This window comes from Acinetobacter sp. 24-47-47 (genome assembly GCF_057737035.1).
Map to the genome: position 1 here is coordinate 2,709,112 of NZ_CM173216.1, position 115,343 is coordinate 2,824,454.

Below are 115,343 nucleotides of genomic sequence, written 5' to 3' on the forward strand. Positions count from 1 at the left end.
GTAGCAAAATTAGTTATTGGTGATATTTTGGCACCTGCAATTTCAATTATGGAAGGTAATCCAAGTCTTAGCGTTAATTACGAACAATCCATGTATGATCTTTCTGTAAAAGGTTCTTTAGAATTTAATCAAAAGTTCTCTTCTGCTGCGATCCCAAAAGACTGTAATTCTAACGGTTCATCACAAACGGCTAACGGCGTATATCATTATTCTTGGATTGGTTCTTCAAAGGTGACCAATGTTCTCGATATTTTAGATACCGCAATTGTTGTCTTAGGGACAGCGATTATGCCTAATGAACGCAATCACGATGGTCTCGTGCCTATTTGTAGTGCTAAATACGGCAAAGTAATTCGTGATAATTACAACTTAAATCATTTTGATGAAGTCAATCAAATACTTGGGCTTAAAGGCTTCTTTGCTCCTGATCCAGTATCAATCTTTAGACAACATGCCAATCGTTTGAAGATTCAAGGTTTGTAAGTTTTGATCATAAAAAAATGCGCCAAAAGGCGCATTTTTTTGCTTCGAAGCAAGGCTAAAATTAACCTTGTTTACGAGCTGGTAACTTTTCACGAATACGTGCAGCTTTACCAGAAAGTTCACGTAGGTAATAAAGTTTAGCACGACGAACGTCACCACGACGTTTAACTTCGATTTTAGCTACGATTGGTGAATGAGTTTGGAAAACACGCTCAACACCAACACCGCTAGAAATTTTACGTACTGTGAACGCAGAGTTCAAACCACGGTTTTTCTTAGCGATTACAACGCCTTCGAACGCTTGTAGACGTTCACGGTCGCCTTCTTTTACTTTTACTTGGACAACTACTGTGTCACCTGGTGCAAAAGCTGGGATGTCTTGTTTAAGCTGAGCATTTTCTACAGCTTGTACTAAAGGATGCTTACCGCTCATGGGGTATCTCCAATATGTGTGGGTCAGAAGAGGTCTGATATCCACTGGGGCTAGAGGCTAAGGCGCATAGACCCGATTGACTTTCCCTTCATGCTTGACCGCTTCAATGCATAAAGAGCCTATTTAATACTTCAAGCAATATGCTTGAGGTCATATTTGCTTAAATAAATCTAAAAGATTTATTTTTGCGAATCTTTGAGCCATTTCTTTTGCTGCTTCGTCAACTCAACTTTTTCAACCAATTCAGGTCGACGTTCAAGCGTTCGTTGATAGCGCTGCAAAAAACGCCATTTTTCAATATTTGCATGATGACCTGATTTTAGTACCTCAGGCACATCCAAACCTTCAAAATGATCTGGCTTTGTATATTGCGGACAGTCGAGTAAACCATCCACAAATGAGTCTTGAACGTGTGATTGTGCATCAGACATTGCACCCGGAAGTCTCCGAATAATACTGTCCAATAAAACCATCGCAGGCAGTTCTCCCCCAGATAAAACGTAATCCCCTATGGACCATTCCTGATCAACATATTTTTGGATCAAACGCTCATCAACACCTTCATAACGACCACACAATACAATTAATCCGTCATATTGCACGAAATCTTGTACTGAAGGTTCATTTAAGGTTTTACCTTGTGGCGACATATACACCACAGGTACATGAACAGCACCTGCTCGCGTTGCAAGCTCTTTGGCACGATGAATTGCTTTTGCCAATGGCTCAGCCATCATCACCATACCAGGACCACCACCAAATGGACGCTCATCCACTCGTTTGTAGTTCCCTGTTGCAAAATCACGAGGATTAATACAATGAATTTGCATTAAATCGCGTTTCGCTGCGCGACCGCTAATACCAAAACTTGTAATCGCTTCAAACATTTCAGGAAAAAGCGTAATGACTGCAAAAAACATCGCAGACTCCCGTATTTCCGAAAATATTAGTAATCTACGCCCCAATTGACATAGATACGACCAGTTTCGAGATCAACGCGTTGCACCACATCTTTATGCCATGGAATCATTCGCTCTTCGCCATCGACACTGTCAGCAGTTGCGCGAACTACCATCACATCGTTAGCACCTGTTTCAAACAATTCGTGGATTTGACCAAGATTGACTTCTTGCTCTTCATCATCCAGACCTAACACTGTTAGACCCTTTAGATCAGACCAATAATACTCGTCCACGCCTGGTTGAGGCAGTTGCGATTTAGAAATCCAGATATTTGCGCCAACTAAATTGTCTGCTGCAGTACGATCACTCACACCTTTCAGCGAAACAACTAAGCCTTTACCATGTGGCTTCCAACGTTTCACATCTACAATTTGCCAACCTGCTTTGGTCTCGATGTACCAAGGCAGATAGTCAAATATGTTGCTCATAGGTTCTGTGTTGGAATAGACCCAGAGCCACCCATTTAATCCATAAGCTGAACGTAGCTGTCCAATCTGAATACGATCTTCGGGAACATTCTGTGTTGGTGTCATGGGCTAGCTTCTACCGTATTAAACAGCAGCTGCAGCTTTTTTAGCTTGAGCAGCTAATGAAGCAACACGTTCAGAAGGTTGAGCACCTTGAGCAACCCAGTGAGCGAAACGATCAGCATCTAAACGAAGTTTTTCTGCTTTACCTTGAGCTGTAGGGTTGAAGAAACCGATACGTTCGATGAAACGACCGTCACGTGCATTACGGCTATCAGTCACGATGATTTGATAGAACGGACGTTTTTTAGCACCACCGCGTGCAAGACGAATAACAACCATGATAGAACCTTATAGTTTTTACGGATTATCCCTGCACCGACCATCGATACATTTCAAACCCCTTTCATAGAGGGCAGTATTTTACGTGAACTTTGATCCGATTGAAAGCTCAAAAATTATTTATCCACATTTTTGAATTTAAATTTATTTTCCATCCCAGTTTGTACTTGAAGAAGGTGTACAAGAAGCTGCTTTCACCCAACATTTTTCATTGGCTTCATTTATGACAAAGTGACCATCTGTTTGCATCAATTTTCCACTCACAGGCACTGCACTCAACACCCAACTGTTGTTGGTTACATCTGATATACCAACCGTATAGACAGGATCATAATACGGAACTTCAACTCGATTTTGCGCATTGGTCTGAAATCCCAATTCAGCCAACGTGACTGCTTTGCCATCCGGTTTAATATAACTGTAATTCGCAACCTGATAGTGCTGAAGTCGAGCTGCAATATCTGCCAATGTGGTTTTTACTTCGACACGTTTAGTTTTACGAACATATTCTTGGTAGGACGGATAGGCAATCATGGCTAAAATTCCAATGATGACCACTGCAATCATAATCTCTACTAAAGTAAATCCTGAATTACCATTGTTTTGCATTTGCACCACATCCTGTATATGCATTGACTTCTTTTAAGTCATTTTCCACCAAATATTCTGTTTTACAACGAATACCCTGACTCGTCGCCAAAAACGCATCATAGCCTGTCTGCGTTGGTACAGCTCGAATCCCCCATGCCCGTCCCAAGCCCTGATCTGAACTTAATAAGGTTTTAGGTGTTTTTTCACTGATATCGGCAATACTAATCACATATTTTGGTTTCTTCGCATCAGGCAGGGAAATACTCGTCATTGAAGTATCTTGATCGTAGATATACTTCGCATCAAAACCTCGATAGGAAAAACTACGACTTTTATAGCGTTCAAGTTGTTCAATAATTTTGGATACTTCTTGCTGAGCCTGTGCAGCAGCATTACGTTTTAAATAACTTTGGTAAGATGGCACTGCGATTGTCATCAATATGGCAATTATCACTACAACAACCATCAACTCAATCAGCGTAAAACCTTTTTGATTCATGGTAACCACCTACTGACGCTCAAACCAGTTATAAGCTTTCAGCACTTTGGTTGTGATGTAGTTGGTATAACCACCGCCCAGCAAAGTCGTTTTCTTTTTACCATTCTGGACAATAGGTACGCTGTTTAGCTTACTAATCCCATCAGACTTAGTGTCTGAGATTTCTGCCACAATTTTATTTTGAAGATTAGACGTTGATCCAGCATCTCCACAAACACCATACGGCAAGCAAAGCTTTAAGGTACGACTTGCTCCTTTAATGCCCCCAGTACATTGGTTCGGTTGTTGTGACGACGCATCATTTGGATTGTATAAAGACACATATAAATCTGAATGACTTTGACTATTTGCGATCGCAATATAACCATTTAATGCTTTAACTGTACCAGTATTCGCTGTTTCGTTTTTAGACGTTGTTCGTTGCAGCACATAGAACCAACCACGCTTATTACGGTTCATCAGATGTGGCACTGTTGTACCTGATAAATTAGACCATGCAGTTAAATGAGCTTCGGTAAGGTTTTGTGTTTTAGCAAAATTCGCTTGAAATAAATTCGGTTCTGCCAAGTCATAATCATGTAACACATAGACTCGATTGTCATAAATATTGCTGGTATTTAAAGGAAAGCTGCGATTTCCTGACGCAATACTCACCGCACCAAATCGCTCACCATTCAGATCATGGATGGTCAAAGCAGGCATTTCATAAAAACGTTGGTGATACGCACTAAAATCAGCAAGACGTGTCACTCGTCCAAACGCGGTTGTATTCGTTCCAAGACGATTATTGAGATCGACGCGCCACACTTGCCCACCTAAATCACCAAAATATAGGTGATCGATCAAACCATCCGTATTGCGGTCAAATGCTTTAATTTGACTGACCACACTATATTTCATCTCAGCATGCTTAACATCAACACTGGTTTGATTCGATTGGTTGCCATAGCGTGCATTCCACAATAATTCGCCCGTTTCAGCATCAAAAATATAGACGCCCGCCCCTTGATTAGCTCGTTGACCAGTTAATACAGATTGAGGCTGATAACCATCCGTTTCATAGGCCATATCATAGCCACCACCCACAATCATGACCGTTTTAACTTTGCCGTCAAAACGAATTTTAGCAATGGTAGGTTTAGACCAACTATATCCCATAGCTTTTAAGGCATCTGATTGATTTGTGCCGCTCACTGATGTTGATTTACTCTTTATCGTTCCAGAACTTGGATCAACATGGAAAAGTAATTCAGGTTGGTTCGGATTTTTCATATCCAAGGCATAATAACTACGCCCACCCATGCGCATACCACCATAAATGTTGGCTTTCGCAGCAATAAACTTATTGTTGTTCTGATCAATCTTATATTGAACATCTGAAGTCCATGATCCATCCATGCCATAAATAGGATGCGCAGATGACAATAATGTATTGGACTGTTCAAGTAACGCGTCTCGTCGACTTGGATCTTGAACCATTTCATGAGGTAAGAAACTAAATGCCTCTTCACCAGTTTCTTGATCCACAACATGCAATAATCCTTGCATCGTCCCAAATACCACGTAATCTTTTCGATGAGTCGCATTACGGGTATTCGCTAATATAGTACCAGACCCCGCGTTATATTTTGCTTCGAGCGTCACCAACAATGGTTCCGAGTGAACAACGCCTCCCATTTGCTGCATCACCTTAAGATCTTTAACCTTATTTAGATCATTCCAAATGTATCCAGCAGGTAAGCTACTTAAGTAGTTTTTATCAAGTCGATAACCCAAAGCCGACAGTAAATAGGGTTGATATACATTTTGTCGCCACCCCGACTTTGTTGAATCAATATAGGTCGCGGCCAGCACATTCTGTGTCGTTAATTTCGTCAGTTGTCCATTCTCAGAACCTACCAATCGTTTTGCTTGATCACCCGTTGTGGCAATCGTCGCATTGGTGAATAACGGACGCGTTTTTATTTTGTCTGCAGCAGTAACACCTGCTAGCGGTGAAGGTGTGACAATCCGAGAGAACACGCCCCCTTGAATTGCACTCAAACCATCATCTATTCCAGTATTGTTCCAAAAATCCTGCGTATTGGTTCGTATTGCACCTGATCGATCAAGTACCTCTTTCCCCGCACGATCAATCATCACAGCTTGAGCGTTAATACTGTATTTCTTTAAGTTCCCTAACCATAATTGATGTGTGGAAGCCAATACCGAATTTGCTGTGCTCACCTGTGGTTGAAACTGCGGTGCGAACACATAAGGATATGCTGAACTTGTTGATAAACGGTCAAATGGCACCACATAAGTACCAAAACTAGCAGCCTCAAAGTTACCGTGAGAGACCGCAACCAAGAAGGTATTTAATGCATTCTGAATATCTTCACCAGAAGTCGCTTGGGTATACCCCCCAATTTCTTGGCGAGTCCCGTAGGTATCCCCTTTACCAATCACATTCCCCAACTGTTTTAATGCTTGAGCATTCATACTATTGGAAATGTCATTTCCAGAACCTGTATAGCTACTATCAAAAGTACAATGATCGTATAGCCCGTCATTGTCATAATCACGACAGGTTTCTCGTGGATGCTTTTGGAATAAGGGACCAAAACCTACAGTAGATGTATAAACACGCTTCTGATTCGCATCGCTGGTCATCTGTGTTTGATTTGCCAAACGCTGAACCATCTTACCTACGCAAGCCCATGAACTACGGTTTTGCCAGGTGGTTTGATTGGCTGACACAGCATTACCAATATCATCTTCATAAAAACGATATGGCTGCGTCGCCATTTCCTTAAACTCGCCATTGAAGGTCGCGGCACCACTGGCACCTTTGGCATTACCGTAATTGTAATAGACATCTTTTAAGGGCGAGCCTTCACAAGTAAAGCTGTCATCTGCCAACGCATTTTGCATGACAGGGAGTACCGTCTTTGGTCTCAAACCAACTGGCGCCCCATCTGTTAAGAAAAAAACACCTTGCGTACTACATTGGGCATCACTGTTATTCAACTTGTTGAGTGGCGCTCTATAACTACCATCCGCTTTGCGAATGTCCGCTGGCGCAAATGATGCTCCAGATAAACCACGGCTATAATTAGAATATTTAGATGAAGGAAGTAAATCGATGCCTTTTAGGTTAGCCCCAAAGGTACGATTTCCTAGTAAATACGCATAAGTTTCTGAGAGTAATAGGGGTGTGGGCGTACTACCTACGGCTCCAATACTATTAATTTTATTGATTAAATCCGTACGGTGAGCAGGTGTAAGTTGTTTTGCTTCTAGTAAGATTTTAGATGAACGAGCATTTTCACCATAGCTTAACCAATCTTCTGTTGTCCCTATTTCACCCGTTGACGTAAACACCGACACCCCAATATAAACATTATCTGGAATACGATAATTTCCTGATAAGTCCTTTGCATTTAAGGCATCTACCAATGAGTTTTTTAAGGCATTTAAACGGCTAACACTTTGACCTTTATAAGTTGCATCTACTGCACTCATACTCATCGAGTTATCAATCGCCAACATGATAATCGGATTATTTTTTGCTACAGGATTTTGATAAATTTGTAGATCACTGGCGTTCATTTGCATTGGGATCGCACCCAATGCCATCACGACTGCAATACTTTGCGCAATCATCTTTTTTGTAAAATGATTCTTTATCTTTTTATTCACAACACATCCCCATTAAGATTCAGCGCGCTGATAAGCATCAAAAATGTAACTTTGAATTTGGGTGTTATACGGCACACCAATATCCTTTAAACAAGATGAAATGGTTTGTGCATTACCCACCAATGGTGCTGTATGTGGTCGGCGCAAACAAAGATGGATTTCATCCGTTAAATCTGTCGAAGACAATGCGGGTAAGAGCGATGTTGAATAGACTGTTATTTTTTTAGTATCAGAAGGTTGTCCTATACTTTCAGTGTCAGTTCCAACGTTTGCGTTTGAAAGTGGGATATCATGATCACTGTCTGATGGAGGGCTTACGATTACAGACACCTGAGTTAGTTGCGCCTTACGAGCACTGGCATAATCCCCATCGTTTGATAAGGAACAAAACCCAGAAACACCATCGACTGAGACATCACTCATTGCTTCATTCCAACGCAATACACTACTGTTGGAAACATTAAACATCGCACTATTGGATTGGTTTCTAAAACAGAATACGACTTCGTCACCTTCATTCTGAATCGAGTAACCAATTAAGCTCAGAGGGTTACCACTGGAGGCAGCATAGCCGCCATGCCCCAATCGATAAAAAACAGTATCGGAAGATTGCATTAACAATTGTTGCGCTTGGCTGTTGGTGGTGATATTCAAACTCACCATACTTTGTCGAATCGCCCAAGTACCAATAATGGTGAGCAGAACTAACATAATCAGTACCACAATCAGCGTTGCACCACGTTGATGTTGAATCATAAGCCCTCCGCTGAATCCATCACACTCATACCATTTCGAATCGCGATCGTTTGTGTAATGACTTGTCGAATAAATTTAGTCGCGACGGTTTTTTGTGCTTTTTTTAATTTTACTTTTTGATCAAGAACTTCAAATTCTTGATGAGGAGAAATTGCTTGATTTTGACCTACATTCTCAGATGACCTTACTAATAAACCGACCTGTATTGAATTGATGCGTGGCCGTGGATAAACATTGAGCTTTTTATAATCTTCAATACTTATATATCTTTGCTGTGCCGTATTATCGTCATTAGAAATCCCCAACAGATAGTGAAAGTGATCAACACGATGCATCAAAATTTCACCATTCGTTGTTCCAAAGACAGTCTGTTTATTATTAAAATTTTTTAAAATTTGAGTGCTGTTACGCGTGTACCACCCTGCTTCACAGGCCAAGACCAATGCATCGTGTGGTTCTTTTTGAATATTTGCATTTGCATCTTTACGTAGAAAAAAACGTTGAACAATATATCGTCCAGCATCGTAATTATTACCTTCACAATCCACACCTTGTGTATCAGCATAAAACTGCATGACCAATTGGTCGCTCATTCCCGCTTGAGCAGGTTGTGAAGATTCAGCGGAAACCAACTCTATATTACTCGGCATACCAGATTGCGATACAGGCACAACCTCCGTATTTGGAATATTTCGTGAAATATTGACGGGAATATTGGTCGCATTAAATGCCAAATCACCAGATTTAGGCACCACTGGAGACTGAGCTGAAGTGATAACAATGCCACCATGCGTCAAACGATCATTTATGATATTTACTTGACCATAATTTGCTTTACGAATTTCATAAGTAAGAAAGCGCAGACCGAAGTTGCCGTTATCTTGAACCTCCGACATCCCTTTCTGCATCGTGAATCCCATCTGCCCTGTAAAAAACAGATGTACCGCAGCAGCGGTAATCAATAATCCAAGCACCAAAGCGATCATAAGCTCGACTAGCGTCAAACCTTTTTGTGTATACCTACGATGCTGCATCAATAAAGCTCCATAACGATGCATTGCGCTTTTGGTAAATAACTTCCACCATGGGTACATGCATCTTTTGCAGAAGCATCATCGATAGGTTTTGTTTTTCCCCAGGCTACGTAAATGCATCGGCGAGATTGCAAATTATTACTGACTTGGCAATTCGGCATTTTGATACTCATACCAAGACCATTGGCATTTTTTATTATCTGGGCAGCATCATAATGGGCAAAATCGGCTGCTTGAACACATGGATTCGTCGTTCCTTTTTGCACACATGATTTGGCTGTAGTTGTTTGTGTTTCTGCATTTATTCTAGCTTGATACTGAGTATAAGCATTTGAGTTCGCACGTATCTTCTCAGATAAGTCACGCGCTAAATTCATGGCTTGTAATTTAGACATTGCTTCATGTGAAGCATCAATTGCGCGCATTTGTAAAAATGAAAACCCCAATACCCCAATGGCCAAAACCAATAAGGCAACTAGAATTTCGATCATTCCTACCCCCTGTTGCGCAGCACGCATTAGCATGTCCCCTCTGCTTTTAAATATTGTGTTCCCATTCTTGTTATTGCTATCGTTTTAGAAACACCTAACACCTTATTACAAATAGAAAAATTTATGTCAGATGTAAAGTCAGAAATTCCCCCATCCATCCAGAATGTGACTTTTTCTTGTGATGAAGTCAATTTATTTTGCGCTTTGGGTGTCCAATGAAAGATTGTACTGCTATCTGATTGATTCGACTTAAGATCTACAGTCACATCTTTTCTTAACAATGTTGCTTGATTACGCGCCATCATCAGCACGCTTGATAATTCACGCACATCTGAATTTAGGCGATATTGCGCAACAAGATTTTTAAAAGATGGAATAGCCATGGTTGCTGTGATTGATAGCACAATTGTGGTAATCAACAGCTCAATAATGGTAAAGCCCCGTTGTAAGTCTTTCATATTCAAACTTTTGTATTTATTTATTAATGTTACAAAAGTAATATTTTATAATTATAAAACCAACACAGTTATGACAAATGGTATTAAAATGAGGATAAGATCACGCTTTTGCAATCTGTTCACTTATCCTGCTATGTCATTGATAATTCATTATTAAGCTTGAGTAACTTGAATTCTCAATTCTTTAGGCAAGCTAAAGGTTATGTTCTCTTCTCGCCCATTTAATTCCTGTGGTGACGTAGCACCCCAATCTTGTAGACGCTGAATCACTTGTTTAATCAAAATTTCAGGTGCTGAAGCACCTGCGGTAACACCAATTTTAGTGGTTTCAGCAAACCATTCCTTTTTCAGCTCATCCGCATTATCTACGAGATAAGCATGCTTACCCATTCGCTCTGCCAATTCACGAAGACGATTAGAGTTCGAAGAGTTTGGAGAACCAACAACTAAAACGACATCACATTGAGTCGCTAAATCACGGACCGCATCTTGACGGTTTTGAGTTGCATAGCAGATATCATCTTTACGCGGCCCTTGGATCGCTGGGAATTTAGCACGCAATGCATCAATGACCTTTGCAGTATCATCAATTGAAAGTGTCGTTTGAGTGACAAATGCTAACTTATTAGGATTATTCACCTGTAAAGCAGCAACATCATCTTCATCTTCAACCAGATAAATTGCACCACCATTTTTTAGATCATATTGACCCATGGTGCCTTCAACTTCTGGATGCCCTTCATGACCAATCAGAATAGCTTCAATCCCTTCACGCGCATATTTTGTTACTTCGATATGCACTTTTGTCACGAGAGGACATGTGGCATCAAATACTTTTAATCCACGGCGCTCAGCTTCTTGTTGTACAGCTTTTGATACACCATGTGCACTAAAAATCACAATATTGTCATCAGGAACTTCATCTAATTCATCTACAAAAATTGCACCACGTTGGCGTAAATCGTCCACAACAAATTTGTTATGTACCACTTCATGACGAACGTAAATGGGAGGATTAAAGCTTTCAAGTGCACGATTAACGATCGCAATAGCGCGGTCTACACCAGCACAGAAACCACGTGGATTAGCTAAAACAATTTCCATAAGACCCTCAAACGATCGCTAAAATTTGGTCAATGAATCAGAATATTTTTTAAAACAAATGCGAATTGCTATTTAGTTTAAAAGCACTCTGCTCTAAAATAGAGAAGATATTTTATCATATCAGGAAAAATATCATGTCGGGTCTCTTGTTTGTCGTTTCAGCTGCTTCTGGAACTGGCAAAACATCATTAGTTAAAGCCCTACTTGAGCGCGTAAGCAATTTACACGTTTCTGTTTCACACACTACTCGAGGTCAACGCCCTGGTGAATTAGATGGTGTGCATTATCACTTTACCAGCAAAGAATCTTTCATTGAGCAAGTGAATCAAGGTGGTTTCATCGAATACGCGGAAGTTTTCGGTAACTACTACGGCACTTCACAAGCGACTGTAAAAGAACAACTTGCAAAGGGTCATGATGTTTTACTTGAAATTGATTGGCAAGGTGCAGAACAGGTTCGCAAACTTTTTCCTGAATCAAAACAAATTTTCATTCTTCCACCTACTCAATTTGATCTTCGCCAACGCCTATCAAACCGCGGTACAGATTCTGTTGAAGTGATTGAACATCGCTTAAGTTGTGCGGTAGAAGATATGCAACAGTACGTAAACTTCGATTACATCATCTTGAATGATGATTTTAATAAAGCTTTACATGATCTTGAGTCTGTCATTAATGCGAACCGTCTTTCATTATCACAACAGGCTCACCGACATAAAGATTTAATTCAAAAATTAATCACACCGAATTCGTGATTAAACTTGAGTCTATAGACAAAGCATTTTATACTGCGCAGTCTGTTAAAAAATTTCATACATACGAGAACTCTTATGGCACGCGTAACCGTTGAAGATTGTTTAGACCATGTAGACAACCGCTTTGAGCTTGTACTAGTGGCAAGCAAACGCGCGCGTCAACTTGCTCGTCAAGGTATCGAACCAACTGTAGAATGGGACAATGACAAACCAACAGTGGTTGCTTTACGTGAAATCGCTGAAGGTCATGTCACTAAAGATATCTTGAAACAGCGTGAGCAAGATTATCAAACGTCTAGCTTAGATTTAGCACTTTCTGCAAATAACTTAAACTTAGATGGTTTTTCTTTCCAATAAGCTTTAAGACCTGCATTTAAAAGAGCCTAGTCCAGTGACTAGGCTTTTTTATTGAATTTTTTTAGAGAATGATTCGACAAAATTGAAAAAATTTGTTAAAAAAATTAGAGCTATTCTCTATTTAAAAATAGAGCATTGTAGCAATATGAATTTTTAGTAAAGTCTTTTACTTTTTACTCTCTTCCACGGATTCAAAGGTGTAGTATGCCAGGCCCATTGGTCAGCCAAGCTAAGCAACAGCTAAAAGTCATCATCGACGCGTATTTATCTGAAAAGGACGTCGACAGAGTACTTGTGGCCTGCGATTATGCTGACATGGCGCATGATGGTATTACACGCAAAAGCGGTGAACCCTATATTCTGCATCCGATAGCCGTAAGTTGTATTCTGGCGCATATGCGCCTAGACCCAGAAACGTTAATGGCAGCACTACTGCACGATGTTATTGAAGATACCGACTTTAGCAAAGAAGACATTACTGAAAAATTTGGCAAAACAGTGGCTGAGCTGGTCGATGGTGTTACGAAATTAAGCCACTCTAGTGACAAGGAATATAATAAAGCAGCCTCATTCCGAAAAATCCTACAAGCCACTTTACAAGATCCTCGTGTGATCATCATTAAACTTTCAGACCGTTACCATAATATGACGACTTTGGAAGCTTTAAGACCAGATAAACGTGCCCGTATTGCACAAGAAACTTTTGATATATTCGTGCCAATGGCACGTTTGGTCGGCATGAATGAAATGGCTGACAATCTTGAACACCTCTGTTATCAAAATCTTGATCTAGATATGTTCAATGATGTTCAAAATGCTTTGGCGCAAACCAAACCTCAACGCTGTAAGTACCAAGCCATTTGGGAAAAGCATTTGAGCGATCTCTTGGAAAACTCCAATATTCCTGGGCGGATTAAAAAGAAAAACAATAACATTGAATTATTACGCCACTTTGTTAAAAACGAAATTAACCTTCAAGAACTCACACATAGTCATGCGTTTGAAATCGTACTCCAGACCATTGCCGATTGCGATCGTTTAGTTGAGTTGTTAAAAGATAACTTCCAAGTTTTAAATTACCAAGATCATATCCGCCGCCCTCTCCCTGGTGGCAATCAATCCTTGATGCTGCGTTTGAAAGGCGAGAAAACAACGCTTTCGCTCACCATACAAACTGAACTTATGCGTAAGGCTGCGCGATTTGGGGTGGTATTAGGTGAAAATGCTCCTCAAACATGCCGATCTGCCATTCAAGCATCTATGCAGAATTTGCATACCTTAGTCGGTGGCGACTGTGCTAAGACCACGTTTAATGATCTATTGGATTATTTACATCAAGAAAAAATATGGGTCTATACTCCTCAAGGTCACTTACATGAGTTACCACAAGGAGCGACAGCAGTAGATTTCGCCTACTCTGCAAGCTTGTTCTTAGGTAACCATGCCGTCGGCTGTAAAATTGATGGTGAAATCAAACCGCTTTCTACACCACTCTCAAGTGGTCAAGTCATTGAGGTGATTACAGATGTTCTCGCTTCACCCAACCCTGATTGGCTGAGCTTTATCAACACTCAAAAAGCGAGACGCTCTATTCAAAATATTTTGCGAGACCAAGATATTGATGAACAGCGCCTTGTCGGTCAACAAGCGTTAAATCGTGCATTAAAGTTATTTAATACGTCTATTCATGATCTAACTGATCAAAATTGGACTGAACTATTACAATGGCGCCATATTCCAACCAAGAATCATCTTTTTGAACAAATTGCTGTAGGTGATTTACTCCCACAACTTGTGGCGAACCATCTCTTTGCTCAAGATCATCATCAAGATCAAGCATCAAGTCGCCTGATCTTAGGTACTGATGGTGTAGATGTAAAATATGCCCATTGTTGTAATGCAGTGTTAGGCGATCCTATACAGGGGCATTTATCTCGCCGTGGTCTTATTGTTCACCGTGCTCGCTGTAAGAACCTTCTACACGAACAACAGTTACACCCCGAAAATATTATGCCGTTGCACTGGAAAGATGAAGGCGAATCAGAAATCAACTTCAATGCTTACTTGTGTATCGATCTATTATTAAGTGATGAGCAAATTTCAGAACTGATTTATATCTGTCGTAAATCAAAAATCGGAATCGAGTCCGTTCGAAAATACGATTCAAAAACCTATCTGAGTATTGTTGTTCATAGTCGTCAGCAAATTGCGCAAATCATTCGTGAACTCCGCATGCAATTTGGTTTTCCGCGTATTTCACGCATGTCAGCTCCTCTTGCGATTGAAGAAGTCTCACAAGCCTGCTAAAGAATACAGATTAGAGCTTTCACCTATAGTGTTCATCCTTTATGATGAAGCTAGATTTGAATAATGGAGAAATAGATGTCCCGCCAAGTCATTCATACTGAAAATGCACCTGCTGCAATTGGTACTTACTCTCAAGCCATTCTTGTCGGCGATACACTTTATCTTTCAGGACAAATTGGATTAGACCCATATAGCATGGAATTGGTTGAAGGCATTGAAGCCCAAATTCGTCGTGTATTTGATAATCTAAAAGCAGTTTGTGAAGCTGCTGGTGGTTCTTTAGCTGATATTGCTAAACTGAATATTTTCCTCACTGATTTATCTCACTTTCAATTGGTAAACCAAATTATGGGTGAATATTTCGCTCAGCCGTATCCAGCGCGTGCAGCATTAGGCGTTGCAAGTTTACCTAAAGGCGCACTGGTTGAAATGGATGGTGTTGTGATTATTTCTAAATAATTTCAATATCTTAAAAAATACCACCTATAAGGTGGTATTTTTTTATCTAGAAAAACGATGAATTAAACAGCATTTTTAAATGAATTTCATTGACAAACGATAATAATTATCAATAATATCAACTATCGCATTTATCCTTGTGGTTGAGCAGAAATGTACGTTTGTTTATGTCGTGGAATTACAGATCAAGATATTAAAGATGCTATGGCAAATGGCGCTGAATCTTATCGTGAAATTCGTGACTTGCTTGACCTAGGCACTTGTTGTGGACGTTGTGTTCCTGAAGCACGCAGTATTATTAATGAAGAACTTGCTGAAATAGCTGCCAGAATTTCAATCGCCGCTTAGTTCAGAATGTGCTAAAAAATAATAACAACTCATTCTATAACTATAATTCAGATTTCCAATTTCTCCCCCCGCTTTGACTCAGTGGGGTTATTTTTTGCAAAAGTGTATTTGATTGCGATTTTCATTTGCTGTTCAATAAATTACTCGTCAGGCTTTACCAAGTTGGGTTAAGATAATCTCTATCGATAGCCTTCTATGATAGGCTGAATTTTGAGTTTGGAGCTAAGATCATGAAAGGCAACCGTGACGTTATTCATCAGTTAAATCAGGTGCTTTACCACCATCTTACAGCCATCAACCAATATTTCTTACATTCACGTATGTTTAATGATTGGGGCATCGAACAACTCGGTTCAGCGGAATATAAAGAATCTATCCGTCAAATGAAGCATGCAGATAAAATCATTGAGCGCATTTTATTTTTAGAAGGTCTTCCAAATCTGCAACATCTGGGTAAGCTCTATATTGGTCAACACACCATTGAAGTGCTGCAATGCGATGTTCGGAAAGTAAAAGAAAATATTGAAACGATTCAAACTGCTGTGAAATTAGCAGAAGAACAACTCGATTATGTTACACGTGATTTAGTACAAGAGATCTTAGAAAAAGAAGAAGAGTATTTAGATTGGGCGACCACTCAACTCGATCTTGTCGATCAAGTTGGTGTAGAGAATTATATTCAAAGTCAAATTTAATGATTGAAATAAAAAAATCCCCTTTCGGGGATTTTTTTATTTCAATAAGTCATCATACTCAATATGTTGCTTATGCAATGTTTTTAAAATCCATAATTGATGCTTCGCTTCTTGCTCCTTACCATTAAAAGCCAACACTTGTGCATACTTATGTAAATCATATTTTGATGCCAAGTTTGCAACCATTCGCTCTAGATCAGCAAGTTGTTGTTCTGTCATTTCAGTTTTAGGATCTAGTCCAATCCACCACACACGCTCTTTAAATTGAGTAATCAACCAAATTTGCTTTTGCATGGTGTGTTGTTGATCTGCTGTTAAAGCTTCAGCCTTTGATGCGAGTACACTTTGCTCTTTATATAAAAAATAATCTCGTGTCGTAACTAAAGCCCCAACAATCGTGATAAGAGCAATCACTGCAAATACTCGACCATTTATTTTCACTGAAGGCAATTTTGCATATTGCGCCTGAATGATGCCCAGTAAGAAACCTGCCGGAAGTAAAAAATAAGCATAATGTAAAGGAAACTCTAACATGCCATGAATGAGAATCGCACATACCATTAATGTTGCAATGATCGAGATATTATCCTTCACCCCTTTATTGAGCCACAGTAGCCAAGCTGTAAAGTACAGAAGAATAAACCCACCTAAAATCAAACCATTCCAGACCAACAGATCTAGAATCATATTGTGTGCACTTTTATACCAAAGTGAAACTTGGAAGGTATCAGTAATATAGTACTGTGCTAAGCCTGTTTGATTCCATCCATACCCCCACCATGGTTGATGCAGAATTGCAGCTATCATTTGTTGCCACATATCTAGACGAATATCACCTGCACCTTTTGCCACTATTGCTGAGCCTTGAACAGCAGTTTGAGTATCTGTAACAGCAAAAAGCCATTGATTAAGAGATGCTAAATTGGATGAAAGTAATATAAATAAGCCAACCCATAATGCGAGATGGATATGAGAAAATCGATTCTGTTTTTTGACTTGTTTGATTAACCAATAGATCACAATAAAAGCGCAAACGATAATACTTGTTCGAGATTGTGCTAACACCACACCAAACAGTGTGATTAAAGACATTGGCACAAGAAAAAAACTAGAAATTATTTTCTTTTCAAATAGATAAATACTACTTAATAAACTTAGAATGAGTAATGTCGCTAAATTATTCGGCTGAGCTAAATTCGCATACGGGCGATTGCCGTTAAATGAATAAATAATACCTGAAAAGAAGGTATGCATATCCAACCACTGTAGCACAGCAAATATAGCTGAGATAACTCCGACTGAAACAAATGTTAAACAGGTAATTTTAAATACTTGTTCTCTCTTTTTCTGCTCGAGGCAAAGTTGATATCCAGCAATCACCATCAACATAAAGAACAGAATATAAGCAAAACTAAATAAAGCATTGCTGAAATAGATGTTCTGTCCAAAAATAAATTGAATGAGTGGAATACTTAAAAATGGCAATAAATAAAGCTGTGGTTTTGCGATTTTTACCTTAGATTTTGCTAAGCATAGCAATAAAAAAGAGGCTGCAATAAACGTTAATATTTCTGAACTAAAAGTCGGCCAAGGAGAACGATGGTATGGTAACAGCCAAGATAGAATAAAAACAAAAATTAAAAATATGAAGAATTTCTTGCGCATTACAAGATCTATAAAATAGAAAATTAATTATATTATACTTTTTTTAATTCTTAGATTATAAAAAAAGCACTCTAATGAGTGCTTTTTTTGAGAATTAGTTGATTGATTCCACTGTTGCACAATTATTTGCATATTCTTCTTTAACAGTAGTTGTACAAGCCCATGTACCGCCAGTTGTATTTCCACCAGGAGTATATGTATAACGCACTTTAGCAGATTGCAAGTTTTTATTAACATTGGTACCAAATGTATAAGTAACAGTTGCAGACGTATCAGCAACAGCATAAGCAGCATATTCAGCAGTACCATATTTACCTGTCAATGAAATTCCTAAAGGATTATTACCACCTTCAGTCGAAGAACCTGCTCCATAAGCTGAGCCTTGATCAACTTTTTCCTGAATAGATGTTTTAGCACCAGATAGTAGAACTTGAGATTCTGAAAACTGCGAACGTGCAATATAATTCTGGTAAGCAGGAATCGCAATCGCAGCGAGAATACCGATAATTGCAACAACGATCATTAACTCGATTAAAGTAAAACCTTTTTGAGCGTTCATAACATCTCTCCTAATTTTTTAAGTTCAAAGTTAACAACCTATCCCCAAAATAGATTTTGTTGTTGCTAACTAACTGATGCTATTTTCGTATAACCCTTCAAGGTTGCCAATAAATAATTTTCAAATTTATTTTTAATGTTAATTTATGTAAAAAAGTGACAATTTTTGTCACTTTTCTTAAATCAATTTAAAATAATTGGCTGATTACTGAGCTCATTTTCCAAATCTTGCACTTTATCATCATAAAAACGATTCAAAATTTCACCGACTTCCATCACACCAACAATAACACCCTGTTTATAATTTTTATTTTTTAGCTCATTAATCATGTGATCACAGATTGCTTGCCAATCCTGTTGCGTTGTGGCCTTTTGAATTCCACGATCAATCACAATTTCAACTTTCTGTTCACATAGATTTAAATATATCAGTACACCACTATTAAACTCTGTATCCCATACACCTAATTCAGCAAAAAGTTGTTCTGCTCGCTGACGAGTATTCATTGAATAAGCCAAGGCACATGGAATATATCCCTCTATGACCACTTGGATCTCTCCAACATGACCTTGCTCCGCTTGTTTCACTGCCTCTGCAATCGCATTTTGATCCATTTTGGAAAAATAACGTTTAGACGCAGGCAAATAACAAAAGTGCCTAATCCAGCGCTTGAAGCTCGGTTGAGATGCTTGTTGCAACTTTGGTTCAGTGATAATTTCTGTCGTTTCAGTTTTTGTTACCATGAGCCTGACGCACCTCCCCCACCAAAGCCACCACCACCGCCACTAAATCCACCACCGCCAAATCCGCCTCGACCGCCACTGCCGCCGCGTCCTCCGCCAGATAAAAATGCTTGGAAAATCAACTGTGCGATGGATGTAAATAATAAAAAGAAAATTCCGATACCCACAATCAAGCTGATTAAAATCCCTGAACCATAAATCATGCTCGCTGCAAAAGCAGTAACACCCGCCACCGATGCACTTAAACGATTACCAATAATAAAAGAACCAATCACACCAGCGATCAAAATAAATAATACCGTGTTAAATGTCTTTTCTTTTGCATATTGTGCTTTTAACGCTTGTTCTTGTCTAAGTTTCAGTTCTTCAGCGGCTTGTTGGGCAATTTCCGGATCAAGGTTAACGATTCGTTGAATTTCTCTAACCCCTGCAATTAAACCCTGTCCAAATTCATTGGCTTTAAAATAAGGGGTGATTTGTTCACGAATGATTCGACTCGCAACGATATCTGGAATCACACCTTCCAATCCATAACCTGTTGCGATATGTAATCTTCGATCATTAATCGCCACTGCGATTAATAAACCATTATCTTGTTGAGCAGAACCTAACCCCCAAGTCTGTGCAGTACGCATTGCAAAATCAAAGATACCTTCCTGACCAGTTGTTGGAACAATGACGATCCCAATTTGAGCCTTACCCTCGTTATATAGACCGCGAATTATTGTATCGAGTTCCGACTTTTCTTGAGGAGAAAGTATATTCGCCTGATCTATCACAGGTTCATTTAATGTAGGGAGTTGACGTTGAGTGTCTCCTTCCTGCATATCATTTGAAACAGTAACAGGAGGTACTGGAGTTGGTTTATTTTGCTGAGCACTTGATGATGGATTTGTTGAATTGGGTTGAATCACTTTTCCCAGCACAATCGCGTCAGACTCATGATCTACTGCTGTTGCAGTTTCTGCATGAATCATTTGCAATGTACAGGTCATCGCAAAGACAAATAGCCATGAAAGCAATTTCATACTATTGTGTCTAAGATGCTGAGTTCTCATGCTCATGCTCATATTCATCAACTTATAATTATTGATTTAATCAAAAGAAACATTAGGTGCCTTTTGTGCACTCGCTTCAGCACTAAAGTTTTCTTTTGCATCCATGCCAATGACTTTCGCAGTTACGACTTGTGGGAATTGACGAACATAGGTGTTGTAATCTTGGACGGTAGAAATATAGCGATTACGCGCAACTGCTATACGGTTTTCTGTACCCTCTAATTGTACCTGCAAATCACGGAATTGCTCATTCGCTTTAAGATCTGGATAGTTTTCAGTCACTGCCAGCAAACGTGATAATGCACTTGTCATTTGCGATTGCGCTTCTTGATAACGCTTGAATAGTTCAGGATTTTCAAGAACTTCTTTATCAACTTTGAGCCCTGCAACATTTGCACGTGCCTCTGTGACTTCAGTTAAAACTTGTTCTTCATGTTTTGCATATCCTTTAACTACATTCACCAAATTCGGAACAAGGTCTGCTCGACGCTGGTATTGGTTTTGTACCTCAGACCATGATGCAGTCACCGCTTCATCTTTCGCTTGAAGTGTATTGTACCCACAACCTGTGAAAAGCAAGGTACTTGATAATGCGAGCACAACAGCTGATTTTTTTAAAGTTTGCATGACATCAACCTCATTATTTATTTGTATTTGTTTAATTAAAAATATTGTATACGCAAATTCAAAATTGAATGTAGCATTTATTTTATGGCTTTAATTTATATAAAAACATTAAGATAAAAAAAGCCACCCTAAGGTGGCTTTTTGTTTGAAATTACTCTTCGTCTTTTTTATCGTCAGCTGGAGGTAAGTCCTTCACAGCTTCAGCAATTAGACCAAACATGTAGTTTCCGTATGCATTAGTTTTATCATAATGGAAACGTAAACGAGGTGTGATACGTGTCTTAATACGACGACTCAGCTCATGACGTAGAAAACCTGATGCTTTATTTAAAACATCTAGAGTATCTTTATTTGCTGCTTCACTTTGCTCATCACCAAGTTCACGCCCCATGACAGTGACGTAAACTTCAGCATAGCCTAAATCTGGGCTCACTTTCACCGCTGAGATGGTCACAAGACCACCTAAGCGTGGATCTTTCAGCTCCTGACGGATAAGTTCAGACAATTCACGCTGAACCGTGTCCGCCATACGCTTAAGACGTTGACTACCCGCCATTAAAGACTCCGTTTAATTAATTGAACATCATAGACTTCGATTTTATCGAGCACTTTGATGTCTTTATAGCCTTTGACTGCAAGACCACATTCCATACCAGCACGAACTTCTTCAACCACTTCTTTATAACGGCGAAGTGATTCAAGTTCACCTTGGAACACAACCACGTCATCACGTAAGACACGAATTGGTTTATTACGGTGTAATAAGCCCTCAAGAACCATACAACCTGCTGCAGCACCAAACTTACTCGAGTGGAATACTTCACGTACTTCAGCCACACCAAGAATTGTTTCACGATGTTCTGGTGCAAGCTTACCACTCATTGCATCTTTCACATCATCAATCAATTGGTAAATGATTGAGTAGTAACGGATGTCGATACCATCTGCGTCAGCTTTTTGGCGCGCTGTATTATCTGCACGAACGTTAAAGCCTAATAAGAATGCTTCAGAAGATTCTGCAAGTGTGACATCAGACTCAGTAATCGCACCAACACCTGAACCAATTACACGCACTTTCACTTCATCAGTTGAAAGTTCAGCCAATGCAACATGAAGCGCTTCCAATGTACCGCGAACATCTGTCTTCAGAACTACATTCACAATCGGCACATCTTTTTTGCCCATTGAAGCCATTAAGTTTTCAAGACGCATTGCAGATTGACGCTCTAAACGTTTCTGACGCTCACGATCCATACGTGCATCAGCCACTTCACGAGCTTTCTTCTCATCGTTAACAACAAGAACTTCATCACCCGCCATTGGCGCTTCTGGAAGACCTAAGATTTCAACTGGAATCGATGGACCTGCAGACTTAATACGTTGACCATTTTCATCAGTCATCGCACGTACACGACCGTAAGATGCGCCTGCAAGAACGAGGTCACCTACTTTTAATGTACCATTTTGAACAAGAATCGAAGTAACCGCACCACGGCCTTTATCAACACGTGCTTCGATTACAACACCTTGTGCCGCACCTTCTTCAGAAGCTTTAAGCTCTAGAAGTTCAGATTGGATCAAGATCAAGTCAAGAAGTTCATCAATACCTGCACCGGTGTGCGCAGAAACCATCGCTACAGGGACATCACCACCCCATTGCTCAGGCACGATTTCTTTAGTTGTCAATTCATTCAATACGCGATCTGGATCAGCAGATTCTTTATCCATCTTGTTGATTGCAACAATGATTGGCGTACCTGCTGCACGAGCATGGTCAATCGCTTCCGCTGTTTGTGGCATAACACCATCATCAGCTGCGACCACCAATACAACGATATCAGTTGCTTTCGCACCACGTGAACGCATCGCAGTAAATGCTGCGTGTCCCGGAGTATCCAAGAACGTGATAATACCTTTATCCGTTGTAACGTGATAAGCACCGATATGCTGTGTAATACCGCCCGCTTCACCTTGCGCTACTTTCGCACGACGAATACGATCAAGAAGCGATGTCTTACCATGGTCAACGTGACCCATGATAGTAACCACTGGTGGACGCGTTGTTTGTGCACCACGTGCTTCTTCAGCCGCCTCAAGCAAGTTATCTTCCGCTTGAGTATCTGATACTAGAACTGGGTTATGACCCATTTCTTCAACCACTAGAACTGCTGTATCTTGGTCGATTGATTGGTTTTGAGTGACAAGCTCACCCATTTTCATGAGTGTTTTAATTACTTCACGAACCTTAATCGCCATTTTTGCAGCAAGGTCAGCAACAACAATAGTTGCACCGATTTCAACATCATAAACTTGCTTTTTAACTGGCTTCTCGAAACCATGTTTATTAGCTTGGCTTGATTTCAAACCACGTTTATGAGAGTTGTCACGGAAAGATTGCTCTTCTTGACCACGACGACCACCTTTCTTAGGAGAACGTGCACCTGGTGTGTTATTACCACGCTTAATGTCACGGTCTTCTTTCGCGAATGAATCTTCGTATGCTTGACCAACAAGACCAGCAGCCAATGGAGAATCATCGACCACACGAATCGTTGCAGTTGCATCTTCATTAGAGTACTTAGAAGCCATCTGACGCATTTGTTCAAGCGTACGTTGTTGTGCTTCTTCAGCTGCTTTACGACGTGCTGCTTCTTCAACTGCTTTTAATTTAGCAGCTTCAGCTTCACGTGCTTTTTTCTGTTCTGCAGTTTCAGTTGGCTTAGTTGCTTGTTTAACAATCGGTTTATTTGTTGACTTGCGCTTAACCACAACCGCAGCTTTAGCAACTTCTTGCTTCTCACTCGATTGTTTCGCTGCAGCACGCATTGCATCTAAGTTCGCTTTCGCTTTACTTACTGCAGGTTGCGCCTTCTCTTCAGCTTGAACTGGTTTAACTTCAACTTTTTGCTGTGCTTTTGCTTCAGTTTCAGCTTTTGCTTTTGCCAATGCTTCAGCTTTAATTTGTTCAGGATCTGGCTTAGTGAACGTATGCTTCTTACGAACTTCTACGTTAATAGTTTTAGCTTTACCTGATGTACTTGCTACTTTTGCAGTACTCGTAGTTTTACGTTTCAACGTGATTTTTCCTGCGCTGCCGCTGTCTTGCCCATGCGCTTTTTTCAAATGAGCGACTAAACGGTCTTGCTGTTCTACTGAGATTGTGTCTTCTGCCTTAGATTGAGGCAACCCAGCATCTCGCACCTGATCTAATAGTTTTTCAACTGGAAGACCTACGCTGACTGCTAACTCTTTAATTGACTTATCCGTCATGTATGACCTCCTCGTTAATTAAACCATGATTCACGTGCTTTCATGATCAATTGACCTGCTTTCTCAGCACCTAAACCTTCGATATCAGAGATATCATCAGTTGCCTGATCTGCTAAATCATCTACTGTGATTACACCGCGAGCCGCTAATGCATAAGCAAGCTCTGAACTCATTCCTTCCATCGCTAGAAGCTCTTCGCTCGGTTCTTGAATATTTTCTTGCTCTTTCAGTGCATCTGCTAATGCAACTTCTTTCGCACGGCTTTGTAAAAGCTCAACCGTTTCTGCATCTAATTCGATTTCATCAAATGTTTCAGCTGGAACGTAAGCAATCTCTTCAAGTGAAGTAAAGCCCATTTCTACCAATGCCATCGCAAGGTCTTCTTCAATATCAAGACGACCTACAAACATATCGAGATATTGCTGTGCTTCATTTTGTTGACGAGCACGGTACTCTTCTTCAAGCATCATATTGAGCTTATAACCAGTTAACTCAGAAGCTAAACGTACGTTTTGACCTTGAGAACCAATTGCACGCGCCAATTGATCGCTTGTAGCAAAAATAATATCTGCTGTGCGTTCTTCTTCATCAATCACAATACCCGATACATCTGCTGGCTCTAAAGCACTTGCGATATATTGAGCTGGATCATCTGACCAAACTACAACATCAATACGCTCACCGTTCAATTCTTGCTGTACAGCTTGAATACGTGTTCCACGCATACCAATACATGCACCAACTGGATCAATACGATGATCGTTCGTTTTCACTGCAATTTTAGCACGAACACCCGGTTGACGTGCAGCAGCTTTAATTTCGATGATTTCTTCAGAAATTTCTGGAATTTCTTTTTTCATCAATGCCATTAACATTTCTGGCTTAGCACGAGAAAGTTGTAGCTGCGCACCACGACCTTCACGGTTTACGTTAAATAAAATCGCATTTACACGCTGTTTAGGACGTAAAATTTCTTTTGCGATCATTTCTTCACGTGCAAGATATGCTTCCGCATTCTCACCGAGGTCAATGATGAAACCATCTTTAGTTTGTTTCTTTACTTCTCCGTAAATTAACTCACCAACTTTAGATTCATATGCATCTGCAATAAGCGCGCGTTCAGCTTCACGAATTTTCTGAACAATAACTTGCTTCGCGATTTGAGCTGCAATACGACCAAATTCAATTGATTCTACTTCAAGCTCACGCACATCACCGATTGACCACTTCGCTGGGTCCACATCAGAAATCGCGTCTTGGCATGCAGGCATTTCATGATCTTCATCTGCTACTACAGTCCATTGACGGAAAGTACGGTATTCACCAGTCTTACGATCGATTTCAACGCGCAACTGTGCTTCTTCAGAATTTGTGCCTTCGTAGAATTTTTTCTTCGTTGCAGCAACTAGAGCTTGCTCGAGCGCTTCGAAAATCGCTTCACGACTAACACCTTTTTCATTACTAACCGTCTCAGCAACGGTAAGAATTTCACGGCCCATAAGTCACCTACTATTCAAATTCTTTTAGTTAAGATTAATTTAGTCTTGGTAGATCAAGTTGGCCTTATCGATATTGTGACTATCGATCTCGAGCACTTGTTGCTTTTCAACTTCAACTTGGATCATTTCATTTTCTACATCTACAGCAACCAGTTTCGCTTGGAATTTACGGCGGTTATCCACTGCAGAAATCAAACGTAAAGCAACTTGTTGACCAATATATGCTTGCATCTGTTCAAGTTTAAAGAAAGTGCGATCCCAACCTGGTGATGAAACTTCTAATGCATATTCACCAGAAATTGGATCATGAACATCGAGGATTGCACCAACTTGTTGGGTAACACGTACACAATCTTGCACACCCACACCACGACCAAGATCAATTTCACCGTCTTCGGAAATAACAGGTTCTTTGTTTGGATCTTCAGGCTTGTCAATGTAGATACGTACTAGCGAACGCTTACCCTGAGGTGTAAATTCTAAACCCCATAGTTCAACATCGCACGCCTCAACAGCGGGTGCGATCAGTTCATACAATGCTTGGGTTTTATTTGATAACTTCATTTACTCTCGTCATTTATGTGCGATTCAATCGGCCAATAGACCGACACAGACTAACTATAGTGATAGCATGATTATTTGACCAATTGATGTCCACACTACACGATAGATAACAAAAAAGGGCGCATTCGCCCCCATTATTGCACAGAAAAGCAATGCCCACTGTGCAAAAAGGCCCACCTAGTTGTGAGCCTCTTTAGAAACTTGGTAGCGGGAGCTGGATTTGAACCAACGACCTTCGGGTTATGAGCCCGACGAGCTACCAGACTGCTCCATCCCGCATCAACGTGCAAAATTATATCTAAATTTGAATCATTTTTCAATCAGAAAAATTTTCTAATTAGACTTGATTAAGTTGCACCTTAATCAAAAGTGGTAGCGGGAGCTGGATTTGAACCAACGACCTTCGGGTTATGAGCCCGACGAGCTACCAGACTGCTCCATCCCGCATCAACGTGCAAAAAGTATATCTCAACTCAAACCTTGTTTAAGTTGCCTATCTTAAGTTTGCATCTTAATTATAGGATTGATTGGTAGCGGGAGCTGGATTTGAACCAACGACCTTCGGGTTATGAGCCCGACGAGCTACCAGACTGCTCCATCCCGCATCAACAGATTTTGCTGCAAACACCAACTTAAACTTCTGGATTATAAGTTGGTGCGGAAGGGGGGACTTGAACCCCCACGCCCGAAAGCACTACCACCTCAAGGTAGCGTGTCTACCAATTCCACCACCACCGCAGCTGTGACGCATTCTAGTGGTTTCAATGAAAAATTGAAAGCGAAATATTCAATTATTCAGCTGGTTTTGGTGCAGTTGATGAAGTTTCAGGCGTTTTTTGATCAACTTGCTCAGTTGTGTTAATCGTTTTCAAACCATAAGCATCTGTCGTTTGCTGCTTTGCAAAGTAAGCCAAACTAATACTTGTAATAAAGAATAAAGCAGTAAGTATCCCAGTTAAACGTGTTAAGAAGTTACCAGAACCAGAAGCGCCAAATACAGTCGCTGCACCGCCACCGCCAAAAGACGCACCAGCATCTGCACCTTTACCATGCTGTACTAGAATTAAAATAATCATCAATAACGCTAAAATGATGTGTAGCACCAGTACAAAAGATTGCATGATGAACTCCTAATTATTTTGATTGGGCAAATGCTTGCGCAATTTGAACAAATGATTCTGCATTGAGTGATGCACCGCCTACGAGGGCACCATTGATATCAGGGCATGCTGCCAATTCAACAGCATTCTCAGGTTTTACACTACCACCATAAAGAATTGCTATGTTTTGACCTTCAGGTGTAATTTGACTCAATCCTTCACGAATTTTAGCATGCATTGCTTGTGCATCATCCGGGGAAGCTGTTTTACCAGTTCCAATTGCCCAAATTGGCTCGTAAGCGACGGTAATATGCACCCATTGCTCTGGATTCACAACACCTGCAATGTCACAAATTTGTTGTAACACCACTCGCTCAGCTTGCCCACTTTCACGCTGTTCAAGGCTTTCACCCACACAATAGATGATATGTAAGTTAGCAGCTAAAGCATTTTTTATTTTTTCATTAAGAATCGCAGGCGTGTCATTAAATATTTCACGACGCTCAGAATGTCCAATTAATACATAATCGACTTGGCTATCCTTTAAAAGATCTGCACTGACTTCACCTGTAAATGCACCAGTACCCGCAATACGAGATACATCTTGAGCAACCACAAACACTTCATGAGCATCTGTTGCAAGTTCATTTTTTACTTGGAGTAAAGCCAATAAAGTTGGCGCAACACCAATTTTACAAACTTCATGAGTGATTGAAGCTTGCTCAAGCTGTTGTTTCAAATCAGCTAAAAGCTGTTGCGTGTTAGCCTGCATTGGGTTCATTTTCCAATTGCCTACAACCCACGGAGTAATTGTCGAACCCGACATAGATCTAACCTTCTATCAAAAATGCGCACATTCTACACGGATTTTAAAAAATTAACGTAAAAATTCAATGGATACAGATTCAGCACCTAGAATTCTTTAAAAAAAGACAACATAAGACACAATATCCAACAGAATAAGTGAAAAAATTCAATTTTTTCATAGTTTTCGGATAATATTAATGATTTTAAGTATAGAATTTTCTACTTATAACCGTATAATTTTAATATTCGAATTATAAAATGAATTTAAGGCGTATTGGGGATGACTTTAGATCAAAGTGGGCCAAAATTTTCTGGGTTAAGTCGTCGTTTGGTTGATGAAGGCATTTTGACCTCCCAGCAAATGCAAAATGCTATTATTAATTCAAAAAAATCTCATCAAAAATTAGTACCTTACCTCGTTGAACATCTCAAAATACGAGCAAGTACGATTGCTGAAATGGTTGCTCAAGAGTTTGGGGAGCCATTGTTCGATTTAGATGCATATAATGTTGAGTTACTACCCAAAGATATCGTTGCAGAAAATCTTGTTACAAAACATGTAATCTTACCTTTATATCAACGAGGTATATCTTTATTTGTAGCGACGAGTGATCCTACAGATATCGAAGCATTGGAAGCAATTCGATTTAATAGTAAATTAAACGTCGTTCCTATTACTGTAGAACATAATAAACTTGAAAAACTGATCGAAAAGCATTTTTCTGAAAATGAGAATTTCAATTTCGGTGATGAAGATCTTGACGTTAACGTGGTCGAGAACGATACACCGCAAAATAATAACGATGATGGTCCTTCAGGTGATGATTCCCCGATTGTTAAGTACATCAACAAGCTTTTGGTTGACGCCATTCGCATGGGTGCATCAGATTTACACTTCGAACCTTATGAAAAAACGTACCGAGTTCGATACCGCGTTGATGGTGTTTTAAGAACTATTGCAAATCCACCATTGCAACTCGCGAATCGATTAGCTTCACGCTTGAAAGTTATGTCTCAAATGGATATTTCAGAAAAGCGTATTCCGCAAGATGGCCGTATTAAGCTTAAATTATCTCGTACTAAAGCGATTGATTTTCGTGTTAACTCATTACCAACCTTATTTGGTGAAAAAATCGTATTACGTATTTTGGATCCGTCTAGTGCAATGCTTGGTATTGATGCATTAGGTTATGAAGAAGATCAGAAAGCTTTATTTCTTGAGGCACTTGAGAAGCCTCAAGGCATGTTACTGATTACGGGCCCAACAGGTTCTGGTAAAACAGTATCGCTTTATACAGGATTGAATATTTTAAATACTGAAAATGCCAACATCTCTACAGCAGAAGATCCCGTAGAAATTAACTTAGAAGGCATTAATCAGGTCAACGTCAATTATAAAGTGGGCTTAAGCTTCTCAGTCGCATTGAAATCATTCCTGCGTCAAGATCCTGATATTATTATGGTCGGGGAGATTCGAGATCTCGAAACAGCTGAAATTGCAATTAAGGCAGCACAAACAGGCCACATGGTGATGTCTACACTTCATACCAATAGTGCTCCTGAAACCTTAACCCGGTTGCGCAATATGGGGGTTCCCTCTTTTAATATTGCAACTTCGGTGAATCTCGTCATTGCTCAACGACTTGCTAGACGACTGTGTGTACACTGTAAAGTACCTGCTGATATTCCTAAACCAAGTTTGTTAGAAATGGGATTCACAGAACAGGATTTAGCAGATCCAGATTTTAAAATTTATCAACCTGTCGGTTGTCCTGAGTGCCGTGATGGTTATAAAGGACGTGTCGGTATTTATGAAGTCATGAAAGTGACACCTGAAATTTCGAAGATTATTATGGATGATGGCAATGCATTAGAGATTGCAGCTGCATCTGAAAGACTGGGGTTTAAGAATCTTCGACGTTCAGGATTAATTAAGGTCATGAACGGACTTACTTCTTTACAAGAAGTGAATCGAGTGACCAGTGAATAATTAAAAATAAGGAAATCATTATGGCGGTGAAAAAAGCACAGATGATGCCAACGTTTGTATATGACGGCGTGGATCGCAAGGGAACCAAAGTTAAAGGTGAAATGCCTGCGCGTAATATTCAACTTGCAAAAGTCATGCTCCGCAAACAAGGCATTACGGTGCGTAGTATCCGCGAGAAGCGCAAGAATATTCTTGAAGGCTTAATGAAGAAGAAAGTGTCTACTTTGGACATCACCATCTTTACGCGTCAGCTTGCCACCATGATGAAAGCAGGTGTACCACTTGTTCAAAGCTTTGAAATTGTTGCAGAAGGCTTAGATAATCCTGCAATGCGTGAAGTGGTTTTGGGTATTAAAACTGAGGTCGAAGGTGGTAATACTTTTGCAGGTGCACTACGCAAATATCCTCAGCATTTTGATCAGTTATTCTGCTCATTGGTAGAATCAGGTGAGCAATCAGGTGCGCTTGAAACCATGCTCGATCGAGTCGCGATTTATAAAGAAAAAAGTGAAGTTCTCAAACAAAAAATTAAAAAAGCGATGAAGTATCCAATTGCTGTCATTGTTGTTGCAATTATTGTGACCATTATTTTGATGGTCAAAGTGGTTCCTGTCTTCTCTGAGATGTTTAGCTCATTTGGCGCAGACTTACCTGCGTTCACGCAACTCGTAGTGGCAATGTCTGAGTGGGTGCAAAAATATTGGTTTATTTTAATTATCGGTATCGCGCTGACCATTATCGGCTTTATTGAAGCCAAAAAACGTAGTCAAAAATTTGCGGATGCATTAGATCGCACGGCTTTAAGGCTGCCTATTTTTGGTGATTTGGTTTATAAAGCAATTATCGCACGTTATAGCCGTACACTTTCAACCACATTTGCTGCCGGCGTCCCTTTAATCGATGCACTCCAATCAACAGCTGGTGCAACGAATAACGTGGTATATGAGCAAGCAGTTATGCGTATTCGTGACGACGTTGCGACTGGTCAACAACTTCATTTCGCTATGCGCTCGACCAATTTATTCCCATCTATGGCTGTGCAAATGGTAGCGATTGGTGAAGAATCGGGTTCACTCGATGCTATGCTAGATAAGGTTGCAACCCATTATGAAAGTGAAGTCGACAATGCTGTCGATGGCTTAACCTCCATGATGGAGCCTTTGATTATGGCCATTCTAGGTGTCTTGGTCGGCGGCTTAGTCATCGCAATGTATCTTCCAATCTTCCAAATGGGTTCTGTGGTGTAATGAACGAAATAATTGCGTATTTAATTCAATCGCCTACAGCACTCTATTTAACTGTAGGAATCATCAGCTTATGTGTCGGCAGTTTTTTAAATGTTGTCATTTACCGCACACCTAAAATGATGGAGCAAGAATGGCGTCAAGACTGTCAGATGTTTTTACATCCCGACCAAGCCATAATTGATGAAGATAAGCTCACGCTAAGTAAACCTGCATCGACCTGCCCGAAATGTAAAACACCTATTCGTTGGTATCAAAATATCCCCGTGATAAGTTGGTTATTTTTACGTGGAAAATGTGGTGAATGTGAAAATCCGATTGGCATTCGTTATCCACTGGTAGAAGTTTTGACTGCTGTTTGCTCATTAGTGGTCGTCGCGGTATTTGGTCCAAGCCTACAAATGCTTTTTGGCTTAATTTTAACGTGGACACTGATCGCACTCACATTCATCGACTTCGATACACAACTTTTACCCGATCGATATACTCTCCCCTTGGCTGCACTTGGTTTAGCGGTAAATAGCTATGCACTCTACACCTCACCTACCTCCGCCATTTGGGGTTATTTGATTGGTTTCCTCTGTTTATGGGTGGTGTACTATTTATTTAAAATTGTGACAGGCAAAGAAGGAATGGGATATGGCGACTTCAAATTACTGGCCGCGCTTGGTGCATGGATGGGTCCATTTTTATTACCGCTCATTGTCCTACTTTCATCCTTAGTCGGTGCAATCATCGGCATCATTTTGATGAAAGTCAAAAAAGAAAATCAGCCCTTTGCTTTTGGACCTTATATTGCGATTGCTGGATGGATTGCATTCTTATGGGGTAACGAAATTATGAAGGTTTATTTAGGGGGTTAAGCTAAAATAAGCCCCATTATGATAATTACAAGGTTTTTTACATGCGCTTTATTTTGGGCTTAACAGGTGGTATTGGAAGTGGAAAAACTGCTGCAAGTCAGTGGTTTGAAACACAAGGTATTACTGTTGTTGATGCAGATATCGTAGCACGTGAAGTGGTTGAAATTGGAAAACCTGCACTACAAAAAATTAAAGATCATTTTGGGGATTGGGTGCTATTGGAAGATGGCGCACTCGACCGCAGAGCGTTAAGAGACCATATTTTTAAACATCCTGAAGCTAGAAAGATATTAGAAAATATTACGCATCCTGCAATTCGCCTATCGATTATTGAACAACTACAACGGGCGACCAGTCCTTATGCCATTTTAGTTTCCCCACTCTTATTTGAAACCAATCAACACCAACTTACTCAACGTACTTTACTGATCGATGCATCCACAGAATTACAAATCTTGCGTGCTTCGCAACGTGATCATCAAGACATTGAGCAAATTAAAAAAATAATGAGTGCGCAAATGTCTCGTGAAGAAAAATTAAAACGTGCAGACGATGTTGTTATTAATGATGGTGAACTTGATCATCTCTATCAACAACTCGCAGTAAAACACCAATATTATCTCGATATTGCACAACAAGCTTAGATTTTAAAAAAGCAGTCTAAGAAGACTGCTTTTTTTGTTGCTCAAGTTTTTGGCTTAGTGCATCTTGGCGACCCAGCCATCGCCATGGTTGTAATGCGCCTATCGCCATACCCAACAACCCAAATAACATCGCAATACTTAAAGGTTCATTTAACAAAGGCACTGCCAAAATTGCAGCTAAAAAAGGCGCTAAATTGGTAATGCTCCCTGCTTTAAAAGCCCCGAGTCTTTTAATCGCTTCCACATAAGTTAAAGTTGCAATAATGACCACAAATATGCCATGAAATATTGTCTGAAACAGTAAATGCTGAGGCTCAGGAGTACTAAGATCTTTGGGTAAAAATAACACGTAAATGGGTACATAAATCACGGCTGACCAGATGGCAACTCCACACATCGCCTGCCATGCACTCAGTTGGAATTTACGCAGTAATACGGTAAATATTGCCCAAAAAATGGCGCTCAAGAAGAATAATCCATCACCAGCACCAAAAGGAATGCCTGATTCACGATACATCAGGAGACTCATAATACCGAGCACGGTGATCATAATGAGCAAACTTGCCCATGTATGACGATCAAAAGCCTGTTTCATCAATATAAAAGCCACGATGGCAGTACAAATAGGAATACAACCATTGAGAAAAATTGCAGCATGCGCAGTCGGTGCATAGTGAAATGCGCTATAAGCCAACAAACAATAGATCACACCACCAATCATTGCCAAAATAAATGGTTCTTTTTTAAGTAAAAAAGAGGCTTCTCTACGATAAAGTAAAATCGGCATTAAGATCAAAAAAGCCAGTGAAAAACGCAGTGCCACAATGTCCCACGTATTGATGTGCCATAGCGCATTTAATCGTGCAGTGAGGGTAAATCCCCCCCAGATGCACATGGTAGTAATAAGAAAAAAATAGCCTTGGGCTCGATCTGAAAGTGCCATCTCAAATTAGGCTTGACGTTGTCTACACGCTTCGTAAAGTGCCATGCCTGTCGCCACACTCACATTCAAACTTTGTAAATTGCCACTCATTGGAATATAAACTTTGTGATCGCATTGCGCCTGAGTAATCGGTCTTAAACCAGTATCTTCAGCACCCATAATCACTGCGACAGGACCAGTCAAATCACATTCGTGAATAGGTAGAGCATGCTCATCTAACATCGTGCCAATCACTCGAACATTAAAATCATCTTTGATTTTAGCTAAAGTACGAGCCAAATTCGTCACTTGGATAAATTTAACTTTCTCTGCACCACCAGCAGCAACCTTACGAGCCGTTGGTGTTAAGCTCGCAGAACGATCACGAGGAACAACAACCGCGTGTACGCCCATGGCTGCCGCAGTTCGAATACACGCACCCAAATTATGCGGGTCCGTCACTTGGTCAAGCGCCAGTAAAAAAACATTGTCTGTACTTTTGATTAATTGCTCAAGATCATTTTCATTCAGCGTTGGATGAGGACGAACTGCAGCAACGACACCTTGATGAAAAGGTTGTCCAGCCAGTTTTTCAAGGCTGTCTCGGCTCGCTTTTTGAATACTAATTCCGAAAGGTTCAGCCAACTCAAAAATACGTTTTAAACGTTGATCTTCACGACCTTTTAGTGCAAATAGAGTCAAAACGCGTTCAGGTTCTAACTCCAACAATGACTCCACAGAATGAACGCCATAATAATATTCGGGTTTAGCCATGAACGACCTCAACTCACTAAGACAATACAATAATATAGAAAAGAAAAATCCCGCAAAGCCAACTTTACAGGATTTTATATAGCGAATAGTTTAACCGATTTGACCATTGAATGTTGGTCAAATTTTTTTTTGGTAATTAACCTTCGAAATGACAAACGTAGTCTAATACGTCATCTGTTTCGATTTTGAAACGGCTCTCACCAGGCACGTAAAACGACTGCCCTGCACGGAAAAGCTCATGTTCTTCATTGTCTGCAATTGTGACACGACATTCACCAGAAATAATTTCCATACGCTCTGGTACATGTGTTTCAAAAGTAAGCGGTTGTTCCGTCGGTAGAATAACCCCAAGTGTTTTTTTCGTACCGTCTTCAAATTGAACAGTGTGGCTAATACACGTCCCGCCAAAATAAACATTTGATTTTTTTACAACAGATACATGATCAAATTGTGATGACATGCGTATTCTCCAAATAATGCGCATTTTATAAATTTTAATTGCCGTAGTTTAATTGCGCTCGAGCAACTAATCAATCAGTGTTTTGCAATGGTTTTTATAAGCAACTTTTGTTCCCTATTGATGAAATTTAAAGATTTTTTTGATTTCTTCTATATATCTTTTGTACACAGGTAAAAGAATATATTCAGTCACTAGTAATCAACCTAATTTCAGTTAAAATGCAAACTAAAAGTTCTCATATTCAAATGTCGTGACTTGAGACTAAAACAAAATTTCTCTATCTTAGAATCCACACTTTCGCAGCTCGGATGCGTTTATGCTGACACACCTTAATCTGATCAACTTTGCTTTAGCCGATAACTTAGCCATTGATATTGATCAAGGTTTCAATGTTCTTACGGGTGAAACTGGTGCAGGTAAATCTTTATTACTCGATGCATTATCAGCGTGTTTAGGCGAGCGTACTGATACGAATTACGTTCGTTATGGTTCAGATAAGGCTGATGTTACAGCCGTATTTAGTTATCAAGATCAAAGTCCTGAAGCTGAATGGTTAAGCACTCATGAGCTGGCAGATGAATCGGGTGAAATTCACCTAAGACGGGTAATCTTTGCTACAGGTCGTAGTAAAGCTTGGATCAATGGACGTCCAAGTAGTCTGTCAGAATTAAAGGAAATTGGCAGACTCTTAGTCCAACTTTACAGCCAACATAGTCAGCAACAATTGTTAGAACCGCCCTATCCAAAACATTGGTTAGATCGTTACAGCAACTTTGGTCAACATACGCTTGCTGTCAAAGACAGTTATAACGCATGGCAAAAAAATATCCGACAGCATCAAGCTGCGCTTGATGCACAGACCACCCGCCTTCAACGCATTGAGACAATTAATCTTCAATTAGAAGAATTAGAAGAAGTGGTTCGACTTGACTATAAAGAAATTGAACAAGAGTTCGATCGCTTAAGTCATCATGAACACATCATGCAAGATTGTAGTTATGCAATCAACGTTTTAGATGAGTCTGATCAAAATATCACTCAGGAAATTTCAAGTATTATTCGCAAGCTTGAATCTCATGCAGGTCGTAGTGATTTACTCTCTGAAATTTATAACTCATTATTAAATGCGCAAAGTGAACTCGATGATGCCAGTGCGAATTTAAAACAATTCATTGACCGTCAGAGTTTTGATCCTGAACGAATGGAAGAGTTAAACACACAACTGGAAATATTCCATCGTTTAGCGCGCAAATATCGAGTACAACCCGAAGATTTAAAATCAGAATACGAACATTGGCAGGCAGAGCTAGAACAATTACATCAGCTTGAAGATCCAGAGACTTTGGCTGAGCAAGTTGAAATTTCACATCAACAGTTTATAGAGAAAGCTCAATATCTAGATGATATCCGTCGTAAAGCAGCAGAACCCTTAGCCAAACTCTTAACAGAACAAGTCAAGCAACTGGCTTTACCAGAAGCTCATTTTGAATTCCGTTTTGATCCTCTGGAGCAACCTTCATCTGAAGGGTTTAGTTTTATTCAATTATTGTTCACAGCAAACAAAGGGATCCCACCTCAACCGCTTGCGAAGGTTGCGTCTGGTGGTGAATTGTCACGTATTGCATTGGTCATGCAAGTCATGAATGCAGAGAAAACCGAAGCTGAAGTACTCGTTTTTGACGAAATTGATGTAGGTATCAGTGGTGGAACAGCTGAGATTGTCGGTCGCTTATTGGCTGGATTAGGTCAACATGTTCAAATTCTATGTATTACACATCAAGCCCAAGTTGCAGCGCAATCGGACCAACATTTGTTAGTGAAAAAACTGCAAACAGACCCTGCTAGCAGCACTATCGTTGAGCTTGATGAAGATCAACGGATATTAGAGCTTGCTCGCATGACTGGTGGTGTCGAAATTAGCGAGACCACCCTTCAACATGCAAAACAATTAAGACAATTAAAGTTTCAGACCAGCACATCTTGATTATTTTAAAAGGATTGTTGAAAACCCATAAGTCTAGTATGTTGAAGTAAAGTGATACTCAAACATAGGAGAAGCCATTAGGTGAGTAAACAATTTCTAACGCACCGTTGCCTGATTGCCCCACCTGATTTAGCAGATGATTTCTTCGCAAATAGTGTGGTCTATATCGCGCGTCATGATCATGAAGGTGCGCAGGGAATTATGATCAATCGTCCAGCTGGGATTCAGGTTAAAGAACTCTTAACAGATCTTGATATCGTTGCAGATCATGTTCACCCACATGATGTCTTACAAGGTGGTCCTTTACGACCAGAAGCGGGTTTTGTACTTCATACAGGTCAACCTACTTGGCATGCGTCCATCGCTGTAGGTGAAAACCTTTGTTTAACAACTTCAAAGGATATTCTTGATGCAATCGCACACAATGAAGGTGTTGGTCGCTATCAAATTGCTTTAGGCTATGCAAGTTGGAGTAAAAACCAGTTGGAGCAAGAAATCGCTCGAGGTGACTGGCTCATTTGTGACTCTGATATGGATTTGATTTTTAACTTACCCTATGACGATCGCTGGGACGCTGCCTATAGAAAAATGGGGGTCGATCGTACATGGCTTTCATCTGAGATTGGACATGCCTGATTCAACTACCGCTCAACTCATTATGGCCTTTGACTTTGGCACACAAAAAACAGGAATGGCTGTAGGATCGTCTATTATTGAAAGTGCTACCCCACTTTCACTTTTACCGATGAAAGATGGCATTCCCAATTGGGATGATCTTCTCAAAATTGTAAAACAGCATTCTCCAAATCTGTTTTTAGTCGGGCTACCACTGAATATGGATGATAGCGAATCGGAACTATCAACACGAGCACGTAAATTTGCCCGTCGTTTAAGACACCAAACCAATATAGAAACATGGATGGTGGATGAGCGATTAACAACTCGCGAAGCGCGTGATGAACTCGATCATTATCAGGTGCAAGGGCGTGGAAAAAAGTTGTCCGCAGACAGCTTGGCAGCCGCTTTATTTATTGAAAGTTGGTATCGTAATCCTCAAGGTATTCAACCTTAAAAGAATACTTGCCATTTCATCTAGGATAAAAATAGCGAAAGGTTAAATTGATTCTAGGCTCTAATACTTTGGTTGATTTCGCTAAAGTGTGTTTCCAAAAACGCTGTGTTTGACCTTTCATCACAATCAACTGTCCTGATTGTAGATACATTTCCGCAGTATGAATTTTATCACGATGTTTAAATCTAAATTTTCGGGTTGCACCGAGACTCAGTGAGGCAATGACGGTCTCGCCATGTTCAGGATCTCTTAATGCAGCCTCATCATCACTGTGCCATCCTACACCTTGAGTTCCATCTTCATACAAATTGGCCAAACAAGAATTAAATTGAACTCCTGTTATAAGTTCAATTTTTTGCTTGAGTGCTAATAATTTCAAATCCCAAATCTGTGCTTGTTTATCCATTCCTGAATAGTGATATTGATAGTTTTGGTCACCATACCATACGACTTTACGACCCGTCTTAAAATATTGGCCGTATAAAATCACTTCATCCTGTTTCCAAGCCAAACCTTCTAAAAAATAATCGAAATAATCCTGTGATTCAGCATGAGTAAGTATAAGGCCGTAATCTTCTACAATCCCATCACAAGGTAGGAGATTTGAATTGGGTTCGGGTGCAAACAGCTCAAAGTTCATAACCAATTTGCCATGAAAATATAACCGTATATTAGCTGAATATTTCAACTGACAAATTGAAACATTGTGAACGCTTGTGACACTGGACAATCAAGCTTAGACTGGCATAAATCTAGACAATAAAAACAATCGCTTATGAATTTATGGCAACTTTTTCTAAAACTTAAACCTTTCGTTCGACCTTATCGCTTTTTAGTGATTGCCACTCTCTTTCTTACGCTCATCGGCTCATTCACAGCTCAAGTGAATGCACTCACTTTGCAGTATGCGGTTGATGAAATTAATGCGCTGGTTGAGAATGGCTTTGGCTTAGCCGAAGGCTGGAATATCCTGATTACCATTACAGCGATATTATTGGGTAAAGAAGTGATTAATGCTTTTGTCCAATTCGGACAAAAGTTTTATGGTGAAAAACTTAGAATTTTTATTTCACAAGATTTAGCACAAGGCATCATTGAAAAATTTCTGACCTATAGATTAGCTTTTTTCAACGAAGAGAATAATCAGGCGGGAAAATTACAAACACGAATCGATCGTGGTATTGGCTCTCTGACTCGTCTAGTTCAAATATTCTTTATTGACATTTTGCCGTTATTTACCAGTGCGATCGTGGCTTTAGGATTAATGTACTACGCCAACTTTTATGTTGGCTTGGTGGCGACCACTATCGTTCCAATCTACTTCTGGTTAACTTATAAACAAGCACAAAAACTCGGAGGCTGGCGTCGAAATTTACGTGATGGTCGAGAAAAGAAAAGCCAAGGTATCCTCGGAATTATTAATTCAATTACGGTTATCAAATCTTTCAACCGCGAGTCAATAGAATCAACCAAACAACTCAAACTACAAAAAGAACTCACAGATAATCAAATGCAAACCCGTCAAGTCAGCTTTTTATTTGATGGGTTAAAAACCTTTATTGAACAAATAGGTATTGTTTTAATCATCATCCTAACTGCGTATTTTGTGCTTGATGGTCAGATGAGCATCGGTATGATCATGTTTCATGTACTGTTGTTCAATAATGTATCCGCGCCAATTCGCTCCTTACATCGTATATATGATGAAGTGAATGATGCCATGATCTATTCAGAAAGCTTCTTTAAAATTTTAGAAGCAGATGATCAAATTGAGCCTACAGGTCAACTCAAACCGCAAATTCAAGGAAAATTTACGCTGAAAAATGTTGAATTCTTTTATCCAAATGGTCACCACGCACTAAAGAATATCAATATGGAGATTCGACCCAATAAAATTACTGCATTAGTTGGCTTATCAGGTGCGGGAAAATCAACCTTAATCAGTCTTTTAGATAAATTTTATGAACCTAATCAGGGGTGTATCGAACTCGATGGCATCGATCTCAATCAAATTGATACACAATATTTGAGAGATCATATTGGATTAGTCCTACAAAAAAATCATATTTTCCAAGGGACTATTCTTGAAAATATTCGCTATGGTAAAACAGATGCTACTGAAGAAGACGTGATCATTGCTGCTAAAAAAGCATCCATTCATGAGCAAATTTTACAACTTCCAGATGGCTATCATTCCGATGCATTGCAACTCTCTGGAGGACAACAACAGCGTATTGCGATTGCTCGTATGTTCTTGAAAAATCCACCGATTATCTTTTTAGATGAACCGACAGCGAGTTTGGATGCCATTGCTTCGGAACAAATTAAACAAAGCCTTGATGAGATTAAACAAGGACGTACTGTCATTATTATCTCGCACAGCCTGTCGCAAATTATTGATGCGGATTACACCTATGTCATGAAAGAAGGCGAAATTGCCGAGCATGGAGAACATGATGCTCTTTACCATCAAGACGGTGTATATAAACAAATTTTTGATGCGATGGCTAAAAGTTTGAATATCGAAAAAATTGCAAAAACTTTTGAAGACGATGGGGATGAGGAAACCCATAGTTAAAGTTTAATCTAGGTAACCTTGGCATTGAAGCAGTTGAATCAACACACAGTCATCTGCTTCATAGAGCTGACTTAACTTCGTGTAAGGATCACCATCGAGCGCTAATATTTGTGCAAATGCAGGTTCAGTTTTTATATCTTTTTGCTTAAGGCGAATGATTTCCTGTTTAAATTGGTCATTTGCCAAATCTAATATTCTATGTTCAACGTAGAAGTGCTGGAATCCCACCTGCTGATGAATTGGTGTTGTAGAACAAAATATCTCAATTGACCAAGCACAATATTCGAATCGGCAAATCCAAGTATCACGTTCAAAATAACTTCGCTCAATGCACCATGCCTTATAGGTTTGAAATAATTTTAGTGTTTCAATCAAATGATTCTCTTGCTCAATCGGATAACTACAAATGTGGTCGATATCACTTTGTGCTATTGCAATTCCTAAAGGTGGCGTACCGACCACTGTAACTTGATACCGCTTGAGTATTTCCAAAAGGTTTAAGTCATCAATGACTTTTTGAAAGTGTATTTTTTTCATTGTTATTTTTAATCTCTAAGATGATTCAACTTTAAAGCGGTTGAATCTCCCAATATGAATTACTTTAACCCTCAGCAGAAAAGCTTAAGCAATTAAGGTTATTTTTGATTTTCGATAACATCTAACGTATAAACAGTTTTAATATAATTTCGATACTGCGTTGAATAAGAGATTTCCAAACAACGCATAAGGTATGCTTTCTCTTTTGAATATTGATAGCTGCCTAACGCTTCTTTGAGCGCTTGATCAATATAATTTTGCACTTGTTTTGCCGCCTCATGGCTATGCTCACCGAGTTGAAAATATCCACCTCTCGCAATATTTGCTTCATTTGCATAAATCTCGGAATGAGATAGACAATACGCGATTCCATCATTATGCAAATACTCTTGTGCCCTTGATAAATCATCCGCATAAATGCTTGAACTCGACAAGATACTCAAAGCAATAGCAAATTTACTTCTCATTTTTTAAATCACGTTCTCAACGAAATAAAAAAAGCGCCTTTTGGCGCTTTAAATACATTAGGGTTGTTTTAGATATGGCCATGCCGCTCTTAAATAAATAAACATGGACCACAGTGTTAAAATTACAGCGGTATATAACAAACCATATGCAACTAATTCAAGTGGTTTCCAATTGAGTAAGAACACGGAAATAGCAATCATCTGAAAAGCTGTTTTATATTTGCCAACCGTAGATACAGCTACATTGGTACGTGCACCGAGCTCAGCCATCCACTCACGTAAAGCAGAAACGGTAATCTCGCGTGAAATAATCACAATCGCAGCAAAAGCCATCGAAATTGTAGGTTGCCATTGCACCAAAACAATCAATGCTGCCGCGACCATTAATTTATCCGCAACAGGATCTAAAAAACGTCCGAATGCAGAAGTCTGATTCAATGTTCTTGCCAAGTAACCATCAAACCAATCTGTGACAGCAGCAATCACAAAAATTGCAGTCAGAATGATATGACGCGTCATACCCCCTTCATGCCCACCCACACCAATCGCAGGAGGCCAATAGGCAATAATTAAAAAAACAGGTATTAACGCAATACGTGCTAGCGTCAAGATATTTGGTATATTCAGGATGCGACCTGTAGACATAGACACCGCCAGTTTGCCCCAATTACAGCTAAAATTTGCAATAAAAACTTGAGCTTTGATTCTTTAATCCGCTTACTTTAAACGATTCACTACCCGCTGTCGACTAGGCAAAAATCGCGACAGTCTGTCTACAAATTGCAACGAGACGGTCATTATGGTCCCAAATATGGGCATATTCAGTAGAATAACCATGCGCAGAATGATCTGTAAATACTTTATATTTAAACCAATCTCGTCGGTCAGCTTGAATAGGTTCTAACAGCGTCACATACCAAGAAATTGAACTTCCTGGTGCTGGTTTTTTTAATATAGGAAAAATTCCTGCAGGCCAAATATCTAACATTGCTATAAATTCAGGCATGCTCAGCGGACCTGCTTCAAATCTAGATTCTGCATATCGAAACCACCCACCAAAATCGGGCTTTTCAGCAGCCGTACAAGGGTATTTCCCTTCAGCCCAAATCAGATCATAGTTCTGATAGCATTGCGGCATAAGAGGATGATAAGGCAACTTAACTAAACTTTCAGGCGAATCATACTGTGGTGCTGTGCGAGTTTGATCCATATTCACAACTGATTCACGGTCTGAACCAAAACTTGCCAGCAGAATTCCCTGTACAGCATCATCCTGCCAAATCCGAGCCTCAATATTAGTCACAGATTTACCTTGCCTTAAAATTTCCACTGTCACTTTGACTGGCTTTTCCTGAACAGGACCCACAAATACCACACTGGTGCTCAATAATCTTTTTTGAGGGTCATGAATCATTTGTGTTGCTTTGTGTAGCATCATCGCCGTGGTTAAACCACCAAAAATGGTACGACCTTGCAACCAACCCTCAGGGATCCCCACCCATTCTTGTTGATCAATTTCTTGAAATACCTGTCCAAATGACATGTGCAACCCTTTTATTTTAAATTTCTTATCGCGCTAGCATGCTGAATTTTCAGATTGAGGTAAATGATCAATGACTCGCAGGTCAATGATCATTTTGGCAAATTGATATGCATGATTACTCATGCAAGATTTTGTACACAGTCCGAGCGAGATTTGCACCAAAACCTGGGACTAAATTCAGATCCTTTTCAGAGGCTTTTAATACCCCTTGAATCCCACCAAAATGTGTTAATAAATCACGGCGACGTTTTGGTCCTAGCCCTGGAATAGCTTCTAAAACTGACTGCCCACGACGTTTATCGCGCTTGGCACGATGTTTAGTAATGGCAAATCGATGCGCCTCATCACGAACCTGTTGAATTAAATGTAGCGCTTTATGGTCTTCAGGCAGTTGAATCTTTGTACCATCAGTGAAATGTAAGGTTTCCAAACCAGGCTTACGCCCTTCCCCTTTTGAAACCCCCACCATGAATGCATCCAATCCAAGATCTTGCATGACCTGCATTGCCATATGTAATTGCCCTTTACCACCATCGATGAGAAGCAAATCTGGCAGCATTGCTTTCTTATAGCGTCGTGTTAAAGCCTGACGCATGGCAGCATAATCATCACCGCCAGTGATATCTTCGATAGCAAACTGACGGTAATCGCGCTTGCGAGCCCCTCCACTATCAAAGACAACACAAGAAGCGATCGTTGCTTCGCCCATCGTATGGGATATATCAAAACATTCGATACGATCAATTGGACGTCCGACCACCTCTTCTAACTGATGAAAACGTTCATTCAATTCATAATGGTTAGCAAGTTGTCCTTTAATGGCATGCTGTACATTCATGGTCGCAAGCTCGAGCCATTCTGCACGGGTTTCTCGAACTTTTGATTTAATCAGAATTTTTTTGCCAAAATTTTGTTGTAGTGCCTCTTCTATGTCTTTCTTGTCTGGCAGCTCTACGTTGACGATTAATTCTGTTGGAATCTCATCGGCAACTTGGAAATAAAAGTTCGCGATAAAATCTGCCAGCATTTGTCCCAAATCATCGCCCAACATATCTGGGAAATAACTTTTTCCTCCCAACATCTTGCCATTACGCACATGCATAATCTGAACGCACGTTACCCCCGCTTGGTATGCGATCGCCAATATATCTGCTTCACCTTTGACTTTATAAATCGCTTGTTGCGTTTGGACATCACGCAATAATGCCATCCGATCACGATAAAAAACGGCTTTTTCAAATTCAAGAGCTTCTGCTGCCGCTTCCATTTTGGCAATTAATTCTTGATTAAGCTCACGTGTGTCCCCTTGTAAAAAACGAATAGAGTTATCAACATCATCTTTATAATCTTCAGGTGATATCATACCCACACATGGAGCTGAGCAACGTTTAATTTGATACTGCAAACACGGTCTTTTACGTTGCGCAAAATAACTATTTTCACATTGGCGGACATTGAATAATTTTTGTAAGACCACCAATGTATCACGTGCATTATAAGCACTTGGATAAGGTCCAAAAAATTTACCTGCTTGATGTTTCCCCTTACCACGACCTGCTGCAATACGTGGATAAGGCTTATCACTGGACACAAAAATATAGACGTAAGATTTATCATCTCGCAGCATGATGTTATACGGCGGTCGATGAAGCTTAATTAAGTTTTGTTCAAGAAGTAATGCTTCCGTTTCTGAGCGGACCACCATGGTTTCAATATCATGAATGCGGGCAACTAAAGCCTGTGTTTTGGGATGCTCAATGGTTTTAACAAAATAGCTAGAAACACGATTTTTTAAATTCTTCGCTTTTCCCACATACAACAACTCTCCATCTTTACCTAACATGCGATAGACACCAGGCAAAGTCGTAAGATTGGCTAAGATTTTTTCAATGTGTTCACGTGCGTTTTCGTTCACAAGCAGCCTTTAATGTAGAGTCAGTCATTCATGCAACAGCATGAGCTTATTGTGATGGTAACGCGCTCTATTTCAAGTGCATTTCGGTAGACGATTTTAAAACCTTGTTGATCCAACAGTTCAGGGCAATGATCGCAGATTTTATAATCAGCTGATTGTTAAAAAGTCTGAGTTGTTAAATTCAAGTTTGATATGCTTTTCAACTGATTCATTCATGGATGCGCCAACATGACTGCGACCGATCGTGCTTTTCACGCCATACAACCTGCACTCTCATCCCATAGTCCTTCAGAAAAAGATCGACTCATTGGAAAGTCTCGCTTTCATTTTGAACCAGCCAAAGTGATGCAGTTATTGCGTGATCGTATCATTGGGCAAAATCCAGCCTTAGATGAAATCGAAAAAATGCTTCACGTGGTCAAAGCTGACTTTTCAAGTCCTGAACGCCCTTTGTCCGTCACCTTGATGCTTGGACCAACAGGTGTTGGTAAAACAGAGACTGTTCGTTTGATTGCTGAAGCGATTTATGGTCGTCCTGATGCATTTTGTCGTATCGATATGAATACACTGGCTCAAGAACATTATGCAGCCGCTTTAACAGGCGCTCCGCCTGGATATGTCGGTTCGAAAGAAGGTCACAGTTTATTCGATGAAACTGCGATTAATGGCTCTCATACCCGTCCTGGCATTATGCTGTTTGATGAACTTGAAAAAGCCTCTCCCGAAGTGATTCGTGGCTTAATGAATGTGTTGGATACAGGTCGTCTAACCCTTACTGCTGGAACAAAAACGATTGATTTTCGTAATTGTATGATCTTTATGACCAGTAATGCAGGAGCACGCGCAGCACAACAATATTTAGATAAATTAAATGTTTTACCGCAAAAACTTCAAAATCTATGTTTAAAACGCCTACCCACGAAAGCCATTATTGAAAAAATACTGCATCGCAGTTTTGATCCCGAATTTCTGAATCGAATTGATCGTGTCCTTCATTATCAACCTGTTCAAGATGATGCACTCCCTAAATTGGTTGATATTGAACTGGAAAAACTCAATATTCGTTTGCAACATCAAAAACGTCAGGTTCATTTATCAGACCTTGCCAAAGCATATTTCTATCAGGGTCATGATATCCGCTTTGGTGCACGTCATTTAGCACGTAAAATAAGAACTGAACTAGAACCCATTATTGCGATCTACTTTCTAAAGCATCCAGATCAACTTCATCTCAAGCTGGATTGCAAAGACGGTCAGCTCACGATCATCAATTAATAAAAAAAGCCCATTATGGGCTTTTTTTAAACAAATCATCTTAAACCAGGAATCGTGACAAAGGATTCTGCTGCCGTTTTATTATAATACGTACACCCTTTTTCAATATTTGCCATTAACAACTGATAACGCTGTCTATTTTCTGCAACATCATCGTTCATTAACAATTTTTCATAGAGTTTATATTCATCATCAGTCGTACGCTTCAAAGTTTGATGATATTCAGCAGGATATAGTTTGCTTTCAAATTCAATGGCTGTTGAATCATCTAAACTAATCTTCATACTGGTGTCAAAAATACTGCTAAAATTCATACCCATCCAACGATCTTTAGCGAGTTGAAATTTAACAATTGGATTTTTGTCATTTAAAAGATCAAGATACAGCAAGTTATCTTCATAAAATTGGTTAAAACTCTCTTCCAATGGTTCACTCGTGTTTGGATAGAGTTGTAAATAATCTACTCTGTTTTGTTCTGCTTTCTTTCTATAACAATAGCTACCTGAAGAAAAATTTTTAAGACCATCTTTGGCGATAAACAATCTCACATTAGGGCTCAAATCATTTCGATCAATGTTGCGATAACCTGGTAAAACTGTATCAAAAACATTTTTACCCGATAGGTTTACACGCTCCATTTCGATATCCGTTTGGATGTCACCAATGATATTCATCGTCCAATGACTAGGACTATTCACACTGAGCGTATTTTGGGCTTGATCATAGGTTTGATAGATACGATTTCGCGTAACAATCACACTATTCAACGGTTTAAAACTATCCGTATAAGTAAATTGTCCATTTTGAAATTCAATATAATTTAAGCCGAATCGATCATTAGAATTATAGTAAATTGAATAGAGTTGATCACCGTTTCGAAATTGTGTACTCGGTGATGATTCATACGAATCTCCCGACCCACCGCCGCCACAGGCACTTAAAAAAAACGGTAAAATACTTAGTACTAATATTGTTTTTTTGAAATTCATTTGAATTTTCTTTTGTATATTTTACACACAAAAGCATAGCTTTTATTGAACCACTTCTCAATTTTAATTTACATCATTTTAAGTAAAATTAAAAAATGCGCCCTGAGGCGCATTTTGATCTGAATGCTCTTAAAACACATAAGGTCGAATAAAAATCAGGAAGAATATCCCTAACATCAAGAACCATTTTAAAAAGTAATATAACTGACGGTTCTTCGCTTTCAGTGCTTTTGCTTTCACACGCAAGCGATAAATATAACCAAATGCTTTGTTCAGACCACCCGTTTGATCCCCTGCTTCATTCGGTGAACTTGCCGCAGTCATTACATTTTTACCAAACCAATGATTAAACCGTTCCATCCAACGTGTCTTTAAAGGGCGCTCTACATCAGCAAAGAAAATAATACGATTTTGATCCGTCGTGTTTTCTGCATAATGAATGTAGGTTTCATCAAACACAACGCTTTCACCATCTCTCCATGAATACCGCTGACCATCTACATCAATAAAGCAACGATCATCATTTGGCGTCAACAACCCTAAATGATAGCGTAAAGATCCCGCATAAGGATCACGATGACGAACCAAGCGACTATCAGGAGCAAGCTCAGTAAACATCGCCGCTTTAATGGTCGGTAATGTTTTAAGCAATGCTGTCGTTTTAGGGCACAGTTCTGCTGCTGAAGGATGTGCAGAGTCATACCATTTTAAATAAAAACGCTTCCAACCAGTTTTAAAAAATGAATTAAAGCCTAGGTCATCATATTTTTCAGAGGCTTTGATCCCACCCTGCTCATATAAAGCTTTGGCTTCATCACGAATCATTTCCCAATTTTCATCTAACACTTTTAAATCTTTAAAATGCTGTGTGTCGATATAAGGCTGGTTTGGCACCTTAGAGAACATATACATCAAAAAATTAATAGGTGCCAAAATGGTCGAATGATCAAAGAATTGACGATAGAACGAATGTCGTACTTTTCCACGACGTTGAATATACAGTGCCGATATGATGAATATCGCGAGAATAATCCACTTGATCATTGATTGACTCGGTTTATCTTTGGTTAGCGGGTTAAATGAGGAGATGCTGCACCTAAATTGGAAATGAATTGTTCCAATTTAGATGTATAGATAATCACGTAAATTGTATAACGACTACCCCAAACAACGAAACATTGTGTTCTACAAATAGACTTTTGATGGCTTTATATTTCAGTTTATTGACTTTTATGACGAAATTTAAAGTGCAAAATAACTTGAAATTACCTACCTACCCCAGATATAAGTTGAAGTGTTTTTAAATAAAATGCCAATTGAAACAATCGCTTTATTGTAAGAAGAACAAACTCTACATTCGCATCTGCTGTTTTATAACGCATGCTGGTGCAATAAATAGATGACCATTGCGTCACGGCTTGATACAACTTGTTATGTTCTTTTTCGATATAGTTATCGTAAGATTAGCGAAGCTTTAATGTGCGCAGGAAATACGCACTTGCTTCACAACATCAACTTAGAAGTCCTCCAAAAAAAAGGAGATCAGGGCATGATCCACGCTGGCAATGCCATTACCGTCCAAATGCTTTCGGACGGAATTGCAGAATTCCGCTTTGACTTACAAGGTGAGTCGGTTAATAAATTCAACCGCGCAACAATTGACGACTTTAAAGCTGCAATTGCTGCTGTTCAATCAAACGCTGAGATCAAAGGTCTTATCGTTACATCTGGTAAATCTACATTTATCGTTGGTGCAGACATCACTGAGTTTGGTGAAAACTTTGCGCAAGGCGAACAAGTCATTGTAGATTGGGCGATGCCTGTTCATGAAATTTTCAATTCATTCGAAGATTTAAATATTCCTAAAGTTGCTGCAATCAATGGTATGGCATTGGGCGGCGGTTTCGAAATGTGCTTGGTGTGTGACTATCGCGTGATGTCAGAATCAGCACAAGTTGGTCTTCCAGAAATTAAACTTGGGATCATTCCTGGTTTCGGTGGTACTGTTCGTCTAAGCCGTGTTATCGGTATCGATAACGCTGTTGAATGGATGGCAATGGCGAACCCGAAAAAAGCACCTGCTGCACTTAAAGATGGTGCGGTCGATGCGGTGGTTGCTGCTGATAAATTACAAGATGCTGCGATCTCTATCGTTAAACAAGCAATCGAAGGTCGTTTAGACTGGAAAGCGAAGCGTCAAGAAAAATTAGATCCTATTAAGTTGAATCCATTAGAACAAATGATGGCTTTCAACTCATCTAAAGGTGTGGTACTTGCGAAAGCTAATCCTGCACAATACCCTGCGCCAAAATTATTGCTTGATTCTATGCAAGCGGGCTCAAGCTTAGATCGTGCTGGTGCACTTCGCCAAGAAGCTGAACACTTTGCAAAAGCAGCGGTAACGCCACAAGCAGGTGCGTTGATTGGTTTATTCATCAACGACCAAGTTGTGAAGAAAACTTCGAAAAAATATGAACAAGGCGCTCACCCTGTAAATCAAGCTGCAGTACTTGGTGCAGGTATCATGGGTGGTGGTATTGCTTATCAAGCGGCAAGCAAAGGCACACCAATTATCATGAAAGATATTGGTAACCCACAACTTGCTTTAGGAATGAAAGAAGCAAACGGTCTTCTGACTAAACAAGTTGAACGTAAGAAAATCAAGCCTGCTCAAATGGGTGAAACGCTTGCACGTATCCGTCCGACATTAAGCTATGATGAGTTTAAAGAAGTCGATATCGTGATCGAAGCGGTAACTGAAAACCCGAAAGTGAAAGGCATCGTACTCAAAGAAACAGAATCTAAAGTACGTGAAAACACGATCATTGCATCAAACACTTCTACGATCTCAATCACGCGTTTGGCTGAAAACCTTGAACGTCCTGAGAACTTTGTAGGGATGCACTTCTTTAACCCAGTGCATATGATGCCTTTGGTTGAAGTGATCCGCGGTGAAAAAACTTCACCTGAAGCGATTGCAACGACTGTCGTACTCGCTCAAAAAATGGGTAAAACTCCTATCGTTGTCAATGACTGCCCGGGCTTCCTTGTAAACCGCGTATTGTTCCCTTACTTTGGTGCGTTTGACCTTCTTCTTAAAGACGGCGCTGACTTCCAACAAGTCGACAAAGTGATGGAAAAATTTGGCTGGCCAATGGGTCCTGCATACTTAATGGACGTTGTCGGTATTGATACTGGCGTTCACGGTGCAGAAGTGATGGCTGAAGGTTTCCCTGACCGTATGAAGCCTGATTTCAAAGGTTCAATCCAAACAATGTATGAAGCACAACGTCTTGGTCAAAAGAACGATGTTGGTTTCTACAAATATGAATTGGACAAGAAAGGCAAGAAAGCAAAAACTGTTGATCCAACAGCGTATGACGTGATTGCTTCTGTCGTGACTGGTGAAAAACGTGAATTTGATTCTCAAGAGATCATTGACCGTATGATGATTGCTTTCTGTAACGAAACTGTTCGTTGCTTAGAAGACAACATCGTTGCAACACCAAACGAAGCAGATATGGCAATGATCATGGGTGTAGGCTTCCCTCCATTCCGTGGTGGTCCATGCCGTTACATCGATCAAACTGGTGTAGCTGAGTATGTTGCGCTTTGCGACAAGTATGCGCATTTAGGTAAGGCTTATGAAGCGCCACAAATGTTGCGTGACATGGCTGCTAACAACAAAAAATTCTACGGTTAAGGAGCAACGTGAATGGCTACTTTAAATCCACGTGACGTTGTCATCGTTGATGGCGTACGTTCAGCAATGGGTAAAACCAAAAATGGTATGTTCCGCAATGTACGTGCCGATAACTTATCTGCTGAATTAGTTCGTGCATTGGTTGCTCGTAACCAGTTTGATGTGAACGAAGTTGAAGATGTGATCTGGGGTTGTGTGAACCAGACTCTAGAGCAAGGCATGAACATCGGTCGTAACATCGTGTTATTGGCAGACTTACCAAAAACTGTTGCAGGTCAAACTGTTAACCGTCTTTGTGGTTCTTCAATGCAAGCAATTCATACCGCAGCTGCTCAAATTGCGACAAACCAAGGTGATATCTTCATCATCGGTGGTGTTGAGCACATGGGCCACGTTGGCATGATGCATGGTATCGACTTGAACCCACAAGCATCTAAACATTATGCAAAAGCATCTAACATGATGGGCTTAACTGCTGAAATGTTAGGTCGTATGAATGGCATTAGCCGTGAAGAGCAAGACGCTTTTGGTGTTGAATCTCACCGTCGTGCTTGGGCTGCTACTCAAGAAGGTCGTTTCAAAAACGAAATCATTGGTGTTGAAGGTCATGATGCAAATGGCTTCAAAATCCTTTGTGATGTAGACGAAGTGATTCGTCCAGATGCGAACCTTGAAGCATTTAAAGCGTTGCGTCCTGTGTTTGACCCTAAAGGCGGTACAGTGACTGCTGCTACATCATCAGCGTTGTCTGACGGTGCATCTGCAATGTTATTGATGTCTGCTGAGCGTGCGCAAGCACTCGGTCTTAAGCCACGTGCTGTAATTCGATCTATGGCAGTTGCAGGTTGTGATGCTGCGATCATGGGTTATGGCCCAGTTCCAGCAACTCAAAAAGCGCTGAAACGTGCTGGCTTGAGTATTGGTGACATTCAGACTGTTGAGTTAAACGAAGCATTTGCTGCTCAAGGTCTTTCAGTATTGAAAGGTCTAGGTTTACATGACAAACAAGACATCGTGAACTTAAACGGTGGTGCGATTGCGCTTGGTCACCCATTGGGTTGTTCTGGTGCGCGTATCACAACGACGTTGTTAAACGTGATGGAACAACAAGATACACAAATCGGTCTTGCGACGATGTGTATCGGTCTTGGTCAAGGTATCGCAACTGTGATCGAACGTGTTTAAGTTTTAAATACGTGACCAAAAGAAACCCCGCTTAATGCGGGGTTTTTTCTCTAAAAAAAAATCTTGTTAAAAAATTTATAAATATGAAGAAAAAAAAGACATATTTCTATCCAGTATTTTATATCGTTCTCAGTCTTATAATTTTCTATTTTGGATGGAAGTTAGAAAATCAATATGAATTGCCTTTCTTTAATCCTCTATTAGTTTCTAGTATTGCTTATGGACTGGCTATTACTTTTTTAACTCCCATTTTTCTTGTTGTTATCAATCAGTTTTATGTCCGAGAAATTGAGGAGAATCGCAAAAAATTCCGTTATAAAAAAATTAATAAATTCATGAATTATTTTATATTTATACTTCTTACAGGGTTTGTGTTATTTTTTGTTTGGAGGTTATTTTCCCCGCAATTTATCACGCTTACAAACTTCGCTCTGATCAAAATAAATGAAGTCATTGGCAAGCCAGTTATCAAAGAATTTCTATTTAACGGTACGGTACAAGCTAATCCAACTCATCAACAAAAAATTAATATTGGCTCACACAAACATTCTATTTATGTTATTGATACTGTTACTCACAAGATAAATTTTACGCTATCTGATAATAAGAGAGAATACTCATTAAAGCAGTATTGCTTAACTCAAAATTTGAACCTTAATATTCAGAAATATAAAATTCAAATTGAAGGTTATAATTCTTTTTTGGGCTTTAGTGCTCAACAAAATCAACACTTGAGCAACCATGTATCTGCTCAACAAAATATCAATTTAGATCTTAACACTTTAAATTCATGTGAATTAATCTACTATAATTTACCTAGGCTTTAAGATAATTTGCAAATTATCAAACGTGTTTAAGTTTAGATACGTGACTAGAAGAAATCCCGCTGTTTGCGGGATTTTTATACTTTAGAAATCAAATTTTATTTTAGATTACTCCGCCATCCATCACCCAACAACTGATTTAAACGTTGCTCATCAAAGGTCATTGGAATCGCGCCTGCACCCTGTTGGATATGAGTCAATGCTTTGTCCCGATCAATCCCTAAAGGCTCCAACATTCTAAAAATGCCTGAACTCGGATCATTCGACTGTAAACCTGCTGCAACAGACAAAACATACTGCTGCTGTAAAGGTGATAGATGACTCATATCAGGCACTGGAGTTTTCGGTTGAATATTCAGTGCAGGTGAACTTTGCTCTAAAGCAGCATTTTGAATATTCTGCTCTTTTTTGATCACTTGATGTTGCAAAGATTGACGCACCTTTTGATCCTCTTGAAAAGGTGTAACAGTCGTCACAACTTCATCACGTAAGTCATCGTCCGCCATCAATTGAATTGAAGGCAGGCTTGCAACATCTTCAGCATGAGACAAACTCATCAGCAAGGCTGAGATCACACCGAACATCAAACATAATTTAGAATTAGTCATAAGTAAGACTCTGACATGCATCGTTCAAATTGAGCATCAAGAAACAAGAATAACTAAACAAATAGATCCATTCTTTAATTAAACTACACCAATTTATTTACGTATTCATCAGCACTCAGATAAATGTTTCAAGTTTTTTTTAAAAGTTTTGCTAAGCAACTGAATTTCAAGACTCGGTCTGATTTTACAAATATGGACTTCAAAGCTTAACTTCAATTCATTATAAAAATAGAAAACTCATACATATCCATCAGCCATGAAAACTAAAATAAAAAACAGCCTACTCGTTATATTTTTATGTCTCACATCACTCTGGGCAATCTTATTCATTTGGACACATCAGCCTGTTAATACCATTTTCACTTATGCACTGATCTTGTTTTGGGTTGGACTTGCCATCATTACAGGGATATTCCATTTCAAGCAACACAGCTATAAGCCCTATTTCACATGGGCGTATTTGATTATTTTTTTGATTGCCATGAATAGCTTTTTTTCCTTAGAACCACGCAATGATCGCGTTTGGCAGGATGAAACCGACAAAATTATTCAATTCCAATTCAAAGATGGCAAAGTGGAATTACAGAATGTCAGAAATTTTATTTGGCACAGTGATAAAGACTACGTGATGCGGTGGGAAACACGACAATACGATTTAGAAAAGTTAGATCGTATAGATTTAGTGGTATCACATTTTATGCAAGGTCCTATTGCGCATGTTTTTATTACATTTGGTTTTGATGATGGCGAACATCTCGCTTTTTCTTTAGAAGTTCGTCAGGAAAAAGATGAAGGATTTTCCACCATTGGCGGGTTTTTTCGGCAGTATGAATTGGCACTGGTCGTAGGTGATGAAAATGATTTGATTTATACCCGCTCAAATATTCGCGAAGAAGATGTCTATATTTATCCAATTCAAATGAATCAAACCGAAATTCAGATGTTGTTTTTAGAATTCCTGAACAAAGCCAATCGGCTAAATCATACCCCAGTTTGGTATAACACCTATATTAGTAATTGTACGACCATCTTGTTTGATTTATTAGAACATGCAGTAGGACAAATTCCACGAGATTATCGCGTGACATTGCCAGGTTTAATTCCAAACTATTTATATGACAAAAAAGTCCTCGATAATGGTATTACTTTAAATCAATGGAAAGAAAAAGCACATATTAATCCTAAAATTGAGCATGTTCATGATGTACATTTACTTTCAAGTAAAGCCTTTTCTGCCTTACTCCGTGAGTAAAGCATGCGTCCATTTTTTATAACCACGCTGAAAGAAACAACCAAGAAAGTTTGTTTATTGCGTTTCTTCCTGAACAGCAGGCTCTGAACTTGGACTTTGATTCACTGTTTGTGCTTCAATCACTTCGGCATTTTGATTTTTTAACTGATCAATTTCGCGTTGTAATTGATTTAATTCGCGATATAACTCGTTAAAGCGATTCACACTGAGATCACTTTTAAATAGGATCATTTCGTTACGGCGTTGCCAGTCATGATTCTTCAAAAACTCAAACATTTCTTCAGCTTTTTTTGTGATCTTAAGTTCTAAAGCAAACAAAGCTTGATCATTATTATGCTGTCGGCTGAATTTTAACTTTTCTTTCATTGGCTCACGCAAGTCTGCTTTCATCTCCAAAGCATCAAGCGCTTGTAAAGCTGTCGCATAAATTTGTTGGTCACGCGTTTGATATTCAGATTGAATTTTCTTCACTTGGACAAACATCTTTTCAGTGTCTTGGTATTTATTCTTTTTATCTAATTCTAGGCGCCGAACGTTCAGAAACTCATCCCACTTGGCTTGATCTAACTCACGTAAATACATATTTCGTGATTCAATATTGTCTACCCAATACTTCAAAATAAATTCAGAAAGTACTTTATAGTCACCATTCAAACGCTCATCTTCAACTTTAAAATTCAGAGGGGTTTTCCAATCCTTCGCTTGAACATAAAGCTGCTCAATTTTTTCCGTCATCACCAAATCAAATTGTTGACGTTGCACTTCATCATTTTTTTCATTTTGCGCGTAGGCACAATAACCAAATAATAAGGTCACCATGACGATAACCACAGCTAAAATTCCGCGCATCTCAAACTCCTATCCTTTTTTTGTTTGAGTAATGAATCACTTGCGAACAATGACAAGCACATGATGTGTATTGTATAGCATATTTTTTAAGCAGAAATAGGAATGAATTTAGTGGATATTGCTGTGATTTTGTCGATTTATTCGTGATTCTGTGATCAAGTTTCAATAATTTATTACGCAATATTCATATTTTCGACAGAAACATAGCGGGTTGAAACTCTGCGTTTCAGATTTAGACCTTTAATTTTGTTGTCATTGCCCACACTATAGATTCATAAATGATGATTAGAGATTTTTTATGCGTGTAGATGTGTGGTCAGATGTAGTATGCCCTTTTTGCTATATCGGAAAAAAACGTTTAGAAGCAGCAGCTGCTGCAACTGGTGTAGAACTTGAAGTCCATTGGCACAGTTTTCAGCTAGATCCTGATGCACCGCCACGTCAAGAAGTCTCAAATAGCGAACGTTTAGCATTAAAATATGGGCGTACTGTCGCTGAAGTTGAAGAAATGCAACGCAATATTGCGGAAATGGCAAAAGCAGAAGGCATCGAGTTCAATTGGGAAAATGCCAACTCAGGAAATACATTCAACGCCCATCGAATTATTCATCATGCACAAAGCTTAGGATTGGGTTCGGAAGCAAAAGAAGCCTTTTTTTATAGCTATATGACCCAAGGTTTAGCCATTGGCGAGCGTGAAACTCTCGAAGATGTTGCTTCGCGCATTGGTTTAAATCCAGTTGAAGTGGATGATATTTTGGATTCTGATCAATATGCCGATTTTGTCCAATTTGATGAAGAACTTGCACGTGATCAATTAAAAGTGACTGGCGTACCATTTTTTGTATTCGATCAGCGTGTGGCTTTGGCTGGTGCTCAACCGACTCAAGTCTTCCAAGATGTGATCAACAAAGTATTAACGACTGCCAATGAACAAACAGATCAACCCACTGTTGAAGATGCAGAAACTTGTACTGATGAACATTGTGACGTGCCACCAAGCAAATCATAAAACATCTTCGAGAACCTAAATACTGGCTTAAGGTTGCATGACTTAAGCTATATTTAGACTGTTATAAAAATAGAATTCAGCGTTGCATAAACAAGCCTATTCAAGTGAATCGGAACTTAATATACTTCATGTATAGATTCACTGCATGACTCTATACATGGTAAATTTTTATAGACCTCTTTCCCCAAGGAGGTCTTTTTTTATCTATAAAACAATCATTTAATAAAATTATTTCAGTTTCAAGTCTTCTCATTATCTGTTCCAATTTTAAATCACTTTAATTTCATTGTTGTTTATTGTGAATTTTGTTGAACAATTCATTAGAATAGATCAAACATTGATTTTTAATAATATCACGATGCTTAAGCCCATTTTTAATTTTATAAATAAATTCAGCGGCTTAACAATGAAAATGACTTAGAGCGAATATGAAAAGAATCATGCAGCAGTTCAAATCGTCAACCTTAAGTCTTGTCTTAAGTTGTAGCTTTTTAAGTACTTTCGTGTATAGCCAAGATCAGATAGATCACTTGACTGATCCTTATCAAACAGATGAAATCAGTGTCAGTAGCGAATTCCCTACTTTAGACTATCCTTTAGAATTTCAACAAAAAGATTGGCCAACATCGGATGAAAATAGCTTAGGTTGGATTAACTACGTTCCTCGCATGGTAGATTCAACCCCCACACTATTCCCTGAACAATCCAATAAAAGAATATACGCCCCGACCCAAGCGACTGAAGATTTATCATGGATTGACCGACGTCAAAAATCGATTCGCCACTGGGCAGACCGAACCGCTCAGCGAATCGATGGTTGGTTTGGTGAAGGTTATGAAGATGAAACCGCCAAAGCAACGCTACGTGTAATCTTTGATAATAAATGGAATAAGTATGATGATTACGAATTCAAGCCACGTATACGCGGTAAAATCGACTTACCAACCTTAGAGCGTAAATTAAGTTTAGTCTTTGGTGATGATTCACTGGATAATGAAATTGACAACAATATTGCCATTACCAATGAAAATCCCGCTGCTGATCCCGACAAAAATGTCGACACTAAGCGAATCCGTGAAGATAACAGTTCGATCGCATTACGTTGGTCACAACTGTCTGATAAGTTACCTTTCGATTTAGATGCTGATTTAGGTATTCGATCTGGAGATGACATTTATGCCCGCTTGAAGGCAAAAAAAGATTGGACTCTCGGGAATGATTTTTCCTTTCATGCTGAACAAATCTATCGTTATGGTATAGATAGTGAAAATTATCTAAGAACCAATTTGGAACTCACCCACGCACGTCCAAATGAAGCGTTTATTTCAAATCAGCTTTATCTAACTTATGCAGATGAGCAGGATGATGATTGGACTTGGGATAATCGTACCTATCGCCAACATCAGTTTTTCCATGATAACCGCTTTAACTACGGTATGTATGTGGGTGGTTATTACAATAACGATGATTTACGTATGAACAGTTGGGGACCTTTTGTTTCGTGGCGCCAACCCTTATTCCGCGAATGGTTCTTTGTTCAAGGTGACCTTAACTATTTTAATGATAAGCGTGAAGATCGATCACACTATCCTCGTGCTTTAGTTCGTCTTGAAGCTAGATTTTAGCGCTCGATAATAGTCATAAAAAAAGCCCATCACTGATGGGCTTTTTTTGGATCTTAGATTCTCAAATGACAGGCTTTTGAATCACGATACGATCATTACGTGTAATACGTGTTTTTTTAGGCGCCACTTCAGCTTCAGTTTTAGGTAAAACATAACCGACACGATCTGTGCGTGCGATACGTTTACTATCCACAAAAGAATTAATATCAAACTGTGGAATTTGATGCTTCACTACGGTTACACGATCATTTCGAACAATTTTTTTCACATCTTGTTCTGCATAAGAGACATTGGTTAAGCTCAGACAAAACATGCTAAATGCGAGCATCATTGAAGTTTTCATAGAATATTCCCAATATTTAATGATCGCTATTATAGATTAATTATTATTGTTTAATATGTTTTCCAAATCAAAACTTGGACGTATTTTTTTATCATTAACATCGAAAAAATTTATCTATTTTAACCCAAAGCTTAAATAGTTCCTTTTACATCCTACGACGGCGCTGCATAAAAAAGCCTATCCGAAGATAGGCTTTGGATCACAATTTAAAATATGCGCTTATTTCAATAATAAGCTGTTAATGCGTTTTAAATATGCAGCTGGATCTTCTGGTAAACCACCTTCCGCAATCATCGCTTGATCAAAAATCACATTTGCAAGATCGTCAAATTGTGCTGAACCATCCAACTTTTTCACCAATGGATGCTCAGGGTTAATCTCTAAAATTGGCTTGCTTTCTGGGACTGCTTGACCTGCCTGTTTTAACATGCGAATCAACTGTGGAGACAACTCGCCTTCACCCGTCACCAGACACGCTGGAGAATCAACCAAACGAGTGGTTACGCGCACTTCTTTGGTTTTGTCTTTTAATGACTCAGACAGCTTTTCAACCACAGGTTTAAACTGCTCAGCCGCCGCTTCTAATGCTTTTTTCTCTTCAGCATCCTGTAAATCACCTAAGTCTACAGCACCTTTTGCGACATTCTGCATTGGTGTCCCGTCAAACTCATGAACAAATTCCATTGCCCATTCATCTACACGTTCAGTCATTAGCAGAACATCGATGCCTTTTTTCTTGAATAATTCAAGTTGTGGCGAGTTTTTAGCAGCGGCTAAGCTTTCCGCCGTTACATAATAAATCGCCTTTTGACCTTCTTTCATTGCTGCTTTGTAGTCAGCCAATGAAGTGGTGACCTCATCATTGTTTGAAGTTGCAAAGCGTAGAAGCTTCAAAATTCGGTCACGATTGGTGAAATCTTCACCCAAACCTTCTTTTAAGACAGAACCAAACTCAGCATAAAACTTCTTAAATTTCTCTTGATCTGCTTCATCTTCAGATTTAGCTAAAGTATCTAAAGTTGTTAAGATTCGACGTGTGTTACCTTCACGGATGGTTTTAACATCTCGACTTTCTTGAAGTAATTCACGACTCACATTCAACGGTAAGTCTGCGCTATCCACAACACCTTGTACGAATCGTAAATAGTTCGGGATGAGATTATCTGCATCATCCATGATGAAGACACGTTTCACATAGAGCTTGATACCTGCTTTCGCTTCACGTGAGAAAATGTTGTGCGGTGCTTTACTTGGGATATACAGTAATTGCGTATATTCAGTGCTCCCTTCTACACGGTTATGCGCCCATGTAATAGGTGCTTCAAAGTCGTGACTTAAGTTTTTATAAAACTCAATATACTGTTCTTCAGTAATGTCATTCTTACTACGTGTCCACAATGCGCTGGCAGAATTGATCGCCTCCCATTCACCCGTTTTGACATACTGGCCTGGTTTCGCTTCTTCGCCCTCAGCTGCTTCTTCTTGTTGCCATACCTCTTTTTCCATTTGAATTGGTAAACTGATATGGTCTGAATATTTATTGATAATTTGCTTTACTTTATAACTTTGCAAATAATCTAATGCGTCTTCGCGCAAGTGTAGAATAATATCTGTACCGCGACCTTCTTTTGTAATTTGCTCAACTTCAAATTCGCCTGTACCACCACTGATCCAACGTACACCTTCTGAAGCTTCAGCCCCTGCACGACGTGATTCAACTGTGATTTTATCAGCGACAATAAAGCCAGAATAAAAACCGACACCAAACTGACCAATTAACTGTGCATCTGACTTTTGATCACCGGTTAATTTAGACATAAAGTCTTTAGTACCAGATTTAGCAATCGTACCCAAATTATCAATAGCTTCTTGTTGGCTTAAACCAATACCGTTGTCTGAAATGGTGATGGTTTTATTATCTTTATCCAATTGTACGCGTACACGTAAATCTGGATCATTTTCATAGTATTCAGGATGATTAATCCCTTCAAAACGTAATTTATCACATGCGTCTGAAGCGTTTGAAATTAGCTCACGAAGGAAAATTTCTGGATTTGAATAAAGTGAATGCGTCACTAAATGTAAAAGCTGAGCAACTTCCGCTTGGAAACTATGTTTTTGTGTATTCTGCTCGCTCATAAACTACTCCTTAAACACATCAAAACAATTTTTTTGAATGCTTAATGAATGGTGTAGCTTCTAATTTTTTCAATGGTCAAAATTAATTTTTTTTAAAAAGGACCTTGTTTGTAAATTCGATCAAGATGTATTTCTAGTTTTTGCTGACGCATTTGATAGACATGATTTAAGCATTGCAAATTTGCTTGGCATTGATCACGTAATTCCAGCCATTTGACTTGTTCATTCTGAATGATTGATCGCATTCCCATCGGTACTAAACGACGAAGAATTTGATAAGTGGCAGCCATTTTAACATCTGCATCATTCAGGATACGATGTTCACAAACAGCTTTCTCAGTTTCGGACTGCGCTTTTTTGCAATCAAAACTCGCTGCAAATACTGGAACACTTCCACATGCAGCCAGCACAATGATGAGTTTTATGAATTGGTTCTTCATGCATACTACTCTGTTATGAGCTTTCTAGATTATTGAAAAAAATTGTTTTTTTATATGGTATTTTCTACCTGTTATAGTACGACACATAAAAAAAGCCCTATTGATTAATAGGGCTAGGCGCAACTTTATTTTTAGAATTTGTAGCTGTAACCAATGCTATAGATGACTGGATCTATATCTAGCTTGAACTTTGTTGTTCCATCTACAGTCACTTCAGGGTTCAAATCTGCATAACGTACGTCAGCGAATACACCCCAGTTTTTTGCATCAGCTGGTTGGAAATTGAAACCTAACTGCGCTGCATAACCAAAATCTTCTTTTACACTTTGAACGCCTTGCTCATCCCAAGCAATAAATGCTGTTGCACCAAGACCAACATAAGGTGTAAATCCCCAGGTATTTTTAAAATGATATTTCGCAGTCAGTGTTGGTGGTAAATGTTTAATCGTCACTGCATCAGCGCCATTAATCAAAACATCATGGCGAACTGGAGTCGCTAATAATAATTCAGCAGAAATTTGATCATTAAAGAAATATTCCACCGAAGGGGTAAAAGCAAATTCATCATCGGCTTCCACTTTAGCTCCTCCTAGAGCAGTCACAGTGGTATCTTGCGTTGGAGAAATTGCAGATGCACCTACCTTAAGTTGCCACTCTCCTGCCAGTGCATTTGCTGACATCCCAACTAAAACAATCAGTGCAATTTTATTTAACATTATTATAACCTCTGAAAGAAATATCTAAATAAACCACTATTTAAATATAATAAACATGCCAAAAATTAATATGCAACTCTCAAAAATTAAATAAAATACATTTTATTTATAAACAACTGATTATAATAATAATTTATTTTAAATCATACCAATTTAGTCAATTATAAAACCATCAATTATTTTAAATAACCTATTGATCATATTATTTTACTCGGAATTTTTTATTTAATCCTACTATTTTAATCTGATTTAAAATAAAAAAAGGCGATTATATTAATCGCCTTTTATTCAATCATTTTTTAAATGTAGTTATAGGACCATTGCCGCGATCCAACCAAAAATCATCAATGGAATATTGAAATGAATAAATGTCGGAATCACACTGTCTTTCATATGATCATGTTGACCATCCATATTCAAGCCTGATGTTGGTCCTAAAGTCGAGTCTGAAGCTGGAGAGCCTGCATCACCTAGAGCTGCAGCAGTACCTATGAGCGCAATTGTTGCTGCTGGACTAAAACCAAACTGAATACATAATGGGACATAAATGATTGCAAGAATTGGCACTGTGGAGAATGATGATCCTATACCTAGTGTAATTAACAATCCGATGAGTAACATCCAGAATGCTGCCCAACCTTGACTATCACCAATCCATGCGACTGAAGCCTCAACTAGCGTTGGAACCTGACCAGTAGCGCCGATCACGGCTGCAAAACCTTGTGCTGCGATCATAATAAAACCCACGAGTGCCATCATACGCATACCAGTAATGATGACATCGTCAGCTTCTTTCCACTTGAAAATACCTGCACAACTTAGGATCGCCACACCGACTAAACCAGCTAAAATCATCGAATCAGAATACAATTGCACTGCAAGCGTTGCTAAAACAGCACCCCCCGCCATATAAATCGTAAATTTAGAAACCTCCGGTCTCGCAGAACCTTCTTGAACACCCATTTCACCCGAAATGCTTTGTGGTTGTTCTTCGACATGAATGTCACGATATTCTCGTGGTTTACGATAGCTATAAAACACTGCGATTAATAAACCTACGAACATCCCAAACACAGGAATCGCCATCGCAGAAGGGATTTGATCATAATCAATTTGGAAGCCAAGTGGTTCACCAAAAGTATTGATGTTTTGACCTAAAATATCATTTAGGAAAATTGCACCAAAACCGACTGGGATCAACATATAAGTTGCACATAAACCAAATGTGAGTAGACATGCAACCAATCGTCGATCAAGCTTTAAATGGTTGAATACCATCAATAATGGTGGAATCAATACAGGAATAAAAGCAATATGCACGGGAATTACGTTTTGAGAACAAACAGCCGCTATTGCAACCGTTGCAAAGATGGCATATTTGACACGATTTTGTATTTTAAGATTAGCCTCACCTTTAAGTGAATTAATCATTTTATATGCTAGAAGATCTGGCAAACCTGAACGAGCCAAAGTTAAGGCAAATGCACCAAGTACACCATAAGCTAAAGCAATCTGGGCACCCTTGCCCAAACCACCATTAAACGCTTCCATAGTGCCTTGTAAACCAAGACCAGCCAATAGGCCTCCTGTTACAGCACCAATGATCAGTGCAAATACCACAGGCACACGAGCCAAAGAGAGGCCAAACATGACCCCAATGGCAGCAAGAATTGCAAACATAAGAAATAGGAATCAGACAAAAAAACTATTTTATCAGAATTTGTTTGTAATAAATCTGCTCATCAGGGGTTGATACCTTCACTCGTCAGATTCTATTCGCCTTGCGCATTTTTTTTTGCAAATTTTTTAATATACGATGCGATCTCTTGGGCACGACTTAAAACAGCCCAATGATTCGCATCTAGCTCAACACGTTCAAAACCTGTCGCCCATTTTGGAATTTCGTCAATCAACTCTGGACTTACATATTTATCGCGTTTTAAGACTACCGCTTGAACGGGGCAAATCGCATGACGTTGACGAGGCATCGTTAGACGTGGAATAAAGTTTGCCCGATACAGTGCCACACCATACTCACCATCCTTAGAGATATTTTGGTTTACAGGTAAGCCTTTTGTATCTTCAAGAATTTCAAATATTTTGCCCCAGCGATCTGGATTGAGAAAATTCCACATCGTCGGTGCAACTACGGGTAGCTGAAATAGTACGATGTACCAAGACTTAATCAATTGCTTAAAGAACTTTGGTTTTTGATGTTTGAATTGTTCACGCATCCAATAAGCAGCATGGTCCAAGCATGGTCCAGATATAGTGGTATATGAAAGAATACGACCTTTAAATTTAGATTCAGTTACGGATTCCCATGTTTGAATTGAGCCCCAATCGTGTGCTGCCACATGAAAGTTTCGATTTGGCAACAGATGATTTACCACACTCTCCAAATCCAAAGACAGTTGAGCTAATGCATAAGCGCGAATCTTTTTCGGTACGCTCGATTGACCAGCGCCACGCACATCATAAGTTACAACAAAATAATCTTCGATTAAATTCGAAATGATTGGTTCCCATACTTCTTGATTGTCTGGATAACCATGCACAAGCACCAATGCCGGCTTATTCCGATCTCCCCATGTTTTAGCATAGAGTTTTTGTTGATCTGTCGTGTTAATCCAATGCGATTCAAATTGCATAATATGCTCAACCTTTTTTGTTATTGATTGACCGTTTTCTTGGTCTACGATGATTTTCGATCAATGCCAGAATATTTTTTGTACTTTAGTATGCTAACTAATGAAATAAAAATAATTGACCTAAATGAGTATTTTGAAAAAGCTAACGACAATTCCGTTAATCTCCAAGTATATGTTTAATAGCTTTGCACCCTTTCAAGGCGCAGGCATTACTATCGATAAAATCGACTTAAAAAATCATCATATTCGTGTAAAAATGCCACTTACACGAAAAAATAAAAATATTGTGGGTGTCCACTTTGGCGGTAGCCTTTATTCTATGGTTGACCCATTCTATATGACATTACTCATGTATCACTTAGGTGATAAATATATTGTTTGGGATAAGGCTGCAAGCATCGATTTTTTAACTCCTGGTCGTAGCACTGTTTATGCAGATATCCGCATTGATTCCAGTGAAATACAACTCATCAAAGAGCTCGCTAGCAATCATGCTCCTGTTTACCGTAACTATACTGTGAATATTATGGATGAATCAGGCTTACGGATCGCAGAAGTTCACAAAACTGTGTATATCCGTCGCAAGAAGGCAAAAGCCACACGTTTCCGTTAATAAAAAAAGCGCTCTATGAGCGCTTTTTTTTATCACTTTAGCAAATTAACGATTATTTTGTTCTATCGCTTTTGCTCTATCGCTGCTCCTGCACCGCCGCCAATTGCACCACCAATTGCAGCGCCAGAGTTACCACCAAAAATACTTTTACCGACTGCAGACCCGATTGCACCGCCTACACCACTATAAGTGGCATTACGATCTGAGCCCCCTTGAGATTTACTACCTACAGCGGCACCTGCACCACCACCAAGCGTTGCACCAACACCACCACCAACATTATTACCAACACCACCACCAAGTGCGCCGCCTGCAGCAGCTGCACCAATACGCTGTTGATTCGGCGTCATGCTTTCACAACCTACAAGTAGCATTGTAGATACGGTTACCATCGCCATGACAGCTGTTAACTTTTTCATCTTGATGTCCCTCTTTGTCTATTTATATAAGCATATCGCGATCTAGAGAATAAAATTTTCAATTTCTGTTACAAGACAACGCGAAAATGATGCTATTTGTAAAGAGTTTTTTTCAAAATAGATATTTAGCCTCAAATTCACATTATCAAACTCAATAAAAAAAGGCACCCGTAGGTGCCTTCTTAATTCAGTTTAGATTAAAACTGATCTTCATTTAATGCTTGTGAGAACGCTTGGTCAACTTCAGAGAAGTCATTAACCAATTCGTGTTCAGCAGCTTCTGCTTCTTGACGACGACGCTCTAAGTGGTAAGCCAAACCTGTACCCGCTGGGATCAAGCGACCAACAACCACGTTTTCTTTTAGACCGCGTAAATCATCTTCTTTACCTGTTACAGCAGCTTCAGTTAACACACGTGTTGTTTCCTGGAACGATGCAGCAGAAATGAACGAGTCAGTAGAAAGTGAAGCTTTCGTGATACCCATCAATTGACGTTCAAACTTCGCAGGGAACTTGTTCTGAGCAAGTACTGCTTGGTTTTCTTGGACAACACGGATGTAATCCACTTGCTCGCCTTTGATGAAGCTTGTATCACCACCATCGATGATCTCAACTTTACGCAACATTTGACGTACGATGACTTCAATGTGCTTATCGTTGATTTTTACACCTTGGAGACGATATACGTCTTGAACTTCATTCACGATGTAGTTCGTAAGTGCAACTTCGCCTTTCAAACGTAAGATGTCATGTGGATTTTGCGGACCATCAGAAATCGTTTCACCACGGTTAACATGCTCACCTTCAAACACGTTAATCGTACGCCACTTAGGAATTAACTCTTCGTAAATCTCTGAGCCATCATCCGGTGTGATCACCAAACGATTCTTACCTTTAGTTTCTTTACCAAAGCTTACAACACCTGAAACTTCTGCAAGGATCGCATGTTCTTTCGGCTTACGTGCTTCAAACAAGTCAGCTACACGTGGAAGACCACCGGTAATATCACGAGTACGTGAAGTTTCTTGAGGTACACGACCAATTACATCACCCACACCAATTGTTTCGCCATCTCGGACAGTCACAATTGTATTTTGTGGTAAGAAGTAGAACTGTTCACCACCATCAACTGTATCTAATACAATCGCTGGACGTAAGTCTTTACCAGAAGCTGGACGAGACGTTACAGGTAAAATTTCAACTGTCGTCATACCAGTTGCATCATCTGTTTTCGAGGTTGCAGTTACACCATCAGCGATTTGGCTGAAACGTGCTTTACCAGCAACTTCTGTTACCAATGGATGCGTATGCGGATCCCAAGTCGCTACAATACCGCCAGCTTCTACCGCACCACCATCTTTAATCAAGATTGAGGCACCGTAAGGAAGTTTATAACGCTCACGCTCACGACCGATGTCATCAGTGATACCAATCTCACCAGAACGAGAAACAGACACTAAGTGACCTTTAGCGTGTTGAACTGTCTTCACATTATGGAAACGGACAAAGCCTGCATTACGTACTTGAACACTGTTCGCAGCAGAAGTTCGGCTCGCAGCACCACCCACGTGGAATGTACGCATCGTTAACTGTGTACCTGGCTCACCAATGGATTGAGCAGCCATTACACCCACTGATTCACCTGGATTCACCAAGTGACCACGTGCAAGGTCACGACCATAACATTTCGCACATACACCAAAAGTAGATGCACAGTTTACTACTGAACGCACTTTAACTTCATCGACACCTTGCTCTTCTAGGTAGTTTGCAAGTTTCTCATCGATGAGTGTATTACGTGGCAGTACTACTTCATCAGAACCTGGTCGCTTCGCATCTTCAGCTAATACACGACCAAGCACACGAGTACCTAAGTTCTCGATAACATCACCACCTTGAATGAATGGCGTCATTACGAGACCGTCAAAAGTACCGCAATCTGGCTCAGTAATCACTAAGTCTTGCGCTACGTCTACAAGACGACGTGTCAAGTAACCCGAGTTCGCTGTCTTCAATGCTGTATCGGCCAAACCTTTACGCGCACCGTGTGTTGAAATGAAGTACTGAAGTACTGTCAAACCTTCACGGAAGTTCGCTTTAATTGGTGTCTCAATAATCGAGCCATCCGGTTTTGCCATCAAACCACGCATACCTGCAAGCTGACGAATCTGTGCTGCACTACCACGGGCACCAGAATCAGACATCATGTAGATGGAGTTGAATGATTTTTGTTTCTCATCTTCGCCCTGTTTGTTCTTAACAGTCGTGTAAGACAAGTTATCCATCATCGCTTTCGCTACTTGGTCATTTGTACGTGCCCAAATATCGACAACTTTGTTATAACGTTCACCGGCAGTTACGAAACCTTGTTCGAACTGTTGCTCAATTTCACGAACTTCAACTTCAGCTTTCTCGATGATTGAATACTTCGCAGGTGGAATCACCATGTCTTCCATACCAACAGACACGCCTGAACGTGTTGCTTGACGGAAACCGAGGTACATCAATTGGTCAGCAAAAATAACAGTATCTTTCAAACCTAGCTTACGGTAGCAAGAGTTGATCAATTTAGAGATGTTCTTTTTGGTCATCTCAACGTTGATTTGCTCGAAGCTTAAACCTTCTGGCACAACTTCCCAAAGTAAACAACGGCCTGGCGTTGTATCAACGATAATAGTTTGTTGCTCACGCTCACCATTTTCATTGATCACAGTTTGATGTACACGAGCTTTAACGCGAGCATGTAAATCAACTTGACCTGTTGCAAGCGCACGGTTTACTTCATGAGTATCCGCGAACACCATGCCTTCACCTTTGGCATTGATTGCATCACGCGTGATGTAATACAAGCCTAAGACAACGTCTTGCGATGGAACGATGATTGGTTCACCGTTTGCTGGAGACAAGATGTTGTTCGTTGACATCATTAACGCACGAGCTTCTAATTGAGCTTCAAGTGTTAATGGAACGTGTACCGCCATTTGGTCACCATCGAAGTCGGCGTTGAACGCAGCACATACGAGTGGGTGTAGACGGATCGCTTTACCTTCGATCAATACAGGTTCAAATGCTTGAAGACCTAAACGGTGAAGTGTTGGCGCACGGTTCAACATCACTGGATGTTGACGAATCACAGATGCAAGAACGTCCCAAACTTCTGGAGTCTCACGCTCAACCATTTTCTTCGCAGCTTTAATGGTAGTTGCTTGGCCAGACGCTTGTAATTTCGCGAAAATAAACGGCTTGAATAACTCAAGTGCCATTTTCTTAGGAAGACCACATTGGTGAAGTCGTAAAGTAGGACCTACAGTAATTACCGAACGACCAGAATAGTCAACACGCTTACCAAGTAAGTTCTGACGGAAACGACCTTGTTTACCTTTGATCATGTCTGCCAAAGATTTAAGAGGACGTTTGTTCGAACCAGTAATTGCACGACCACGACGACCGTTATCTAACAATGCATCTACAGACTCTTGTAACATACGTTTTTCGTTACGTACGATGATATCTGGAGCAGCTAGATCAAGAAGACGCTTTAAACGGTTGTTACGGTTAATCACACGACGATAAAGATCGTTCAAATCAGATGTCGCGAAACGACCACCTTCAAGTGGTACAAGCGGACGAAGATCTGGTGGAAGTACTGGAAGTACAGTCAACACCATCCATTCTGGTTTGTTATTCGACTCTTTGAACGCTTCCATTAACTTCAAACGCTTAGATGCTTTCTTAAGCTTCGTTTCAGAAGTTGTATTTGGAATTTCTTCACGTAAACGAGAAATCTCAGCTTCAAGATCGATGTCTTTCAACAAATCTTGAACTGCTTCAGCACCCATTTTCGCAGTGAATTCATCACCGTGCTCTTCTAATGCTGTGAAGTATTCTTCGTCATTCAGAAGTTGGTATTTCTCAAATGGCGTCATACCAGGATCTGTTACAACGTAAGATTCGAAATACAATACACGTTCGATATCACGTAGCGTCATGTCTAAAAGAAGACCGATACGGCTAGGCAGTGATTTTAAGAACCAAATGTGTGCAACTGGTGAAGCAAGCTCAATGTGACCCATACGCTCACGACGAACTTTCGCAGTTGTTACTTCAACGCCACATTTTTCACAAATGACGCCTTTGTATTTCATACGCTTGTATTTACCACACAAGCATTCGTAATCTTTTACTGGACCAAAAATTTTGGCACAGAATAAACCATCACGTTCAGGTTTGAACGTACGATAGTTAATTGTCTCTGGCTTTTTAACTTCACCATGAGACCATGACTTAATCATTTCTGGTGACGCAAGACCAATACGGATGCGATCAAACTCTACAGGAGCATGACCGTCTGAATCCGTCTTTTTGCGCATGATATCGAGCAAGTCTTTCAATTTTTTTCTCCGTGTGTTGTGGAGATTTTCACTTCACAACTGGGTCACAAATATTGTTTTTTAACTGAATTGGTAATCTCCCCTAACCCCTCTTTTTTAAAGAGGGGTTAGTCTCCCCCTTATCAAAGGGGGATTGAGGGGGATTTAGTCACCATTTTTCAGTTCAATGTTGATACCTAAAGAACGGATCTCTTTGGTCAATACGTTGAACGATTCAGGCATACCTGGGTCCATATAATGGTTACCATCTACAATGTTCTTATAGATACGAGTACGACCCTCAACGTCATCCGACTTCACAGTCAGCATTTCTTGAAGTGTATAAGCTGCGCCATATGCTTCGAGTGCCCAGACCTCCATCTCACCGAAACGCTGACCACCGAATTGTGCTTTACCACCAAGCGGCTGTTGCGTTACAAGCGAGTAAGAACCTGTAGAACGCGCATGCATCTTGTCATCAACCAAGTGGTTCAATTTCAACATGTACATGTAACCTACAGTTACAGGACGGTCAAAACGTTCACCAGTACGGCCATCATACAGTACTGTCTGACCAGTACGTGAAAGACCAGATAGTTCTAATAACTCTTTGATTTGACCTTCTTCGGCACCGTCAAATACTGGTGTTGCAAGTGGAACACCTTTACGGAGGTTGCCTGAAAGTGCCAAGATTTCATCATCAGTTAAGCTATCAAGATCTTCTTGCTCGCCACCAACTTTGTTGTAAATCTTGTCTAAGAATTCACGAAGTTCAAGTACAGTACGTTGTTCTTTCAACATTTGATCGATCTTGTCACCAAGACCTTTCGCAGCCATACCCAAGTGAGTTTCAAGAATCTGACCCACGTTCATACGTGAAGGTACACCTAGTGGGTTCAATACGATATCTACTGGAACACCATTCGCATCATGTGGCATGTCTTCAACTGGCAAGATGTTTGATACAACACCTTTGTTACCATGACGACCCGCCATCTTATCACCAGGCTGAATACGACGTTTTACTGCTAGGTAAACTTTAACAACTTTCAATACGCCAGTTGTTAACTCATCACCTGTAGAAAGCTTGCGTTTTTTCTCAGCGAATTTCTCATCAATTTCAAGACTCTTCTCTTTCAAGAATACTTGAATTTGAGTTAAACGCTCCGCGATGCCTTCATCTACTGGTTGGATATCAAGTAGATCAACAAGTTCTAGATTTGAAAGAACTTCATCAGTTAACTTATCGCCACGTTTTGTTGTACCGCCGCCATTAGACTCTTGACCATTCAACAAACGTACAACGCGCTCACGTGCAGCTTCTTCGAAGATTTTGTATTCTTCTTTCAAATCTTTACGGTATGCATCAAGTTGAGCTTTTTCAATCGCTTGAGCACGTTCGTCTTTCTCGATACCATCACGAGTAAACACTTGAACGTCGATAACTGTACCCTTCGTACCAGATGGAACACGAAGTGAAGAGTCTTTCACATCAGCTGCTTTTTCACCAAAGATTGCACGAAGCAATTTTTCTTCAGGAGTCAACTGCGTTTCGCCCTTAGGTGTTACTTTACCAACTAAGATGTCACCAGCAGTTACTTCAGCACCGATATAGACAATACCTGATTCATCAAGCTTAGAAAGTGCAGCCTCACCTACGTTCGGGATATCAGCAGTAATTTCTTCTGAACCAAGTTTAGTATCACGCGCGACACAAGAGAGTTCTTGAATGTGAATAGACGTCAAACGATCTTCTTGAAGAACACGCTCAGATAATAAGATCGAGTCTTCGTAGTTATAACCGTTCCAAGTCATGAACGCGACACGCATGTTTTGACCAAGTGCCAATTCACCGCCATCAGTTGATGGACCATCAGCAAGTACATCACCACGACCAACTTTGTCGCCTAGGTTCACAAGCACTTTTTGGTTGATACATGTGTTTTGGTTCGAACGTGTGTACTTGATCAAGTTGTAGATATCTACACCTGCTTCACCCGCAACCATTTCATCTTCATTCACACGAATAACGACACGAGATGCATCTACGTATTCAATACGTCCACCACGTTTCGCGATCACACACACGCCTGAGTCATGCGCCACGTTCGCTTCCATACCTGTACCAACAAGAGGCTTGTCAGCAATCAGCGTAGGAACAGCCTGACGTTGCATGTTTGAACCCATCAATGCACGGTTCGCATCATCGTGTTCAAGGAATGGAATCAGTGACGCAGCCACAGAAACAACCTGCTGAGCAGATACGTCCATGTGCGTTACTTTTTCTGGCGGCATACGTACGAAGTCACCTTGGTGACGAACAGATACGAACTCTTCTGTTAAGTTGCCATCTTTATCCAATTGAGAATCGGCCTGTGCAATCACAGTACCTACTTCTTCAATTGCTGATAAATATTCAACTTCATCCGTTACACGGCCATCAACAACTTTACGATATGGAGTTTCTAAGAAACCAAAGCTATTCGCTTTCGCATATACAGATAATGAGTTGATCAAACCAATGTTTGGACCTTCAGGCGTTTCAATTGGACAAACACGACCGTAGTGAGTTTGATGTACGTCACGTACTTCGAAGCCCGCACGTTCACGTGTTAAACCACCTGGACCTAATGCTGATACACGACGTTTGTGTGTAATTTCAGACAATGGGTTGTTTTGATCCATGAACTGAGATAACTGGCTTGAACCAAAGAATTCTTTGATTGCAGCCGCTACTGGTTTTGCATTGATCAAGTCTTGTGGAGACAAGTTATCTGTCTCTGCTTGTGATAAACGCTCTTTCACAGCACGTTCAACACGAACTAGACCAACACGGAATTGATTTTCTGTCATTTCGCCAACAGAACGTACGCGACGGTTACCTAGGTGGTCGATATCATCGACTTCACCTTTACCGTTACGGATTTCAACCAGTGTTTTTAATACGTCAATGATGTCATCGTTTGAAAGAATACCTTCAACTTCACGTGACTTCTGATCTGTACCCACTTCGTAAGGACGACCTAAACGACGGTTGAACTTCATACGACCGACTGGTGATAAATCATAACGTTCAGAAGAGAAGAACAAGTTATTGAATAAGTTTTCTGCAGCTTCTTTCGTTGGTGGCTCACCTGGACGCATTACCTTGTAAATTTCTACAAGTGCTTCTTCACGACCAGAAGTCGTATCAGCACGTAATGAATCAGCTACGAATGAACCGCGATCGATATCGTTGGTATAAAGTACGTTAAATTGCTTAACGCCACCTTCAGCGATTTTAACCATAACTTCATGGCTAAGAACCGTGTTTGCAGCAATCACATCACCATTGTGTAATGTAATATCTTCAGCAGTAATACGCTCATATAAATATTCATCAGGTACTGGAAGTTTAGTTAAGCCTGCAGCTTCCATTTGACGAACATGACGCGCATTAATACGTTTACCTTGCTCAACGATTGTCTTACCGTCATTGTCTGTGATATCAAATTGTGCCATTTCGCCACGCAGACGCTCTGGAACCAAGTCAATTTGATAGCTGCCCATGTCTAGATATACAGGAACCTTTTCATAGAACATGTCTAGAATTTGTTCGTTTGTATAGTTCAAGGCACGAAGAATCACAGTCGCAAGTAACTTACGACGACGGTCAATACGAACGTATACTAAATCTTTAGCATCAAACTCAAAGTCTAACCATGAACCACGGTAAGGAATGATACGTGCTGAATAAAGCACCTTACCACTTGAATGCGTCTTACCCTTGTCATGATCAAAGAACACACCAGGTGAACGATGTAATTGAGATACGATTACACGCTCAGTACCATTGATCACGAACGTACCATTCTGTGTCATAAGTGGCATTTCACCCATGTACACTTCTTGTTCACGTACGTCTTTAATTGATTTCGTTTCGCGATCCTTAATGATCAAACGAATTTTTACGCGCATTGGTGCCGCATAAGTTGAGCCACGAAGAATACATTCGCGAACGTCAAACTCTGGTTTACCAAGGCTATACTCAACGAATTCTAAAGCAGCATTCCCAGAATAACTTTCAATTGGAAAAACTGAACGAAATGCGGCTTGGAGACCGATATCTTCGCGGTTTTTTGGTGTTTTGCCATCTTGAAGGAACGTTCTGTACGAGTCGACTTGAATCGCGAGCAGGTACGGAGCATCCATCACTTGGGGCAATTTACCAAAATTCTTACGGATCCGTTTCTTTTCGGTATATGAGTATGCCATCTGGAGTCCTCGGAAAGTAAACTAAACCCGCCTGCAGAACGGGTCTAGAAGGAATTACGCAGGTCGATATGACCACCACTTTGTTCAAATGCTGCAATGTTCAGTGGTATTAAAACGCTTAACAATATTTTTAAACATGGAAAAATATTGGTAAGCGTTTGATTTTATTCAATTATAGTTAGTATTGATGATTTTTACATCAAGTTAACAAAAATCGAGCCGATAATTGTAACGCAAAAAGGCTGATGACCCAAGAGCCATCAGCCAATTTTTGGGGTCAAATTAATAATGACCCCATGGCGAAATTACTTAACAGTAACTTGAGCACCAGCTTCTTCAAGTTTCTTCTTAAGTTCTTCAGCTTCTTCTTTAGAAACACCTTCTTTAAGAAGAGCTGGAGCGCCTTCAACTAAATCTTTAGCTTCTTTAAGACCAAGACCAGTAGCTTCACGAACTGCTTTAATTACAGCAACTTTGTTAGCACCGAAAGAAGTCAACTCTACATTGAATTCAGTTTGTTCTTCAGCAGCAGCAGCGCCAGCACCTGGAGCAGCAGCTACAGCTACAGCAGCAGCAGATACATTGAATTTCTCTTCAAAAGCAGAGATAAGTTCAACAAGTTCAAGAACAGTTTTTTCAGCAACTGCGTTTAAGATTTCTTCGTTAGTTAAAGCCATGAGAATAACTCCAAATGGATATTGAATGGTGTGGAAATTGATTTATTAAGCTTAAGCAGCTTCTGACTCGTTTTTCTCTTTGAGCGCAGTAATAAGGCGACCCAATTTCGAAATAGGAGCTTGAAGAACGTTTGCAAGCATAGTAAGCGCTTTTTCTTGGTTCGGAAGGTTCGCGATTACGCTAACTTCAGCACCTTGATAAACCTTGCCATCGAATGCAGCAGCTTTAAGTTCAAATGCTTTATTAGTTTTAGCAAATTCTTCAAACAAACGAGCAGCTGCGCCCATGTCGTCTTCAGAAGTCGAGAAAGCTAAAATTGTTGGGCCAACAAGGTTGTCGTTCAAGATATCGAACTGAGTATCTTGAAGAGCACGTTTAGCTAAAGTATTACGCACGATACGTGTAGTAACACCTAGTTTACGAGCTTCAACACGAAGAGCAGTTAATTGCTCAACAGTTAAACCTTGGTAGTCAGCAACAACAGCAGTGAAAGCAGTAGAAGCAACAGCGTTAACTTCAGCTACGATCTGTTTTTTGTCTTCGATAAGAAGAGCCATTGTAAAACCTCCTAACGGTGATTTATGTACTCACGCGAAGTACACTCCCAGTTCGTTAACTCATCACTGAGTCAACACGCGGAGGATGAACTAAATCACACCACCGCGTCTACGCAGGCTGGAATATTAAGAGCGAAGTATAAAACTCCCCTCGCCTGAGGTCTTTGACGCTGATAAATTCTCATTTACCAATTCAAAGTTTGCCTAAGTTCGCAAGAAATCCAAAACCGGTATCTTGCGTAAGATTTGAAGCAGCGCTTCAAATCTTACTCAGGGCTTTAAAATTCTGTCTAAGTTAAACTTAGTTAGAAACGTTAGTTACATCAATAGTAAGACCAGGACCCATAGTTGAGCTTAAAGTGATCTTTTTGATATAAACACCTTTAGAAGTTGCAGGTTTTGCTTTCTTAAGGTCAGCTACAAGAGCTTCAACGTTTTGACGAACAGCTTCAGCAGTGAAACCTACTTGACCGATCGCAGCATGGATGATACCCGCTTTGTCTACACGGTAACGTGCTTGACCAGCTTTTGCATTTTTAACTGCAGTTGCTACGTCAGGAGTTACAGTACCCACTTTAGGGTTTGGCATTAAGCCACGTGGACCAAGGATTGTACCTAACTTACCTACAACGCGCATTGCATCTGGAGCAGCAATCACTACGTCAAAGTCAAGGTTACCCGCTTGAATGCTTTCAGCAAGGTCATCAAAACCAACTACGTCCGCGCCTTCAGCTTTAGCAGCTTCAGCAGCAGCGCCTTGAGCAAACACAGCTACACGTACAGTTTTACCCGTACCTGCAGGAAGTGTAGTCGCACCACGAACAACTTGGTCAGATTTACGAGGATCAACACCTAGATTTACAGCTACATCCAAAGATTCTTTGAATTTAGCAGCTGGAAGGCTAGAAAGTACTGCTACAGCTTCTTCCAAAGTATAAACTTTGTTCGCTTCTACAGCAGCTGCAATCGCTTTTTGACGTTTAGTTAATTTAGCCATGTCTTAAAGCTCCACTTCCAAGCCCATAGAACGTGCAGAACCAGCAATGGTACGTACACGCGCGTCTAAGTCAGCACCAGTTAAATCTGGTTCTTTAGTAGTCGCGATCTCTTCTAATTGAGCACGAGTCAACTTACCAACTTTAGTTTTGTTAGGTACAGCTGAACCCTTTTGGATACCAGCAGCTTTCTTAAGCAGAATAGCAGCAGGTGGAGTTTTCATGATAAATGTGAACGACTTGTCGTTGTACACAGTGATCACTACAGGAATCGGAAGACCAGCTTCAAGTTTTTGTGTAGCAGCATTGAATTCTTTACAGAATGCCATGATGTTTACACCACGTTGACCTAGTGCAGGACCGATTGGTGGAGATGGATTCGCTTTACCAGCTGGAACTTGCAGCTTGATATAGCCGTCAATCTTCTTAGCCATTTCAATTACCTCTGGGTACAAACGCCGATTAAGGCTCCCCAATATTTACAAGTAACGATACCGTTACAACAACAATGCCCGATTAATAAAATCGGGCGTTTTCAACCAATTCAGATTAAATTGTTTTTTCGACTTGGCGAAATTCCAATTCAACTTGAGTTGGTCGATTGAATACATTAATCGTCAACGTTAAGCGTGACTTTTCGTACTGAACTTCTTCCACCACACCTTTAAAGTCTGTGAATGGACCATCAGTAACCAATAATTCTTCGCCTGGCTCGAACATTGTCTTAGGACGAGGTGCTTCGCCAGTATTGCGTACACGTGCAAGAATCGCGTCAGCTTCTTTTTGCGTAATTGGAGCAGGCTTTTCTGCCGTACCACCAATAAATCCGAGTACTTTTGGACATTCTTTAACAATGTGCCAAGTATCGTCATTCATTTCCATTTCAACTAACACATAGCCTGGAAAGAATTTACGCTCTGACTTACGTTTCTTACCATCCTTCATTTCCACCACTTCTTCGGTAGGAACAAGGACTTCACCAAAGCTATCGGCAACAGCGCTACGCTGGATTCGATCATTAAGCGAACGCATCACTTGTTTTTCATAACCTGAATAGGCATGAATAATGTACCAACGTTTCATAGCTCTTTTACCCGATAATAAACTTCATCAACCAACTAATAATGTAATCAAAACACCATAAACCAATAGCGGTGATTACAACAACAAGTAACACTTGCCATGATGCAGTTACTGTTTCTTGCTTTGTTGGCCAAATCACTCGACGCAGTTCTATGCGCGAGTCTTTCAACAAACGAACAAAGCCTTTGCCTTGATGGGTGGCGTATAATAAACCTAAAGCCACAACGATACAAGCCAAAATTACCCCAACACGCACCCAAATATTGTTTGCGGGAACCCAATATGCTGGAAGATGTTGATTTACCATAAGTGCACCAGCAAGTAATGCCAATGCAATAATCCATAAAATCACGTCAACTGGTGAACCAGATTTAACGACTTCAGCGGAATTGTTTCTTTGAGGAATTGGCGCGTCGCTTAATGCGTCACGCGATTTATCATTCGACATTTTTGTACTCGTCGTTGAATTCGCGACTTATTATATGACCAGTTTAGCCAGCATCAAGCTTTTTATCAAAAATAATTTGGCAGGCCAGGAGGGACTCGAACCCCCAACATTCGGTTTTGGAGACCGACGCTCTACCAATTGAACTACTGACCTATAACAAAACCGAGAATCGAAACTCTCGGTTTTCGTTTGTACTTCTATTATGCAGTTACTTTAGCAACAACACCAGCACCAACTGTACGACCACCTTCACGGATCGCAAAACGTAGACCTGGGTCCATTGCGATTGGGTGGATTAATTCTACTGACATTTCTACGTTGTCACCAGGCATAACCATTTCAACGCCTTCTTGCAATTGAATCGCGCCAGTTACGTCAGTCGTACGGAAGTAGAACTGTGGACGGTAACCGTTAAGGAATGGAGTGTGACGACCACCTTCTTCTTTAGAAAGTACGTATACTTCCGCATCGAATTTAGTGTGTGGCTTGATCGCACCTGGTTTAGAAAGTACTTGACCACGTTGTACGTCTTCACGCTTAGTACCACGTAATAAGATACCACAGTTCTCGCCCGCACGACCTTCGTCTAGAAGTTTACGGAACATTTCAACGCCAGTTACTGTCGTTTTAACTGTGTCTTTGATACCTACGATTTCAACTTCTTCGCCTACTTTCACGATACCAGCTTCTACACGGCCAGTTACTACTGTACCACGACCAGAAATAGAGAATACGTCCTCGATTGGCATTAAGAATGCTTTATCAATAGCACGCTCTGGCTCTGGGATGTAAGTGTCAAGCGCTTCAACAAGAGCAACAACTGCATCTTCACCGAACTGACCAGCTTCACCGTTAAGTGCAGCAAGAGCAGAACCACGGATAACTGGAGTGTCATCGCCTGGGAAGTCATAAGTAGAAAGAAGTTCACGAACTTCCATTTCAACTAGCTCAAGAAGCTCTTCGTCGTCTACAAGGTCACATTTGTTTAAGAATACAACGATGTATGGAACACCTACTTGGCGAGAAAGAAGGATGTGTTCACGAGTTTGTGGCATTGGACCATCAGTCGCAGCACATACAAGGATCGCGCCGTCCATTTGAGCAGCACCAGTAATCATGTTTTTAACATAATCGGCGTGGCCCGGGCAGTCTACGTGAGCGTAGTGACGAGTTGGAGAATCGTATTCTACGTGTGATGTATTAATTGTAATACCACGTGCTTTTTCTTCTGGTGCAGAGTCGATTGCAGCGTAGTCTTTAGCTTCACCACCGAATTTCTTCGCACATACAGTTGCGATAGCAGCAGTTAAAGTTGTTTTACCATGGTCAACATGACCGATTGTGCCCACGTTAACGTGTGGCTTATTACGTTCAAACTTAGCCTTAGCCATGAGATCTTCCTCGTTTACGTCGAACACAATTCTAAGATTGTTCAGTATCGACCTGTCGCCAAAAAAATGACACTTTAAATACTTGAAAAGCAGACTAATAAGCCTGCTTTCTTTAAAACTTTGTAGAAATTTCTACTAAACTGTATATCTGGAGCTCTTATCGAGATTTGAACTCGAGACCTCTCCCTTACCAAGGGAGTGCTCTACCACTGAGCTATAAGAGCATTTAATACTTCGATGGAGCGGGAGACGAGGGTCGAACTCGCGACATGCAGCTTGGAAGGCTGCCGCTCTACCAACTGAGCTACTCCCGCATATTGGTAAGACACTAGATCGAAGTTTTAAAATTGGTGGTGAGAGAAGGATTCGAACCTTCGAAGCTTACGCGGCAGAGTTACAGTCTGCTCCCTTTGACCGCTCGGGAATCTCACCATTTACACTTACTTCAGTGTTGTTCTTTACTCGACTACTTAAACTCTCTAAGATGGTGCCGGCACACGGATTCGAACTGTGGACCTACTGATTACAAGTCAGTTGCTCTACCAACTGAGCTATGCCGGCGTTTCTTAGTGTTTCGTACGTTTCGTATCGGAACGGTGTGCAGTTTAGCAAAACTTGAAATCCGTGCAAGTGTTTTTTTCAAAAAAAACCCTAAAAACTCACAAAATCAATCCGTTTGATGATAATTCAACCGCTTTGATCACTGCGCGAGCTTTTATTTGGGTTTCATTCCACTCAGAATCAGGATTTGAGTCTGCAACAAGACCCGCACCAGCCTGTACATAAACCTTATTTTCGCGAATAACACAGGTTCTAATTGCGATAGACATGTCCATTTCACCATGCCAGCCTAAATAACCAACAGCACCGCCAAAAATTCCACGTTTTACTGGCTCAACTTCGTCAATAATTTCCATAGCACGAATTTTTGGTGCCCCAGAAAGTGTTCCTGCAGGGAATGTTGCTTTAAAAACATCCAAAGCATCTACGCCTTCCGCAACTTCCCCTTGCACATTAGAAACAATATGCATGACATGTGAATAACGTTCGATCACCATTTGATCAGTGACTTGCACTTTACCAATTTTTGATACACGCCCAATGTCATTGCGACCCAAATCAATCAACATTAAGTGCTCTGCGATTTCTTTCTCATCGGAAAGTAAATCTTTTTCCAGCGCTAAATCTTCTTCTTTGGTTTTACCTCGTGGTCGTGTGCCCGCTAATGGGCGCACAGTCGCCACTCCATTTTCTAAACGCGATAAAATTTCAGGTGATGAGCCCACAATATAAAATGGCTTTTCATCACTAAGCGTCTTTCCTTGTACTAAAAACAGATATGGTGAAGGATTAAGATGACGTAATGCACGATATACTTGTAAAGGATCACCATCAAAGTCCGATACCATGCGATGACCAGGAACCACCTGCATCACATCACCCGCACGAATGTACTCTTTAACAGTTTCAATCGATTCTAAGAATTTTTCTTTACCTGTTAATGATTCAAAATGAGGGGCCGTGTGAGGCTTTGCCTGCAAGCTCACCGGTGTGGCAAGTAATGATTCAATTTCATCCAGCTGGCTTTGTGCTTTATCAAAAGCATCCGCATCCTGTGTATCCGCATGTACGATAATAAATAGCGTGTCTTTTAAATTATCAAAAACTACAACTGTTTTAGACAACATGAGCCATAAATCTGGCAATCCAACAGGATCAGCATCAGGAACGTTATTTAAGCGCGGTTCAATATAGCGTACCGCGTCATAACCCAAATAACCCACCAAGCCCCCTGTAAAGTTGGGCAAATCTGGGAGTTCTGCTTTTGATGGCACTTTGAACTGCGATTGAAAATCACGGATATACTGGAAAGGATCTTGACACTCAAACGATTCGACTTGGCCATCAGCTTTCTGAATTGTTAACTGTCCTTCATTGCAAGAGAATACCGTTGACTCGCCCAGACCAATAATCGAGTAACGCGCCCAGTTTTCACCACCTTCTACAGACTCAAATAAATAGGCTTGTTGATGTTGTTTTAAACGTGCAAATACTGACAATGGAGTGTCAGTATCAGCTAAGCGTTGGCGATAAACTGGAATTAGGTTAAAACCTTGCGATTGAAGCTGTTGAAATTGAGTTGATGTTGTCATGAGGAATTCTCTGTAGTTTTCGATGCATATTGAATGTTCTATAAAGTCTGCGCTGAGAGACGCCATCGAAAAACATTAAAACTATTCATTCCTCTACCCTTCTTTATTTATTACAACTTACTTAGAAATCAACACAGTTAAATCATCAACTACTTGTTGCGGCTTACATAGCTGAATATCTTCGCCATGATTATAACCATAGCTTACGACAATACAATCAATACCCGCACGGCGCGCTGCCTCTACATCATTCGATGAGTCACCAATCATCAAGGTATTGTCCAGATCAGTTCCAAAGGCCTCAACACAATGCAACAAAGGTTTAGGATCTGGTTTTCTCACCTCAAAACGATCTCCACCCACCGTATCCACAAAATAGTGATCCATCTTTAATTCAGCTAATATTTTTCTAGCGGGTAATTCCGGCTTATTCGTAACACACACCAATTTTTTTTGATGAGCTCGACCCCACTCTAAAAATTCGATAATGCCGTGAAATGGACGCGTATCCACGCACGGTTCGGCATTATAAATTTCTAAAAAAGTATCCAATAATTGTTGATGCTCAGAAGGCTCTACACGCCCAGTCAGATGCATTAAAACACTCTGACAGAACAATGAAGTCCCTTTGCCAATCCAATTTCGAACTTGAGATTCTGTGACCAAAGGCAGTTCTAATACATTCAAACTCATATTCATGGCACGATATAGATCAAATGCCGAATCAACCAAAGTTCCATCCAGATCAAAAAGAATTAAGTCACGCTGTTCCAAATTCGCAATATTCATTATTTTAAACCTAACAAAAAAGGCATGCGAAAGCATGCCTTAAAAAATCACATGCAACTTAGTTGAAAATAAACCAGGCAACTAGTACCACAATCACTAACACCAATAATGCCATTAAGCCAATATTGGCATTTTTTTGAGTTTCCAACTCTTTTTCCGTACAAGCTGCAGGAATATTTACCTCACACGCTTCATGCTTATTGACAGTTGTATTAACATCAACTCCTTCAGGAATTGGGGCTGGTTTAGGAATTCCTACATTTTGAGGCATACCATCTCGAGTAAGCTGAACTGAGCTATCTCGCTCTTTCAGATCAGGCATACCCTGCTCAAGCATTTCAGCTGCTGCTGTCTTCTCTACTGCAACCTTTGAAGAAATTTCAGCTGTTGCGATTGCTTCGCTAGGCTGCTGAACATCTTGTAATGTTTGTGCAGATTGCGCAGGTGCTAAAACTGAAAATTTATGGCTAGCAAATTGCAGAATATCGCCATCTTTAACAATAGTTTCGCCTTCAGCAACTTTTGTATCGTTAATAAACGTGCCATTTGACGAACCTAAGTCTTGAACAGTGAGCACCTGCTCTTTTAGAAACAAAGCAGCATGACGACGTGATACATCTGCAGACTGAATCAAAATATCTGCATCTTGATGACGACCCACCAACATGTCTCGATCGATATCAACTTCTTTACCCGCAAATTCGCCAGTAATTGTTTGTAATTTCCAAGTCATAGTTTCGATCCATTATTCAAGTTTTGACATTTTAACATGGCTGTTTTCGAGATTCACATTGAACGCATGTTATCGAGATGGTCTCAATGTCGTGGTTGTGACCGTATTTTGTGTTCTTTGCACATCTTGTTTTGGCTCAATCGCGACAGGGGTTTCCACCACGACTTGGGCATTGTTTGTATTTGTTGTGGCAACTTGATTGTAAATCACAGGCTTTGGCAGCACTCGCGTTGATTTCACCACAGGATCCTGAGTCACGATGACATTTGGACGTTCAATCACACGCCCTACTGGCTTAGACTGTGCTGTCGGAGCAGTATAACGCTGTACCTGTGGCTCTACTGCTTGAGGCGTTGATGGCACTACGATAGGCTTAACGGGTTGGGGAGTACTTGATACAGGCAACCGCTGTTGGAAGATATCATCAACATTATCCGGTAGCTTCTTAAATGTTCCATCACCATCTAGCGCTAACTGCAAACTGTATAAACGGTCATAGCGTTGCTGTGACAATCTACGAATATCAGCCGTATCTCCTACGATTGTTGGATGAATAAAAACGAGTAGGTTTCGTTTCACATTATTCTTTGAATCTGCTCTAAACAGTCTACCCAAACCAGGAATCGAGCTTAAACCTGGGACGCCTTGACGCGTTAACTTAGTATCATCTGAAATCAGACCACCCAGTACAATTGTTTGACCATTTTCAGCCAAAATCGAGGTTTTTATGGCACGCTTAGTGGTCACCAAGTCTTTCGCCTCACCACTATCTGGCTTCACTGAGGATACTTCTTGTTCTACAGCAAGACGAACTGTTCCACCTTCACCAATTTGCGGAATGACCTTTAATGTAACACCAACATCTTTACGCTCAATTGAAGTATAAGGGTTTGCTGTTCCACCTGTTGTTGTCACAGATCCTGTCTGGAATGGGACATTCTCACCCACAACGATATAAGCTTCCTCGTTATCCATGGTGACAATCGATGGTGTAGACAATAAGTTCGACTTAGTATTGGTCTTTAATGCCTGAATCAGTGCGCCATACAGTTTACGCGATCCATTCGCACCTTCTTTATATTCACCTAAGGCCAATGAAGCACCAGCTCCAATCAAACCAGCACCCGTAGCTACATTACCAAGGAATCCAGAAGCCAATTGACTCAGCCCTACACCCGCTTTATCAAAATTGATTACACCAATACCGCTACTGATGTCACCTAGTGCCCACTGAACACCCAATTGATCTACGTCATTTCCTTCAACTTCAACAATAGCAGCCTCAATGAGAATTTGTTGACGACGCACGTCAAGTTGATGAATAGCAGATTCAATTTCACGCATGAGTTGAGGATCTGCTTTTACCACTAATGCATTTTGTGCACCATCAGCAATAATACTCACGCCATTACTATTAAAACTTGTAATGTCTTGTTGATTTTGATTTGAACCACTATTCAAATTAATCGCTGGGGTATTCACACTCCCATTTGAAGACGTATTACTCGAGGTATTATTAATTAATGAGTTACTAGCACTTGAATTGGAGCTTGAACTATTTGAATTACTGGTACTATTCACCGCCTGACCAGATACTAAACCTTGTAAAATTTCAGCCAAATTTTTTGCGCTTGCATACTTAAGCTTAAATACTTTTAGACCGCCTAAGCGATCAGCTGAAGGAACATCAAGCATTTCGATCATTTGACGAATGCGTTTACGAGTACTTGGATCACCCTTGATCAAAATCCTATTAGTACGTGCATCTGCGATAATACGTACTCGAGAACCTGAAATGTCTTTGGCACCACCCGTAGAAGACATTGAATCCAACAAAACTATCAGCTCTTCAGCTTGGCTAGACTGCAAGCTAATGGCCTCAATATCGTTTTGTCCCGTTCCATCTAAATTACGAATAATCGTTTCAAGCTGTGCAATATTATTCGCACGATCTGAGACTATAAGCGCATTTGTACCTTGTACCGCCGCCAAATGCGCAAATTGCGGCATGAGTGGTCTTAACGCGGGTATTAGATCATTGGGGTTAGTATTTTCCAGCCAAATGACACGAGTGACCACTTGATCACCTCGTGCGTTCCGAGAGGCATCAAAAGGCACACCTGAATTTTTTACATTATTGTCAGGGACTAAGCGGATAGTGTTACCCGCAGGTACAGCAACAACGCCATTAACGTTTAACACACCCAAGAACAAATCATAGACTTCAGCTTTGTTTAAAGCCTTATTTGAAATGACCGTCACATTACCCCGAACCCGCGGATCAACTGCGAAGTTTTTTCCCGTGATATCTGCCACTTCATTAATAAATGCAGTTAAATCTGCATCACGCAGGTTAATTTTCCAAGTTTGCGCTTGCGCAGCGGTACTTGCGACAGCCAATACTGGTGCTACTGCGACCATCGCCCAAAGTGACCGATTTCGATTTAAAAAATCCATAACTTGTTATATTTCCTAATACTTTATGCAAATTTACACATTTTAAAATTCTTGTTGGAAGGTCATCACTTGATCACCTCGTTTTACTTCAATGCGAACTTTACCTTCTCGTTTAGCCTGTTCTAGCAGTTGTGCATCGCTTTGTCCTTGACCGACTGACTGCCCATTCAAGGATAAAACGCGATCACCAGGTCTTAATCCCAGTTTGCTTCTCAAAAATGCAGGCGTTCGATCCGTGACTTCATAACCTTGACCACCATCGGTGTTGACACCCATATTACTTAAGTATTGTTCACGATTTTCTTGAATTTGATTGATTGCCTGACCAATGGCATTTTGAGTAGTCGTTTGACCTGAATTCGAAGCTGCGTTAGCAGAATTTTGCTGTGCATCAGGTACCAGCGGCTGATTAAGATTTTCTATTCCGGTAAATCTCAACTCAGTCGTCGCACCACTCGGCTGTTTCAATACCACATGATCCCAATATACTTCTGAAAGCTGATAAGAACTTCCTTCCAAAGTTTGTCCAATGGTATAACGATCAGCAACCTCTCGAACTTTAATCACCGCTGAAGATTGACTACTCGGCGTCGAAACCACAACCCCTTGCAACGTAAGCGCTAAATTAGCATCAGCACCACTCACTTGCTCACCTGTTTCTTGAAACAATGAGAAACTCGATATATTCGGAACAGGAGGTTGCTGCGAACCTAATGCGACTTGGTCAACTTGCATGACTTGCGGTGGTGCAACCACCAACCAAAATAATGAAGCGAGCTTCCACATTAAGATTAAAATCAGAATAAATAAAGTAAGCGGAGCAATTCGATCTAAATCTTTAAATGAAATTTGTGAAAACTTATCTTGGAATCCCTTCATTAGAAGCCTCCACTCAGCAGTGGCTGTCTCGTACTGACAACAAAGGTATCCAAACCAGCTTTACCATCATATGAAGGCACATTCATTAATAATCTTTGGGTCACCTGTGCATCCAACATTAATGCAGGATCTAAACTAAGGTTGGCCATTTTTTGCCCGCGCTGATCTTGTACATCAATGAGCAGTTTTCCAGCTTCGTCTGAAAATTGCCCTTTTAAAGATGGCATATTCATTCGTTCTTGTTTCTGGGCAAAGGTATAAGTTAGCGTACCACCACCCCATTGCATCTCTCCGGCGGTTTTTGCAAAACCATCGTTTTGTTTGAATTGAAATGCTACATCCTTCAACTGAATACTATTCTGAGGCCATTGCCAATCCACAAATGTTTTGAGTGTTTCAGGGGCAATATTTCCATTCATATTTTTGATAATTATTTTTTTTCCAAGCCCATAACCCACCACACCGTTGAGTTGCGTCTGACCACTATGTATTTCTAAGTTGGCACCAGCTCTTAATAAAATCAGATCGAGAGGACGTGTTTGCCAGATGACAGAACCTGCAAGATTTCCTTTTTGCCAATCTGCTTGACCTTGCCAGATATTGCCACTGACATTTTTTAAAATTTGATTATTTTTATAAAATTTAGCAATGAGCCACGATGCTGGAACTTGTAAAAAAACAAATAATAAAAAAGCGAAGATAGCGACGCTTAACCACACCATTTTTTTTGATTTTTTTATCATTCCATGTATACCAACATCTAAGTCTAATTAACCGCAAAATGTTTGAAAATTTTCTATCTTGGTATTATGCATAAATTTTACACTTCTCCAATTCACTTATAAAAAAACCAAGCAGATTTGCTTGGTTTTTTTAATATTAGTGTCATTACATGACAAATCAGTGAAATTAGATAAGGAAATCTTCTAATTTGGCACCTTTTTCAAGCTCTGCAACCAACCAACGTGGCTTCTTTCCACGCCCTGTCCAAGTCTCCGCAGTATTATTTTTATTACGATAACGAGGCTCTACAGATTTACGCGTGCTTTTCTTACGCTTTTGTGCACCATATTCAATGAATTGCTCTAAAGACATACCCACTGATTCAGCAATTTGAGTAATCTGATGATAAGCATCTTCAATTTCCTGATCTTTCTTAGACTCGATCAAAGCTTGGGCTTCAGCAGTTAACTTTCTTAACTCTTCAACAGATAAATTACTAATATCAGGCATAACATTTACTCCAAAAAATTCAATATCATTATTAGATTTATAAAGCGCCATCTTATTGTTATAAATTATTTTAATCAATCCATCATGTTATTTAATATACATAAATAAAACAAATAATTTAACACATTAATTAACCGAGTCTATTTCTATTATTTTTTCTCTAATATGCTCTGGAATCAAAACCTTTTGCATTGTATTTTTATCCACACAAACTATAACGGCCTCAGCAATTGCCACAATTTCATTCTGTTGCTCACTCCAAACTGTATATTCCATCCTGAAGGCAGAGTTACGCAATTCAACCACTTTAGTTCCAATGCGTAAATAATCAGGATAAAACACTGGTTTAAGATATTTACAACTATTTGAAGCCACAACAGTATTAATATCTAACGCTAAGATTTCTAATTGATTCAAATACTCTATTCGAGCAGTTTCAATATAGCGATAATAAATCACATTATTGACATGTCCAAAAGCATCCATATCACCCCAAGCGACTTTTTGATGGGTAATGACTTTGTACTCATTCATTTGTTTCATTCATCATTCTCATAACTTAAATTGAATAAATTTATTATGGGTCTCAAAGACACTGTTCAATTGCTGAGTTAATACAGCATCGCCTTTTAATACAGATTTAATTCTTAAATAGTTCATTAAAGGGTGATCAGGATATAATTGCAATAATGCCTCAGCATCCTGTTCACGATGAGTCGCAGTATAAATATGCCATTTAGAAAAACTCAAAATCGGTAATCCAGGATATTTCATTTCAAAATGATCAATCTGGTTTTCAAGCATTTCATAATCAGGATTTTGTTTTAACAATTGTTGTTGAAACCATAAATAAAAAATATCCTGATCGAACCGTTCTTCTAATAAAGACAAAGAAAGTTGAGTTTCATCAAAAGCCATCTCAGGAATGCGAGAAATAAGTTTTAACCATAACGATTTAATACCATATGAAGACGACACAATTTGATCACTCATTTGAGCATACCGAATTTGAATAAGCTCTAAATCTGTATTTGAAGCGTTGTCAAAATCATTGAGTAGCTTTAAAAGCCATTTCTTTTTATGTTCCAAATCTAAATGGCCATATTGCGTGGATTTTAAATAATGCCATGGATATTGAATCGCAAATCTGCCCCATAGATGATTCAACTTATGCTGATAAGCATCTTCAAGATCTTTTAACCATGGTGACAGCATATGACCATGTAAAAACTCCAAATGGGTTAAAGCCTGATCTGGAAGCCCTTGAGCTAAATAAATTTCAATACGCTGGAGTTCAGCCAATTCAAAAGCATCTGCAGGACTTTGTTGTAAAACACTCAACGCATCATCAATACGATCTTGCTTCAACCAAATACGAGATTGAATAACTTCTTTGAGTAATCCTGAGTTCTCAAACACAGGTTGTAAATATTCTCGCTGTTTTGTGTTGGCCTCCAAAACCCACAAAACACCTAATTTTTCATACGTATGTAACCTTGAAAAGTCTGTCACTTGTTGAATTTTACGCTGCTCTCTTGATCTCATCTTTCCAACCCAAAACCATAAAAGATGAAGAGATAAAGCAACGAATAGAAGAAAAAATGAAACAAACCAGAGGTTCGTTTGAATCTGAATACCGTGCCAAAGCATGTAAATATAACCTGGCCCTTCTTGATAACTCAGCACACTTAACACGGCTAATATCATTAAACCAACTAATGCATAAACTATAAAAATATGTTTCATGATTAGCCCTCTAAAATTGCTTTACTGTTCAATTTAGGGACAGGTAAAAGTTGTGCTTGTTTGAGATGTTTCGCTTTATTTTTTATTTTGATTGCCGCAGCATCAGGCAGTTGATCCAGTTCATCGATAATTGAGGTCAGTGCATTTTGATAATCAATGTATTGTCCTTGTTGTAGTGCTCTTTGAGCAAATAACACTCTCAATTGAACTTCTTTTAAAACTAATCTTCGATTAAGTAATACCGGCATCTGTTCATCAACGCGTTCAACTTTGAATACACGCTCAAACCATGAGGATTGCGAAGAGTTATCACTCGTGAGTCGCTGTACTTGTTGTTCATTTTTCAAATTTGCATCAATATTTTCAAGCAAGTCACCTAACTGAGCAATTTGAATATTTTTTGCCACAACATACTGTTGAATCATTTTTTGATCATGCTCAACAGCTCGATGCATTGAAACCTGCAATGTATCTGCCAAAGCCAAGCGCTCAACCAGTTGATCCAGTTGATTGAGTTGCTCAAGTGCATATACAAACTCATGTTGATCTAAGGCAAATTGAATTAGCTCTAATTTTTGACTTAAGAGTTTGATTGGATTGATTTCAGATTGAATTTCTTGTTGATTATTGTTTTGCTGAGGTGGATTGGATTGAGACGAAACCTGCTGATTTGAGCGCTGAATTGCTACCAACTGATCATTCAAACTTGCCACTAATTGCTCTGATTTATGTTGAGTTTGTTGTAGCAACTCAACTTTTTCTTGTAATGAAAAATGATCATAGCTGAGTTTAATCAACCAAATGATTAAGCCTAAAATGAATAGATATAAAATTTTCTTCATGAGTGCCTATGTTCACTTTCAAGCTGCGACAAAATCGTATCTGGCATTAAGTCCGCAATTTGAGTGATTTGAAATTTAGTATTTGAGGTCTGTTGATACATACACACGATCTGATATAACCGATCCGCTAAAACCAAGTAATGACCGTGTTGCATAAATACAGGATAATTTTTGCATAAACTCAGCCAATTTTTCCAACTGGCTTCACTACTAATCAATACAGCATAAGGTTGTGGATTTGCATTGAATGCTTCAAGTAGATGTTTAAATTTATCTTGAGCATCACTTGGGCAGTAGCGGGAGTATAAAACAAAATTAAGTACTTCAATTTTAGCAGTACGACACTGCTGCATCATGAACTGACGGCCACCTTCTCCCCGCCAAAACGCAATACGTTTGAGATCAGCATTTTGTGTTAAAACCGGAAGACTTAACATTCCTTCAGATGTTTCAACATCTGGAACTAAACTTTTAACACCATATCGACTTAGAGCTTCAGCTGTTTTCCGGCCAACTGCAATCCATTTGATATGATTTAAATCGGTCAATCTAAGTCCCGATTTTTCGAGAAACTGCATGCCAACTTCAACGGCTGTTGGACTGACGACCACAATCACTTGTGCTGAAATTAATTGCTGAAAGAGCTGATCAAGTTCATCACTCCAATGAACAGCAGCCAACTCTAGTACAGATAACTCGATAGGCTCATATCCTGCACGTACCAGTGCCTCATTGAGAGGCTTAGCACGATCTGCAGGTCGAGTATTGATAAACTTCATTTCATTTTTTTATTTATACAGTGCTTTTAATAAATCAGCAGCACCTTGGTCAATCAAAGCTTTTGCTAGTGAAACACCCAACGTTTCAGCTTGTTCAACTGGACCTTCTACTTTAGCAACCAATAATGTTTGACCATCCACACTGCCTACGCGCCCCTCTAATTGAATCTGTTGATCATTTAAAGTCGCATATCCCGCAATCGGTACCTGACACCCGCCTTCCAAATAAGCATTAAATGCCCGTTCTGCACGAACACACACATCAGTTTCTGCATGTAATAAAGGTCGAATCAACTCTAATACGCGTGCATCGTCACCTCGACACTCAAGACCTAATGCACCTTGGCCAACTGCGGGTAAACTCGTCTGTGCATCCAGCGTGTGTCGAATACGCTCTGCTAAACCTAAACGTTTTAAGCCTGCACTTGCCAGAATGATGGCATCGTAAAGCCCATCATCAAGCTTAGATAGTCGTGTGCCTACATTTCCACGTAAATCTATAATCTCAAGATCTGGACGGGCTTTTAAAATTTGACATTTACGGCGCAAACTTGAGGTTCCCACTTTGGCACCAAGGGGCAAATCTTCAAACTTGCTATAAGTATTCGAAACAAAAGCATCTAAAGGATCTTCTCGCTCACAAATCACGGCAAGACTTAATCCTTCTGGGAGCGCCATCGGCACATCTTTCATTGAATGGACAGCAAGATCTGCACGACCATCAAGTAATGCAGCCTCAAGCTCTTTAACAAATAAACCTTTTCCACCAATCTTGGCTAAAGGGGTGTCTAAAATTTTATCGCCTTGGGTCACAAACGTAACCAACTCAACTTTTAGACCAGCATGTAGGGTCTCAAGTCGCTCACGAATATGCTCCGCCTGCCATAAAGCCAATGGACTTTGACGAGTTGCAATTTTTAAGGTTTTGATCATTTTAATGCTGCCAAACTTTAGACATCCTAAACTTACCCTGCTGTCCCAAAATTGCAAGTAAATTGTTCGGCAATGTCTATAATTTTAGGCAACTAAATATTTTGCATTCTTTCTCTAAGCAAAGGTAAGTGACGGCGACTGACCGCCAATTTCTCTTCAAGTTCACGACAACGAACTTGATACTGGCCTGAAGCAACCAACTCCAATCCATCCAAATAATCCAATGCAATCAGCGCATTTCGATGAATTCGTATAAATTTATTTGAAAACTCACGCTCTAGATCTTTTAAAGTCTCATCAATCAACACACTGCCGTTTTTGTGTCGTACTGTTACGTATTTCTGATCAGCCAGAAAATAGTAAATATTTTCTATAGGAATGAGTTCAAGACCACGATAGGTTTTCGCAGCGATTTGCTGACGCTGATGTTTTTCTTCCATATTTTCTTTTTGTTCTATATTTGACATTTGAGCTTGAGTAAGTTTAGTTAAATTATTCAGTGTATTTTCTAATTCTGATTTGATAATCGGTTTTAATAAATAGCCTTTCGCTTGTGCCTGAATCGCAGTCAAAGCATGCTCATCATAGGCCGTGCAAAAAACAATGGCGGGCATAGGGTTTAGCTGTGAAAGATGCTGAGCACATGTCAAACCATCCATTTCAGGCATTTGGATGTCAAGTAAAATTACATCAGGCTCATATTGTTGCACTAAGGTCAAAGCTTCTTTTCCATGGTGCGCAGTTGCAACAACTTGATGCCCCAATTGAGTGACCAAGCGAGATAAGCGCTCAACCGCGAGTGGCTCATCATCACAAATTAGGATGTCCATTGTTCCTCCTTGCTCAAGTTAACGTTGCTTATTTTAATGTATTAACTTGATTTTATTTATATTGGTACTGGACTACAGTCGTGTAAATTCCATTACCTGCATGACTCCTAAACTGTACCGTATACCCATAGTGTGCTTTCAAACGCTGTTTCACGTTTTCTATCGCAATACCATTCCCCTCCCTATTGGCCATTTTATCGGCTATATAAGGGTTAGTAATGACTATAGTGACTTGATTTTGTAATATTTCAACCAATATGACAATCTTTGCATCAATTAACTTTTTCTCCACCCCATGAAAGATACTATTCTCAATTAAAGGCTGTAAAGTTAAAAAAGGAATACTTGCTTGGCCCAACTGCTCTGGTTGCAAGATATTCCATTCCACATTTAATCTCGAACCCAACCTTAGCTTTTCAACCGCCAAATAATGTTCACACAATTGGATTTCTTCTTTTAATGTGACAATTTTCAGCTCTTGAAAGCTTGCTCTAAACAACCTTGAAAGATCGATGAGCATTTGCTCTGCTTTATCTGGATCACTCCCAATCAGACTCACCACACTATTTAAACTATTAAAAAGAAAGTGTGGATGTATTCTTGCTTGCATGGCTTGAATTCGAGCATTCAATTCACCTTGTTGCTGCTTTAACCACTCACCCCGAACATAGATATATCGTAAACAAAAAGTGATCAACAATACGCCATAGCTCATATGTAAAATCACATGATCAAATAAAAGTAACCATGAAAATTTTTGTAAAGAAAAGTTACTCCCCCAAAAAAACAGAAAATTCAAACTACAAGTAGTGAATAGGATAATGAGTTCTAATAGTGCAAATGTATAAATCGCAGACTGCCAAGTGGTTAGTTTTTGCCAAAACGCCCTAAATAAATCAATTACGGCAATAAAGACCAATACCACCCAATTGATATAAAGCACATACTTGATCACTTGTGATGTCTGTAAATTTGACCAAGACTGTGACTCTGCTAGGCACAGCAATAACGCCAAAAAAATACTGGCAATAAATAACTCTGCAAAATATTGCCATTGCCCAATACGTACAAAGAAATTGGCGTCGATAAATTCTTGTTTATCTTTTGAAGAATTATCCATAGGCAAGACTTCGGCATCTTGATTTGAATTTGTTATACTGGATGCAAAATTACTGCTTTTTCTTTTACTGAGCCGACATGACCACATCTTCTAATTCCTCTAATCCGTCACAAGCCCAAACTTCAGGTATGTGGGGCGGTCGTTTTTCCGAAGCAACTGATGCCTTTGTCGCTGAATTTACAGCATCTGTCCAATTTGACCAACGCTTTTATAAACAAGATATTGCAGGTTCAATCGCACATGCAACGATGCTGGCAAAAGTCGGTGTACTCACTGAACAAGAGCGTGATGATATCATCGCAGGCTTAACCGCAATTAAAGCGGATATTGAAGCTGGCAACTTCGAATGGCGTATTGATTTAGAAGATGTTCACATGAACATTGAATCTCGATTAACACAACGCATTGGGATTACAGGTAAGAAATTACATACAGGTCGTAGCCGTAATGACCAAGTAGCAACGGATATTCGCTTGTATGTACGTGATGAAATTGATGCCATCTTAGGGTTATTACAAAAACTGCAAAAAGGCATTCTAGGCTTGGCTGCTAAAAATACAAATACAATCATGCCTGGCTTTACACATCTTCAAACTGCACAACCTGTGACGTTTGGACATCATTTAATGGCATGGTTTGAAATGCTGGTACGTGACTCAGAACGTCTGATTGACTGCCGTAAACGCGTGAATCGCATGCCTTTAGGTTCTGCTGCGCTTGCAGGTACCACTTATCCAATCGATCGTGCTTATACAGCAGAACTTTTAGGATTTGAAGCAGTTGCAGAAAACTCATTAGATGCTGTATCTGATCGTGATTTTGGTATTGAGTTTAATGCTGCGGCATCACTCATCATGATGCACTTATCTCGCATGTCTGAAGAATTAATTCTTTGGACATCTGCACAATTCAAGTTTGTGAATATTCCTGACCGCTTCTGCACAGGCTCTTCGATTATGCCTCAGAAGAAAAATCCTGATGTACCTGAACTTGTTCGTGGTAAAACAGGCCGTGTATATGGCGACTTAATGAGTCTACTTACCCTCATGAAAGGTCAACCTTTGGCATATAACAAAGACAACCAAGAAGATAAAGAACCACTATTTGATGCTATCGATACAGTTCGAGGCTCTTTGATGGCTTTCGCAGACATGATTCCTGCACTTGTTCCAAATATTCCTGAAATGCGCGAAGCTGCGCTGCGTGGTTTCTCAACAGCAACCGACCTTGCTGATTACTTAGTGAAAAATGGTGTTGCATTCCGCGATGCACATGAAATCGTCGGTAAAGCAGTTGCGCTTGGCGTACAAGAAGGTAAGGATTTATCAGAACTTACGCTTGAACAACTTCAACAATTCTCTGATTTAATTCAAGCTGACGTCTTTGAAAAAGCATTAACTTTAGAAGCTTCTGTCAATGCACGTAACCACATCGGTGGAACAGCACCTGCTCAAGTTGAAGCAGCAATTGAGCGTGCTCATGCGCGTTTAGAAGCTCTTTACGCTTAATTTCTGATTATATTTTTGGAGTATTGATATGTCTCGCCAAGTATTTTGCCGTAAGTATCAAAAAGAAATGGAAGGTTTGGATTTTGCACCATTCCCTGGTCCTAAAGGTCAGGAACTATTTGATAGTGTTTCTAAGCAAGCATGGGGCGAATGGTTAAAGCATCAAACTACTTTAATCAATGAAAAACGTTTAAATGTCTTTGAAGCTGATGCAAAGAAATTTCTTGAAGAACAACGTGAAAAGTTCTTCAACAATGATGAAACTTTAGAAAAAGCTGAAGGCCTAAAGCCTGAGTAAAAAAGAAAGCACTGCTTTTCTTTTTTACGTAAGATAAGGACGAAGTCCGCGTAGGCTTTAATCTAAAAAGAATCCCCATCTTTGGGGATTCTTTTTTATGCGTTACTTTAAAAATTAGGCAAGAAAAACACAGAAGGTGTGCACAGGCTTTAATCCCAAAAGAATCTGCGTAATAGAGGTCCTTTTTTATGGGACATCAAATAAATATCAATGGAGTCAAAATTTAGCTGACGAAAGAAGTGCTTGTGGTGGATTTAAAATATGACCTAATTGGTAAACTCCATCCATATTTAACTGCATCTCCATTCGGTCAACACGAATTGGGCCAAATTTAATGTAAATCTGCCGATTTTGAAGATCAAACCGCTGCTCCAAAACCTGTCCATTGAATTGTAAAGAGTTCATAGATGTTAAGTCCATAAGCGCTTTAAAAGGTTGCTCTTCATCCTTTATATAATGAATCCTTTTTCTATCACTCACAAAATTTTCTAAATGGTTTAAATCCTGAGATTTAAAAGATGTAATTTCACGAATTTGAGATTCCTCAATACCTAAAGCATTGACCAAACTTAACTGATCGTCTGGCAGTAATTTAAAATGCCCATTGTTAGGATGTGCCGCCCAACTCATACTCGAAAGACCCCAAGCACAGATTCCCCACAAAACTTGCTTAAATTGTCTCATTCCCCATCGCTCTCACTGAACGTAATAAAAGCCATCTTTAAAAACATTTCAGCCAAACACAACTACCATTTATCTTAAATATCATTTACTTAACAAGAGTTGTTAGACTCACGTCACAGACAAATCTTTTTTATTGATATTTATCTTGCTATCTAAAAAAGACTGCATAAATGTAAAGCAGAAAATAGACACATAAGATGATTATGAGTTATCAATTTCATCAGAGTAGGCTAATCTCTGTATTAAAATTAACCACCATTTGAGCGCATCATGTTTATCATTCGTCCTTATATTGAGACTGACTTAGAAGACATCATTCAACTCTGGGAAAGATGTGATCTAACACGACCATGGAATAATCCGGAAATTGATATTTTTAGGAAGGCTGCACAAAAAGATGACTTATTCTTGGTGGCTGTGAAAGATCAGTTCATTATCGCAACATTAATGGGTGGTTACGACGGTCATCGCGGGTGGATCAATTACCTCGCGGTACATCCCAATCATCAACGGAATGGTGTTGCTACAGCGTTGATTCAACATTTGGAAAAAAGATTGATTGCACTTGGTTGTCCAGAAGTTCAGCTTTTAGTGCAAAAAGAATTTATTGATATTCAAAACTTTTATGAACAATTGGGATATGACGAAAAAGAAGTTGTATGCCTTGCTAAAAGACTCATTCACGACCATTAAGAAATTTTATAAAACAGGAGCATTTATCAATTTACCGATCCGTAAAAATATTGGGAATCGAATATTAAATTTATGACCGGTATCATTATTCAAAGTTAAGGCATATTGGCTCATCTGATTTAAGATTTGTGTCGCCTGATTATTGGCTTGCGTATTTTGTTTAAGATATTTCTTTAAAGCTGACCATGTATTTAAATAATCAATCAATTGATCAATCCGCCATTTACAATGCATGTGCTGCTCACAGGTCGGGATTTCTTCAAAAGGAAATGGAATCGTTTGATATTTCAGATCAATATAGTGACGCTCACTCTCCCAATATGTTTTCAATACTTGGTGATATAGCTTTTCAATACAGCTTTGAAGCTCCTCATTCTCCACTTCAATAAGCCCATATCCAATCACTGCAAAGACACCCTGGGGCTTCAGTGTTCGATAGACCTCTTGAAAAAATAACTCGAAGTCAAACCAATGAATGGCTTGGGCAACTGTAATCAGGTCAAAACATTGTGCTTTAAAATTGCTATGTTCAGCATTATCAATTCGGTAAATTACATTATCTATTGCTGGGGCTTGCTGAAGTTGTGCTGCGCTTATATCCGTTGCAATGACTTGATTAAAATGCGGAGCCAATAAGCGGGTGAATTGTCCTGAACCTGCCCCGCAATCCCAAGCCATTTCATAGTTCTGAACATATTTGAAGATTTCGTCAATCACACTTTGTGGATAACTTGGACGAGCTTGTTGATAAAGCTCACTTTGATCAGAAAATAGGTCTTTCATTTTTTATTCTGAATTTGATCGAGAAATCAACCTTAGCACATCAAAAAAAATGGATGATGCATGACTTCGATTCATTTTGTATTATTTTATAAGCAAAAAAAATCCTCAACATTGTTGAGGATTTTTCGAATATGGTGGCGAGACCCAGGATCGAACTGGGGACACACGGATTTTCAATCCGTTGCTCTACCAACTGAGCTATCACGCCGATGGGGTGTATTAAGCCGTAACTGAGCTCAATAGTCAATAAAAATCATGCATTTTTTATTTGTTCGAGTAAATTTTACCCAAAAAAAATCTCTGATGGGATCAGAGATTGAAAATACAAATTCTTAAAAGAATATGGTGGCGAGACCCAGGATCGAACTGGGGACACACGGATTTTCAATCCGTTGCTCTACCAACTGAGCTATCACGCCGATGTCGCGTATTAAACAGTTTCATCTCGATATAGTCAAGCAAGTTTTTGGGATATTTAAACAAATGGATGTTTTTAAAACAACATTTAGATTATTCGATGTAAATACATACAAATCCAATAAAAAAGCCAGTATTGACTGACTTTTAATATTTAAAATCGAACAATAGTTTTAAATTTTTTCCAAACTACTTAAACAACGATGTATTGCACCACATCCAGGCTCAAAATGATTAACGCCTTTCTCTTCTTCCATTCGACATGCTTCACTCACTAAGCGCTCTGCGACACCACGTCCACGGTTAGCCGGATGAACTACGATATTTTCAAGCGTTCGACTTTCACCTTGTCCAGTTGACCAAATGGCCCCAATGATCTTTGTATTAAATTCTGCCGTGTAAAGTAAGGTATACTGAGCTAAGTTTTGCTCAAGTTGTTCAATGGCATCTTGTCCGTCACTAAATTCTGGACTGGTGTCATATAAGCGCTCAAGCTGTTCACGAACTTCAACATTATCAAGCGAAGTTATTGCATGTACGGTTATAGGCATTGATTAACCCTCCTGAGCAATCTAATATGCTGTCACTTTCGTGACATCGAAAATCTACATTCATCATTTTTAACGTTTTTGAGGAACGTGTCTATGACGCAACGTATCAGTGAAGTGGTAAGAAACACAAACGAAACCAAAATTCGTGTTCGCGTGAATCTTGATGGTACTGGTCAAGGCACCCTCAATACAGGTGTTCCATTTTTAGACCATATGATCGACCAAATCAAGCGTCATGGTTTATTTGATATCGATATTCATTGCGACGGCGATTTAGAAATTGATGATCACCATACAGTAGAAGACTGTGGTATTACCCTTGGTCAGGCATTTGCACAGGCTTTAGGTGACAAAAAAGGTTTGCGTCGCTATGGTCACTTCTATGCACCACTTGATGAGTCCTTGAGTCGTGTCGTTGTTGACCTATCAGGCCGCCCTGGCTTATGGATGGACATTCCATTTACGCGCGCGCGCATTGGTACTTTTGATGTCGACCTATTCTCTGAGTTTTTCCAAGGCTTTGTGAATCACGCATTAATGACACTCCACATAGACAATTTGAAAGGTAAAAATAGCCATCACCAAATTGAAAGTGTATTTAAAGCATTTGCACGAGCACTTCGTATGGCTTGTGAAGTAGATCCACGTGCAGAAAATACTGTAGCTTCAACCAAAGGTACTTTGTAATGACCCGTATTGCCCTTCTTGATTATGGCATGGGAAATCTTCACTCAGCAGCAAAAGCACTTGAGCATGTTGGTGCAACCGTTGATGTGACCAATGATCCTAAGCTGATTGCTCAAGCAGATAAAATTGTGTTCCCAGGCGTTGGTGCAATGCGTGATTGCATGCAAGGTATGCACGAGGCTGGCATTGACGAGGTTGTACGCAATGCCGTTTTCAACAAGCCTGTCCTTGCGATTTGTGTCGGCATGCAAGCTCTGCTGCAACACTCTGAAGAAAATGGTGGTGCAGATGCATTAGGCATTTTTGATGGTGCTGTTAAACGCTTTCCAGATATTGAAGGTTTAAAAGTTCCCCATATGGGTTGGAATCAGGTACACCAAGCAGATCCAAGCCATCCAATGTGGAACAACATTGATCAAGATGCTCGTTTCTATTTCGTACATAGTTTCTATGTTGAACCGAAACAATCTGAGATCATTGCTGCGACATGTAACTACGGTTTGGAATTCTGCACCGCAATCCATAAAGATAATTTGTTTGCTACGCAGTTCCATCCAGAAAAAAGTCATACAGCTGGCTTACAGTTGTTGAAAAATTTTGTAGAGTGGAAAATTTAAAGCCATAATAAAGCTCACTGTTTTCAGTGAGCTTTTTTTCAGACTTTACTCTAAATATCTTTTACGACAAAGCCACCTTCAATTGGCTCAACAGTTACTTTAATTTCTGCTTTTAGATTCAGCGCAGCATAACGACTTTTAAGTTCTGAAATTAATTGTTCTGGCGTTGCATCTTTTAAAGCCAACTCATCCTTCAAAGGATACTGTTTAAAACTTTCTGATTTTTTACCATCTTTAGCGTCTGAAACCCATCGTTCTGCAGCACTCAGTACTTTCGCTAATTCAACTAGATGTTGAGCATTGGCAGGAGTTGACTCTTGCACCCATTTCGACAGCGTTTCCTTAGAGACTCCCAATGCATTCACCACATCAGTCGGTTTAATGTTTTTCTCTTTGATCAATTTTCTAAGTTTTTTAGCACCTTCGCTAAATAAATCATCTTCTTGAACTGCCATCGCTTCTGTCCAAATCTTATTCACTGTCTGCAGTTTCAATTTAACATTAAGCCTATGCAGTTGAGTCTAATATTGCCAAACAAATCAGATGAAATTTAAATTATTTTCAATATTGATAATTCACAAATAAAAGTGTGATCTAATTTTTCTCATTACTCAGTTTGAATTAAAAAAGAAAAATAATTTGACCCAATGATTAATTGTTAACTTATGTAAAGACAATGAGCACCAATTTTAATCATTAAAAAAATACACAAAATTCACAAAATCAATCAACGAATCGAACAAGTTGGCATTTTAGGTATTTACACCATGCGACTCGATAATATTCATGCATTATAAGTGTACATTTATTCTATCAAGCACCAAAATAAACCACAATAAATAATTGATTTTGTTAACATTTTTAAACATTACCCTTGTGTTGTATTAAGTTGCTGTTTTTACGGCATATCTTCAAAATTATTCCACTTATATTGTTTTTTTTCGATTTGTCTGAAATTTTTTTCTTTGTTAATTATGAACTTGCTGAAACAACACAGATCCAACACTAACCACATATATTTTGGAGCAATCTGCACATGTTTAAACTTTTTACTGGAAAAATCAGTGGCGTTCTAAGCCTTGCTTTACAGGGAATTACGAAAGCAGTTGGTTTTATTCTAGAAACCGTAACGACAGTTGTAGATACCGTTGTTGACACAGTAGGGACGCTGACCAAACCATTAACGGATAAGTTAACAGAATTGCCACTGATCGGAGATACAGTGGAATCGGTACTCAATCTTGAAAATAATTTATTAGGAAATTTAAGTGGAGGCTTACACGCTATCGCTGATGATTTTTCGAAAGGAGATCTATTAGGGGGCATTAATACTGCATTGAATGGCACTACTGCAACTGTAGGCCAAACCATCAAAGATGTTTCAAATGTTGTAGGTGAGGTCGCTGGTTTAGCCGATCCCGTGACCGACCTGCTAAGCCAAGTGCCAGGTTTAGGTGCTGTCGTAGATGTTGTCGGAGAAACTTCTTCAAATCTTTTGGGATTCGTGAGTGAAACGGGAGATTATGTCGCAAGTACCAAACCTCTTGATCTCGTGACTGGTCTCATTGATGATCCTTTAGGCAGTGTCACAGGAACATTAGGAGATGTCTCAGGAACATTAGATAATTTATTGGATGATTTAGCACCTGTAACAGATGCTCTGTCATCGATTCCTGTCGTGGGTGATCTTGTAGGATTCACGGGAGAGATCACAAATGCTTTAGGTGCAATCCCAACCAATATCACACCAACTAGCTTTGATCTAATCTCTAACTTAGATACAACACCATACATTTAATTCAAAGTTCGTATTAAAAACCGTCAACATTGTTCTGACGGTTTTTTTTCATTGTTACTTCGCTCATTTGATGTTTCTTTGCTAAGATTGCTGCGAATAAACTCCAGAATACTGGCAAGGAGCGAAAGCATGCTGATTATCCCTGCAATTGACCTTAAAGATGGTAAATGTGTCCGTTTAAAACAAGGTCGTATGGAAGACGATACCGTTTTCTCTGATGATCCTGTGGCAACAGCACAACATTGGGTAGACGCTGGCGCTCGCCGTTTACATTTAGTTGATCTAAATGGTGCTTTCGCTGGTACACCTATTCACAAACCTGTTGTGGAAGCGATTGCAAAAGCACAACCTGAACTGCCAATTCAAATTGGTGGTGGCATCCGTTCTCTTGAAACCATCGAACACTACTTAGATGCAGGTGTATCATTCGTCATTATTGGTACAAAAGCAGTCAAAGAACCTGAGTTTGTTGAGGAAGCTTGTAGAAAATTCGCAGGTCACATCATTGTCGGTATTGATGCAATCAATGGCATGGTCGCAACTGACGGCTGGGCAAATGTAACTGACGTGAAAGCAACTGATTTAGCTAAACGCTTTGCAGATGCTGGTGTATCTAGTATCGTGTATACCGATATTGCACGTGATGGCATGATGCAAGGTGTGAATATCGAACAAACAGTTAATCTTGCGACTTATTCAGGTTTACCTGTGATCGCTTCAGGCGGTGTGACCAATCTTGACGACGTTCGCAACTTAAAAGGTCAGCCTGGTATTTTAGGTGCGATTACTGGTCGTGCAATTTATGAAGGCACTTTAAATCTTCGTGAAGCTCAATTATTACTTGATGAACAAGCGCTCTAATAGCGCATGTTTCTAAAGAGGTCTTAGGACCTCTTTTTTCTTACTTAAAAAATATGTTGAATTTATCTCCTACCCTCAAAACCAAAACACCACAACTTGCCCTTATTGCAATTACGATGATTTGGGGTGCCAGTTTCATTACAGTCAAATATGGATTGAGCTTCAGCACACCAGTGCTTTTCGTTGCCTTTCGATTTGCAGCAGCTGCGCTGGCTGTTGGTCTCATCTCACTTCAATATTGTAAAAATTTTAGTGCCAAAGATATTTGGGCAGGATTTTGCATTGGAACAGTGATTGCGATTGGTTATGGAACCCAAACCATTGGCTTACAGACCATCACCAGTAGCGAGTCTGCATTTTTGACAGCACTTTATGTGCCGTTAGTTCCCATCTTATTGTGGTTGCTCTTTAAAAAAAGGCCACATGTCATGACATGGATGGGTGCAGGACTTGCCTTTGTAGGTTTAGTGTTCTTAACAGGAAATGGGTTTGGTGCTATTCGGCTTGAATTTGGTCAGATCATTACCTTGATAGGATCAATTGCGATTGCACTTGAAATTATTCTCATTAGTTACTTTGCGCCTCGAGTCAATTTACGCCGAGTGACGATATTACAGCTCATTTTTGCATCGTTAATTTGTTTTCTAATGGCACCATTGGTGGGTGAAACACATCTTCCTGAGTTTAACTGGATCTTCGTTGCGATTATTGGAGGTTTAGGACTTGCAAGTGCAATCATTCAGTTAGTCATGAACTGGGCTCAACGCGTGGTTGATCCTTCACAGGCTGCCATTATTTATTCTGGCGAACCTGTTTGGGCGGCTTTGATTGGGAGATTAGCAGGTGAGCGTTTAGCTATGCTCTCAATTTTAGGTGGCGTGTTGGTTGTGCTCGGTGTAATTACCAGTGAGTGGAGACCAAAATTTAAGAAGAAAGAATAAGCTTACTGGGGCTCTTTTAGCTTTAACATCATACATGGTTGAAAATACTGCACTTCAGGCATAGGCGCATAAAAGGGATGCAAGAGTTCCTTCCATTTTAAATACGCCTCTGACTGCCTAAAACCTTCCGTATGATCTTCAAGTTTGTTCCAGTAAATCAGTAAAATATAAGCATGTTCATTATTCGTATTTTTAATCAGCTGAACCGCATTTAGCCCCTTCATTGGTGAAATAATGTCTTTAGCTAATTTAAAAGCATTTTCGAATGCCTCACTCTGGTTCATTTTGATATTTAAATGAACATGCTCAATAATCATGACACCACCCCATTCATGAGTTTTAATTATTGATACATTGGCTCGTTATCATTGACCTTAATAATTCCTTTGATCGCACGATAAACAATCCAAACCCATGACAAACCAATCACTGCGATACAGAATGTTGTTGCACCCAGTGCTACACCAGCAAAGGCATTAGGATTGTCACCCGTGAAGAATAAGAACAAAAACGGCAGGAACGCGATGATATTCCAAATTAAATACCACCAAAAAGTACGAATTTGCCAAGTAAAATGACTTTCAAAAATTGAGCCCTGTACCTTTGATCGTTTCCAATAGTTAATAATTAGCGCAATAACCGCCAAAATACCTGCTGAAAAAATAGCGATGATATACAGGATGTAAAGTAAAATCGTTAAGCTGCGGTTTGGATCTTGATCAGCTGTATAATTCATAAAGTCACCTTTTTAATTTTTTTGAGGCTTTATAATTTCAAACCATTAAATGGTGAAATTATCCATAAAATAATCAGTATATTAAACGCTATAGTACAGAAATAAATTTTTCGAAATGGTTGTTTTTGTGTTTTATGACGCAAGCGTTGCTGAGCAAGCCAAGCACTCGGCCATCCACCTAATAGAGAAACCACATGTAATGTATTTTCTGGTACACGTTGACTCCCCTGTTGAGCCGCCGCTTTATCGTGTGCATATAAGCCATAGGTGATCAGGTTCATCAATAAAATGACCAACACCACCATCATACTCAATAGCCCTAATAGGACTAATATAGCAAGCGTTAAGATATAAGCAATAATCGCCACTTGCATCGGTTGCATTTTTTGTTGAGTAACTGGTGAATGACGCGGCTTCGTTTTTACTTTTTTTGCCTGAGTCGCTTTTAAGTATGTTACTTGTTTCGCTTTAAATCGACCTTGACCATCCAATTGAACGATATACTCCAAAGCACAACCTGGAATCGGTCTTGGGCCTGGTTTGGCAAAATCTTTAATGTGAAGGAAAACGCGATCTTTGGATGAATCATTGGGTTGAATAAATCCATAGCCTTTTTCATCAAACCATTCAACTAGACGACCTTGATCACGCATATTCCCCCCAGATTTTTAAATTTTTAAGCTGTTACAAATTTTAATCGTTCAACCAGCATATTACGCATTTCTAAAGGATTTTTTTGCAAAATATCCTCGCCAACACGCCCCATTTCTTTGTTCTTTTGAGCCACTAGCAAACGCATCATCCAGAAACGTCCAGCTGCCATCGCTAAATAGAGCTCCAGACATGATTTTTCATCACTGGTCATTTCACGCACACTTTGATAAGCCTCCAAGAATGCTAAGGCCTTTTCCTCATTCAAATGAACATTTGGATATTCTGTACAGAAATCATTCATCGTAATGGCGATATCAAACAAAAGTTCATCTTTATTCAACTCATAAAAATCGAGTATCCCTTTTAAAGTAGCCCCTTCAAATAAAGTGTTATCTCTAAATAAGTCAGAATGGATAAAACCTCGTGGACGATCAGGGTACATTGCGGTAAGAGCGTCATATAAACCTAACAAACTATTTAATAATACTTGATCGGCTGGATTTAGCGTAGGTCGAAGCTGCTGAGCCACACTTAACCAATAATCATGATTACGATACTCTGCGCGCTCTAAGGGAAAGTTATCGAGAGCCACATGTATTTGAGCCTGTGCAATAGCAATGGACTGAACCTGTTCAAGTGATGAAGGCATAGGATGCTTGCCACGCATTCTAGGCGCAATTTGTGCAGGTTTATTTTTTAAGATCTGAATCGAACGTCCTGAATGTTTCAAAGGTACAGGCACAGGGAGACCTGCATGACCCAGATGCTCAAGTACAGGGACGAGTTCACCTGCGCCTTGCTCATCCATATCTTCAAAAATTGTTAAAACAAATTCGGTTTGATCTGCACAAACTAGAAAATAGTTCGTATTTTGAATACCTCCTTGAATCGGAATCAGGTCAATCACCTCTAATCCATAAGGCGTAGCAAAATCCTGAACTTCCTTTAAAGTCAAAGTGGTATAAACCGACATAAAAAAACCTGCGAAAAAACTTACATTATTTTGATAGAATACCTGCTCCGACTACCAAGGTGTAGCACCAAAGTCTGTAAGTTTCATAATCGGCTGTTATTTTTGGAAAAAATTATGCTTGCTAAACGTATTATTCCTTGCCTCGACGTAGATAACGGTCGAGTTGTAAAAGGTGTTCAATTCCTTGATATTCGTGATGCAGGCGACCCAGTTGAAGTAGCACGTCGTTATAACGAACAAGGTGCAGATGAGATTACTTTTCTCGATATCACTGCAACATCTAATGGGCGTGACACCACTTACCGTACGGTTGAGCGTATGGCTGAAACTGTATTTGTACCACTGACCGTAGGTGGCGGTGTTCGTAAAGTTGAAGATATTCGTTTATTGCTTAACGCTGGTGCAGACAAAGTCAGTATTAACTCAGCTGCTGTCTTTAATCCTGAATTCGTTCAAGAAGCCTCTCAACGTTTTGGTGCACAATGTATTGTAGTTGCGATTGATGCAAAAAAAACGGGTGAAAATAAGTGGGAGATTTTCACACATGGTGGTCGCAAACCAACGGGTATCGATGCGATTGAATGGTCTGTGAAAATGGCAGAATACGGCGCAGGCGAATTGCTCATTACGTCAATGGATGCAGATGGTACAAAAGCTGGTTATGACTTAGCATTGATGCGTCAGATTAATGATCGTGTAACGATTCCAACGATTGCTTCAGGTGGTGTGGGTAATCTTCAACATCTAGCAGACGGAATTTTACAAGGGGGTGCTGATGCAGTGCTTGCAGCCTCTATCTTCCACTTTGGTCAACACACTATCCCGGAAGCAAAACAATATTTAGCTGAACAAGGCATTGAAATGCGTCTTTAATCATGCCCCATAAAAAAGAGGCAAATGCCTCTTTTTTTTGCAAAAAAAAGAGCCCGAAGGCCCTAAAAACCAAGAAAAAACAGCGCTTGGTTCGTTATGCAAAGCGATAAACTGGAGAGTTCTACCATCAGATTTTCATTCTCCGATTTATTCATCTCATATCATAAATGACAGATCTGCACTAAATCTTGACAAAAGCTACATATTTTATTGACCAATCATGACAAACCAGATGTCAATTCAGCCAACTCCATATCTAATCTGGCTTACTCCACTATAGCCAAAGCTTTTTTTGAAATCTCGGAGCGCACTGCTTTCTGCTCAACCCACTTTGCGGGGAAATATTGTTCAACGATATAATTGACTCGTTTTGAAATAAAAGACGGTAACTGCACCCCTAAAGGGTTATCTTCTTTCAAATCTGGCGTTGAAATGACACGTGTTCCTAAAATGTAATCAAACCAAGGCTTAGTGACACACCAATTTGCATCTTGATTGGCATTCATATGGTGGTCATAGTGCCAAGGAATTTTCTTTTTTGCCCAATGAGGTTCGAGGTGAGCTCTGCGATGCGTGTAGTAGTAGTTACAAGCACTATAAAACACGGATAAACTCATGCCTTTCGAGATTGGATAAAATGCTGTTCCAAATACAGCAGCAACAATTCCCAATGATACGATTTCATTTTTTGTTCGCCAATTTGAGATTCCCTCTACATAACCCTCATCATGGAAATCTTGTGTTCTAACTTCACGGTGATGTGCCCAATGAGATTCCATATTTTTAGGCACAGGACTAAACCTCGCTTTACCCGGACGGTGTACACCATGTAGAACATATTTATGCGCGACCCATTCAAATCCATTGGCAATGATTAAGCCTGCAACAAAACCTTTAATCATGTTCAAAATCCCTGTTTCTTTTCTTTCAATATATCTAACTCAAGCTCTCAACCATTGACGCAAGATAAAATTTTCATTGACAAATCACGACATATTTTTCAATGTCGTATGGTAGAAAAAGCGCTTGTATGGCACTGTAAAAACAGGCTTAATAACTCATCGTGATTTCAATTGATAAAACAAGAAAAGTATTAATCACATGCAGCAGATAAAGGATTATTCAGGCTCGGTTCATGGTGGACTTGGACATCTCTTACATAATTATTGTGAAGAGAGCGGTCTCCCTATTTCTGCAAAATTGGCAAGTATTCAGCAAGCCGAACGCTTTGACTTTAGCATTTGGCGTGAAATATTAAATGAAATTTATGAAGTACACCCACAACCTGCGTTAGGGTTAGAAATTGCTCAATGGGTCAAACCGCAACATTTAGGCATTATCGCGTATATCGCTTTATCATGCGATAACCTAGCAGAAGCACTCACCCGTTATCATGAATATCATCGTTTAATTTATGATGGTACACCTCTCGCCGTTGATCTGGAGCAAGGCGTATTTAGCGTACGTTGGGAAGATTTGCCAATGCATTTGTCGACACAAATCACGGATGAAATTGCGATGGCATTATTGGTTGAATTTCTAAAACGTTATGCGGGTATTGAGCATTTACATATTCAAGAAATTCACTTTCGCTTTCCAGCACCAAAAAATATTGCGATTTATGAGCGTTTTTTTCAGAGCAAAGTAAAATTCTCTCAGCCTCATGTCAAGCTTACTTTTCCAAGCCAGCTCCTACAAGCACCGATTAAACAAGCTGATCAAACTTTACAAAAACTCCTGATGCAACAAGCTCAAGATTTGTTAAGTCGACTCCCCAACAACACACAAATCGATGAGCGGTTACAGCAAGCCATTCTGATTGGAATACAGAGACACAATTATCAAATTCAAACTGTCGCAGAACAAGTGGGAATGTCCGTCAGACAACTTCAGCGCCATTTACAAAATCAAGGTGATACCTATCAGCAGCGTGTTCAAGAAGTCCGCAAACTTCTAGCGATTCAATATCTACAAGATCCTTATCTCAGCTTACATGAGATTTCGTTATTGCTCAGTTATTCTGAACAAAGTGCATTCCAACGCGCATTTCGTCAGTGGATGAAGATGACACCCCAACAGTGGCGTATTCAACATCATATTCGCACTTGATGATTGTGAATTTAAGTCTTCAGTCTAAAGATGATTGATGAATCACAAGAAAGGATTTTCTATTTCATTCTCAGCCGTCGTTTCTATTTTTTCTGCTAAATTTTTTTGATCTTCTAAGTAGATGACCATTGCATCTAAATATTGTTTTAACGCTTTCGCAGCGGCTAAACCGGCTTGATCTTTGGTGATTTGCAAGTTGCCATAAATACTCACACGATCAAGATCATTTTCAAGCGTCAGATCATGTATCGAATGTGACTCAGTCCCATTTTCAAAAGGCTTAAACATGGCAAATCTCTTTATGTTTATAAATATCAATCCCTGAAGATAAATGAATCTTCAGGGCAAATTCGAGCTTTTTTATTTAAGGATTTGTAATAAATATTGCAACAACGCTTGAACCAACTCTTTCACGATTGCATCTTGTGCTTGTTCATCGATCTTAGCCTCTTGATTCGTTACGGTTGTATTGACAGGTACGCTTTGACTACTAAACTCTTTTTGCAGCGCTTTGAGTTGATCTGTTGAGATATCAACTGCACATTGGCTTTCGGCATCCCAGTGCGAATACTCTATCGCTTGTTGAGCTTTGACCTGATTGGCTTTTAATGGCAATTTATAAGTATTACGCTTTTGCTCAGATGTAAGTTGAGGAAACAGATTCATGCCAAGCACTTCTTCTAACTGGCATACACTGACCACTTGCATCTGTAGTGAATTATTATTTGGAGCGTAATATGCGCCAATAGCACCTGTTTTAGGTATATATACGGCTTTAAACACCGCTGTTGGAACAATAACACCGCGTCCAATGGTTTTCAGTTTTTTGCCACTATATACAGGCCCGGTAATCACATACACATCATGTTTCTGCTTCGTAACGATTGCACGTGTCGCTTCCTCAATTTCTCGCCAGATTTGTTGGTTATTCTGCGGAGCTTGAGGAACCATATTGGCTAAAGAAAAACTGTCGTACTGTGCAGCTTTATTTGGCATATCAGCATTTGGAGCCATATGACCACGGTCATATCCCGACCCACGATAATCTGATAATAATGCTCGATGCTTTTCTGCTACACGAGTCTCCTCATGGAAACTGTCTTCTCTTTTTATTTTTTGGCTCAGCCGATCTGGATTCAGATATTCAGCTACCCATAATGGTGTTTTTGAGACACCAGAATACATAGTGGTGAATCCATTAAAGCATAATGGGTAGCGATCTTTATTTAAGCTCTCTTTGATTAAATAAGGTGGCTCTTGGCGATAAAATTGATTTAGACAAGCTGTATTATTAACCGAACCTGAAAATGGCAGATATGAAGACAACTTTTCTTGACCGAAAGCAATTGCAAAGCTTCCTGCTGCAACAATACCTAATACAGCTTTTACCACAATATTATTCAAACTCAGATTACCTATTCATTCCGTGTTCAACTTCTGGCCCAATGCGTGGGCTTTATTCAAAACCGGCCACAGCTTAACAAGCTATGAATTTGAAGTACATCAAGTGAATTTTCAAGTGAATAAAGGATCTTCGCATTCCGTTCAAATATCACTCAAAATAAGTAACAAATTGTTGTTTTTATAGAATAGTTTTTTAATACTCTTTAAGGTTTTACGTGTATTTGATTGAATTACATCAATTACTTGTGAGATGGTATAAAAGTTATTTAGTAAATTAAAAGAATTGAAAGTGAGGACACTATGAAATTAGCACATACTTCTTTGACAGCATTAGTAATGGGTTTATCTTTGGCAAGTGCAAGTGCATTTGCTGAGCCACCAGTTCAAGCTGGCGAAACTTTGGAAAGCCTTTCTAAAGCTAAAGTCGTAACAACAGTGAATGGTCAGCCTGGTACTTTACAAGAAGTATTAGCTAATGGTCAGATGAAAGTTATTTCTGAAGGTGCTACAACACAAGCGCCTGCTGATGCGAAAGCGCCTATTGGAAACTTACCACCTGCTGAAGCAGAAGAAACTGCTCCTCAAGCACAAACTGCAGTTCCAGCTCAACCTGAAGTAAATGCAACTGAAGAAGCGCCTGTAGAAGCACCAGCGGCTGAGTAAGGTATTAGGCTTAATAAAAAACCGCCTTTGAGGCGGTTTTTTATATCCAAAATTTTAGCAAACGCTTACTCAGATTTCGATCTGGCTTCCCATTTCGACCACGCGATTTGGTGGAATTAAATAGAAATCACTCACAGGACTGGTATTCCGCTGCATTGATATAAATAATTTTTCACGCCATGGCGCCATTCCTTCTCCCACGGTATGAATCAGACGATCACGTGAAATAAAGAAACTAATTTGCATCATATCAAATTCAAAATTTAACTGCTCATATGCCGCTTTCAGCGCGACTGGAATGTTGGGTTGGTCTTTAAACCCATAATATACAAAAATCCTAAAGAATCGATTATCCATCTTTTCTACACGAATTCTCTCAATATCAGGTACATAAGGTACATCTTTAGTAATGACCGTAATCATCATATTACGTTCGTGTAGAACCTTATTATGCTTAATATTGTGCAACATCGCATGTGGAACGATATTAGGTGTTCCTGTGAGGAAAATTGCATCCCCAGGAACGATCAGCGTTTCATCACTCATCTTGACACTTTGAATAAAGAGATCAATAGGTAACGCATCAGACTCAAGCTTATTGAGTACGATTTGACGGCCATCTTTCCACGTCATTAAAACGGTAAATACAATTGCACCAATCAAGATTGGCACCCATCCACCACCAACAATTTTTAAAGAAGTCGAAGCAACAAAAATGAGGTCGATGATCAATAAAGGCACAGCAAAAAGGGCTACTTTCCAAACAGGCCAGCGCCAAACGCCATAAGCTAAAATCGAAATTAAAATCGTACCGCACAGCATCGTCATGGTCACTGCTACACCGTAGGCACTGGCAAGATTCGCGCTATTTTCAAATAATAAAATGAGAATAATGACTGAAATAAATAATACCCAGTTGATGAACGGGACATAGATTTGTCCTTGTTCAACATCAGATGTATGTTGCACGGTTAAACGCGGTAAATAGCGCAATTGAATCGCTTGATTGACCATTGAGAATACGCCCGTAATCACCGCTTGAGACGCAATCACGGCAGCAGCGGTTGCAAGACCAATCATTGGAAATAAAGCCCAATCAGGGACTAACAGATAAAATGGGTTCTCAATTGCATTTGGATCTCGTAAAAGTAAAGCACCTTGACCCGCATAGTTAAAAACTAGACTTGGCAATACAATCACAAACCAAGCAAGCTTAATAGGCATACGACCAAAATGCCCCATATCTGCATATAGTGCTTCACCCCCCGTCATCGTTAAAATGACGGCACCCATCGTGAGGAATGCAACAAAAGGTTGGTTGATGATAAAGCCAAACGCCCAATGCGGACTGATCATTGCCAACACGAACGGTGTTTGCATAACACTCCATAAGCCTAATAGTCCAATAGATGCAAACCACAATAATGTGATTGGTCCAAAGAACTTACCCATGGTCGCCGTGCCGTGGCGCTGAATTAAAAACAGTGCTGTTAAAATACCGACGGCCAATGGTAATAACCATTGATTAAACATCGGAGTCGCAATACTTAAACCTTCAATCGCGGATAAAATAGAAATTGCTGGGGTAATAATACCATCACCAAAAAAAAGTGATGCACCGATAAAGCCCAAGGCAATCAGATAAATTTTGCGCTGATCTGCAATACGGGTTGAACGTAGATTTAAGGCAAGTAGCGACATAATACCGCCTTCACCATTGTTATCTGCCTTCATAATGACTGAGACATATTTAAAGCTGATGGTGAGCATCATGCACCAGAAAATGAGCGACAAAATGCCCAGAACGGTTGCCTCAGTAATTGCAATATGAGCCGTAAGGAAGCATTGACGCAATGCATACAGAGGACTGGTTCCAATGTCACCAAACACCACCCCTAATGCTGCCAATGTTACCGCAGGAAGTGCGGCTTTTTTTGCAGTGCTTTGCATATTTTAGTCTTCATGCATTCGACAGAATTTTTCGGCAATCATATCACTGGCTAAAAACTTTTTCTTTAAATCAATTGTTTCAACTTGGCATCTGCTTTTTTTTTAGTTATCATCGCACGCCTTGGTGAAGTGTCCGAGTGGCTGAAGGAGCACGCCTGGAAAGTGTGTATACGTTAATAGCGTATCGAGGGTTCGAATCCCTCTTTCACCGCCAGAATTTAAAAAACCGAATCTCATGATTCGGTTTTTTTTCGCCTAAAACTTCGCTTTTGGCACGTATCTCGCTTCATTTTACTGTCATCAACATCATGTTAAGTTAATGAAAACAATACTTAAGGAGCTGAACAACCTAACAACGTTATTCAAATAGATGATTTTTGCACACCTATAAAATAGAGAACCTGCTATTCCGGAGATAATATGAATAACAGCGCCAACTATGTAAAACAAATTAAAAACGCAAAACGTGGTGGCTACACACCCACTATCGCTAAAGATGTGAATAAACACAAAATTCAAAAAGCGCTAAGATTAATTGAGCAATGGAGAAAATTAGCACAAGAGTTAAAACCTCAAATGCAATTTGATATGGCTTATACTCTTGAAGAGTGTGCACAAGACCTTGATCGTATTCTAAAAAACAAATAGCTGATCCTATAAAATTCTCTCAAGATGCCTGTACACGCTACGACGGGCATCACTATAAAATGAGGAGAAAAGAAGATCAAAAATAAAGCAAAAACAATTCATCCTGCTCAATTTTAATTAATCGATTAATTTTTGACTTGCGTTTTAGTGAAAAAACGCTATTATTCTCTCCACGTTGCCGGCATAGCTCAGTTGGTAGAGCAACTGACTTGTAATCAGTAGGTCCACAGTTCGAATCCGTGTGCCGGCACCATTTTATACTTAGCCTCGCTTTTTAGTGAGGCTTTGTTGTTTTTGATGATTTATTTTTTACTTGCACTCACTTGTACATATCGCACGATCCCCTCTTGATAAAGTTTCGCACACAACTTTGCTGTCATCTTAATTTTTGCTAAATCTAAAACGTGATACGAATGAGCTTGGATGTTATTTTTAAAAATATCACTCTGAATATACGTTGCAAATCCTGCAAATACCTCGTGACTCAAATCTTGAATATGTATATCTCTAAAACCCGTTTGCACTAAGATTGATTGCATTTCATCGAATGAGTGCAAATGGTTCAGTTGAACGTCAGCTGCTTTTAATAATAATTTAACTTTCAATTGCGCTAGAGGACTCAAAGTATAGAACTTTGAATTCAAAGCAAGATAATGAAATGCTAAGCGTCCTTTTGAATTCAAAATACCATCTACAGAACGAAGAAATAAATTCAAATTACTGTGATAAGCAGCATCGATGCAAATTGCCGCATCAAATTTAAATTCAAATGATCTAGATTCTAAATTTAAAAATGTTCCCTGCGAGATCCGATTGACATGAGGTAAAAACTTACGCGTATGATTTACATAATATTTTTGTAATTCAATTCCTTCCAAGTATTCGATTTGAAATTTTTCTTTCCATAAAATTAAGCTAGCACCTTGCCCACAACCTAAATCAATTAATTTATCTTTTGAATTTAAATCGATAGATTGAGCAAGGGTTATTGCGAGTAACTCGCAGGCTTGTGGATAATTCAGCTGGTCAGTTTGCCATAGACCTAAATTACTCCAAGCACAATTACGGTGATCCCCCAATAAAGCTGCATTGATCGCATATTTATGTTGAGGTGCTTTCATCCATGCTTGGAGCTTCTTCATTCAATCCCTTAATATCCTAACTCTGGTGCAACTTGTACCTTAGGCTTTAAACCTAAAAATGGTAACGGCGCATCAAGTAATTTTGCTATATCCATTGCTGAAGTCACCGCTGACTCCAAAATTGGCAATCCATCACATGACCAAGAACCACAATAAAATACTTTGCGACCTTGTTGTTGGTGACGAGCACTCAACTCATGGGTTAGTGGTAAAGTATGACGATCTACAACAGCTCTAGTGAGCTTCACTTTATGTATTACTTTTTTAGGATCAATCTCAATTACTGGATTCCAAGTTTGAAAAACAGGAGATTTACCCACTAATGTTGGCTCA

115 protein-coding genes and 13 tRNA genes (2 of these 128 only partly in view) are annotated in these 115,343 nt (G+C 39.7%); 37 read left to right on the top strand and 91 right to left on the bottom strand.

The genetic code is table 11. The features are described from left to right. Positions 1–483, top strand: partial view of an esterase/lipase family protein gene (locus AC1M9E_RS12675; RefSeq protein ID WP_481607270.1) — the 3' end only. It extends 498 nt beyond the left edge of the window; the window shows 483 of its 981 coding nt (coding positions 499–981); its start codon lies off the left edge, out of view; the stop codon is at positions 481–483. A gap of 61 nt (positions 484–544) precedes the next feature. Here the strand turns inward: AC1M9E_RS12675 and rplS are convergent, their stop codons facing one another. The 12 genes from rplS to ispH form a co-directional block, all read right to left on the bottom strand. After that, on the bottom strand, positions 545–916 hold the full coding sequence (rplS, locus tag AC1M9E_RS12680; RefSeq protein ID WP_004787066.1) for a 50S ribosomal protein L19: 372 nt from the start codon (positions 914–916) through the stop codon (positions 545–547). A gap of 179 nt (positions 917–1,095) precedes the next feature. Then, positions 1,096–1,836 (bottom strand): tRNA (guanosine(37)-N1)-methyltransferase TrmD, encoded by a 741-nt coding sequence (gene trmD / locus AC1M9E_RS12685; RefSeq protein WP_481607269.1) that lies wholly within the window; start codon positions 1,834–1,836, stop codon positions 1,096–1,098. A 26-nt stretch (positions 1,837–1,862) separates the two neighbouring features. After that, positions 1,863–2,411 (bottom strand): ribosome maturation factor RimM, encoded by a 549-nt coding sequence (gene rimM / locus AC1M9E_RS12690; RefSeq protein ID WP_035264305.1) that lies wholly within the window; start codon positions 2,409–2,411, stop codon positions 1,863–1,865. 18 nt (positions 2,412–2,429) lie between these two features. After that, on the bottom strand, positions 2,430–2,687 hold the full coding sequence (rpsP, locus tag AC1M9E_RS12695) for a 30S ribosomal protein S16 (protein WP_035264308.1): 258 nt from the start codon (positions 2,685–2,687) through the stop codon (positions 2,430–2,432). 144 nt (positions 2,688–2,831) lie between these two features. Next, complete coding sequence (locus AC1M9E_RS12700; RefSeq protein ID WP_481596170.1) at positions 2,832–3,296, bottom strand: type IV pilin protein; 465 nt, start codon at positions 3,294–3,296, stop codon at positions 2,832–2,834. Further along, positions 3,280–3,777, bottom strand: coding sequence for a type IV pilin protein (locus AC1M9E_RS12705; RefSeq protein WP_180028919.1), 498 nt, complete (start codon positions 3,775–3,777; stop codon positions 3,280–3,282). The genes AC1M9E_RS12700 and AC1M9E_RS12705 overlap by 17 nt, the downstream gene beginning before the upstream one ends. A gap of 9 nt (positions 3,778–3,786) precedes the next feature. After that, on the bottom strand, positions 3,787–7,458 hold the full coding sequence (locus AC1M9E_RS12710; protein ID WP_488224845.1) for a PilC/PilY family type IV pilus protein: 3,672 nt from the start codon (positions 7,456–7,458) through the stop codon (positions 3,787–3,789). Between the two features lie 12 nt (positions 7,459–7,470). Then, positions 7,471–8,214, bottom strand: a complete 744-nt coding sequence (locus AC1M9E_RS12715; RefSeq protein ID WP_081403224.1) for a pilus assembly PilX family protein — start codon at positions 8,212–8,214, stop codon at positions 7,471–7,473. Beyond that, on the bottom strand, positions 8,211–9,248 hold the full coding sequence (locus AC1M9E_RS12720) for a PilW family protein (protein WP_488224846.1): 1,038 nt from the start codon (positions 9,246–9,248) through the stop codon (positions 8,211–8,213). Before AC1M9E_RS12720 ends, AC1M9E_RS12715 begins: the two co-directional genes overlap by 4 nt. Next, positions 9,248–9,766: a type IV pilus modification protein PilV gene (gene pilV, locus AC1M9E_RS12725; RefSeq protein WP_228143086.1), complete on the bottom strand. Its 519-nt coding sequence runs from the start codon at positions 9,764–9,766 to the stop codon at positions 9,248–9,250. The genes AC1M9E_RS12720 and pilV overlap by 1 nt, the downstream gene beginning before the upstream one ends. Further along, positions 9,766–10,197, bottom strand: coding sequence for a pilus assembly FimT family protein (locus tag AC1M9E_RS12730; protein WP_481587375.1), 432 nt, complete (start codon positions 10,195–10,197; stop codon positions 9,766–9,768). Before AC1M9E_RS12730 ends, pilV begins: the two co-directional genes overlap by 1 nt. A 153-nt stretch (positions 10,198–10,350) precedes the next feature. Next, positions 10,351–11,301 carry a 4-hydroxy-3-methylbut-2-enyl diphosphate reductase gene (gene ispH, locus AC1M9E_RS12735; protein WP_092766665.1) on the bottom strand — a complete coding sequence of 317 codons (951 nt, stop codon included), beginning with the start codon at positions 11,299–11,301 and terminating at the stop codon, positions 10,351–10,353. A 134-nt stretch (positions 11,302–11,435) separates the two neighbouring features. Between ispH and gmk the strand changes: the two genes are divergently transcribed. The 6 genes from gmk to bfr all read left to right on the top strand — a co-directional run bounded on the left by gmk (position 11,436) and on the right by bfr (position 16,222). Continuing rightward, positions 11,436–12,056 (top strand): guanylate kinase, encoded by a 621-nt coding sequence (gmk, locus tag AC1M9E_RS12740; RefSeq protein WP_035264330.1) that lies wholly within the window; start codon positions 11,436–11,438, stop codon positions 12,054–12,056. A gap of 75 nt (positions 12,057–12,131) precedes the next feature. Further along, on the top strand, positions 12,132–12,413 hold the full coding sequence (gene rpoZ / locus AC1M9E_RS12745) for a DNA-directed RNA polymerase subunit omega (protein WP_035264331.1): 282 nt from the start codon (positions 12,132–12,134) through the stop codon (positions 12,411–12,413). 204 nt (positions 12,414–12,617) lie between these two features. Next, positions 12,618–14,720 carry a RelA/SpoT family protein gene (locus AC1M9E_RS12750; protein ID WP_488224847.1) on the top strand — a complete coding sequence of 701 codons (2,103 nt, stop codon included), beginning with the start codon at positions 12,618–12,620 and terminating at the stop codon, positions 14,718–14,720. 75 nt (positions 14,721–14,795) lie between these two features. Beyond that, complete coding sequence (locus tag AC1M9E_RS12755; RefSeq protein ID WP_035264336.1) at positions 14,796–15,179, top strand: RidA family protein; 384 nt, start codon at positions 14,796–14,798, stop codon at positions 15,177–15,179. Positions 15,180–15,332: 153 nt separating this feature from the next. Then, positions 15,333–15,527 carry a bacterioferritin-associated ferredoxin gene (locus AC1M9E_RS12760; RefSeq protein WP_035264349.1) on the top strand — a complete coding sequence of 65 codons (195 nt, stop codon included), beginning with the start codon at positions 15,333–15,335 and terminating at the stop codon, positions 15,525–15,527. 230 nt (positions 15,528–15,757) lie between these two features. Then, positions 15,758–16,222: a heteropolymeric bacterioferritin subunit Bfr gene (bfr, locus tag AC1M9E_RS12765; RefSeq protein ID WP_035264352.1), complete on the top strand. Its 465-nt coding sequence runs from the start codon at positions 15,758–15,760 to the stop codon at positions 16,220–16,222. Between the two features lie 36 nt (positions 16,223–16,258). On the opposite strand, the gene AC1M9E_RS12770 is transcribed toward bfr, so the two are convergent. The 15 genes from AC1M9E_RS12770 to tpiA form a co-directional block, all read right to left on the bottom strand. Continuing rightward, positions 16,259–17,887, bottom strand: a complete 1,629-nt coding sequence (locus AC1M9E_RS12770; RefSeq protein WP_488224848.1) for a PglL family O-oligosaccharyltransferase — start codon at positions 17,885–17,887, stop codon at positions 16,259–16,261. A gap of 94 nt (positions 17,888–17,981) precedes the next feature. Next, the gene (locus tag AC1M9E_RS12775; protein WP_488224849.1) at positions 17,982–18,446 is read right to left on the bottom strand and encodes a pilin; all 465 of its coding nucleotides are present in this window, start codon (positions 18,444–18,446) and stop codon (positions 17,982–17,984) included. Positions 18,447–18,628: 182 nt separating this feature from the next. After that, on the bottom strand, positions 18,629–19,189 hold the full coding sequence (locus AC1M9E_RS12780) for a TPM domain-containing protein (protein WP_481614059.1): 561 nt from the start codon (positions 19,187–19,189) through the stop codon (positions 18,629–18,631). Further along, the gene (locus tag AC1M9E_RS12785) at positions 19,183–20,253 is read right to left on the bottom strand and encodes a TPM domain-containing protein (protein ID WP_481954584.1); all 1,071 of its coding nucleotides are present in this window, start codon (positions 20,251–20,253) and stop codon (positions 19,183–19,185) included. Before AC1M9E_RS12785 ends, AC1M9E_RS12780 begins: the two co-directional genes overlap by 7 nt. Before the next feature lie 30 nt (positions 20,254–20,283). After that, a complete protein-coding gene (locus AC1M9E_RS12790; protein WP_488224850.1) occupies positions 20,284–20,874 on the bottom strand; it encodes a LemA family protein in 591 nt (196 codons plus the stop codon). Positions 20,875–21,025: 151 nt separating this feature from the next. Next, complete coding sequence (locus tag AC1M9E_RS12795; protein WP_035266025.1) at positions 21,026–21,430, bottom strand: ribosome-binding factor A; 405 nt, start codon at positions 21,428–21,430, stop codon at positions 21,026–21,028. After that, complete coding sequence (infB, locus tag AC1M9E_RS12800) at positions 21,430–24,144, bottom strand: translation initiation factor IF-2 (RefSeq protein WP_180028666.1); 2,715 nt, start codon at positions 24,142–24,144, stop codon at positions 21,430–21,432. Before infB ends, AC1M9E_RS12795 begins: the two co-directional genes overlap by 1 nt. 14 nt (positions 24,145–24,158) lie before the next feature. Then, entirely contained in the window at positions 24,159–25,643 is a 1,485-nt protein-coding gene (gene nusA / locus AC1M9E_RS12805) for a transcription termination factor NusA (RefSeq protein ID WP_035266021.1), read from the bottom strand. Between the two features lie 39 nt (positions 25,644–25,682). Then, complete coding sequence (rimP, locus tag AC1M9E_RS12810) at positions 25,683–26,207, bottom strand: ribosome maturation factor RimP (RefSeq protein WP_035266019.1); 525 nt, start codon at positions 26,205–26,207, stop codon at positions 25,683–25,685. Between the two features lie 202 nt (positions 26,208–26,409). Further along, positions 26,410–26,486, bottom strand: a tRNA-Met gene (locus tag AC1M9E_RS12815). 91 nt (positions 26,487–26,577) lie between these two features. Continuing rightward, positions 26,578–26,654, bottom strand: a tRNA-Met gene (locus AC1M9E_RS12820). An 81-nt stretch (positions 26,655–26,735) separates the two neighbouring features. After that, positions 26,736–26,812 (bottom strand) — tRNA-Met (locus AC1M9E_RS12825). A 48-nt stretch (positions 26,813–26,860) separates the two neighbouring features. Beyond that, positions 26,861–26,945 (bottom strand) — tRNA-Leu (locus AC1M9E_RS12830). 53 nt (positions 26,946–26,998) lie between these two features. Continuing rightward, the gene (gene secG, locus AC1M9E_RS12835; protein ID WP_488224851.1) at positions 26,999–27,328 is read right to left on the bottom strand and encodes a preprotein translocase subunit SecG; all 330 of its coding nucleotides are present in this window, start codon (positions 27,326–27,328) and stop codon (positions 26,999–27,001) included. 13 nt (positions 27,329–27,341) lie between these two features. Then, positions 27,342–28,133 carry a triose-phosphate isomerase gene (gene tpiA, locus AC1M9E_RS12840; RefSeq protein ID WP_488224852.1) on the bottom strand — a complete coding sequence of 264 codons (792 nt, stop codon included), beginning with the start codon at positions 28,131–28,133 and terminating at the stop codon, positions 27,342–27,344. Positions 28,134–28,394: 261 nt separating this feature from the next. Between tpiA and pilB the strand changes: the two genes are divergently transcribed. From pilB to coaE, 4 genes are read left to right on the top strand one after another with little or no spacing between them, the layout of a single operon-like run. Then, positions 28,395–30,104 carry a type IV-A pilus assembly ATPase PilB gene (gene pilB / locus AC1M9E_RS12845; protein WP_488213421.1) on the top strand — a complete coding sequence of 570 codons (1,710 nt, stop codon included), beginning with the start codon at positions 28,395–28,397 and terminating at the stop codon, positions 30,102–30,104. A gap of 20 nt (positions 30,105–30,124) precedes the next feature. Continuing rightward, a complete protein-coding gene (locus AC1M9E_RS12850; RefSeq protein WP_035266014.1) occupies positions 30,125–31,351 on the top strand; it encodes a type II secretion system F family protein in 1,227 nt (408 codons plus the stop codon). Continuing rightward, positions 31,351–32,211: a prepilin peptidase gene (locus AC1M9E_RS12855; RefSeq protein WP_035266012.1), complete on the top strand. Its 861-nt coding sequence runs from the start codon at positions 31,351–31,353 to the stop codon at positions 32,209–32,211. The genes AC1M9E_RS12850 and AC1M9E_RS12855 overlap by 1 nt, the downstream gene beginning before the upstream one ends. A 41-nt stretch (positions 32,212–32,252) precedes the next feature. Then, positions 32,253–32,855, top strand: a complete 603-nt coding sequence (gene coaE, locus AC1M9E_RS12860; protein WP_481607256.1) for a dephospho-CoA kinase — start codon at positions 32,253–32,255, stop codon at positions 32,853–32,855. Positions 32,856–32,871: 16 nt separating this feature from the next. Here the strand turns inward: coaE and AC1M9E_RS12865 are convergent, their stop codons facing one another. The 3 genes from AC1M9E_RS12865 to ppnP all read right to left on the bottom strand — a co-directional run bounded on the left by AC1M9E_RS12865 (position 32,872) and on the right by ppnP (position 35,011). Next, entirely contained in the window at positions 32,872–33,798 is a 927-nt protein-coding gene (locus AC1M9E_RS12865) for a DMT family transporter (RefSeq protein WP_092766655.1), read from the bottom strand. Between the two features lie 6 nt (positions 33,799–33,804). Continuing rightward, positions 33,805–34,551: a 23S rRNA (guanosine(2251)-2'-O)-methyltransferase RlmB gene (gene rlmB, locus AC1M9E_RS12870; RefSeq protein WP_035266007.1), complete on the bottom strand. Its 747-nt coding sequence runs from the start codon at positions 34,549–34,551 to the stop codon at positions 33,805–33,807. A 136-nt stretch (positions 34,552–34,687) separates the two neighbouring features. Continuing rightward, positions 34,688–35,011 (bottom strand): pyrimidine/purine nucleoside phosphorylase, encoded by a 324-nt coding sequence (ppnP, locus tag AC1M9E_RS12875; protein ID WP_092766653.1) that lies wholly within the window; start codon positions 35,009–35,011, stop codon positions 34,688–34,690. Between the two features lie 316 nt (positions 35,012–35,327). Here ppnP and recN point away from each other — a divergent pair, with 316 nt between their 5' ends. The 3 genes from recN to ruvX all read left to right on the top strand — a co-directional run bounded on the left by recN (position 35,328) and on the right by ruvX (position 38,067). After that, the gene (gene recN, locus AC1M9E_RS12880) at positions 35,328–36,995 is read left to right on the top strand and encodes a DNA repair protein RecN (protein ID WP_481607255.1); all 1,668 of its coding nucleotides are present in this window, start codon (positions 35,328–35,330) and stop codon (positions 36,993–36,995) included. Between the two features lie 81 nt (positions 36,996–37,076). Further along, the gene (locus tag AC1M9E_RS12885; RefSeq protein WP_035266003.1) at positions 37,077–37,631 is read left to right on the top strand and encodes a YqgE/AlgH family protein; all 555 of its coding nucleotides are present in this window, start codon (positions 37,077–37,079) and stop codon (positions 37,629–37,631) included. Next, entirely contained in the window at positions 37,624–38,067 is a 444-nt protein-coding gene (gene ruvX / locus AC1M9E_RS12890; RefSeq protein WP_481607254.1) for a Holliday junction resolvase RuvX, read from the top strand. Before AC1M9E_RS12885 ends, ruvX begins: the two co-directional genes overlap by 8 nt. Positions 38,068–38,083: 16 nt before the next feature. Here ruvX and AC1M9E_RS12895 read toward each other — a convergent pair whose 3' ends face one another. After that, entirely contained in the window at positions 38,084–38,707 is a 624-nt protein-coding gene (locus tag AC1M9E_RS12895) for an alpha-ketoglutarate-dependent dioxygenase AlkB family protein (protein WP_180028657.1), read from the bottom strand. Between the two features lie 135 nt (positions 38,708–38,842). Here AC1M9E_RS12895 and AC1M9E_RS12900 point away from each other — a divergent pair, with 135 nt between their 5' ends. Continuing rightward, positions 38,843–40,645, top strand: a complete 1,803-nt coding sequence (locus AC1M9E_RS12900; protein ID WP_481588591.1) for an ABC transporter ATP-binding protein — start codon at positions 38,843–38,845, stop codon at positions 40,643–40,645. A gap of 3 nt (positions 40,646–40,648) precedes the next feature. Here the strand turns inward: AC1M9E_RS12900 and AC1M9E_RS12905 are convergent, their stop codons facing one another. The 5 genes from AC1M9E_RS12905 to uvrC form a co-directional block, all read right to left on the bottom strand. Continuing rightward, on the bottom strand, positions 40,649–41,182 hold the full coding sequence (locus AC1M9E_RS12905; protein ID WP_481607252.1) for a DUF4269 domain-containing protein: 534 nt from the start codon (positions 41,180–41,182) through the stop codon (positions 40,649–40,651). Between the two features lie 98 nt (positions 41,183–41,280). Beyond that, entirely contained in the window at positions 41,281–41,649 is a 369-nt protein-coding gene (locus AC1M9E_RS12910) for a T6SS amidase immunity protein Tai4 family protein (RefSeq protein WP_488224853.1), read from the bottom strand. A 57-nt stretch (positions 41,650–41,706) separates the two neighbouring features. Continuing rightward, on the bottom strand, positions 41,707–42,294 hold the full coding sequence (gene pgsA, locus AC1M9E_RS12915; RefSeq protein WP_035265993.1) for a CDP-diacylglycerol--glycerol-3-phosphate 3-phosphatidyltransferase: 588 nt from the start codon (positions 42,292–42,294) through the stop codon (positions 41,707–41,709). A 103-nt stretch (positions 42,295–42,397) separates the two neighbouring features. Beyond that, complete coding sequence (locus AC1M9E_RS12920; RefSeq protein ID WP_035265992.1) at positions 42,398–43,192, bottom strand: acyl-CoA thioesterase; 795 nt, start codon at positions 43,190–43,192, stop codon at positions 42,398–42,400. 115 nt (positions 43,193–43,307) lie between these two features. Further along, a complete protein-coding gene (gene uvrC / locus AC1M9E_RS12925) occupies positions 43,308–45,107 on the bottom strand; it encodes an excinuclease ABC subunit UvrC (RefSeq protein ID WP_180028652.1) in 1,800 nt (599 codons plus the stop codon). Between the two features lie 228 nt (positions 45,108–45,335). Here uvrC and AC1M9E_RS12930 point away from each other — a divergent pair, with 228 nt between their 5' ends. Beyond that, entirely contained in the window at positions 45,336–46,382 is a 1,047-nt protein-coding gene (locus AC1M9E_RS12930; RefSeq protein ID WP_180028651.1) for an AAA family ATPase, read from the top strand. Between the two features lie 35 nt (positions 46,383–46,417). Here the strand turns inward: AC1M9E_RS12930 and AC1M9E_RS12935 are convergent, their stop codons facing one another. Both AC1M9E_RS12935 and lpxO read right to left on the bottom strand, forming a co-directional pair. Further along, entirely contained in the window at positions 46,418–47,371 is a 954-nt protein-coding gene (locus AC1M9E_RS12935; protein ID WP_488224854.1) for a hypothetical protein, read from the bottom strand. A gap of 129 nt (positions 47,372–47,500) precedes the next feature. After that, positions 47,501–48,415, bottom strand: a complete 915-nt coding sequence (gene lpxO / locus AC1M9E_RS12940) for a lipid A hydroxylase LpxO (RefSeq protein ID WP_035265982.1) — start codon at positions 48,413–48,415, stop codon at positions 47,501–47,503. Between the two features lie 505 nt (positions 48,416–48,920). Between lpxO and fadB the strand changes: the two genes are divergently transcribed. The 3 genes from fadB (at position 48,921) to AC1M9E_RS12955 (ending at position 53,086) form a co-directional block, all read left to right on the top strand. Continuing rightward, entirely contained in the window at positions 48,921–51,074 is a 2,154-nt protein-coding gene (gene fadB / locus AC1M9E_RS12945) for a fatty acid oxidation complex subunit alpha FadB (RefSeq protein WP_092766638.1), read from the top strand. Positions 51,075–51,086: 12 nt separating this feature from the next. Then, complete coding sequence (fadA, locus tag AC1M9E_RS12950; RefSeq protein ID WP_035265978.1) at positions 51,087–52,259, top strand: acetyl-CoA C-acyltransferase FadA; 1,173 nt, start codon at positions 51,087–51,089, stop codon at positions 52,257–52,259. Positions 52,260–52,342: 83 nt separating this feature from the next. Beyond that, the gene (locus AC1M9E_RS12955; protein WP_481607249.1) at positions 52,343–53,086 is read left to right on the top strand and encodes a hypothetical protein; all 744 of its coding nucleotides are present in this window, start codon (positions 52,343–52,345) and stop codon (positions 53,084–53,086) included. A 95-nt stretch (positions 53,087–53,181) separates the two neighbouring features. Here the strand turns inward: AC1M9E_RS12955 and AC1M9E_RS12960 are convergent, their stop codons facing one another. Further along, a complete protein-coding gene (locus AC1M9E_RS12960; protein WP_481607248.1) occupies positions 53,182–53,691 on the bottom strand; it encodes a hypothetical protein in 510 nt (169 codons plus the stop codon). 256 nt (positions 53,692–53,947) lie between these two features. On the opposite strand from AC1M9E_RS12960, the gene AC1M9E_RS12965 reads away from it, so the two are divergent. After that, positions 53,948–54,943, top strand: a complete 996-nt coding sequence (locus tag AC1M9E_RS12965; protein WP_481607247.1) for an Lnb N-terminal periplasmic domain-containing protein — start codon at positions 53,948–53,950, stop codon at positions 54,941–54,943. A gap of 54 nt (positions 54,944–54,997) precedes the next feature. On the opposite strand, the gene AC1M9E_RS12970 is transcribed toward AC1M9E_RS12965, so the two are convergent. Next, positions 54,998–55,792 (bottom strand): hypothetical protein, encoded by a 795-nt coding sequence (locus tag AC1M9E_RS12970; RefSeq protein ID WP_481607246.1) that lies wholly within the window; start codon positions 55,790–55,792, stop codon positions 54,998–55,000. 298 nt (positions 55,793–56,090) lie between these two features. Here AC1M9E_RS12970 and AC1M9E_RS12975 point away from each other — a divergent pair, with 298 nt between their 5' ends. Both AC1M9E_RS12975 and AC1M9E_RS12980 read left to right on the top strand, forming a co-directional pair. Further along, positions 56,091–56,804 (top strand): DsbA family oxidoreductase, encoded by a 714-nt coding sequence (locus tag AC1M9E_RS12975; protein ID WP_035265969.1) that lies wholly within the window; start codon positions 56,091–56,093, stop codon positions 56,802–56,804. A gap of 428 nt (positions 56,805–57,232) precedes the next feature. Further along, positions 57,233–58,429: a hypothetical protein gene (locus AC1M9E_RS12980; protein ID WP_488224855.1), complete on the top strand. Its 1,197-nt coding sequence runs from the start codon at positions 57,233–57,235 to the stop codon at positions 58,427–58,429. 61 nt (positions 58,430–58,490) lie between these two features. Here the strand turns inward: AC1M9E_RS12980 and AC1M9E_RS12985 are convergent, their stop codons facing one another. The 6 genes from AC1M9E_RS12985 to AC1M9E_RS13010 form a co-directional block, all read right to left on the bottom strand. Next, positions 58,491–58,772 carry a hypothetical protein gene (locus AC1M9E_RS12985; RefSeq protein ID WP_481607244.1) on the bottom strand — a complete coding sequence of 94 codons (282 nt, stop codon included), beginning with the start codon at positions 58,770–58,772 and terminating at the stop codon, positions 58,491–58,493. Positions 58,773–58,991: 219 nt separating this feature from the next. Further along, a complete protein-coding gene (htpG, locus tag AC1M9E_RS12990; RefSeq protein WP_180028982.1) occupies positions 58,992–60,911 on the bottom strand; it encodes a molecular chaperone HtpG in 1,920 nt (639 codons plus the stop codon). A gap of 92 nt (positions 60,912–61,003) precedes the next feature. Next, a complete protein-coding gene (locus AC1M9E_RS12995; RefSeq protein ID WP_035265964.1) occupies positions 61,004–61,351 on the bottom strand; it encodes a lysozyme inhibitor LprI family protein in 348 nt (115 codons plus the stop codon). A 131-nt stretch (positions 61,352–61,482) separates the two neighbouring features. Then, positions 61,483–62,067 (bottom strand): OmpW/AlkL family protein, encoded by a 585-nt coding sequence (locus AC1M9E_RS13000; protein WP_488224856.1) that lies wholly within the window; start codon positions 62,065–62,067, stop codon positions 61,483–61,485. Positions 62,068–62,376: 309 nt separating this feature from the next. Beyond that, positions 62,377–63,747: a Na+/H+ antiporter family protein gene (locus AC1M9E_RS13005; protein WP_092766629.1), complete on the bottom strand. Its 1,371-nt coding sequence runs from the start codon at positions 63,745–63,747 to the stop codon at positions 62,377–62,379. 92 nt (positions 63,748–63,839) lie between these two features. Then, a complete protein-coding gene (locus AC1M9E_RS13010; RefSeq protein WP_481607242.1) occupies positions 63,840–64,718 on the bottom strand; it encodes an alpha/beta fold hydrolase in 879 nt (292 codons plus the stop codon). A 124-nt stretch (positions 64,719–64,842) separates the two neighbouring features. On the opposite strand from AC1M9E_RS13010, the gene AC1M9E_RS13015 reads away from it, so the two are divergent. Next, positions 64,843–65,331: a DUF4442 domain-containing protein gene (locus AC1M9E_RS13015; protein WP_035265952.1), complete on the top strand. Its 489-nt coding sequence runs from the start codon at positions 64,843–64,845 to the stop codon at positions 65,329–65,331. A 62-nt stretch (positions 65,332–65,393) separates the two neighbouring features. On the opposite strand, the gene AC1M9E_RS13020 is transcribed toward AC1M9E_RS13015, so the two are convergent. From AC1M9E_RS13020 to AC1M9E_RS13160, 29 genes are all read right to left on the bottom strand, one after another. Further along, positions 65,394–65,750, bottom strand: coding sequence for a DNA transfer protein p32 (locus tag AC1M9E_RS13020; RefSeq protein ID WP_481607241.1), 357 nt, complete (start codon positions 65,748–65,750; stop codon positions 65,394–65,396). Positions 65,751–65,947: 197 nt separating this feature from the next. Next, complete coding sequence (rpoC, locus tag AC1M9E_RS13025; protein ID WP_035265945.1) at positions 65,948–70,141, bottom strand: DNA-directed RNA polymerase subunit beta'; 4,194 nt, start codon at positions 70,139–70,141, stop codon at positions 65,948–65,950. A 144-nt stretch (positions 70,142–70,285) separates the two neighbouring features. Then, positions 70,286–74,374: a DNA-directed RNA polymerase subunit beta gene (gene rpoB / locus AC1M9E_RS13030; RefSeq protein WP_481590119.1), complete on the bottom strand. Its 4,089-nt coding sequence runs from the start codon at positions 74,372–74,374 to the stop codon at positions 70,286–70,288. 305 nt (positions 74,375–74,679) lie between these two features. Further along, positions 74,680–75,051: a 50S ribosomal protein L7/L12 gene (gene rplL, locus AC1M9E_RS13035; RefSeq protein WP_035265942.1), complete on the bottom strand. Its 372-nt coding sequence runs from the start codon at positions 75,049–75,051 to the stop codon at positions 74,680–74,682. A gap of 51 nt (positions 75,052–75,102) precedes the next feature. Next, positions 75,103–75,609 (bottom strand): 50S ribosomal protein L10, encoded by a 507-nt coding sequence (gene rplJ, locus AC1M9E_RS13040; RefSeq protein ID WP_035265941.1) that lies wholly within the window; start codon positions 75,607–75,609, stop codon positions 75,103–75,105. Between the two features lie 301 nt (positions 75,610–75,910). Further along, entirely contained in the window at positions 75,911–76,606 is a 696-nt protein-coding gene (rplA, locus tag AC1M9E_RS13045) for a 50S ribosomal protein L1 (protein WP_035265940.1), read from the bottom strand. A gap of 3 nt (positions 76,607–76,609) precedes the next feature. Next, the gene (rplK, locus tag AC1M9E_RS13050; protein WP_004813566.1) at positions 76,610–77,038 is read right to left on the bottom strand and encodes a 50S ribosomal protein L11; all 429 of its coding nucleotides are present in this window, start codon (positions 77,036–77,038) and stop codon (positions 76,610–76,612) included. Between the two features lie 115 nt (positions 77,039–77,153). Then, positions 77,154–77,687 carry a transcription termination/antitermination protein NusG gene (gene nusG / locus AC1M9E_RS13055; protein ID WP_035265938.1) on the bottom strand — a complete coding sequence of 178 codons (534 nt, stop codon included), beginning with the start codon at positions 77,685–77,687 and terminating at the stop codon, positions 77,154–77,156. Between the two features lie 7 nt (positions 77,688–77,694). Next, positions 77,695–78,135, bottom strand: coding sequence for a preprotein translocase subunit SecE (gene secE / locus AC1M9E_RS13060; protein WP_035265936.1), 441 nt, complete (start codon positions 78,133–78,135; stop codon positions 77,695–77,697). Between the two features lie 77 nt (positions 78,136–78,212). Further along, a tRNA-Trp gene (locus AC1M9E_RS13065) sits at positions 78,213–78,288 on the bottom strand. A gap of 47 nt (positions 78,289–78,335) precedes the next feature. Then, on the bottom strand, positions 78,336–79,526 hold the full coding sequence (gene tuf, locus AC1M9E_RS13070; RefSeq protein WP_481592547.1) for an elongation factor Tu: 1,191 nt from the start codon (positions 79,524–79,526) through the stop codon (positions 78,336–78,338). Between the two features lie 149 nt (positions 79,527–79,675). Then, positions 79,676–79,750, bottom strand: a tRNA-Thr gene (locus tag AC1M9E_RS13075). A gap of 14 nt (positions 79,751–79,764) precedes the next feature. Beyond that, positions 79,765–79,840: transfer RNA gene (locus AC1M9E_RS13080), tRNA-Gly, on the bottom strand. Positions 79,841–79,874: 34 nt separating this feature from the next. After that, a tRNA-Tyr gene (locus AC1M9E_RS13085) sits at positions 79,875–79,958 on the bottom strand. 53 nt (positions 79,959–80,011) lie between these two features. Next, a tRNA-Thr gene (locus AC1M9E_RS13090) sits at positions 80,012–80,087 on the bottom strand. Positions 80,088–80,185: 98 nt separating this feature from the next. After that, positions 80,186–81,679: an anthranilate synthase component I gene (gene trpE / locus AC1M9E_RS13095; RefSeq protein ID WP_035270448.1), complete on the bottom strand. Its 1,494-nt coding sequence runs from the start codon at positions 81,677–81,679 to the stop codon at positions 80,186–80,188. A gap of 117 nt (positions 81,680–81,796) precedes the next feature. Then, positions 81,797–82,468 carry an HAD-IA family hydrolase gene (locus AC1M9E_RS13100; RefSeq protein ID WP_481607240.1) on the bottom strand — a complete coding sequence of 224 codons (672 nt, stop codon included), beginning with the start codon at positions 82,466–82,468 and terminating at the stop codon, positions 81,797–81,799. Between the two features lie 58 nt (positions 82,469–82,526). Further along, positions 82,527–83,201 carry an FHA domain-containing protein gene (locus AC1M9E_RS13105; protein ID WP_488224857.1) on the bottom strand — a complete coding sequence of 225 codons (675 nt, stop codon included), beginning with the start codon at positions 83,199–83,201 and terminating at the stop codon, positions 82,527–82,529. A gap of 69 nt (positions 83,202–83,270) precedes the next feature. Beyond that, positions 83,271–85,658 (bottom strand): type II secretion system secretin GspD, encoded by a 2,388-nt coding sequence (gene gspD, locus AC1M9E_RS13110; protein ID WP_481607239.1) that lies wholly within the window; start codon positions 85,656–85,658, stop codon positions 83,271–83,273. 42 nt (positions 85,659–85,700) lie between these two features. Beyond that, a complete protein-coding gene (locus AC1M9E_RS13115) occupies positions 85,701–86,537 on the bottom strand; it encodes a type II secretion system protein N (RefSeq protein WP_481607238.1) in 837 nt (278 codons plus the stop codon). Next, entirely contained in the window at positions 86,537–87,280 is a 744-nt protein-coding gene (gene gspN / locus AC1M9E_RS13120) for a type II secretion system protein N (protein ID WP_092766456.1), read from the bottom strand. Before gspN ends, AC1M9E_RS13115 begins: the two co-directional genes overlap by 1 nt. Before the next feature lie 166 nt (positions 87,281–87,446). Beyond that, positions 87,447–87,770: an H-NS histone family protein gene (locus AC1M9E_RS13125; RefSeq protein ID WP_035267603.1), complete on the bottom strand. Its 324-nt coding sequence runs from the start codon at positions 87,768–87,770 to the stop codon at positions 87,447–87,449. A gap of 126 nt (positions 87,771–87,896) precedes the next feature. Beyond that, on the bottom strand, positions 87,897–88,313 hold the full coding sequence (locus tag AC1M9E_RS13130; protein ID WP_035267539.1) for an acyl-CoA thioesterase: 417 nt from the start codon (positions 88,311–88,313) through the stop codon (positions 87,897–87,899). A gap of 9 nt (positions 88,314–88,322) precedes the next feature. After that, positions 88,323–89,516, bottom strand: a complete 1,194-nt coding sequence (locus AC1M9E_RS13135; RefSeq protein ID WP_481607236.1) for a heme biosynthesis protein HemY — start codon at positions 89,514–89,516, stop codon at positions 88,323–88,325. A 2-nt stretch (positions 89,517–89,518) separates the two neighbouring features. After that, entirely contained in the window at positions 89,519–90,358 is an 840-nt protein-coding gene (locus tag AC1M9E_RS13140) for a hypothetical protein (protein ID WP_481607235.1), read from the bottom strand. After that, positions 90,355–91,137, bottom strand: coding sequence for a uroporphyrinogen-III synthase (locus AC1M9E_RS13145; RefSeq protein ID WP_481588836.1), 783 nt, complete (start codon positions 91,135–91,137; stop codon positions 90,355–90,357). The genes AC1M9E_RS13140 and AC1M9E_RS13145 overlap by 4 nt, the downstream gene beginning before the upstream one ends. 9 nt (positions 91,138–91,146) lie before the next feature. After that, positions 91,147–92,067 carry a hydroxymethylbilane synthase gene (gene hemC, locus AC1M9E_RS13150; protein ID WP_481607317.1) on the bottom strand — a complete coding sequence of 307 codons (921 nt, stop codon included), beginning with the start codon at positions 92,065–92,067 and terminating at the stop codon, positions 91,147–91,149. Positions 92,068–92,162: 95 nt separating this feature from the next. Then, positions 92,163–92,900, bottom strand: a complete 738-nt coding sequence (locus AC1M9E_RS13155; RefSeq protein WP_481595778.1) for a LytR/AlgR family response regulator transcription factor — start codon at positions 92,898–92,900, stop codon at positions 92,163–92,165. 52 nt (positions 92,901–92,952) lie between these two features. After that, on the bottom strand, positions 92,953–94,107 hold the full coding sequence (locus AC1M9E_RS13160) for a sensor histidine kinase (RefSeq protein ID WP_481597211.1): 1,155 nt from the start codon (positions 94,105–94,107) through the stop codon (positions 92,953–92,955). On the opposite strand from AC1M9E_RS13160, the gene argH reads away from it, so the two are divergent. Next, positions 94,098–95,528 (top strand): argininosuccinate lyase, encoded by a 1,431-nt coding sequence (gene argH, locus AC1M9E_RS13165; protein WP_179999042.1) that lies wholly within the window; start codon positions 94,098–94,100, stop codon positions 95,526–95,528. The genes AC1M9E_RS13160 and argH overlap by 10 nt on opposite strands. 28 nt (positions 95,529–95,556) lie before the next feature. Continuing rightward, positions 95,557–95,826: an oxidative damage protection protein gene (locus AC1M9E_RS13170; protein WP_035267550.1), complete on the top strand. Its 270-nt coding sequence runs from the start codon at positions 95,557–95,559 to the stop codon at positions 95,824–95,826. 216 nt (positions 95,827–96,042) lie between these two features. Here AC1M9E_RS13170 and AC1M9E_RS13175 read toward each other — a convergent pair whose 3' ends face one another. Next, positions 96,043–96,456, bottom strand: coding sequence for a hypothetical protein (locus tag AC1M9E_RS13175; RefSeq protein ID WP_481586832.1), 414 nt, complete (start codon positions 96,454–96,456; stop codon positions 96,043–96,045). 324 nt (positions 96,457–96,780) lie between these two features. On the opposite strand from AC1M9E_RS13175, the gene AC1M9E_RS13180 reads away from it, so the two are divergent. Beyond that, positions 96,781–97,203, top strand: a complete 423-nt coding sequence (locus AC1M9E_RS13180) for a GNAT family acetyltransferase (protein WP_179999046.1) — start codon at positions 96,781–96,783, stop codon at positions 97,201–97,203. Between the two features lie 6 nt (positions 97,204–97,209). Here AC1M9E_RS13180 and AC1M9E_RS13185 read toward each other — a convergent pair whose 3' ends face one another. From AC1M9E_RS13185 to AC1M9E_RS13200, 4 genes are all read right to left on the bottom strand, one after another. Further along, on the bottom strand, positions 97,210–97,986 hold the full coding sequence (locus AC1M9E_RS13185) for a class I SAM-dependent methyltransferase (protein ID WP_481586833.1): 777 nt from the start codon (positions 97,984–97,986) through the stop codon (positions 97,210–97,212). Positions 97,987–98,118: 132 nt separating this feature from the next. Further along, positions 98,119–98,194 (bottom strand) — tRNA-Phe (locus AC1M9E_RS13190). Between the two features lie 135 nt (positions 98,195–98,329). Beyond that, positions 98,330–98,405: transfer RNA gene (locus tag AC1M9E_RS13195), tRNA-Phe, on the bottom strand. A gap of 171 nt (positions 98,406–98,576) precedes the next feature. Next, positions 98,577–98,954, bottom strand: coding sequence for a GNAT family N-acetyltransferase (locus AC1M9E_RS13200; RefSeq protein ID WP_035267556.1), 378 nt, complete (start codon positions 98,952–98,954; stop codon positions 98,577–98,579). A 93-nt stretch (positions 98,955–99,047) separates the two neighbouring features. Between AC1M9E_RS13200 and hisB the strand changes: the two genes are divergently transcribed. Continuing rightward, positions 99,048–99,641, top strand: coding sequence for an imidazoleglycerol-phosphate dehydratase HisB (gene hisB / locus AC1M9E_RS13205; protein ID WP_035267557.1), 594 nt, complete (start codon positions 99,048–99,050; stop codon positions 99,639–99,641). Next, positions 99,641–100,258 (top strand): imidazole glycerol phosphate synthase subunit HisH, encoded by a 618-nt coding sequence (hisH, locus tag AC1M9E_RS13210; RefSeq protein WP_035267559.1) that lies wholly within the window; start codon positions 99,641–99,643, stop codon positions 100,256–100,258. Before hisB ends, hisH begins: the two co-directional genes overlap by 1 nt. Before the next feature lie 50 nt (positions 100,259–100,308). Here hisH and AC1M9E_RS13215 read toward each other — a convergent pair whose 3' ends face one another. Further along, positions 100,309–100,737, bottom strand: a complete 429-nt coding sequence (locus tag AC1M9E_RS13215; RefSeq protein ID WP_228133253.1) for a helix-turn-helix domain-containing protein — start codon at positions 100,735–100,737, stop codon at positions 100,309–100,311. A 557-nt stretch (positions 100,738–101,294) separates the two neighbouring features. On the opposite strand from AC1M9E_RS13215, the gene AC1M9E_RS13220 reads away from it, so the two are divergent. The 3 genes from AC1M9E_RS13220 (at position 101,295) to AC1M9E_RS13230 (ending at position 103,858) form a co-directional block, all read left to right on the top strand. Then, entirely contained in the window at positions 101,295–102,056 is a 762-nt protein-coding gene (locus tag AC1M9E_RS13220) for a hypothetical protein (protein ID WP_481595774.1), read from the top strand. 129 nt (positions 102,057–102,185) lie between these two features. Continuing rightward, positions 102,186–102,917, top strand: a complete 732-nt coding sequence (hisA, locus tag AC1M9E_RS13225) for a 1-(5-phosphoribosyl)-5-[(5-phosphoribosylamino)methylideneamino]imidazole-4-carboxamide isomerase (RefSeq protein WP_035267561.1) — start codon at positions 102,186–102,188, stop codon at positions 102,915–102,917. Positions 102,918–102,970: 53 nt separating this feature from the next. Beyond that, positions 102,971–103,858 (top strand): DMT family transporter, encoded by an 888-nt coding sequence (locus AC1M9E_RS13230; RefSeq protein ID WP_481607233.1) that lies wholly within the window; start codon positions 102,971–102,973, stop codon positions 103,856–103,858. Between the two features lie 2 nt (positions 103,859–103,860). Here AC1M9E_RS13230 and AC1M9E_RS13235 read toward each other — a convergent pair whose 3' ends face one another. Genes AC1M9E_RS13235 through AC1M9E_RS13250 form a run of 4 tightly spaced genes read right to left on the bottom strand, consistent with a single transcriptional unit; the run spans position 103,861 to position 106,221 of the window. Continuing rightward, positions 103,861–104,175 (bottom strand): antibiotic biosynthesis monooxygenase family protein, encoded by a 315-nt coding sequence (locus AC1M9E_RS13235; protein ID WP_481592862.1) that lies wholly within the window; start codon positions 104,173–104,175, stop codon positions 103,861–103,863. Positions 104,176–104,201: 26 nt separating this feature from the next. Next, positions 104,202–104,594, bottom strand: a complete 393-nt coding sequence (locus tag AC1M9E_RS13240; RefSeq protein ID WP_035267567.1) for a DUF4870 family protein — start codon at positions 104,592–104,594, stop codon at positions 104,202–104,204. A gap of 29 nt (positions 104,595–104,623) precedes the next feature. Then, positions 104,624–105,247 (bottom strand): DUF1294 domain-containing protein, encoded by a 624-nt coding sequence (locus AC1M9E_RS13245; RefSeq protein ID WP_481607232.1) that lies wholly within the window; start codon positions 105,245–105,247, stop codon positions 104,624–104,626. A gap of 23 nt (positions 105,248–105,270) precedes the next feature. Beyond that, positions 105,271–106,221, bottom strand: a complete 951-nt coding sequence (locus tag AC1M9E_RS13250) for a homoserine kinase (protein WP_481607231.1) — start codon at positions 106,219–106,221, stop codon at positions 105,271–105,273. A gap of 114 nt (positions 106,222–106,335) precedes the next feature. Here AC1M9E_RS13250 and hisF point away from each other — a divergent pair, with 114 nt between their 5' ends. Then, positions 106,336–107,094 carry an imidazole glycerol phosphate synthase subunit HisF gene (gene hisF / locus AC1M9E_RS13255; protein ID WP_035267573.1) on the top strand — a complete coding sequence of 253 codons (759 nt, stop codon included), beginning with the start codon at positions 106,336–106,338 and terminating at the stop codon, positions 107,092–107,094. A 266-nt stretch (positions 107,095–107,360) separates the two neighbouring features. Here the strand turns inward: hisF and AC1M9E_RS13260 are convergent, their stop codons facing one another. After that, positions 107,361–107,996, bottom strand: a complete 636-nt coding sequence (locus AC1M9E_RS13260) for a sterol desaturase family protein (protein ID WP_481607230.1) — start codon at positions 107,994–107,996, stop codon at positions 107,361–107,363. Between the two features lie 199 nt (positions 107,997–108,195). Here AC1M9E_RS13260 and AC1M9E_RS13265 point away from each other — a divergent pair, with 199 nt between their 5' ends. Continuing rightward, positions 108,196–109,203 carry an AraC family transcriptional regulator gene (locus AC1M9E_RS13265; RefSeq protein ID WP_035267577.1) on the top strand — a complete coding sequence of 336 codons (1,008 nt, stop codon included), beginning with the start codon at positions 108,196–108,198 and terminating at the stop codon, positions 109,201–109,203. Positions 109,204–109,245: 42 nt separating this feature from the next. On the opposite strand, the gene AC1M9E_RS13270 is transcribed toward AC1M9E_RS13265, so the two are convergent. Both AC1M9E_RS13270 and AC1M9E_RS13275 read right to left on the bottom strand, forming a co-directional pair. After that, positions 109,246–109,491: a hypothetical protein gene (locus tag AC1M9E_RS13270; protein WP_179999072.1), complete on the bottom strand. Its 246-nt coding sequence runs from the start codon at positions 109,489–109,491 to the stop codon at positions 109,246–109,248. 72 nt (positions 109,492–109,563) lie between these two features. After that, positions 109,564–110,607 carry a DNA/RNA non-specific endonuclease gene (locus AC1M9E_RS13275; protein WP_481591881.1) on the bottom strand — a complete coding sequence of 348 codons (1,044 nt, stop codon included), beginning with the start codon at positions 110,605–110,607 and terminating at the stop codon, positions 109,564–109,566. 300 nt (positions 110,608–110,907) lie between these two features. On the opposite strand from AC1M9E_RS13275, the gene AC1M9E_RS13280 reads away from it, so the two are divergent. Continuing rightward, positions 110,908–111,270 carry a hypothetical protein gene (locus tag AC1M9E_RS13280; RefSeq protein ID WP_228133254.1) on the top strand — a complete coding sequence of 121 codons (363 nt, stop codon included), beginning with the start codon at positions 110,908–110,910 and terminating at the stop codon, positions 111,268–111,270. A gap of 69 nt (positions 111,271–111,339) precedes the next feature. Here the strand turns inward: AC1M9E_RS13280 and AC1M9E_RS13285 are convergent, their stop codons facing one another. Further along, a complete protein-coding gene (locus AC1M9E_RS13285) occupies positions 111,340–113,220 on the bottom strand; it encodes a potassium transporter Kup (protein WP_481607229.1) in 1,881 nt (626 codons plus the stop codon). 123 nt (positions 113,221–113,343) lie between these two features. Between AC1M9E_RS13285 and AC1M9E_RS13290 the strand changes: the two genes are divergently transcribed. The 3 genes from AC1M9E_RS13290 to AC1M9E_RS13300 all read left to right on the top strand — a co-directional run bounded on the left by AC1M9E_RS13290 (position 113,344) and on the right by AC1M9E_RS13300 (position 114,121). Further along, positions 113,344–113,434: transfer RNA gene (locus AC1M9E_RS13290), tRNA-Ser, on the top strand. A 206-nt stretch (positions 113,435–113,640) separates the two neighbouring features. Then, positions 113,641–113,868 carry a hypothetical protein gene (locus AC1M9E_RS13295; RefSeq protein WP_035267585.1) on the top strand — a complete coding sequence of 76 codons (228 nt, stop codon included), beginning with the start codon at positions 113,641–113,643 and terminating at the stop codon, positions 113,866–113,868. A gap of 177 nt (positions 113,869–114,045) precedes the next feature. Then, positions 114,046–114,121, top strand: a tRNA-Thr gene (locus AC1M9E_RS13300). 49 nt (positions 114,122–114,170) lie between these two features. On the opposite strand, the gene AC1M9E_RS13305 is transcribed toward AC1M9E_RS13300, so the two are convergent. Both AC1M9E_RS13305 and AC1M9E_RS13310 read right to left on the bottom strand, forming a co-directional pair. Continuing rightward, complete coding sequence (locus AC1M9E_RS13305; protein ID WP_481607228.1) at positions 114,171–115,010, bottom strand: methyltransferase domain-containing protein; 840 nt, start codon at positions 115,008–115,010, stop codon at positions 114,171–114,173. An 8-nt stretch (positions 115,011–115,018) separates the two neighbouring features. Then, a protein-coding gene (locus tag AC1M9E_RS13310; protein WP_481607227.1) for an FAD-dependent oxidoreductase crosses the window boundary here: on the bottom strand, positions 115,019–115,343 show its 3' end. The gene runs 974 nt beyond the window's last position; 325 of the gene's 1,299 nt are visible here — the last part of the coding sequence; the start codon falls outside the window, past its right edge — the gene reads right to left on this strand; it ends in the stop codon at positions 115,019–115,021.

What these genes read in the sequence shown, in the direction of transcription:
- ppnP (WP_092766653.1), bottom strand. Translation starts at nt 35,011, where the DNA reads ATGTCATCACAATTTGATCATGTATCTGTTGTAAAAAAATCAAATGTT.
- pgsA (WP_035265993.1), bottom strand. Translation starts at nt 42,294, where the DNA reads ATGTCTACAGGTCGCATCCTGAATATACCAAATATCTTGACGCTAGCA.
- AC1M9E_RS13115 (WP_481607238.1), bottom strand. Translation starts at nt 86,537, where the DNA reads ATGAAGGGATTCCAAGATAAGTTTTCACAAATTTCATTTAAAGATTTA.
- AC1M9E_RS13175 (WP_481586832.1), bottom strand. Translation starts at nt 96,456, where the DNA reads ATGAGTTGGGCGGCACATCCTAACAATGGGCATTTTAAATTACTGCCA.
- rplA (WP_035265940.1), bottom strand. Translation starts at nt 76,606, where the DNA reads ATGGCTAAATTAACTAAACGTCAAAAAGCGATTGCAGCTGCTGTAGAA.
- AC1M9E_RS12930 (WP_180028651.1), top strand. Translation starts at nt 45,336, where the DNA reads ATGACTGCGACCGATCGTGCTTTTCACGCCATACAACCTGCACTCTCA.
- nusG (WP_035265938.1), bottom strand. Translation starts at nt 77,687, where the DNA reads ATGAAACGTTGGTACATTATTCATGCCTATTCAGGTTATGAAAAACAA.
- AC1M9E_RS12910 (WP_488224853.1), bottom strand. Translation starts at nt 41,649, where the DNA reads ATGAGAAGTAAATTTGCTATTGCTTTGAGTATCTTGTCGAGTTCAAGC.
- rplJ (WP_035265941.1), bottom strand. Translation starts at nt 75,609, where the DNA reads ATGGCTCTTCTTATCGAAGACAAAAAACAGATCGTAGCTGAAGTTAAC.
- AC1M9E_RS13160 (WP_481597211.1), bottom strand. Translation starts at nt 94,107, where the DNA reads ATGTGGTCATGTCGGCTCAGTAAAAGAAAAAGCAGTAATTTTGCATCC.
- AC1M9E_RS13170 (WP_035267550.1), top strand. Translation starts at nt 95,557, where the DNA reads ATGTCTCGCCAAGTATTTTGCCGTAAGTATCAAAAAGAAATGGAAGGT.
- AC1M9E_RS12900 (WP_481588591.1), top strand. Translation starts at nt 38,843, where the DNA reads ATGAATTTATGGCAACTTTTTCTAAAACTTAAACCTTTCGTTCGACCT.
- AC1M9E_RS12755 (WP_035264336.1), top strand. Translation starts at nt 14,796, where the DNA reads ATGTCCCGCCAAGTCATTCATACTGAAAATGCACCTGCTGCAATTGGT.
- AC1M9E_RS12780 (WP_481614059.1), bottom strand. Translation starts at nt 19,189, where the DNA reads ATGGTAACAAAAACTGAAACGACAGAAATTATCACTGAACCAAAGTTG.
- AC1M9E_RS12985 (WP_481607244.1), bottom strand. Translation starts at nt 58,772, where the DNA reads ATGAAAACTTCAATGATGCTCGCATTTAGCATGTTTTGTCTGAGCTTA.
- hisA (WP_035267561.1), top strand. Translation starts at nt 102,186, where the DNA reads ATGCTGATTATCCCTGCAATTGACCTTAAAGATGGTAAATGTGTCCGT.
- AC1M9E_RS13020 (WP_481607241.1), bottom strand. Translation starts at nt 65,750, where the DNA reads ATGAAAAAGTTAACAGCTGTCATGGCGATGGTAACCGTATCTACAATG.
- rpoB (WP_481590119.1), bottom strand. Translation starts at nt 74,374, where the DNA reads ATGGCATACTCATATACCGAAAAGAAACGGATCCGTAAGAATTTTGGT.
- gspN (WP_092766456.1), bottom strand. Translation starts at nt 87,280, where the DNA reads ATGATAAAAAAATCAAAAAAAATGGTGTGGTTAAGCGTCGCTATCTTC.
- AC1M9E_RS13005 (WP_092766629.1), bottom strand. Translation starts at nt 63,747, where the DNA reads ATGTTTGCAATTCTTGCTGCCATTGGGGTCATGTTTGGCCTCTCTTTG.
- AC1M9E_RS12965 (WP_481607247.1), top strand. Translation starts at nt 53,948, where the DNA reads ATGAAAACTAAAATAAAAAACAGCCTACTCGTTATATTTTTATGTCTC.
- AC1M9E_RS12865 (WP_092766655.1), bottom strand. Translation starts at nt 33,798, where the DNA reads ATGGCACTTTCAGATCGAGCCCAAGGCTATTTTTTTCTTATTACTACC.
- AC1M9E_RS13185 (WP_481586833.1), bottom strand. Translation starts at nt 97,986, where the DNA reads ATGAAAGACCTATTTTCTGATCAAAGTGAGCTTTATCAACAAGCTCGT.
- ispH (WP_092766665.1), bottom strand. Translation starts at nt 11,301, where the DNA reads ATGGAAATTGTTTTAGCTAATCCACGTGGTTTCTGTGCTGGTGTAGAC.
- AC1M9E_RS13295 (WP_035267585.1), top strand. Translation starts at nt 113,641, where the DNA reads ATGAATAACAGCGCCAACTATGTAAAACAAATTAAAAACGCAAAACGT.
- AC1M9E_RS13125 (WP_035267603.1), bottom strand. Translation starts at nt 87,770, where the DNA reads ATGCCTGATATTAGTAATTTATCTGTTGAAGAGTTAAGAAAGTTAACT.
- AC1M9E_RS13305 (WP_481607228.1), bottom strand. Translation starts at nt 115,010, where the DNA reads ATGAAGAAGCTCCAAGCATGGATGAAAGCACCTCAACATAAATATGCG.
- AC1M9E_RS12995 (WP_035265964.1), bottom strand. Translation starts at nt 61,351, where the DNA reads ATGAAGAACCAATTCATAAAACTCATCATTGTGCTGGCTGCATGTGGA.
- AC1M9E_RS12905 (WP_481607252.1), bottom strand. Translation starts at nt 41,182, where the DNA reads ATGAAAAAAATACACTTTCAAAAAGTCATTGATGACTTAAACCTTTTG.
- rpsP (WP_035264308.1), bottom strand. Translation starts at nt 2,687, where the DNA reads ATGGTTGTTATTCGTCTTGCACGCGGTGGTGCTAAAAAACGTCCGTTC.
- argH (WP_179999042.1), top strand. Translation starts at nt 94,098, where the DNA reads ATGACCACATCTTCTAATTCCTCTAATCCGTCACAAGCCCAAACTTCA.
- AC1M9E_RS13280 (WP_228133254.1), top strand. Translation starts at nt 110,908, where the DNA reads ATGAAATTAGCACATACTTCTTTGACAGCATTAGTAATGGGTTTATCT.
- AC1M9E_RS13240 (WP_035267567.1), bottom strand. Translation starts at nt 104,594, where the DNA reads ATGAATTATACAGCTGATCAAGATCCAAACCGCAGCTTAACGATTTTA.
- recN (WP_481607255.1), top strand. Translation starts at nt 35,328, where the DNA reads ATGCTGACACACCTTAATCTGATCAACTTTGCTTTAGCCGATAACTTA.
- AC1M9E_RS12920 (WP_035265992.1), bottom strand. Translation starts at nt 43,192, where the DNA reads ATGTCATTTGGACAGGTATTTCAAGAAATTGATCAACAAGAATGGGTG.
- AC1M9E_RS13230 (WP_481607233.1), top strand. Translation starts at nt 102,971, where the DNA reads ATGTTGAATTTATCTCCTACCCTCAAAACCAAAACACCACAACTTGCC.
- AC1M9E_RS12850 (WP_035266014.1), top strand. Translation starts at nt 30,125, where the DNA reads ATGGCGGTGAAAAAAGCACAGATGATGCCAACGTTTGTATATGACGGC.
- AC1M9E_RS13245 (WP_481607232.1), bottom strand. Translation starts at nt 105,247, where the DNA reads ATGCGTGATCAAGGTCGTCTAGTTGAATGGTTTGATGAAAAAGGCTAT.
- AC1M9E_RS13235 (WP_481592862.1), bottom strand. Translation starts at nt 104,175, where the DNA reads ATGATTATTGAGCATGTTCATTTAAATATCAAAATGAACCAGAGTGAG.
- AC1M9E_RS13270 (WP_179999072.1), bottom strand. Translation starts at nt 109,491, where the DNA reads ATGTTTAAGCCTTTTGAAAATGGGACTGAGTCACATTCGATACATGAT.
- AC1M9E_RS13250 (WP_481607231.1), bottom strand. Translation starts at nt 106,221, where the DNA reads ATGTCGGTTTATACCACTTTGACTTTAAAGGAAGTTCAGGATTTTGCT.
- lpxO (WP_035265982.1), bottom strand. Translation starts at nt 48,415, where the DNA reads ATGATCAAGTGGATTATTCTCGCGATATTCATCATATCGGCACTGTAT.
- AC1M9E_RS13200 (WP_035267556.1), bottom strand. Translation starts at nt 98,954, where the DNA reads ATGCCTATAACCGTACATGCAATAACTTCGCTTGATAATGTTGAAGTT.
- AC1M9E_RS12760 (WP_035264349.1), top strand. Translation starts at nt 15,333, where the DNA reads ATGTACGTTTGTTTATGTCGTGGAATTACAGATCAAGATATTAAAGAT.
- AC1M9E_RS12955 (WP_481607249.1), top strand. Translation starts at nt 52,343, where the DNA reads ATGAAGAAAAAAAAGACATATTTCTATCCAGTATTTTATATCGTTCTC.
- AC1M9E_RS13105 (WP_488224857.1), bottom strand. Translation starts at nt 83,201, where the DNA reads ATGACTTGGAAATTACAAACAATTACTGGCGAATTTGCGGGTAAAGAA.
- AC1M9E_RS13260 (WP_481607230.1), bottom strand. Translation starts at nt 107,996, where the DNA reads ATGATTAAAGGTTTTGTTGCAGGCTTAATCATTGCCAATGGATTTGAA.
- AC1M9E_RS13220 (WP_481595774.1), top strand. Translation starts at nt 101,295, where the DNA reads ATGTTTAAACTTTTTACTGGAAAAATCAGTGGCGTTCTAAGCCTTGCT.
- AC1M9E_RS12775 (WP_488224849.1), bottom strand. Translation starts at nt 18,446, where the DNA reads ATGAACGCTCAAAAAGGTTTTACTTTAATCGAGTTAATGATCGTTGTT.
- infB (WP_180028666.1), bottom strand. Translation starts at nt 24,144, where the DNA reads ATGACGGATAAGTCAATTAAAGAGTTAGCAGTCAGCGTAGGTCTTCCA.
- AC1M9E_RS12855 (WP_035266012.1), top strand. Translation starts at nt 31,351, where the DNA reads ATGAACGAAATAATTGCGTATTTAATTCAATCGCCTACAGCACTCTAT.
- AC1M9E_RS12790 (WP_488224850.1), bottom strand. Translation starts at nt 20,874, where the DNA reads ATGCAAACTTTAAAAAAATCAGCTGTTGTGCTCGCATTATCAAGTACC.
- AC1M9E_RS13140 (WP_481607235.1), bottom strand. Translation starts at nt 90,358, where the DNA reads ATGAAGAAAATTTTATATCTATTCATTTTAGGCTTAATCATTTGGTTG.
- nusA (WP_035266021.1), bottom strand. Translation starts at nt 25,643, where the DNA reads ATGGGCCGTGAAATTCTTACCGTTGCTGAGACGGTTAGTAATGAAAAA.
- AC1M9E_RS13130 (WP_035267539.1), bottom strand. Translation starts at nt 88,313, where the DNA reads ATGAAACAAATGAATGAGTACAAAGTCATTACCCATCAAAAAGTCGCT.
- AC1M9E_RS12935 (WP_488224854.1), bottom strand. Translation starts at nt 47,371, where the DNA reads ATGAATTTCAAAAAAACAATATTAGTACTAAGTATTTTACCGTTTTTT.
- AC1M9E_RS12730 (WP_481587375.1), bottom strand. Translation starts at nt 10,197, where the DNA reads ATGAAAGACTTACAACGGGGCTTTACCATTATTGAGCTGTTGATTACC.
- hisB (WP_035267557.1), top strand. Translation starts at nt 99,048, where the DNA reads ATGACGCAACGTATCAGTGAAGTGGTAAGAAACACAAACGAAACCAAA.
- gmk (WP_035264330.1), top strand. Translation starts at nt 11,436, where the DNA reads ATGTCGGGTCTCTTGTTTGTCGTTTCAGCTGCTTCTGGAACTGGCAAA.
- AC1M9E_RS12970 (WP_481607246.1), bottom strand. Translation starts at nt 55,792, where the DNA reads ATGCGCGGAATTTTAGCTGTGGTTATCGTCATGGTGACCTTATTATTT.
- AC1M9E_RS13135 (WP_481607236.1), bottom strand. Translation starts at nt 89,516, where the DNA reads ATGAAACATATTTTTATAGTTTATGCATTAGTTGGTTTAATGATATTA.
- pilB (WP_488213421.1), top strand. Translation starts at nt 28,395, where the DNA reads ATGACTTTAGATCAAAGTGGGCCAAAATTTTCTGGGTTAAGTCGTCGT.
- AC1M9E_RS12795 (WP_035266025.1), bottom strand. Translation starts at nt 21,430, where the DNA reads ATGGCGGGTAGTCAACGTCTTAAGCGTATGGCGGACACGGTTCAGCGT.
- fadA (WP_035265978.1), top strand. Translation starts at nt 51,087, where the DNA reads ATGGCTACTTTAAATCCACGTGACGTTGTCATCGTTGATGGCGTACGT.
- AC1M9E_RS12960 (WP_481607248.1), bottom strand. Translation starts at nt 53,691, where the DNA reads ATGACTAATTCTAAATTATGTTTGATGTTCGGTGTGATCTCAGCCTTG.
- AC1M9E_RS12700 (WP_481596170.1), bottom strand. Translation starts at nt 3,296, where the DNA reads ATGCAAAACAATGGTAATTCAGGATTTACTTTAGTAGAGATTATGATT.
- AC1M9E_RS13285 (WP_481607229.1), bottom strand. Translation starts at nt 113,220, where the DNA reads ATGCAAAGCACTGCAAAAAAAGCCGCACTTCCTGCGGTAACATTGGCA.
- htpG (WP_180028982.1), bottom strand. Translation starts at nt 60,911, where the DNA reads ATGAGCGAGCAGAATACACAAAAACATAGTTTCCAAGCGGAAGTTGCT.
- rpoZ (WP_035264331.1), top strand. Translation starts at nt 12,132, where the DNA reads ATGGCACGCGTAACCGTTGAAGATTGTTTAGACCATGTAGACAACCGC.
- AC1M9E_RS12975 (WP_035265969.1), top strand. Translation starts at nt 56,091, where the DNA reads ATGCGTGTAGATGTGTGGTCAGATGTAGTATGCCCTTTTTGCTATATC.
- AC1M9E_RS12750 (WP_488224847.1), top strand. Translation starts at nt 12,618, where the DNA reads ATGCCAGGCCCATTGGTCAGCCAAGCTAAGCAACAGCTAAAAGTCATC.
- rlmB (WP_035266007.1), bottom strand. Translation starts at nt 34,551, where the DNA reads ATGGCTAAACCCGAATATTATTATGGCGTTCATTCTGTGGAGTCATTG.
- AC1M9E_RS12715 (WP_081403224.1), bottom strand. Translation starts at nt 8,214, where the DNA reads ATGATTCAACATCAACGTGGTGCAACGCTGATTGTGGTACTGATTATG.
- rplL (WP_035265942.1), bottom strand. Translation starts at nt 75,051, where the DNA reads ATGGCTTTAACTAACGAAGAAATCTTAAACGCAGTTGCTGAAAAAACT.
- AC1M9E_RS12895 (WP_180028657.1), bottom strand. Translation starts at nt 38,707, where the DNA reads ATGAACTTTGAGCTGTTTGCACCCGAACCCAATTCAAATCTCCTACCT.
- AC1M9E_RS13155 (WP_481595778.1), bottom strand. Translation starts at nt 92,900, where the DNA reads ATGGACATCCTAATTTGTGATGATGAGCCACTCGCGGTTGAGCGCTTA.
- tpiA (WP_488224852.1), bottom strand. Translation starts at nt 28,133, where the DNA reads ATGTCGGGTTCGACAATTACTCCGTGGGTTGTAGGCAATTGGAAAATG.
- hisF (WP_035267573.1), top strand. Translation starts at nt 106,336, where the DNA reads ATGCTTGCTAAACGTATTATTCCTTGCCTCGACGTAGATAACGGTCGA.
- hisH (WP_035267559.1), top strand. Translation starts at nt 99,641, where the DNA reads ATGACCCGTATTGCCCTTCTTGATTATGGCATGGGAAATCTTCACTCA.
- AC1M9E_RS12720 (WP_488224846.1), bottom strand. Translation starts at nt 9,248, where the DNA reads ATGCAGCATCGTAGGTATACACAAAAAGGTTTGACGCTAGTCGAGCTT.
- bfr (WP_035264352.1), top strand. Translation starts at nt 15,758, where the DNA reads ATGAAAGGCAACCGTGACGTTATTCATCAGTTAAATCAGGTGCTTTAC.
- AC1M9E_RS12785 (WP_481954584.1), bottom strand. Translation starts at nt 20,253, where the DNA reads ATGAGCATGAGAACTCAGCATCTTAGACACAATAGTATGAAATTGCTT.
- AC1M9E_RS12770 (WP_488224848.1), bottom strand. Translation starts at nt 17,887, where the DNA reads ATGCGCAAGAAATTCTTCATATTTTTAATTTTTGTTTTTATTCTATCT.
- pilV (WP_228143086.1), bottom strand. Translation starts at nt 9,766, where the DNA reads ATGCGTGCTGCGCAACAGGGGGTAGGAATGATCGAAATTCTAGTTGCC.
- ruvX (WP_481607254.1), top strand. Translation starts at nt 37,624, where the DNA reads ATGCCTGATTCAACTACCGCTCAACTCATTATGGCCTTTGACTTTGGC.
- gspD (WP_481607239.1), bottom strand. Translation starts at nt 85,658, where the DNA reads ATGGATTTTTTAAATCGAAATCGGTCACTTTGGGCGATGGTCGCAGTA.
- AC1M9E_RS13100 (WP_481607240.1), bottom strand. Translation starts at nt 82,468, where the DNA reads ATGAATATTGCGAATTTGGAACAGCGTGACTTAATTCTTTTTGATCTG.
- AC1M9E_RS13180 (WP_179999046.1), top strand. Translation starts at nt 96,781, where the DNA reads ATGTTTATCATTCGTCCTTATATTGAGACTGACTTAGAAGACATCATT.
- AC1M9E_RS12980 (WP_488224855.1), top strand. Translation starts at nt 57,233, where the DNA reads ATGAAAAGAATCATGCAGCAGTTCAAATCGTCAACCTTAAGTCTTGTC.
- secG (WP_488224851.1), bottom strand. Translation starts at nt 27,328, where the DNA reads ATGCAATCTTTTGTACTGGTGCTACACATCATTTTAGCGTTATTGATG.
- AC1M9E_RS12705 (WP_180028919.1), bottom strand. Translation starts at nt 3,777, where the DNA reads ATGAATCAAAAAGGTTTTACGCTGATTGAGTTGATGGTTGTTGTAGTG.
- rimM (WP_035264305.1), bottom strand. Translation starts at nt 2,411, where the DNA reads ATGACACCAACACAGAATGTTCCCGAAGATCGTATTCAGATTGGACAG.
- AC1M9E_RS13010 (WP_481607242.1), bottom strand. Translation starts at nt 64,718, where the DNA reads ATGCAATTTGAATCGCATTGGATTAACACGACAGATCAACAAAAACTC.
- trpE (WP_035270448.1), bottom strand. Translation starts at nt 81,679, where the DNA reads ATGACAACATCAACTCAATTTCAACAGCTTCAATCGCAAGGTTTTAAC.
- rimP (WP_035266019.1), bottom strand. Translation starts at nt 26,207, where the DNA reads ATGAAGTTATCAAATAAAACCCAAGCATTGTATGAACTGATCGCACCC.
- AC1M9E_RS13015 (WP_035265952.1), top strand. Translation starts at nt 64,843, where the DNA reads ATGAGTATTTTGAAAAAGCTAACGACAATTCCGTTAATCTCCAAGTAT.
- secE (WP_035265936.1), bottom strand. Translation starts at nt 78,135, where the DNA reads ATGTCGAATGATAAATCGCGTGACGCATTAAGCGACGCGCCAATTCCT.
- rplS (WP_004787066.1), bottom strand. Translation starts at nt 916, where the DNA reads ATGAGCGGTAAGCATCCTTTAGTACAAGCTGTAGAAAATGCTCAGCTT.
- tuf (WP_481592547.1), bottom strand. Translation starts at nt 79,526, where the DNA reads ATGGCTAAGGCTAAGTTTGAACGTAATAAGCCACACGTTAACGTGGGC.
- AC1M9E_RS13145 (WP_481588836.1), bottom strand. Translation starts at nt 91,137, where the DNA reads ATGAAGTTTATCAATACTCGACCTGCAGATCGTGCTAAGCCTCTCAAT.
- AC1M9E_RS13000 (WP_488224856.1), bottom strand. Translation starts at nt 62,067, where the DNA reads ATGTTAAATAAAATTGCACTGATTGTTTTAGTTGGGATGTCAGCAAAT.
- trmD (WP_481607269.1), bottom strand. Translation starts at nt 1,836, where the DNA reads ATGTTTTTTGCAGTCATTACGCTTTTTCCTGAAATGTTTGAAGCGATT.
- fadB (WP_092766638.1), top strand. Translation starts at nt 48,921, where the DNA reads ATGATCCACGCTGGCAATGCCATTACCGTCCAAATGCTTTCGGACGGA.
- AC1M9E_RS13265 (WP_035267577.1), top strand. Translation starts at nt 108,196, where the DNA reads ATGCAGCAGATAAAGGATTATTCAGGCTCGGTTCATGGTGGACTTGGA.
- rplK (WP_004813566.1), bottom strand. Translation starts at nt 77,038, where the DNA reads ATGGCTAAGAAGATTGACGGCTATATCAAGCTGCAAGTTCCAGCTGGT.
- coaE (WP_481607256.1), top strand. Translation starts at nt 32,253, where the DNA reads ATGCGCTTTATTTTGGGCTTAACAGGTGGTATTGGAAGTGGAAAAACT.